Consider the following 110,028-nt stretch of genomic DNA (forward strand, 5'->3'; position numbering starts at 1 on the left):
GGTTTACCCGTCAAGGAGAAATTCATAGGCGCAGGCGAAAGCACGGTGCGAATGACAGGGCGCAGCCAATGCGTGGCCGCATCCTCGGGCCACATGGCGCGCAAGCGATCATCGCGCCACAGGTCGCGTGCGACGTCTTCCAGTTCGAGGAGGTCCACGGTGTGCCACTGCCGATGCAGCCGGTGCGCACAGGCGGCGATCCAGAGTGTGGCGGGCATGGTTTGCATGTGCTTAGTCTACTGTATATTTGTACAGTATTCCAGCAAGGAGATCTGCAATGCCTGCGACAGAGGAAACCGACGAAAAGCAGAAGTGCGAAGACCCGGTACAACTGGCACGGCAACTGTTCGGCAACCCGGGGAGCTACTTCCGGTATCTATACTCTGGCCGCGAGCACGGAGCCAACGATCCCCGGTCTTAGAATGGCCCCATGAATTGGCGCACACTGCTTCCGCTTGCCTTGGTCCTCACTGGCTGCTCTACACCTCCCAACGAAGTCACGCAGGTCCGAGAAGGCGTCCTTCGCGCCATGACCTATGTTCAGGCTGCAGATTATTGCGACGCAAGAAGCAAGACACCGCGTTGGCTGGGCAAGGCACCGGCCGAACAGGGCGTGCTGTTCCAGTGCAACTGAACCTCTGAGATTTGCCAACCGGGCGCCGAGCAGCGCTCGATGACGGGAACGCGTTCAGCCCTGCACTTGATGGGCTCAAGCGTCATGGGGCGGTCAGGAAAAGCATACGACGACGTACGGCGGTGGCACGCGTCGCGGGCCTCACGTTCAGTGAGACCCGTCCGCAAGAATGTGGTGGAGCTGGGGGGATTTGAACCCCCGTCCGCAAGCCTTCATCGCGCAGTTCTACATGTTTAGTGATCTGATTTAAGTCTCGCTTCCTGAGTCGCGCAGTCACACGCTAAACCGGACGCCAGCACCCTATTTTCTCGCCTCGACCCAAGGTACCCGGATCGAAGCCAGCCCATGTAATTATCTTTGCAGCCGGGAGGTTTCAGATTGCTCTGTCACCCCCTTGCCCAGCCCATCGGCCTGCTGTTGCAAAGCTCACTGGCAATTAAGCAGCGAGTGCGAAACGTTCGTCGTTTGCAGTTAGTTTGTTTGAATCTGTTTTACGAGCGCATTCAGCTCGACATGCCCCGCTGCGACTCCGAACCCACGTCGAAACCAGTGCAGCCCCAAGCAAACCATTTTAGGCGTTATTCAGCAACTTCAAGAGCTCAAGGGGTGAAGAGATTGAAGCATCTGCATTCCATCGCGTCGAATCGGCCTGCGTTCCCATGTAGCCATAGGTGGCCGCGACCGTTCGCATGCCCGCGGCACGGCCCGCGATGATGTCGCGCTCATCGTCACCGACGTAGACGCACGCTTCCGAAGGAACGCCCAGGCGACGAGCAGCCTCATGCAAAGGTTCGGGATGCGGCTTTGCAAAAGGGGTGGTGTCGCCACTCACTACCGCGCCCGCACTCGTGAAAAGCGCCATGGCGCGCGTCAGCGGATCAGTGAAACGCATCGACTTGTTGGTCACGACACCCCAAAGCAGGCCCTGCTCTCGCAGCGCTTCGATCAGGGCCTGAACGCCGTCGAACACTTGCGTGTTGAGCAGCATGCGGCGCTCGTAAATGACGAAGAACTCCTCGCGCAGATCGTCGAATTCGGGCGATTCCGGCGTGATGCCGAATGCCACGCCCAGCATTCCCCGCGCACCGGCACCGGCCATCGGCCGATATCGCTCTAGCGGATACGACGCAAGGCCGCGATCGGTTCGCATCTGGTCGGCTGCGGCCCCCAGGTCGGGCGCGCTGTCGATCAGCGTGCCGTCGAGGTCGAACAGCACGGCCTGGATCAATGCTCCGGTCATCCTTGCAACTCCGGCAAGGCGGGCTTCTGCGTCGCGAACATGTAATTGACGCTGGTATCGCCGCTGAGCCAGTAACGCCGGGTCAAGGGGTTGTGCTCCAAGCCGCGTGTGTGTCGCAGGTCAAGGCCCGCTGCACGGCAGTAGCCGGCAAGCTCGCTGGGCCGGATCAACTTCGCATACTCATGGGTTCCGCGCGGCAACATGCCCAAAACGTACTCGGCGCCCACGATCGCGAGCATGAACGCCTTCAGGTTGCGGTTGATGGTGGAAAAGAACACCCACCCACCCGGCTTGACCAGCGTGGCGCAGGCCTGAATGACCGAGGCCGGGTGCGGCACATGCTCGAGCATTTCCATGCAGGTGACGACATCGAAGCTGCCTGGCTGTTCGGCTGCGATGGCCTCGGCGCTGATCTCCCGGTACTTCACCCCCCGCGTGCCAGCTTCGAGCGCGTGCAGTTGCGCGACCTTGAGCGCCTTGCCCGCCAGGTCGATGCCCAGGACATCCGCGCCCTTGCGCGCCATGGAGTCGGCCAGGATACCGCCGCCACAACCGATATCGAGCACACGGCGCTGCGAGATCGGCGCAATGCCTTCAATCCAGTCAAGGCGCAATGGATTGATTTCATGCAGTGGTCGGAATTCGCTCTCCAAATCCCACCAGCGATGTGCGAGTTCTGAGAACTTGGCCAGCTCGGCCGGGTCTGCATTCACGTTTTCTGTCATGCAGTGATTATGAAACGAGCAATGCCAAATCAACGCCGCATGGGCTTTGGCAAGATCGATCACTAATTCGACGCCCATAAAAAAACCCCGCCGAAGCGGGGTTTTCACGGTCGATGGAATCGATCGATCAGTTGGCGCGGGTGCCAACCACTTCGATTTCCACGCGACGGTTCTTGGCGCGGCCTTCCTTGGTGCGGTTGTCAGCCACTGGCTGCTTCTCGCCCTTGCCTTCGGTGTAGACGCGGTTGCGTTCGATGCCCTTCGAGACCAGGAAGGCCTTGACGGCTTCGGCGCGACGCACCGACAGACGCTGGTTGTAGGCGTCCGTACCGATCGAGTCGGTATGGCCCACAGCGATGATCACTTCGAGGTTGACGCCACGGATCTTCTCGACCAGGTCGGTCAGCTTGGCGCGACCTTCAGGCTTGAGGACCGACTTGTCGAAGTCGAAGAAGGCGTCAGCAGCGAAGGTCACCTTCGAAGCAGCGACTTGTGCCGGGGGTGCAGGAGGCACCGCGCCAGGGGCGGGAGCCACAGCAGCCGGACCAGCCGGAACCAGAGCGCCGTCGCAACCGGCAGCAGCCGTAGCAGGCGTCCAGTTGGCATCGCGCCAGCACAGTTCGTTCGTGCCGTTCTTCCAAACCAGTTCGCCAGTGCCGTTTTGCCAGTTGTCGATCGTAGGACCGCCGTCCGCAGCGGTGACACGGGTCTGCGCGCCGGCGGCAGTGGCGAGCGCAGCGACTGCAAACATCATCGCCACTTTATTCAGTTTCTTCATGGTTCTCCTCTTGGGGAAAAAGCCGCAGCCGCGCTGCGAATCAAGGACGCTTTAAGTGACCACCACCCAAAACGTTGAGGCGATTGTGCCATAGGGTCTTTGGCAAACAGGCCGCCGGGCACCCCGGAAGCGTAGGACGGAGGCGGAATAGACGCCTTGTGTTGCGGCGGTGCGACACCCCTCACAGCGTAAAATTTCGGCTTCCTGCCGCCAGCCACTCGCCCATGACCTCCTTCGCAAAAGAAACCCTGCCCATCAGTCTCGAAGAGGAAATGCGCAGCAGCTATCTCGATTACGCCATGAGCGTGATCGTGGGCCGGGCGCTTCCCGATGCCCGCGACGGCCTCAAGCCGGTGCATCGCCGCGTGCTGTTCGCCATGCACGAGCTCAACAACGACTGGAACCGGCCGTACAAGAAATCGGCCCGTATCGTCGGCGACGTCATCGGCAAGTACCACCCGCACGGCGACCAGTCGGTCTACGACACCATCGTGCGGCTGGCCCAGGATTTCTCGATGCGCCACATGCTGGTCGACGGCCAGGGCAACTTCGGGTCGGTCGACGGAGACAACGCGGCCGCAATGCGCTATACGGAAATCCGGCTGGCCAAAATTGCGCATGAAATGCTGGCCGATATCGACAAGGAAACCGTCGACTTTCAGGACAATTACGACGGCTCCGAAAAAGAACCGAAGGTTTTACCGAGCCAGTTGCCTAATTTGCTGGTCAATGGCTCGGGTGGTATTGCGGTCGGCATGGCCACCAATATTCCCCCGCACAACCTGAATGAGGTGGTGGACGCCTGTCTTCATCTGCTGCGCAATCCCGAAGCGAGCATCGACGAACTGATGGAAATCGTGCCCGCGCCCGACTTCCCCACCGCCGGCATCATCTACGGCATCAACGGCGTGAAGGACGGTTACCGCACGGGCCGCGGCAAGGTCGTGATGCGTGCGAGGTGCCACTTCGAGGACATCGACCGCGGCCAGCGACAGGCGATCGTCGTCGACGAGCTCCCCTACCAGGTCAACAAGAAGACGCTGCAGGAGCGCATGGCCGAACTGGTGCACGAGAAGAAGATCGAGGGTATCAGCCACATCCAGGATGAGTCCGACAAGTCGGGCATGCGCCTGGTGATCGAACTCAAGCGCGGCGAAGTGCCCGAGGTCGTGCTGAACAACCTCTATAAGCAGACGCAGCTGCAGGACACCTTCGGCATCAATATGGTGGCGCTGGTCGACGGCCAGCCGAAGCTGTGCAACCTGAAGGACCTCATTCAGGTCTTCCTGCAGCACCGCCGCGAAGTGGTAACCCGCCGCACCGTCTTCACGCTGCGCAAGGCCCGTGAACGCGGCCACGTGCTGGAAGGCCTCGCGGTGGCACTCGCCAACATCGACGAATTCATCCGCATCATTCGCGAATCACCGACGCCGCCCGTCGCCAAGGCCGAGCTGATGACCCGCAGCTGGGACAGCAAGCTGGTGCGCGAGATGCTGACGCGTTCGCGCGCCGACGGCGGCGTGATCAACGCCGACGACTACCGTCCCGAAGGCCTGGAGCGCGAATTCGGCATGGGCTCGGATGGTCTCTACCGCCTTTCGGACACGCAAGCGCAAGAAATTCTGCAGATGCGCCTGCAGCGCCTGACCGGCCTTGAACAGGACAAGATCGTCGCCGAATACAAGGACGTCATGGCGGAGATCGACGACCTGCTCGACATCCTGTCCAAGCCCGAGCGCGTCTCGATCATCATTGGCGACGAACTCGGCACCATCCGGCAGGAATTCGGCCAGACCAAGGTCGGCGCACGCCGCAGCCAGGTCGAACACAGCGCGTTCGACCTGTCGACCGAAGACCTGATCACTCCGACCGACATGGTGGTCACGCTCTCGCACAGCGGTTACATCAAGAGCCAGCCGTTGGGCGAATACCGCGCACAAAAGCGCGGCGGCCGCGGCAAGCAAGCGACAGCGACGAAAGAAGACGACTGGATCGACCAGCTCTTCATTGCCAACACGCACGACTACATCCTGTGCTTCTCCAACCGTGGCCGTCTCTACTGGCTCAAGGTATGGGAAGTGCCCGCGGGCTCGCGCGGTTCGCGCGGCCGCCCGATCGTCAACATGTTCCCGCTGCAGGAAGGCGAAAAGATCAACGTCGTGCTGGCGCTGACCGGCGAAAAGCGCGTCTTCCCGGCCGACCAGTACGTGTTCATGGCCACATCGATGGGCACCGTCAAGAAGACTGCCCTCGACGAGTTCAACAACCCGCGCAAGGGCGGCATCATTGCCGTCAACCTCGACGAAGGCGACTACCTGATTGGCGCCGCGCTCACCGACGGCAAGCACGACGTGATGCTCTTCAGTGACGGCGGCAAGGCCGTGCGTTTCGACGAGGAAGACGTTCGTCCGCTGGGCCGCAATGCACGCGGCGTGCGCGGCATGTCGCTGGACCCGGGACAGGGCGTGATCGCCATGCTGGTGGCCGAGGACGAGCAGCAAAGCGTGCTCACCGCCACGGAAAACGGTTACGGAAAGCGCACAAGCATTACGGAATACACCCGTCACGGCCGGGGAACCAAAGGCATGATCGCGATTCAACAGAGTGAGCGCAACGGCAAGGTCGTCGCCGCCACACTCGTGCATGCGGACGATGAGATCATGCTCATTACCGACAAGGGCGTGCTGGTGCGCACCCGGGTTGCCGAAATTCGTGAACTGGGTCGCGCGACGCAAGGCGTCACGCTGATCGGGCTTGACGAAGGCGCCAAACTCAGCGGACTACAACGTATCGTCGAAAACGACGCGAACGGCGAAAGCGAGCCGGACGCGGACGATACTTCCACATCTTCAACGGAGAATCCTCAGTGAAAAAAATCAAACTCGCACTTCTGACGGTCGCCCTGGCAGGCAGTTCCATGGCCGCAATGGCCCAGGACAAGGCCACGCTCATCAAGCAGTTCATCGACATCCAGCGCCCCGGCATCGAATCGCTGGCGCGCGGCTTGGTCGAGCAATCGAGCGCTCCGATCGCACAGGCGGGTTCGCAGTATCTGCAGACGCAGGTTCCTGAAGCCAAGCGTGAATCGGCCGCCAAGGCCGCCGATGCAGAGCTCAAGAAGTACTTCGACGACGCCTACCCGATCGTTCGCGACAAGGCCATTCAACTGGCACCGGGCGCCCTCACCCCGCTGCTCGAGCAGAACTTCAGCGAAGACGAACTCAAGCAACTGCTGGCCTGGATCAACTCACCGCTCAGCAAGAAGTACCAGGAACTGAACCCGAAGATGCAGACCGCATTGACGGAAAAGCTGGTCACCGACACGCGCGCCACCATCGAGCCCAAGATGCGCGCACTCGACGAGAACGTCGCCAAGGCACTGGGTGCCCCGACCGAAGCCCCCGCTGCCAAGGCACCCGCCAAGGCTCCAGCCAAGAAGTAAAAGCAAAGTGACCCAGCAGCAGACGCCGGCCGGCAAGCGCCCCTACAACTTCTCGGCCGGTCCGGCTGCCATGCCGGAGGCGGTGCTGCAACGCGCCGCCGCCGACATGCTCGACTGGCAGGGCAGCGGCATGAGCGTGATGGAGATGAGCCATCGCGGCAAGGAATTCGGTGCGATCTGCACCCAGGCCGAAGCCGACATCCGCACGCTGCTGGCCATTCCCCAAAATTTTCACATCCTGTTCATGCAGGGTGGCGGGCTGGGCGAAAACGCCATCGTTCCGTTGAACCTGTCGCGCGGCAAAGCCGCCGATTTCGTCATCACCGGCAGTTGGAGCGTCAAGTCGCACAAGGAAGCGCAGCGCTACTGCACGGCACGCGTGATTGCAACAAACGCCGACAACCAGCACACGAAGCTGCCCGACCCCGCGACCTGGCAGCTCTCGAAGGACGCCTCGTACGTTCACGTGTGCTCCAACGAGACCATCAACGGCATCGAATTCCAGCAGTTGCCCGACCTGGCCGGACTTGGCAGCACGGCCCCGCTGGTCATCGATTTCTCTTCGCACGTGGCCTCCCGCAGCGTTGACTGGTCCCGCGTAGGCCTGGCCTTCGGCGGCGCACAGAAGAACCTCGGCCCGGCCGGCCTGACGATCGTGGTCGTGCGCGACGACCTGCTTGGCCATGCGCTCGAGATCTGCCCGAGCGCGTTCAACTACAAGACGGTGGCCGACAACAACTCCATGTACAACACCCCGCCGACCTGGGGCATCTACATGGCGGGGCTCACTTTCCAGTGGCTGCTTGCGCAGAAGGAAGGCGACCTGACGGGCGTGGCTGCCATGGAGCAACGCAACATCGCCAAGGCGAAGCTGCTGTACGACTTCATCGACGGCTCCGACTTCTATGCCAACCGCATCGACCCGAGCTGCCGTTCGCGCATGAATGTGCCGTTCTTCCTGGCCGACGAGGCCCGCAACGAGGCCTTCCTGGCCGGCGCGCGCAAGGCCGAGCTGCTCCAGCTCAAAGGCCACAAGTCGGTCGGCGGCATGCGGGCGAGCATCTACAACGCCATGCCGTTGGCAGGGGTGCAGGCCCTGGTGGGCTACATGCGAGAATTCGAGCGATCGCACGCCTAGTCGCGTGCTCCGCTCAGTTGCTCGCACCGATGACCGATTCCGCACCCACACCACCCTCCTTGTCCGGCGCTCCCGCCGATAAATCTGAAGGCCTTTCCGATCTGCGCGTGCAGATCGATTCGCTCGACCAGAGGCTGCTCAGCCTTCTCAACGAGCGGGCCCACGTCGCCGAACTGGTGGGCGAGGTCAAGAAGCGCGAAGGCACGCCGTTCTTCCGCCCCGACCGTGTGGCGCAGGTCATCGACAAGATGCAAAAGAGCAATGGCGGTCCTCTCAAGGACCTCCATGTCGCAGCCATCTGGCGCGAAATCATGTCGGCCTGCCTGGCGCTCGAATCGCCGCAGCGCGTGGCCGTGCTGGGCCCCGAAGGCACCTTCTGCGAACAGGCCGCCGTCGAATACTTCGGCGGCGCCGCCGACCTGGTCTATTGCGCCAGCTTCGACGAGGTGTTTCACGCCACGGCGGCGGGCAGCGCCCAGTACGGCGTGGTCGGCGTCGAGAACTCGACCGAGGGCGTGGTCACCCGTTCGCTCGACCTGTTCCTGCATTCGCCCACCCATGTCGTCGGCGAAGTCAGCCTGCTGGTGCGCCACCACCTGCTGCGCAACAGCAACTCGCTCGAAGGCGTCGAGGCCGTGCTGGCCCACCCGCAGGCGCTGGCGCAGTGCCAGACCTGGCTGTCCAAGCACCTGCCCAACGCAGAGCGGCGCGCCGTGTCGAGCAACGCCGAAGGCGCACGCCTTGCGGCCACCAACCCGGCCTGGGCCGCGCTGGCCGGCGAACGTGCCGCCACCCGCTTCGGCCTGCACATCGTGGCGCACGCCATCCAGGACGACTCCTACAACCGCACCCGTTTCTCGGTGATCTGCCTGCCGCAGACGCTGGCGATGCCGCCGGCCTCGGGCCGCGACTGCACGAGCCTGATCGTCTCGGTGCCGAACCGCCCGGGCGCGGTGCACGACCTGCTGGTGCCGCTGAAGGCGAACAACGTGTCGATGACGCGCTTCGAGTCGCGCCCCGCGCGCACGGGCCAGTGGGAGTACTACTTCTACATCGACCTCGACGGCCACCCCTCGCAGCCCAATGTGGCCGCGGCGCTGGCCGAGTTGCGCGGCCTGTGCGCCTTCTACAAGGTGCTGGGCGCGTACCCCGTCAAGGCCTGAGCGGCAGGCAGACAGCATGTTCGAACAACTGGGACTGATCGGCTGCGGCCTGATGGGCGGCTCCTTTGCGCTCGCGCTCAAGCGCGCGAAGCTGGTGAAGCGCGTGGTGGGCTACAGCAAGTCGCCCTCCACCACCGAGCGGGCACGCCAGCTCGGCGTGATCGACGTGGCGGCGCCCTCGGCGCTGCTGGCGGTGTCGGGGGCGGACCTCGTGCTGCTCGCCGTGCCGGTCGCGGCCTCGGAGGCCATGTTCAAGGCCATTCGCCACGGCATTTCGGCCGACACGCTGGTGATGGACGTCGGCTCGACCAAGGGCGACGTGATCGAGGCCGCACGCAACGGCCTGCAAAAGCAGTTCGCGAACTTCGTGCCGGCCCATCCGATCGCCGGCAAGGAAGTCTCGGGCATCGAACACGCCGAAGCTTCGCTCTTCACCGGCCGCCAGGTCGTGCTGACACCGGTCAAGACCACGCTGCGCTCCAACGTTCAGCGCGCCTCGCAGGTGTGGAGCGGCATCGGCGCCCACGTGCTCACCATGACGCACGAGGAGCACGACGCCGCCTTCGCCGCCGTGAGCCACCTGCCGCACCTGCTGGCCTTCGCCTACACCAACGCCATTGCGGCGCAGCCGCAGGGCGACCGCTTCCTGAGCCTCGCAGGACCGGGCTTTCGCGACTTCTCGCGCATTGCCGCCAGCGACCCGGTCATGTGGCGCGACGTGCTGCTGGCCAACCGCGAACAGGTTCTGCAGCAGTCGCAGACCTTCCGCAAGGCGCTGGAAGACCTCGAGGCGCTGATGACCGCGGGCGACCTGCAGGCGCTGGAGCAATCGATTGCCGCCGCCAGCAAGACCCGCGCGGCCTGGAAGCCGGCCGCCGGCACGTCGTCGCAGCAACAGGACAACTGACATGTTCTCGACGGCCTTCCTCGACCTCCCGCCGCTGGCAGGCGCTGCCGGCACGGTGCGCCTGCCGGGCTCCAAGAGCATCTCCAACCGCGTGCTCCTGCTGGCCGCGCTGGCCAGCGGCACCACGACGGTCCACGACCTGCTCGACTCCGACGACACGCGCGTGATGCTCGACGCCCTGCGCGCGCTCGGTTGCGGCATCGACCCCGACGGAAACACGCTGCGCATCACCGGCGTCGGCGGCCAGCTGAAACCCGGCGGCACGCTGCTGCCGCTGTTCCTCGGCAACGCCGGCACCGCCATGCGTCCGCTGACCGCGGCGCTGTCGCTGCTGGGCGGCGAATTCGAACTCAGCGGCGTGCCGCGCATGCACGAGCGCCCGATCGGCGACCTCGTCGACGCGCTCACGCAGCTCGGCTGCCGCATCGACTACCTCGGCAACCCCGGCTACCCGCCACTGCGCATCCACCCGGTGCCGCACGGCGAACTGGCGCTCGACGCGCCGATCCGCGTGCGCGGCGACGTGTCCAGCCAGTTCCTGACCGCGCTGCTGCTGGCGCTGCCGCTCGCGGCGGGCAGTCTTGCCCCCACGACCGGGGCCGATGTGCCGGCGGGGCGCGACATCGTGATCGAGGTGGTCGGCGAGCTCATCTCCAAGCCCTACATCGAGATCACGCTGAACCTGCTGGCGCGCTTCGGCATCCAGGTGCGGCGCGACGGCTGGGAGCGCTTCACCATTCCCGCCGGCAGCCGCTACAGCTCGCCGGGCGACATCCATGTAGAAGCGGACGCGTCTTCTGCTAGCTATTTCATAGCGCTTGGTGCAATAGCGACGGGCGTATCCGGCAAAAATGGCATACGCATCGAGGGGGTGGGTGGCGATTCGATCCAGGGCGACATCCGCTTCATCGACGCGGCCCGCCAGATGGGCGCGCAAGTCGACAGCGGCCCGAACTGGCTGGAAGTGCGCCGCGGCGCCTGGCCGCTGAAGGCGATCGACATCGACGCCAACCACATCCCCGACGCCGCGATGACGCTGGCCGTGATGGCGCTCTACGCGGACGGCCCGACCACGCTGCGCAACATCGCGAGCTGGCGGGTGAAGGAAACCGACCGCATCGACGCGATGGCCAACGAACTGAAGAAGCTCGGCGCCACCGTCGAGGCCGGGCCGGACTTCATCCGCGTGCACCCGCTGGCCCAGTCCGACTGGCGGGCGGCAGCCATCCACACCTACGACGACCACCGGGTGGCCATGTGCTTCTCGCTGGCGGCGTTCAACCCGGCGGGCGTGCCGGTGCGCATCCTCGAACCGCACTGTGTCGCCAAGACCTTCCCCGACTACTTCGAAACCCTGTTCTCGGTCGCCGAAGCCACCGAGGTACCGGTGATCTGCATCGACGGCCCGACCGCCTCCGGCAAGGGAACGCTTGCGGCCGAAGTGGGGCGCCTGCTGGGCTATCACTACCTGGACTCGGGCTCGCTCTACCGCGTGACAGGCCTCGCCATGCGGCACGCCGGGCTGAGCGCCGAGACCCGACACGAGGCCGAGATCGCCACCCTTGCGGCTGCCCTGCCCCTGCAGTTCACCGATGGCAAGGTGCTCCTCGCGGGCGAGGACGTCAGCGAGGACATCCGTACCGAAGCCGCCGGCATGGACGCCTCGCGCGTCTCCACGCTGCCGGCCGTGCGCGCCGCGCTGCTGGCCCTGCAGCAGCGCTTTCGCCGCCTGCCGGGCCTGGTGGCCGACGGCCGCGACATGGGCACCGTGATCTTCCCCGACGCGGCGCTCAAGGTGTTCCTCACGGCCAGCGCGGCCGAGCGCGCCGAACGGCGCCATAAGCAGTTGATTTCAAAGGGTATTTCGACTACACTCGACAGTCTTCGCTCCGACTTGGAAGCACGTGACGCCCGGGACTCCTCCCGCAGCGTCGCTCCTCTGAAGCCGGCGCAGGATGCCCGCCACCTCGACAACTCCCGGCTGTCCATCGAGCAATCGATCGATACGGTGTTGAACTGGTGGCAGCAAGTACAGCCTTTCAAGTCCGCTTGAAGGGCTCGCGCCAACCGGGTGTTCCGGCGGGCGCTCACCGCTCCAGCAGGCTCTTCTCGCGCGACAGCGCACTGGCCTTCTGGTTGTTCAACGAACCCGGGCTCACGCCCAACCAACCGCCGTCTACAGACCCACAGCAGCCGCACGCAATTTCGCACGAGCGCCTGCCAACCCTGCCTGACGGAAGGAACCATAAATGTCTGAATCTTTTGCCGACCTATTCGAAGAGTCCCTGAAGCGTTCCGAAATGCGCACCGGCGAGGTCATCACGGCCGAAGTCGTGCGTGTCGAACACAACCACGTCGTCGTCAACGCCGGTCTGAAGTCCGAAGCGTATGTGCCGATCGAAGAGTTCAAGAACGACAAGGGCGAACTCGAAGTCCAGGCCGGCGATTTCGTTTCCGTTGCCATCGGCAGCGTTGAAAACGGCTACGGCGACACCATCCTCTCGCGCGACACCGCCAAGCGTCTCGCTTCGTGGCTCGCCCTGGAGAAGGCCCTGGAATCGGGCGACTTCGTCACCGGCACCACCAGCGGCAAGGTCAAGGGCGGCCTGACCGTTCTGGTCAACGGCATCCGCGCGTTCCTGCCGGGCTCGCTGATCGACACGCGTCCGATCAAGGACCTGACCCCGTACGAGAACAAGACCCTCGAATTCAAGGTCATCAAGCTCGACCGCAAGCGCAACAACGTCGTGCTGTCGCGCCGTGCCGTGGTCGAAGCCAGCATGGGCGAAGAACGCGCCAAGCTGATGGAAACCCTGAAGGAAGGCGCTGTTGTCCGCGGCGTGGTCAAGAACATCACCGAATACGGTGCGTTCGTGGACCTCGGCGGCATCGACGGCCTGCTGCACATCACCGACATGGCATGGCGCCGTGTCCGCCACCCGAGCGAAGTCGTTCAGGCCGGCCAGGAAATCACCGCCAAGATCCTCAAGTTCGACACCGAAAAGAACCGTGTCTCGCTGGGTCTGAAGCAAATGGGTGATGACCCGTGGATGGGCGTTTCGCGCCGCTACCCGCAATCGACCCGCCTGTTCGGCAAGGTCACGAACATTGCCGACTACGGCGCGTTCGTCGAGCTCGAACCCGGCATCGAAGGCCTGGTGCACGTGTCCGAGATGGACTGGACCAACAAGAACATCGCTCCGAACAAGATCGTCTCGCTGGGCGACGAAGTCGAAGTCATGGTCCTCGAAATCGACGAAGACAAGCGCCGCATCAGCCTGGGCATGAAGCAGTGCAAGGCCAACCCGTGGCAAGAGTTCGCGCAAAACACCAAGCGCGGCGACCGCGTCAAGGGCCCGATCAAGTCGATCACCGACTTCGGCGTGTTCGTGGGTCTGGCTGCCGGCATCGACGGCCTGGTTCACCTCTCGGACCTCTCGTGGAACGAAACCGGCGAAACCGCCGTTCGCAACTACAAGAAGGGCCAGGAAGTCGAAGCGCTCGTGCTGGCTGTGGACGTCGACCGCGAACGCATCAGCCTGGGCATCAAGCAGCTCGACAGCGACCCGTTCACCACGTTCACCACCGTGAACGACAAGGGCCAGATCGTGACCGGCAAGGTCAAGACCGTGGACGCCCGTGGCGCCGAGATCGACCTGGGTGAGGACATCCTCGGCTACCTGCGTGCTTCGGAAATCTCGCGCGACCGCGTCGAAGATGCCCGCAACGTGCTGAAGGAAGGCGACGAAGTCACCGCCATCGTCGTGAATGTGGATCGCAAGACCCGCAACATCCAGCTGTCCATCAAGCAGAAGGACATGGTCGACGAACAAGGCGCCATGGCCAACCTGAGCCAGCAGTCGGCACGCGAGAACGCGGGCACGACGAGCCTGGGCGCCCTGCTGCGCGCCAAGCTCGACAACAGCGACAACAAGTAAGCTGAGTCCGAAGACAGAGCAGGCCCTTGGGGCCGCTCTGTCTTTTTTTTCGTCCACGTTTTTGTGTTTGGCCCATGACCCGCTCAGACCTCGTCGAAGAACTTGCAGCGCGCTTTGCGCAGCTCACGCACCGCGATGCCGAATACGCCGTCAAGACCATCCTCGACGCGATGAGCGACGCACTGGTGCGCGGACACCGCATCGAGATCCGTGGCTTCGGCAGCTTCTCGGTCAACCGGCGTCCGCCGCGCATCGGGCGCAACCCGCGCTCGGGCGAGAGCGTGCAGATTCCAGAGAAGCGGGTGCCTCACTTCAAACCGGGCAAGGCGCTGCGCGAAGCGGTCGATGCAAAGACCGCGGAGCTCGATGCCGGCAAGGAAGCCAGGGCCCGCAAGGCCTGACACGCAGGCGATTCGAAATGCCTGCAAACGTAGAATGCTCCCGGCAACGGGAACAGCTATGAAATACCTCCTGTGGCTGCTCAAGGCAGCCATTTTTTTTACGCTCTTCGCTTTCGCGCTGAACAACCAGCAGGACGCGACCGTCTACTTCTTCTTCGGCACCTACTGGCGCGCGCCGCTGGTGCTCGTGGTGCTCGCGGCATTCGCCGGCGGGCTCGTGGTCGGTGCGCTGGGCATGCTGCCCGGCTGGTGGAAACACCGCGCCGCAGCGGCACAGGTGCCCGCGACGCCCGAAGCCCAGATGCCGATGCCGCCGACCGCCGCGGCGGTTGCCGCCGCAGCGCCCTCCATTTCCGCCACCGACCTTCCCGCCGTACGTCAACATGGACTTTGATCCCAGCTGGCTGCTGATCAGCCTGCCCGTCGCCTTCGTGCTGGGCTGGCTCGCATCGCGCTTCGACATCCGGCAACTCAAGCTCGAGAACCGCCAGGCCCCCAAGGCCTACTTTCGCGGCCTGAACTTCCTGCTCAACGAGCAGCAGGACCAGGCCATCGACGCCTTCATCGAGGCCGTGCAGAACGACCCCGACACGCAGGAACTTCACTTCGCGCTCGGCAACCTGTTCCGCCGCCGCGGCGAGTACCAGCGCGCCGTGCGCGTGCACGAGCACCTGCTCGGACGCGGCGACCTGAGCCGCAGCGACCGCGAACGCGCCCAGCATGCGCTGGCGCAAGACTTCCTGCGCGCCGGCCTGCTTGACCGCGCCGAGGCCGCGCTGCAGAAGCTCGAAGGCACGCGCTACGAGAACGAGGCGCGCCTCTCGCTGCTGGCCATCTACGAACGCTCGCGCGAATGGATGCAGGCCGCCGACGTGGCGCAAAAGCTCGACGAGTCCGACCAGGCCAGCTACAGCACGCGACGCGCGCACCACCTCTGCGAGCAGGCGACCGAGCACGTGGCCTCCGGCGACCTGCCGGGTGCGGCCGGGTTGCTCGCGCAAGCCGTCGCGCTCGCACCGCAGGCACCACGCCCCGCCATCGACACGGCCAACCTGCAACTGCGCAACGGCGAGGCGGCCGCGGCCTTCGACACGCTGGTGGCGCTGAGCGGCACCGCCCCGCTCGCGCTGCCGCTCTACGCCGCCGCACTGCAGCAGGCCGCCGTGGCCGCGCACCGCGAAGCCGACGCCCTCGCACTGCTGCAGCGGCGCTATGTGGAGTCGCCGTCGATCGACGTGCTCGAATCGATGATCGCGCTCGGCGGCACGCCGACCGCCACGGCCGAAGACCCGCAGCCCACCCCGCGCGACGGCTACATCGCGCACCTGGCGCAACAGCCCTCGCTGGTCGCGGCATCGCGCTGGCTGGCGGGCGAAAAATTCGAGCACGAACAGTTCCATCCGCAGGTGCAACGCGCGCTCGACCAGGCCACCCGCCCGCTCATGCGCTACCGCTGCGCGGCCTGCGGTTTCGAGGCGCACCAGTACTTCTGGCACTGCCCCGGCTGCCAGGCCTGGGACAGCTATCCGCCGCGCCGCGTCGAAGAACTCTGAGAACTCCGATCACGATTCTGAACAATGGTCACGTCGGCGCTGAATATGCTTTTGCGCGTCAACGCCCCGTTTCCTGCTCCCGTTGAGCGCGGGCCGACGTTCTTGTCGGCTGTCAGCCATACCAACCAATCAGGGAGTAAAAAATCATGTTCAAGAAGATCCTGGCCGCAACCGCCATGCTGTTCGCGGTCGTCTCTTTCGCCGCGGTCGATGTCAACAAGGGCACGGCCGCCGACCTCGACGGCATCAAGGGCGTCGGTCCCTCGATGTCCAAGCGCATCCTCGATGCGCGCAAGGAAGGCGAGTTCAAGGACTGGCCCGACTTCATGCAGCGCGTGAAGGGCGTGAAGGAAAAGAACGCCGAGAAGCTGTCGGCCGAGGGCCTCACTGTCAATGGCCAGAGCTTCGGTGGCGCGGCATCCGCCAAGCCGAAGGAGGCCAAGGCAGCCAAGGCCCCCAAGCCCTGATGCCGCCCTGATGCCGCGCTGATCCCACCCGGATCGATGCAACGCAAAGCCGCCTTCGGGCGGCTTTTTCATGCGCGAAGCACATGCGGCGAACATGTGACACGGGCAGGGAAAGGCCGCGGAGAGTTGCAGCCACGGGCACCCTGAAGCGCGGAACAACGCGCCGACAATAGACGCATGCTGCTTCCGATTCTTGCGATCTGCGTCGGCGCCTCGATCGGCGCGCTGGCCCGCTGGGGCCTTGCACTCTGGCTCGGCACCGGCGGCCTCATGCCCTGGGGCACGCTCGCTGCGAACCTGATCGGCGGCTACCTCATCGGCGTGGCCATTGCCACCTTCCAACTGCTGCCGGACGTCGATCCGGTCTGGCGACTGGCGCTGGTGACCGGGTTTCTCGGCGGCCTCACCACCTTCTCGACGTTCTCGGCCGAGGTCACGACCATGCTGCTGGAGGGCAGGCTCGGCGTGGCCATGGTGACGGCCATGGCCCACCTCGGCGGATCGCTCTTTTTCACCTGGCTCGGCATCCGAACTGTGCATGCCTTCTCGAGCTGAATCCCCTGAAAACAGCCTTATGTCTTACGGTTATAGATAAGGCTTTCCATAAGGGCGGCCGATAGAATCAACCCCAATGCCCCTGGTCTTTCTCGTCGCACTCCCCTTTATCGCCAGCGTGCTGGCCGCGTTGATGCCATCCAACGCTCGCAACAGGGAGTCGACCCTCGCGGGGCTGGTCGCACTGGGCTGCGCCATCCAGGCCGCATGGTTCTTCCCGCAGATCGCGCACGGCAATGTGCTGCGGCAAGAAATCGAATGGCTGCCGGCCCTCGGCTTGAACCTCGTGTTCCGCATGGACGGCTTCGCATGGCTGTTCTGCATGCTGGTGCTGGGCATCGGCGCGCTGGTGGTGCTCTATGCGCGCTACTACATGTCGGCCTCCGACCCGGTGCCGCGCTTCTTCTCGTTCTTCCTCGCGTTCATGGGCGCGATGATGGGCGTGGTGCTCTCGGGCAACCTCGTGCAGATGGTGCTGTTCTGGGAGCTCACCAGCCTGTTCTCGTTCCTGCTGATCGGCTACTGGCACCACCGGCGCGACGCGCGGCGCGGGGCGCGCATGGCGCTCACCGTCACCGGCGCAGGCGGGCTGTGCCTGCTGGCCGGCGTGCTGGTGCTCGGGCGCATCGTCGGCAGCTACGACCTCGACGAGGTGCTGGCCTCGGGCGACCTGATCCGCGCGCATGCGCTCTACCCCGTGGTGCTGGTGCTGGTGCTGCTGGGCGCCTTCACCAAGAGCGCGCAGTTCCCGTTCCACTTCTGGCTGCCGCGCGCCATGGCCGCGCCCACGCCTGTCTCGGCCTACCTGCACTCGGCCACCATGGTGAAGCTCGGCGTGTTCCTGATGGCGCGCCTGTGGCCGGTGCTCTCGGGCACCGAGCAATGGTTCTGGCTGGTGGGTGGCGCGGGGGCCATCACGCTGCTGCTCGGCGGCTTCATTGCCATGTTCCAGCGCGACCTGAAGGCGCTGCTGGCCTACTCGACCATCTCGCACCTCGGCCTCATCACGCTGCTGCTGGGCCTGAACAGCCCGCTCGCGGCGGTGGCGGCCGTGTTCCACGTGATGAACCACGCGACCTTCAAGGCCTCGCTTTTCATGGCGGCCGGCATCATCGACCACGAGACCGGCACGCGCGACATCCGCAAGCTCAGCGGCCTGATGCGGCTCATGCCCATCACCGGCACGCTGGCCATCATCGCCAGCGCCTCGATGGCCGGCGTGCCGCTGCTCAACGGCTTTCTGTCGAAGGAAATGTTCTTCGCCGAGACGGTCTTCATCCAGGCCACGCCCTGGGTCGACTTCAGCCTGCCGGTGATTGCCACCATCGCGGGCATCTTCAGCGTGGCGTACTCGGCGCGCTTCGTGTTCGATGTGTTCTTCGGCCCGCCCTGCGGCAACGACGTGCCCAAGCACCCGCACGAGCCACCGCACTGGATGCGCGTGCCGGTCGAGCTGCTGGTGCTGGTGTGCCTGGTGGTCGGCGTGGCACCGGCCTGGTCCATCGGCCCGCTGCTCGCGGCTGCCGCCACGCCGGTGGTCGGCGGCACGCTGCCCGAGTACAGCCTGGCCGTGTGGCACGGCTTCAACCTGCCGCTCATGATGAGCTTCGTGGCGCTGGTGGGCGGCGGCGCGCTGTACCTGCTGCAGCGCCGCCAGCGCGCGCGCGGCGGCCTGGAGCACACGCCGCTGCTGCACCGCTTCGACGGCCAGGTCATCTTCGAGCACCTGCTCGCGCTGCTGAGCGAAGCCGGCCGGCGCAGCCGCCGCCTGTTCGGCACGCGCCGCATGCAGTGGCAATTGCTGCTGCTGGTGCTCGTGGCCGTGGCGGGCGCCGCCGCGTCGCTGTGGACCTCGCCCGCCGCACCCGGCACGCGAGAGCTGCTTCCCTTCTCGCCGATGTTCGCCATGACCTGGATCATCGGCGGCACCTGCGCGCTGGCCGCCGCCTGGCAGGCCAAGTTCCACCGGCTCGCAGCGCTCATGCTCGCTTCGGGCGCGGGGCTGGTGTCGTGCGTCACTTACATCTGGTTCTCCGCCCCCGACCTCGCGCTGACGCAGCTGGTGGTCGAAGCCGTGACCACGGTGCTGATTCTGCTGGGCCTGCGCTGGCTGCCGATGCGCAGCAAGGACGTCATTCAGCCCGCGCGCGCGCGGCTGCGCCCCTGGGGCCGGCGCGGGCGCGACCTGCTGGTGGCCAGCATCGCCGGCGCCGGCATGGCGGCAATGGCCTGGGCCATGATGACGCGCACCTTCCCCCAGAGCATCTCGCCCTTCTTCCTCGAGCGCGCGCTCACCGAAGGCGGCGGCACCAACGTGGTCAACGTGATGCTGGTCGACTTCCGCGGCTTCGACACCTTCGGCGAAATCACGGTGCTCGGCATCGTGGCGCTTACCGTGTATGCACTGCTGCGGCGCTTTCGCCCCGCCATCGAGTCGATGGCCCTGCCGGTCCAGCAGCGCCTGCAGGTCGACGACGGCAGCAGCGACCTGCTGAACCCGCGCCGCGCCACCGACACCGCCGTCGGCTACCTGATGGTGCCGGCCGTGCTGGTGCGGCTGCTGCTGCCGCTGGCGGTGCTGGTGTCGGTGTATTTCTTCATGCGCGGCCACAACGCGCCCGGCGGCGGCTTCGTCGCGGGGCTGGTGATGTCGGTGGCTTTGGTGCTGCAGTTCATCGTGTCGGGCACCGAGTGGGTGGAAGAGCACCTGCGCATCTACCCGCGCCGCTGGATCGCCATCGGCCTGCTGCTGGCGCTGGCCACGGGCGGCGGCGCGGTGGCGATGGGCTATCCCTTCCTGACCACGCACACCGCGCACCTGCACCTGCCCGTTCTTGGCGAAGTGCACGTGCCCAGTGCCCTGTTCTTCGACATCGGCGTGTTCGCGCTGGTGCTCGGTGCCACCATGCTGATTCTGACTGCCCTGGCCCACCAATCGGTGCGAAGCCACCGCTGGGCCGACGAGCAGGCCGAAAAAGAGGCCCAGGCCGCATCCGAAGCGGCGGAGGGAGCGCACTGATGGAAATCGTGCTCGCACTCGCCATCGGCGTGCTCACCGGCTCGGGCGTGTACATGCTGCTTCGCCCGCGCACCTTCCAGGTCATCATGGGCCTGACGCTGATCTCCTACGCGGTGAATCTGTTCATCTTCAGCATGGGCCGGCTCAAGGTCGACAGCGAGCCGGTGCTCATCAAGGGCTTCGCCGCCACGCTGGCCAACACGGCCGACCCGATGCCGCAGGCCCTGGTGCTCACGGCCATCGTCATCGGCTTCGCCATGACGGCGCTGTTCCTCGTGGTGATGCTCGCCTCGCGCGGCCTCACCGGCACCGACCACGTGGACGGTGAAGAACGGCAGGAGGCGGAGTGAAGGAAATCTTCCACCTGCTCGACGAACTGCTCGAGTTCGGCATGCCGCACCTGGTGGCGGTGCCCATACTCGTGCCCATGCTCACGGCCGCGCTCATGCTGCTGATGGGCGAGAACCGGCGGCGCACCAAGTCGGCCCTGAGCGTGGTCTCGGGCCTGATCGGCCTGCTGGCCGCGCTGGCGCTGCTGCGCTGGGTGAACGCGGCCGACACCGGCGGCGGACCGGGCTCCATCGGCGTGTACCTGCCGGGCAACTGGCGCGCGCCGTTCGGCATCGTGCTGGTGGCCGACCGGCTCTCGACCATGATGGTCGCGCTCACGGGCGTCATCGCGTTTGCGGCGTCGATCTATTCCACCTCGCGCTGGGACCGCGCGGGCGTGCACTTCCATCCGCTGCTGCAACTGCAGCTCATGGGCCTGAACGGCGCCTTCCTCACCGGCGACCTGTTCAACCTGTTCGTGTTCTTCGAGGTGATGCTCGCAGCCTCCTACGGCCTCCTGCTGCACGGCTCGGGGCGCCTGCGGGTGCAGGCGGGGCTGCACTACATCGCGATCAACCTGGCGGCCTCGTCGCTGTTCCTGATCGGCGCGGCCATCCTCTATGGCGTGACGGGCACGCTGAACATGGCCGACCTGGGCGTGCGCATCGCCGAGCTCTCGCCCGGCGACCGCGGCCTGGTGCACGCGGCGGCGGCCATCCTCGCCACGGCCTTCTTCGCCAAGGCGGGCGCGTGGCCGCTCAACTTCTGGCTGGTGCCGGCATACAGCGCGGCGGTGTCGCCGGTGGGCGCGGTGTTTGCGCTGCTCACCAAGCTGGGCATCTACACGATCCTGCGGCTGTGGACCGTGCTGTTCGCGCCCGACACCGGCGACTCGGCCGCCTTCGGGCAGGTGGCGCTGGTCGGCACCGGGCTGGCGACGCTGTTCGTGGGCGCCATCGGCATCGTCGGCACGCAGCGGCTCTCCAACCTGGCGGGCTTCAGCGTGCTGGTGTCGGCCGGCACCCTGCTCGCGGCGGTCGGCCTGGGGCAGCCGGCCGTGTGGGCCGGTGCGCTGTATTACCTGCTGAGTTCCACGCTCGCGGTGAGCGCCTTCTTCCTGCTGATCGACATGATCGAACGCTGGCGCAACGCGGGCATGAGCGTGGCACCGCACGAGGCGGCCGGCAACGCGCCCTACCTCACCGAAGACCTGCGGGTGCTCTCCGACGTGAACCTCGACGACGAGGCCCAGGCGCTCTACGGCCGCGCGATTCCCGCGGGCGTCGCCTTCCTGGGCCTGAGCTTCATGGGCTGCACGCTGCTGCTTGCGGGGTTGCCGCCGCTGTCGGGCTTCGTCGGCAAGTTCGCGATGCTGTCGGGCCTGCTCGGCACCGGCGGGGTCGGCGTCGCCGGCTGGACCTTTCTTGCGCTGCTGATCGTCTCTGGCTTCCTGTCGCTGGTTGCGCTGAGCCGCACCGGCATCCGCCACTTCTGGACGCAACCCCACGCCACCATGCCCTCGCTGCCCGCGCTCGAGGTGCTGCCGGTGGCCGCGCTGCTCGCGGCCTGCGTGGCGCTGACCGTGTGGGCCGAGCCCGTGATGCAGCACGCCAAGGCCACGGCCCAGGGCCTGAAAACGCCCACGGCGTACCGCAACGCCGTGCTCGGCGCCAAGCAGGTTCCCAACCCCGTGAAGAAGGAAGCACCGGCCCCATGAAGCGCCTGATTCCTTCCCCGCCGCTGTCCTTCGCGCTGTTCGTCGTCTGGATCCTGCTCGAGCAATCGCTGGAGGCCGCCACGCTGCTGTCGGCCGTGGTGCTGGCCATTGCGGTGCCGCTCATCACCAAGGGCCTGCGGCCCGCCACCGTGCGCATGCGCCGGCCCGGCGTGGCGCTGCGGCTGTCGCTCGCGGTGACGTACGACATGCTCAAGTCGGCGTACGACGTGGCCCGGCTGCTGCTCACCCGCCGCACCTCGCACATCGAGGCCCGCTTCGTGCAGATTCCGCTGGACATGCGCGACCCCAACGGCCTGGCCGTGCTCGCGATGATCATGTGCCTCACGCCCGGCACCGCCTGGGGTGAAGTGTCGTTCGACCGCAGCATGCTGCTGATCCACGTGTTCGACCTGGCCGACGAAGCGGCCTTCGTGGCGCAGATCAAGCAGCGCTACGAACGCCCCCTGATGGAGATCTTCGAGTCATGACACCCATCCTTTTCTGGGCCCTGAAGTTCGCGCTCTTCCTGCTGGCCGTGGCCATGCTGTGCGCGCTCTCGCGCCTGCTGATCGGGCCCACCGCGCAAGACCGCGTGATGGCGCTGGACTGCCTCTACATCAACGGCATGCTGATGATGCTGGTGCTGGGCATCATCTACGCGAGCAACGTCTACTTCGAGGCTGCCCTGCTGATCGCGCTGTTCGGCTTCGTGGGATCGACGGCCATCGCCAAGTTCCTGCTGCGCGGGGAGGTGATCGAATGAATGATTTCATCGTGGGGCCGCTGCCGCTGTGGGCGGAAATCGTCACCGCCGTTTTCGCGGTGCTTGGCGCCGCCTTTGCGGCCATCGGCTCCTTCGGGCTGGTGCGGCTGCCCACCTTCTTCCGCCGCATCCATGCGCCCACGCTGGGTGCGACGGTGGGCGTGTGGTGCATGACCATCGCCACCATCGTCTACTTCTCGGTGCAGGGCTTCAGCCTGTTCCTGCACGCGGTGCTGATCGTGCTGTTCATTGCGCTCACCGCGCCCATCACCACCATCTTCCTGATGCGCGCGGCGCTGTTCCGCGAGCGGCAAAAGGGCGGCGACGTACCGCCGCAGGCCAAGTCGGGCTGAAGCCCGTGGCCGTCAGCTCGGCTGCAGCTGCTGCATTTCCTTGGCGCGCGCCACCTCGACCTCGCGCGGCAGCGTCACCGCGTTCTTCACCGCAAGAATCTCCGCCATCACGCTGACCGCGATCTCAGGGGGCGTCTTGCTGCCGATGTAGATGCCGATGGGCCCGCGCAGGCGCGCGAGCGACGCATCGGTCTGCTCGAAGTGCTCGATCATGCGGTCGCGCCGCGCGTCGGCATTGCGGCGCGAGCCGATGGCGCCCACATAGAAGGCCTCGCTCTGCAGCGCCTCGAGCAGCGCGAGGTCGTCGAGCTTGGGATCGTGCGTGAGCGCCACCACGCAGCTGCGGCGGTCGGGCCTGAAGGCGAGCACCGCGTCGTCGGGCATCTCGGTGGTGATGTGCACGCCGGGCAACGACCACGCGGTGCGGTATTCCGCGCGCGGGTCGCACAGCGTCACGGCGAAGCCGCTGAACTTGGCCATGGTGGCGAGGTACTCGGCCAGTTGGCCGGCACCGATCAGCAGCATGCGGTACTCGGGGCCGAAGGTGTTGGTGAGCTCGGTGTCGTTCACGGTGAGCTCGTCGGGGGCCGTCGCCTGCGCGAGTTGCACCGTGCCGGTGGCGAGCGTCACCGTGCGCTTCATGAGCTTGCCCTGCTCGAGCTGCGCCACCAGCTGGTCGAGCGCATCGGCGTCGGGCGCGTACTCGAGCAGCAGCTCCAGCGTGCCGCCGCAGGGCAGGCCGAAGCGATGCGCTTCGTCGGCCGTGATGCCGTACTTCACGAGCGCGGGCGGCGCGCCCAGCGGCACGTCCTCGCCCTTGCCGTGGGCATGGCTGTAGCGCGCGATGAGGTCGTCCTCGATGCAGCCGCCGGAGACCGAGCCGACCACGGCGCCGTCTTCGGCCAGGGCCATGATCGAGCCCACCGGCCGCGGCGACGAGCCCCAGGTGCGCACCACGGTGGTCAGCAGCGCGCGCTTGCCGGCACGCCGCCAGTCGCGCAGCGTGCGCAACACCATGACATCGAGGTTTTCCATGGCGCGGGTCGCTTCCTCAGGCCGCGTCGCCAGGCGCAGCGGGCGCGTCCGGGTCGCCGTCCTTGTCCTTCTTGCCCAAGCCCATCTTCTTCATGAGGCCGGACATCATGCCGGCCTTCTCGGCCGGCGCTTCGGCCTCTCCGGCAGCCGCGGGCGGCGGGCCGTAGCGGCTCTGCATCTCGGCGTCGAAGCGCTTGAAGAAATCGTCGGCGGTCGACTTGGCGGCGCCGTCGATCAGGCGCTGGCCGAGCTGGGCGATCTTGCCGCCGACCTGGGCCTGCACGGTGTAGTCGAGCTCGCAGCCGGCGCCCGGCGTCGTGGCGGCCTCGGCATCGGCAGGCGCTGCACCGGCCAGCGGCTTGAGCGAGACGCTCGACGAGCCCTTGGCAAACCCCGCCACGCCGCCCTGCCCCTCGAAAGTCAGCTTGTAGCCGTCGGGCGCCACGATGTCCGACAGCATCACCTTGCCGCTGAACTTGGCCGACACCGGGCCGATCTTGAGCGCCAGCGCAACGCTGTAGGTGTTCTCGCCCGTGAGCTCGAACTTGTCGCAGCCGGGGATGCACTTCTTCAGCGTTTCGGGGTCGTTGAGGGCTTCCCAGGCTTGTTGTTGCGTGACGCCGAGGCGGCGGTTTCCGAGCATTTCCATGGTGGGTTCCTTTTTTGTCCTTGCCGGCAGCGCGCTATCTGCCGGACCGCATCAGGGCGGCCAGGCTCGCAGCCAGCTGCTCCAGTGCGCTGAGATTGTGAACCGCGAGCATCGCGTCCGCATGGCGGTGCAGCACGCTGGCCCCACGGGCCAGAGGGGCGTAGCCGTCGAAGCGCAGCAGCGGGTTGAGCCACAGCAGCCGGCGCGAATGGCGCTTGAGCCACAGCAGTTCGTGTTCCAGCACGGCGGGTTCGCCGGTGTCGAGCCCGTCGCTGATCACCAGCACCAGCGTGCGGCGGCCGGTCAGGCGGCGGGCGTGGGCGCGGCGCAGTTCGCCCAGCGAGTCGCCCAGCCGGGTGCCGCCGGCAAAGTCGTCGATGGCCAGGCCGGCCGCGAGCAGCATGGCGTCGGTGTCGGCCAGCCGGAAGGCCGGGGTCAGGTCGGTCAGGCGGGTGCCGAAGGCGAACACGTCGCGCCGGCCCGCGCGGCGCGTGGCCGCATGCAGGAAGGCGAGCAGCAGCCGCGCATAGCGCTCCATCGAGCCAGACACATCGACCAGCACCAGCAGGGGCAGCGGTTGCTCGCGCCGGGCCAGGCGGGGCAGCCGCAGGATCTCGCCACCGGTGCGCGCCGCTTGCTGCAGCACGCCCGGCCAATGCATGCGCACATGCTGGCGGCCCGCGTCGCCGGCGGGGCGCAGGCGGCGCGACGGCAATGCGGGAATCGGCAGCGTGACGTCACGGGCCAGCCGCTCGACCAGCCGGTACTCCGACGCGCCGAGTGCGTTGAAGTCCGCATGCTGAAGGCGCTGGCGGTCGCTCGCCGTCATGGCGGCGTCGAACTCGACTTCCTTGTCGGGCTTGGCGGGCTCGGCCGGCCGGGCGGCGTTGCGCGGGGCGGTGAGTGCCTCGCGCACGCGCGGGCGGCGCTTCGACGGCTCAGCCTTGCCTTCGGCGCTCGGGAGCATCTGGGCGAGCAGCTTGTTGGCCAGCTCCGGGTCGCGGAACCAGGCATCGAACAGCTCGCGGAACACCATGCGGTCCTGTTCGCGGCTGACCATCACGGCCTCCATCGCGGCGCCCAGGTCGAGCTTGTCTTCCACGCCCACCAGCATGGCAGCCTCGGCGGCCAGCGCGATGCGCATGGCGTCGGTGCGCACGCCTGCGCGGCGCAGCGCCCGGCCGAAGGCGGTGATGTTGCCGGCAAGCTTGCCGCTGCGGACGTCGCCGAGTTGCGGAATGCCGGCCATGCGCATGCCTGGCGCGCTCAGCGCGCGGCCGGCTCCTCGGGCCTGAGCAGGTCCGACGCCAGTTCCAGCGTGAGCGCGGCCACGTCGTCGCGCTGCTTGAACAGGATGCCGGCGGTGTCGACCACCACCTCGGGGTCGAGCTCCACCGTGTCCAGCGCAATCAGCGCCCTCGCCCACTCGACGCTTTCGGCGATGCCGGGTGCGCGCTGGAAGGCGTTGACAAACGGCGCCTCGCGCAGCCGCGCCACGAAGGCCGACACCTGTGCCGAGAGCGTTTCGCCGGCCTGCGGCACCTGGGCGCGCACGATGGCCAGCTCGCGCTCGCGCTCGGGGTAGTCGAGCCAGTGATACAGGCAGCGGCGCTTGACCGCGTCGTTGAGCTCGCGCGTGCGGTTGCTCGTGAGGATGGTCACCGGCGGCACCACCGCGCTCACCGTGCCCAGTTCGGGAATGCTCACCTGGTATTCGCCCAGGTACTCGAGCAGGAAGGCCTCGAAGGGCTCGTCGGCGCGGTCCACCTCGTCGATCAACAGCACGGCGCCGGGCGCGGGTGTTTGCAGCGCCTGCAGCAGCGGCCGGCGGATCAGGTAGTGCGGCTGGTAGACCTCGGCCTCCACGTCGCGCGCGGCGCCGCTGGCTTCGGCCGCGCGCATGTGCAGCAGCTGTGCCGCGTAGTTCCATTCATAGAGCGCCTCGCGCTGCTCCAGCCCGTCGTAGCACTGCAGGCGCAGCAGCTCGCGGTTCAGTGCCTTCGACAGCGCCTTGGCCAGCTCGGTCTTGCCCACGCCGGGCTCGCCTTCGAGCAGCAGCGGGCGCTGCAGCTTGAGCGCGAGGAAGACGGCGGTGGCCAGGCGGCGGTCGGCAAAGTAGCCGGCCTGCACCAACCCGTTGGAGAGGGAATCGATGGTCGGGAAGATCATGGCGCAGCGTAGCGGAAGGCGCGAAGGTGTCGCGCCTTCCGGCGTCCGTGTGTGAAACCGGGCTTGTTCAGCCCAGCGCCTTGGTCACCGCGCGTTGCGTCAGCACGCTGATCAGGTTCGCGCGGTAGGCGGCCGAGGCATGCAGGTCGCTGTTCAGGTCGCTCGCGTCGATCTTCACGGCTGCGGCGGCCGCGGCGGTGAAGCTCTTGCTGAGCGCGTCTTCCAGCCCCTTGTGCCGGAACACGCCGTTGCCCGCGCCGGTGACGGCCACGCGCACGCCGCTGTCGTACTGCGCCAGGAAGATGCCGACCAGCGGAAAGTGCGAGGCCTTCTGGCGCAGCTTCTCGTACACGGCCCGCTTCGGGATGGGAAAGCGGATCGCGGTGATCAGCTCGTCGTCCTCCAGCGCCGTGGTGAACAGGCCCTGGAAGAAATCGTCCGCCGCAATCTCGCGCTTCGACGTGACGACCGTGGCACCGGTTCCCAGCACCGCGCTGGGGTAGCACGCCGCCGGGTCGTTGTTGGCCACCGAACCGCCGAGGGTGCCCATCGCGCGCACCTGCCGGTCGCCGATGCGCGAGGCCAGGTCGGCCAGCGCGGGAAAAGCGGCTTTCACGTCGGCGTTGTTCGCCACGTCGAGGTGGCGCGACATGGCACCGACGGTGAGGCTGTCGCCGTCTTTCTTGATGCCCGTGAGCTCGGCAATGCCGCTCAGGTCCACCAGTTGTTCGGGCGCCGAAAGCCGCAGCTTCATCGACGCCAGCAGGGTCTGGCCGCCGGCCAGCGGCTTGGCGCCGGCGGCAACGAGCTTGGCCGCATCGGCCGTGGAAGCGGGCCGTTCGAGTGTGAAGGCGTACATGGTGTGGTTCCTTCTTGTTGTTCAGGGTGCGGGACGGCCCTGGGTGCTGGCGGCCAGCGCGGGTTGCTGCGGCATCGCGTCCTTTGCGGCGCTGCCGCTGCCCTTCTGCATCGCTTCCCAGACGCGGCTGGACGATGCGGGCATGTCGAAGTCCTTCACGCCCAAAGGCGCCAGCGCGTCGAGCACGGCGTTGATCACGGCCGGCGGCGAGCCGATGGCCCCCGCCTCGCCGCAGCCCTTGGTGCCCAGCGGGTTGTGCGTGCACGGAGTGCACACGGTGTCCAGCTTGAACAGCGGAAACTCGGCCGCGCGCGGCATGGCGTAGTCCATGAAGCTGCCGGTGAGCAGCTGGCCGGTCTCGTTGTCGTACACGCAGTTCTCCAGCAGCGCCTGGCCGATGCCCTGCACCAGCCCGCCGTGCACCTGGCCCTCGACGATCATCGGGTTGATGATGGTGCCGAAGTCGTCCACAGCGGTGAAGCGGTCGACGCGCACTTCGGCGGTCTGCCGGTCGATTTCCACCTCGCAGATGTAGGTGCCGCCCGGAAAGGTGAAGTTGGTCGGGTCGTAGAAGGCGGTTTCGTTCAGGCCCGGCTCCAGCTTGTCGAGCGGGTAGTTGTGCGGCACGTAGGCCGTGAGCGCCACCTGGCCGAACGGGATCTTCTTGTCGGTGCCCTTGACCGTGAACTCGCCGTTGGCGAACTCGATGTCGACGTCGCTGGCCTCCATCAGGTGCGCGGCGATCTTCTTGGCCTTGGTCTCGATCTTGTCCAGCGCCTTCATGATGGCCGCGCCGCCCACCGAGATGGAGCGCGAGCCGTAGGTGCCCATGCCGAAGGGCACGCGGCCGGTGTCGCCGTGCACCACGTCGACGTTGTCGACCGGAATGCCCAGCCGCGCCGCCACGACCTGCGCGAAGGTGGTCTCGTGGCCCTGGCCGTGGCTGTGCGAGCCGGTGAACACCGTCACGCTGCCGGTGGGGTGCACGCGGATCTCGCCGCACTCGAACAGGCCCGCACGCGCACCGAGCGCGCCCGCGATGTTCGACGGCGCGATGCCGCAGGCCTCGATGTAGCTCGAGTAGCCGATGCCGCGCAGCTTGCCCTGCGCCTCGCTCGCCGCCCGGCGCGCCGCGAAGCCGTCGACCTCGGCCAGCACCCGTGCCTTGTCCATGCAGGCATGGAAATCGCCGGTGTCGTACTGCAGCGCCACTGGCGTCTGGTACGGGAAGGTGGTGATGAAGTTGCGCTTGCGGATCTCGTCCTGCCCCAGGTTCATTTCCCAGGCGCAGCGCGACACCAGCCGCTCCAGCAGGTAGGTGGCTTCGGGCCGCCCCGCCCCGCGGTAGGCGTCGACCGGCGCGGTGTTGGTGAACCAGGCATCGACCTCCACGTAGATCTGCGGCGTGGCGTACTGGCCGGCGAGCAGCGTGGCGTAGAGGATGGTCGGCACCGCGGTCGAGAAGGTCGACAGGTAGGCGCCCAGGTTGGCGTCGGTGTGCACCCGCATCGCCAGGAACTTGCCTTGAGCGTCCATCGCCATTTCGGCGTGGCTCACGTGGTCGCGGCCGTGCGCGTCGGACAGGAAGCACTCCGAACGCTCGGCCGTCCATTTGATGTTGCGGTTGAGCTGCTTGGCCGCCCAGGTCAGGCACACGTCCTCGGCGTACAGGAAGATCTTGGAGCCGAAGCCGCCGCCCACGTCGGGGGCAATCACCCGCACCTTGTGTTCGGGGAGGCCCAGCACGAAGGCCGTCATCAGCAGGCGTTCGACGTGCGGGTTCTGGTTGGACACATACAGTGTGTAGTCGTCGGTGCCGCGGCTGTAGCTGCCGATGGCCACGCGCGGCTCGATGGGGTTGGGAATGAGCCGGTTGTTGACGAGGTCGAGCTTCGTCACATGCGCGGCCGTGGCGAACACCGTATCGACCGCCGCCTTGTCGCCCAGCGTCCACTTGTAGCACTGGTTGTCGGGCGCTTCGTCGTGCAGCGTGACGCCGCTGGCCTTCTTCGCGGCGTCGGCCACGCTCACCAGCGCGGTGTGCACGTCGTAGTCGACCACCACCGCCTCGGCCGCGTTCTTGGCCTGCTCCACCGTCTCGGCCACCACCATGGCGACGTGGTCGCCCACGTAGCGCACCTTGTTGATCGCCAGGATCGGGTGCATCGGCTCCTTCATGGGGGTGCCGTCGGGGTTGTTGATGAGCCAGCCGCAGGGCAGCCCGCCCATCTTTCCCTCGATGTCCTTGCCGCTGAAGATGCCGACCACGCCGGGCATCTTCATGGCCTCGGCGATGTCGACCGACTTGACGGTGGCATGCGCGTGCGGCGAGCGCACGAAGACCGCGTGGCTCTGGTTGGCCAGCGTGATGTCGTCGGTGTAGTTGCCCGCGCCGGTCAGGAAGCGGTAGTCTTCCTTGCGCCGAAGCGCCTCGCCGATGTGAGGAAGGTTGGAGAAGTCGGAGGCACCCATGATGCTGCTCCCTTCAGGCCGAGACGGTGGCTTTGACCGGGGTGCCAGAGGCCATGGCCTCGCCGCCCATCTTCACGGCCTTCACGATGTTCTGGTAGCCCGTGCAGCGGCACAGGTTGCCGTCGAGCAGCTCGCGGATCTCCGATTCGCTGGACTTGGGGTGGTGGGTGCACAGGTCGATGGCGCTCATGACCATGCCGGGGGTGCAGAAACCGCACTGCAGGCCGTGGCATTCCTTGAAAGCTGCCTGCATGGGGTGCATGGTGCCGTCGGCTTCGGCGATGCCCTCGATGGTGGTGATGTCGGCGCCCGTCGCCTGCGCGACCAGGATGTTGCAGGACTTGACCGCACGACCGTTCAGATGGACGGTGCACGCACCGCACTGCGCGGTGTCGCAGCCCACGTGGGTGCCGGTGAGGTGAAGGTGCTCCCGGATGGCGTGGACGAGAAAGGTGTTGGGAGGAGCGTCGACCTCGACCTGGCGACCGTTGACCTTGAAAGCGACCTGCATGTGGCTGTCTCCGTGAAAGGTGATGGCTGGTTCAGCGAAGCATCTTGATGCCGGCCTTTGGGCCTATCCTAGGCAAAAACCCTTGACACTTGCACAGACCGCGCGAAATTCTCAAAATGAAACAGCTTGCCGTTCGGCGGGCAAGAAAAACCGCCCCACGCGCGAAAACCCACGATGCCCGTCTCCCTTGTTTCGCAGGCGCCAGAGCGCTCCGTCGCCATTGCCAAGGCCCGCCGTGAGCTGATCGACGGCGAACCGGCCCCGATCCGGGCCGAGGCCAGCGTCGACTCATGGATCGCGCGCTCCTGGCAGCGCTGCCTCCAGGCCGGCTGGCGGCCGCAGAACCGGGTCAGTTTCGACCCGGTGAGCCAGGCCGGCAGCCGCGACATCGTCGAGCGCAACCGGGCCCTGGTCGCGGCGGCCCGGCCGGTGATCGAGCGGCTGTCGCGCGCCATTGCCGACACCCGCTATTTCGCCATCCTGACCAATGCCCAGGGCATCGTGGTCGACGTGGGCAACCTGCCCGACGGCACCGACGCCGCCAGCCGCTATGCGCGGGACATCGGGCGCATCGGCGTCGACCTGTCGGAGCGCGCCATCGGCACCAGCGCGATCGGCACCGCCCTGGCCGAGCAGGAATCGGTGTGGCTGCACCGCGGCGAGCATTTCTTCGACGACACCAGCGTCTTCAGCTGCGCCGGGGCGCCGCTGTTCGGTCCCCGGGGCGACTGCATCGGCATGCTCGACCTGAGCGGCGTCCAGGTGATCGAACGGCCGGAACTGCGCCACCTGGCCACGCTCAGCGCGCGCAGCATCGAGAACACCCTGGTGATGCGTGAGCCGTGCGAGCTGCTGCTGCACCTGGCTTGGCCGGGCAATGCCGGCAGCGAGGCGACCGAGGGGTTGCTGTGCATCGACGACGCCGGCCAGGTCACCGGGGCCAATGCGGCCGCCCGCCAGATGCTGCACCAGCCGCTGGCGCACAGCGAGCAGGCCCTGCACTTCAACGACCTGTTCGCGCTGCCGCTGCACATGATGTTCGACGCGGCCCGCAGCGGCGATGCGGTGCTCGAGGTGCCTCTGTGGTCAGGGTTGCGGGTGCAGGTACGCCCCCATAACGGCGGCAGCCGCCGCTCGCCGGAGCTGCCGGCCGCCGACGCCCGGCCCCGCCTGCGCGACGTGGAGACCGCGCTGATCCGCAAGGCGGTGGCCGATGCCCGCGGCAATGTGGCGGAGGCCGCGCGGGCCCTGGGCATCAGCCGGGCGACGGTCTATCGCAAGCTGTGGCGCGGCCGGCCCGCCAGCGCGCCCGACTGAGCGCCGCCGGTCAGGCGCCGACCGGCACCTTGTCGAGGAAGCCCGTCACCGAACGCAGCTTGCCCGCGTCGATCTGCGCGAAGTCGGTGCCCTGAATCAGGTCTTCCGCGCCGCTGGGCCCCAGCGTCCACGAGAAGCGCACATGGTCGCCATGCGCGTCGGCCTTGCCCAGCAGGTTGAAGCGAAAGCCCGGGTAGCGCTGGTGCACCGCGCCGACCAGCGCGTGGATCTGCTCGCGGCCGCTGGCCTGCGCCAGCGGGTCGACGTAGCGGGCATCGGGGGCCCAACCGGCTTCGATCAGTTCGGCGCGGCGCGCGGCGTCGGTCTCGTTCCAGACGGCGATGTAGTTGCGGGCGATGGCGGTGGCATCGTGTGCGGCGGTGTTCATGGTGACGATTCCTTTGGCGGTGTCAAACCCGCAACATCGCGGGGTGAAGGAATGGTCGCGCCGCACGCGATGCGCGTCGATGACGTGGCAGGTTATGCGGCGGGCGATGAAGCAGCCTGTGCGGCTGTGTCCATCGACGCATCCGCGTCCAGCGGAAACACCGGGCGGCGCACCTTGCCGAACGGGAACAGGCTGTAGTCCGAGCTGGTCACGCCGGGGCTGTCGCACTCCACCAGCGCGGCCGACAGCGGCTCGAACACCGGCCGGCAGTACATGCGCGACTTCAGCAGCAGGAAGCGCTCGGCGCGCGGGTCGAGCCCCGCGCACTCGAACACGCCGATGTCCCACGGCTCCTGCGTGCGCTCGGTCACCACGATGCGCGCCGCGCCGATGTCGAACAGCACGGTGCGGCCCATGCTGCTGCGCTGGCCGGTGTAGGTGGGGCCTGTGATGACGTACTCGCCGTCGCTGATGACGCGCACCGTGCCGGTCAGGCGCACCGGCGTCTTCGACAGGCCGATGCCGGCGAGCGAGACCTTGTTGCCCAGCGCGACCGTCACCTCGGCGCCCTCGCCCGCCGCAACAAGCGCGGCCACGGCCTCGGGGTCGCACAGCGGCCCCACGCCGATGCCGTGCAGCCCCTGTGCCAGCGCCTCCTGCAGCACGTCCATGGTGTCGCAGCTGCCGCCCGACATGCAGTTGTCGCCGTGGTCCAGCAGCAGCACCGGCCGCGTGGCCCCCTCGGCGGCCGTCTTGGCGCGCGCAATCGATTGCGCCAATGGCTCGCTGCGGTAGATGAAGGCTTCGCGCTCGTTCCACATCTGCGTGGCGATGCGGTCGGCCGTGGCCTGCGCGCGCTCGGGCGAGTGCGCGTCGACCACGATCACGCTCATGCAGGGCGCCTCGATGTCCGAGAGCGAGAAGCCCGCCAGGATCGACACCGCCAGCGACTCGGACGCCTCGGCCGCCTGCGCCGCCTCGATGGCCCGCTGCATCGCGCCGGTGAACGAGGCGCTGCGCAGCGTGTGCGCCATCAGCGGCAATTGACGCCACCGCATGTGCGGCTGGCTGCGCCCGGCCAGCAGGTCGAACAGCAGCCGGCCGGCATGCGCGCCGGTTTCGTACATGTCGATGTGCGGATAGGTCTTGAAGCCGACGATCACGTCCGCGTTGCCGACCATGGCCGGCGTGACGTTGGCATGCAGGTCCAGCGCCACGCCGATGGGCACGCCCGGCGCGGCGGCGCGCAGGCGCGCCAGCAGGTCGCCCTCGCCGTCCGTGCTGTTCTGCGCGACCATCGCGCCGTGCAGGTCGAGCAGGATGGCGTCGCAGCCCGGCGCCGCGTCGACGATGCATTGCGTGAGCACGGTGTAGGCCTGTGCGTCCACCGGCCCGCTGGGATTGGCCGAGGCCGACACCGGCGTGACCAGCGTCGCGCCCGCCGCTTCGGCCAGGTCGATGAAGGCCGACATCGCGGTGCGCATGCCCTTGTTGTCGGTGTAGGCCTGCTGGCTGAAGGTCGGGCCGTCGGGCCCGAAGGCCGCGAGCGGCGTGGGCACGGGCGAGAAGGTGTTGGTCTCGTGGTTGAGGCGCGCGATCAGCACTTTCACGACACGACCCCCGCGCTTTGCAGCATCGCCTGCAGCAGCACGTTGCAACCGGCCTCGAGGTGGTCGGGCTGCGCGTCCTCGATCTCGTTGTGGCTGATGCCGTCCAGGCAGGGCACGAAGATCATGGCCGCGGGGCACACACGCGCCAGGTACACGGCGTCGTGGCCCGCGCCGCTGATCACGTTCATCCAGGTGAGGCCCTGCGCCTGCGCGGCGTCGCGCACGGCGGACACGAGCTTCGGCGTGAAAGGCTGCGGCGGGAAGTACACGACCTGCTCCACCGTGGCGGCGACCTTGCCCTTGGTGGCGATGCGCTGCACCGCCTCTTTCAGTTCGGCGTCCATGGCCGACAGCACCACGTCGTCGGCCGCGCGCAGGTCGACGCTGAGCTTGACGCGGCCCGGGATCACGTTGCGCGAGTTCGGATAGTTGTCGATCCAGCCGACCGTGCCGCGCGCATGCGGTGCGTGGGCCAGTGCGATGCGGTTCACCTCGATCACCAGTTCCGACGCCGCCAGCAACGCGTCCTTGCGCAGCTCCATCGGCGTGGGGCCGGCATGCGCTTCCATGCCCTGCACCACCACGTCGTACCAGCGTTGGCCCAGCGCGCCCTCGACCACGCCGATCACGCGCTCGTTGGCTTCCAGCACCGGGCCCTGCTCGATGTGCGCCTCGAAGTACGCGCCCACCGGCGACGCGGCGACCGATGCCGGCGTGCTGCCCGCATAGCCGATGGCCTGCAGCGCATCGGCCACGCTCACGCCCTCGGTGTCGCGCTGCGCCAGCGCGTGTTCCAGCGTGAAGGCGTCGACGAACACGCCGGAGCCCATCATCACGGGCACGAAGCGCGAGCCCTCTTCGTTGGTCCACACGGCCACCTCGATCGGCGCTTCGGTCTGCACCTTTGCGTCGTTCAGGGCGCGCACCACCTCCAGGCCGGCGAGCACGCCGTAGTTGCCGTCGAACTTGCCGCCCGTGGGCTGCGTGTCGATGTGGCTGCCGGTGGTCACCGGGGGCAGCGCGTTGTTGCGCCCGGCGCGGCGCGCAAAGATGTTGCCGATGGCGTCGACCCGCACCTCGCAGCCCGCCTCGCGCATCCAGCGCGTGAACAGGTCGCGGCCCTGGCGGTCGAGGTCGGTCAGCGCAATGCGGCAGACGCCGCCTTTTTCGGTGGCGCCGAGCTGCGCCAGCTCCATCAGGGAGTTCCAGAGGCGCTGGCCGTCGATGCGGAGTTCGGTGTGTGTGGTCATGGTTGTGCGAATGAGAGAAGAAGTGCGCCGGGCCTCAAGCAAGCCCCACGCCCAGGTAGCGGTCTTTCACTTCGTGGTCGGCCACGAAGTCGGCATTGGCAGCCTCGTGCACGATCACGCCCTGCTCCACGATGTAGTGGCGGTCGGCCAGTTGCACGCAGACTTCGAGGTTCTGCTCGACCAGCAGGATGGCCACACCGGCCGCCTTGATGGTCTTGAGCTGCGCGACGATTTCCTCCACGATCACCGGCGCCAGGCCCTCGACCGGCTCGTCGAGGATCAGCAGGCGCGGGTGGTTCATGAGTGCGCGGCCGATGGCCAGCATCTGCTGCTCGCCGCCCGAGAGCTGCCCGCCCCCGTTGCGCCGCCGCTCTTTCAGGCGCGGAAAGATGCGATAGATGTCCGCCAGCTGCCAGGGCGATTCGCGCCGCTGGCCGAGCAGCAGGTTTTCTTCCACCGACAGCAGCTTGAAGACGCCGCGGTGCTCCGGTACCAGGCACACGCCGCGCTGGGCGATGCGGTGCGGCGCCTGGCCCGCCACGTTCTCGCCCTGGAAACGCACGCTGCCGCCGGTGGGCGTGACCGCGCCCGCAATGCTCTTGAGCGTGGTGGACTTGCCCGCGCCGTTGCGGCCCAGCAGCGTGACCAGCTCGGCCTCGCCCACGGTCAGCGTCACGCCCTGCAGCACGTGGCTCTTGCCGTAGTGGGCGTGCAGGCCTTCGACCTCGAGGATGTTGGCGCTCATGCTTTTCCCCCGGTGATCATGTTGCCCAGGTACGCCGTGCGCACGCGCGCATCGGAGCGAATGTCGCCCGGCAGCCCCTCGGCCAGCACGCGGCCCAGCTGCATCACGGTCACGGTGTCGGAGATGTCCATCACGATGTTCATGTTGTGCTCGATCAGCACCACGGTGTGCGCGTCGCGCAGGCCGCGAATCAGTTGCTTCATGTCGTCGAGGTCGTCGATGCCCATGCCCGAGGTCGGCTCGTCGAGAAAGATCGCCTTGGGCCTGGCGGCCAGCGCCATGCCCACTTCGAGGCGGCGCTGCTGGCCGTGCGACAGCACGCTGGCCGGCGTGTCCGCCAGCCGCTCGAGGCCCACGCGCGCCAGCACCTCGGCCACCGTCTCGGCGCAGGCGCGCTCGCCCACGGGCGCGCGCCAGCAGTTCATGGCCTGGCGCGGCGCAACACCCTGCGCCGCCACGCGCAGGTTCTCGCGCACCGACAGGCTCGCGAACAGGCTCGTCACCTGGAACGACCGCGCCATGCCGCGCTGCACGCGCCTGTAGTCGGGCTCGCCCGTCACGTCGTGGCCGTCGAACAGGATGCGCCCGCCGGTGGTGGTGCCGGTGCCCGTGAGCATGTGGAACAGCGTGGTCTTGCCCGCGCCGTTCGGCCCGATCACCGAGTGCACGGTGTTGCGCCGGATCTTCAGGTCGACCCCGCCGAGCGCGGCGAACTTGCCGTAGTGCTTGGTGACGCCGATGGCTTCGATGAGAACGTCGCTCATGCCTTTTCTCCTTGCGACACAGGCTGTGCAACCGGCGCCTGGGTGGCAGGCACGGTCTTGCGGAAAACGCGGCGCCAGGCGCTCTCGCCCAGGCCCCACAAGCCGCGCTGCATGCCGATGCTCACGCCGATCAGCAGCAGCCCCAACAGCAGCAGCCAGCGCGGCCATAGCGTGGAGAGCCAGTCGGCCAGCAGCACGTAGAAGGCCGAGCCCAGCACCGAGGCGAACAGGTTGCCGGTGCCGCCGATCACGGTGATGACCAGGATCATCTCGCTCGTGTGGTACTCCGCGTTCGACAGCGGCGCGATGCCGGTCATCATCGCGTGCAGGCCGCCGGCCAGGCCGGTGACGGCGCCCGAGATCACGAAGGCCAGCAGCTTGAAGCGCTTGAGGTTGTAGCCCACCGCGGCGGCACGGTCCTCGTTGTCGCGAATAGCAAGTAGCGTGCGGCCGAAGACCGAATCGGTCACACGCAAGAGCAACGCGAACGCAATGAGGAAGATCACCGCCACGAAGGCGTAGTACTTCCACGGCGTGTCCATGAAGGCGGGGCGCGGCACGTCGAGCAGGCCGTTGTCGCCGCCCGTGAGGCCCGAGGCGGTGTACGCCACGAAATAGAACATCTGCGCGAAGGCCAGCGTGAGCATCACGAAGTAGGTGCCGCGCTGGCGAATGGCCACCCACCCGACCAGCGCCGCGCCCAGCGCGCCCATGGCCACGGCTGCGAGCAAGGCCAGCGGCATGGGCAGTTGCAGGCGCGTGAGCAGGATCGCGATGGTGTAGCTGCCCAGCCCGAAGAAGATGCCCTGGCCGAACGACAGCAGGCCGGTGTAGCCCAGCAGCAGGTTGCAACCGACGGCGGCAAGCCCGTAGATGAGCACCTCGCTCGCGAGCGAACCCGAGCGCAGCACCAGCGGCAGGCCGAGCGCCACGACGAGCGCCAGGAGGAACGAATATTTTCTTGGCATGGCGTGGTTCATCCTCTGCGGCCGAGCAGGCCATGCGGACGCAGCAGGAGCACGGCCCCCATCGCGACGTAGATCATCAGGCTCGCGCCGGGCGGCCAGACGGTGCTCATGAGGCTCTGCACGATGCCGATCAGCAGCCCGCCGACCAGCGCGCCGCCGAAGCTGCCGAGCCCCCCGATCACCACCACCACGAAGGCGACGCTGAGCGCCTCCACCCCCATGAACGGCTCCGCGCCGCGAATGGGCGCGGCCAGCACGCCGGCCAGCGCCGCCGTGGCCGCGCCCAGCGCGAACACCAGGCTGAACACGCGGAACACGTTGATGCCCAGCAGCGACACCATCTCGGTCGATTCGCTGCCCGCGCGCACCGCGCTGCCCAGGCGCGTGCCTTCCAGCACCCACCACAGCAGCACCGCGAGCACGGCGGTGAAGCCGATCACGAACAGCCGGTACTTCGGATAGATGAAGTCGCCCCACATCACCACGCCCTGCAGCAGGTCGGGCGTGGGCACGCTGTTGCCCAGCGGGCCCCAGAACACGATGACGATCTCCTGCACCGCGAGCGCCAGGCCCACCGTCACGAGAATGTGGAACTCGTGCGGCTTGGCGTACACGCGGCGCAGCAGCAGCTTCTCGGCCAGCCAGCCCAGTGCCCCCACCGCCAGCGGCACCACCACCAGCGCGGCCCAGAAGTTCAGGCCCCACTGCATGGCCTGGAAGCACAGGTAGGCACCCAGCAGGTAGAAAGCGCCGTGCGCGAAGTTCACGAAGCGCAGCAGGCCGAACACGATGGACAAGCCAACGGCCAGCAGGAAATACAGCATGCCGATGCCGATTCCGTTGATGGTCTGGAGCAGGTAGACAGACATGGTGATGCGTAGTGACAGGCTCGAATGCGGTGCCCCTTCGAGAACACCGCGGAACCGGCTTTGCCGGGCCGCAGGTGTTGCCCCCCCTGAAAGGGGGTCGGAGGCCACACGCAGTGGGCAAGCCTGGGGGTTAGCTCAACTTGCAGCCTGTCTTGTCGACGGGCAGGAACGACTTGCCGGAGCTCACCACGTCGACGTAGTCGGCCGGGTTCGCCATCTTCGACTTGGCCTTGCCCTTGAGCAGGTAGTAGTCCTTGATGACCTGGTGGTCGGCCTTGCGGATTTCCTCGGCGCCCGTGAGGCCGTCGTACTTCATGCCCTCGAGCGCGGCGATCACGGCCTTCTGGTCGACCGTGCCTGCCTTCACGATGCCGTCGATCAGGATCTTGGTGCAGATGTACGAGCCCGCGAGGCTGTAGTTGGGCACGATCTTGAGCTTGTCGGCCGTGCGCTTCACCAGGTCCTTGTTGAGCGGGGTGTCGGCCGTGTGCCAGTACTGCGCACCGAAGTACACGCCGTCGCACAGGTCGGCGCCCAGCTCGTCGAACTGCTCCAGGCCCGAAGCCCAGGCCATGAGGATCGTCATGTTCTTGTGCATGCCGAAGCTCACCGCCTGGCGCAGCGCGGCCGACGACTGCGCGCCGAAGTTCAGCAGCAGCAGCACGTCGGGCTTGGCCGCCATGGCGTTGGTGAGGTAGCCGCTGAATTCCTTCTCGTTGAGCGAGTGGTAGCTGTTGCCCACGTGCTCGATGCCCTTCTCCTGGAAGATGTTCTTGGCCGCGCTCAGCAGGCCGTCACCGAACACGTACTGCGGCGTGATCGTGTACCAGCGCTTGGCCTTTGGCATCGAGGCAATCAGCGGGCGCACCGTCTGCTCGATGGCACCGAAGGTGGGCACCGACCAGCGGAAGGTGGCGGGGTTGCAGTCCTTGCCGGTGATTTCATCCGCGCCCGCCGTGGTGATGAACAGGCCGCCGGCCTTCTCGGCCTCCTTGCCCATGGCCAGCGCTTCGGACGACAGGATGCCGCCCGCGAAGAACTTGGCGCCCTGCTGCTGCGAGGCTTCCTGCACCTTGCGCACGGCGGTCGCGGGCTTGCCCTCGGTGTCGAGCACCGTGTAGGCGAGCGGGCGCTTGAGCACGCTGCCGTACTGCTCGATGGCCAGCTTCATGCCCAGGTCGGCGTACTTGCCGTTGGCTGCGAAGGCGCCCGACATCGGCACCGGGCAGCCGAAGCGGATGGCCTCGGCCGACTGCGCAAAGACGGAGCGGCTCGCCAGGAGCGAGGCCGGGGCAGCCGACAGGGCGGCCAGCTGAAGAAGGTGTCTGCGTTGCATGGAGTTCTCCGGTCGTGGTGGGAAACAAGGAAAAGGGGTGCCTGCGGGTGCCGGCGAATTTAAGCGGATAAATCGTATTAATATGCTGGTAAAAACCCGCAAGCAAGCCTTGTGCCCATTGCCAACCCGAGCTCGCCGATGACGCCGTTTAAGATCGCCCGCTGTTGCGCATCCCGCGCATCTCCCGATGGGCATGGAGCGTTTCAATGAGAGTGGGGCAGAACCGCCCGAAGCGGCAAAAGCTCTCGGACGTCATCGTCGAGGACGTCAAGCGCTGGATCGTGGCGGAGCGCAAGCAGCCCGGCGACCGGCTACCGAACGAGAAAGAGCTGATCGAGCTCTTCGGCTATTCGAAGAGCACGGTGCGCGAGGCGCTGAAGGCGCTGGAGGTGCGCGGGCTCATTGCCATTCGCACCGGGCCCGGCGGCGGCGCGTACCTGCAGCAGGTGTCGGTCGACCATGCGTCGGAGCCGCTGCGCAACTTCTTGCACTTTCACCACCTCGACGGGCACCACATCTACCAGTTGCGCAAGGTGCTGGAACCCGAACTGGCCGTGAGCGTCGTGGGCAAGCTGACGCCGGAGCAGTTCGAAAAACTGGAAGACAACGTCCGCCTGTGCACCATCGAGCCGACGAACGAGGACGAACTGCGCATCCAGCGCGAAGCCGAGCTCGCGTTCCACACCATGCTGGCCGAAAGCTGCCCCAATCCGGTGCTTTCCTTCATGTGCCGCTTCCTGAACGACCTGCTGCGCGACCTCGTGGTCTACAAGAAGGCGCTGGACCACCACCACTTCGGCGAGACCAACGTCGACTATCACACCCAGCTGCTGGCGGCCTACCGCAAGGAAGACGCGGCCGAGGTGCACCGGCTGATGTCCGAGCACATGGTCGATGCGGAGCACCACATGCACGAGATGGAAGCGCACATCGGGGCGAAGCATTTGTTGCTGCCGAGCGGGCAGCGCTGAGCCTTCTCTACCGATGCGCCTGCGCCAGGCACGCCTGAAACGCCAGCACAGCCCGCGACGGCTTCGGTGACCTGCGCAGCAAACTCACGAACCGGCACACATAGTTGAACCGCGCCGGCAGCACCGCCTTCATCAGCCCCCGCTGCTCGAACACCTGCGCGTAGTGGTCGGGCAGAAAACCCAGGAAGCGGCCCGAAAGGATCAGCGTGGCAATCGCCTCCTGGTCGAAGCCCGTGGCCTTGCGCGACAGCTTGGCGCGGTGGCTCAGTTCCATGTTCGGCGAGTGGTAGCCCAGCCCCGCGAAATGGTGCACGCGCAGCTTGGCCCAGGTGAGCCTGGCATGGCTCGCACCGAACAGCGGATGCCCAGCGCCGCAGTACAGCAGCATGGTCTCGTCGAACAGGTCGGCGTACACCAGGCTCTTGGAGCTGCGGTGCGCCGGAATGATGCCGATCTGGAAGTTGCCCTCCAGCACGCCCTGCTCGATGGCGTTGATCGAGCCCACGTGCAGCGCCAGGCTCACCTCGGGCGCCATCTCGGTGAAGCGCGCAATCGCCTCGCCGATGCGCGCGTTGGGGTTGGTGGCCGTCTTGTCGAACACCGCCACCTCCAGCTGCCCGCCCATGCGGTTGTGGATGTCGTCGATGCTGCCGCGAAAGGCGTCGACCGAGGCCAGCAGGCGCAGCGTTTCGTCATACACGCGCTGCCCTTCGGCGGTGAGCGCGAAGCCTGCGCGCCCACGCCGGCAAAGCACCAGTCCGAGCCGCGTTTCCAGGTCTTTCACGTGGCGACTCACGGTGGAGGTGCCGATGTTCAGCTCCAGTTCGGCGGCCGCCATGCCGCCGCAGTCGACCACGCTCTTGAACACTTTGAGCAGGCGCAGGTCCATGTCGCTGAGCTGCCCCAATACGGCGCGGTTCCGGGTGCCGGAAGCACCGTTCTGGGCTTTCTCTTTTACTTGCATGAATCGTCAAGTGAACATTGATATTGCGCCATTCTCCACACTGAAGGCTGTGCGAACAATCGGCACACCTCATTACCCCCTTCGGAGCCCGCTCGTGCGGGAAGCGCCATGACCCTTGCCACTCCTGCCGTCGAACCGACGCCCACCACGCGCACCGACGCCGCCTGGCTCGAAGCGCACTGGATGCCCTACACGGCCAACCGCAGCTTCAAGGCCGATCCGCGGATCATCGTGGAGGCCAAGGGCGCCTACTTCACCGACATCGACGGGCGCAAGATCTTCGACGGTCTCTCGGGCCTGTGGTGCTCGGGCCTGGGCCACGGCCGCCCCGAGATCACCGAGGCGGTGAGCCGCCAGATCGCCAAGCTCGACTACTCGCCCGCCTTCCAGTTCGGCCACCCGCTCTCGTTCGAGCTGGCCAACAAGATCAAGGAACTCACGCCCGCCGGCCTGGACTACGTGTTCTTCACCGGCTCGGGCTCCGAAGCCGCCGACACCTCGCTGAAGATGGCGCGCGCCTACTGGCGCACCAAGGGCCAGGCGAGCAAGACCCGCCTGATCGGCCGCGAGAAGGGCTACCACGGCGTGAACTACGGCGGCATCTCGGTGGGCGGCATCGGCGCCAACCGCAAGCTCTTCGGCCAGGGCGTGGAAGCCGACCACCTGCCGCACACGCAGCTGGCGTCGAACGCCTTCACGCGCGGCATGGCCGACCAAGGCGCCGACCTGGCCGACCGCCTGCTCGACATGATCGCGCTGCACGACGCATCGAACATCGCCGCCGTCATCGTCGAACCCTTCTCGGGTTCGGCCGGCGTGGTGATTCCGCCCAAGGGCTACCTCAAGCGCCTGCGCGACATCTGCACCGCCAACAACATCCTGCTGATCTTCGACGAGGTGATCACCGGGTTCGGCCGCTGCGGCGCGCTCACCGGGGCGGACGCCTTCGGCGTGACGCCCGACATCATGAACATCGCCAAGCAGGTGACCAACGGCGCGCAACCGCTGGGCGCGGTGGTCGCGAACAAGGACATCTACGACACCTTCATGGCCGCGGGCGGTCCCGACTACATGCTCGAGTTTCCGCACGGCTACACCTACGGCGCGCACCCGGTGGCGTGCGCCGCCGGCATCGCCGCGCTCGACGTGCTGCAGAAGGAAGACATGATCGGCCGCGTGCAGACGCTGGCGCCGCATTTCGAGAACGCCGTGCACAGCCTGAAGGGCAGCAAGCACGTGAGCGACATCCGCAACTTCGGCCTGGCCGCTGGCCTGACCATCGCACCGCTGCCGGGCGAGCCCGCACGCCGCCCGTACGAGATTGCGATGAACTGCTGGAAGAAGGGCTTCTACGTGCGCTACGGCGGCGACACCATACAGCTCGCCCCGCCCTTCATCTCGGAGAAGGCGGAGATCGACCGCATGGTGAACGCGCTGGCTGACGCGCTGGCCGAGACGGCCTGACCCTCGAAGGGACCGCGGCTTCATCGAAGCCCCGGTCCTACAGGCGGCGCGCCGGCCGCCTTCCAATAATCGGCGGCATGACGGCACTGCGCAGCGACATCCCCGCCCGCCTGGACCGCCTGCCGTGGTCGCGCTGGCATTGGCGCGTGGTGATCGCGCTGGGCGTGGCCTGGATCCTCGACGGGCTGGAGGTCACGCTGGTGGGCTCCATCGGCGCGGTGCTCGAGCGGCCCGACACCCTCGGGCTCACGGCCGGCGAGATCGGCTGGTCGGGCTCGGTCTACATCGCGGGTGCGGTGGTGGGCGCGCTGGTCTTCGGCCGGCTCACCGACCGGCTGGGGCGCAAGAAGCTGTTCCTGGTCACGCTCGTGGTCTACACCATCGGCACGCTGGCCACGGCCTTCTCGCCCAACTTCGCGTTCTTTGCGCTCTGCCGCTTCGTCACCGGTCTGGGCATCGGCGGCGAGTACGCGGCCATCAACTCGGCCATCGACGAGCTCATTCCGGCACGGGTGCGCGGGCGCGTGAATCTGGCCATCAACGGCAGCTTCTGGATCGGCGCCGCACTCGGCGCCGGGCTCAGCCTGGTGCTGCTCGATGCGCGCGTGATCGGCCCGGTGTGGGGTTGGCGCGCGGGCTTCGCGCTGGGCGGGGTGCTGGCGGTGGCCATCCTGCTGGTGCGGCGCCATGTGCCCGAGAGCCCGCGCTGGCTTCTGGCGCATGGGCGCACCGAGGAAGCCGAGCGCATCGTCGCGGACATCGAAGCCGAAGTGCGCAAGCACCACGGCCCGCTGCCCGCTGCGCAGGGCCATGTGGCGTACACCGCCGCGCGCGGCCACAGCCCGTCGATGCGCGACGTGGCGCGCGTGCTGCTGAGGCGCTACAGGGAGCGCAGCGTGGTGGCCGCGGCGCTGATGGTTTCGCAGGCCTTCTTCTACAACGCCATCTTCTTCACCTACGCGCTGGTGCTCACCCGCTTCTACGCCGTGCCCGATGCGAGCGTGGCGCTCTACATCTTTCCGTTCGCGCTCGGCAACGTGCTGGGGCCGCTGCTGCTGGGCCCGCTGTTCGACAGCGTGGGACGGCGCAAGATGATCGCGCTGACCTATGTGCTGGCCGGCGTCGGCCTGGCGCTCACGGGCTGGGCCTTCATGATGGGTTGGCTCGACGCGCGCAGCCAGGCGCTGTGCTGGTCGGCGGTGTTCTTTCTGGCCTCGGCGGCGGCAAGCTCGGCCTACCTGACGGTGAGCGAGGTGTTTCCGCTGGAAATGCGCGCCATGGCCATCGCGATCTTCTATGCGATCGGCATGGGCGCGGGCGGCTTCGCGGCGCCCGTGCTGTTCGGCCTGCTGATCGAGACAGGCAGCCGCGGCGCGGTGATGGTGGGCTACTGCATCGGCGCCGCACTGGTCATCGTCGCGGGGCTGCTGGCGTTGCGCTATGCCGCCGATGCGGAGCGCAAGCCGCTGGAGGAAGTGGCGCCGCCGCTGTCGTCCGAAGGCGGCGGCGAGCGCTGAGGCCGGGCTACAGCGCGCAGGTGCGAAAGCCGAAGAAGCCGTCGTCGCGCTCGGGCAGCGCGAAGCCGCGGCGCCGGGGTGAGCGAAGACGGGCACGTGTGGCGAACGATGCCCCGCGCAACACCCGCGCCCTGCCGAAGAACGCCGTGGGATCGAACTCGCTGCCCGCGCTCCACGGGTCGGCCCTGAAGCCGGGCCAGGGCTGCAGCGTTCCTGCGGTCCACTCGTGCACATCGGCCCAGCGGAACCCGCGCCGCGCGGCCGTGCTCGCTGCAATTTCCCATTCCACCTCGGTCGCGATGCGGCGCCCCGCCCAGCGCGCCCATGCATCCGCCTCCCACCAGCTCAGGTGCACCGCACTGTGGTGGCCGGCCGCGCGCACCGTGGCGCCGAAGCGCTGCTGCAGCACCGAGCCGCCGCTGCCGTTGCGCGCCACACCAATCTGCTCCACATGGCGCGGTCCGCGCCGCCCCTCGACCTGCGCGGCCAGCCAGCGCCAGCCATCGGAATGCCACAGTTCCTCGCGGTCGTAGCCGCCGTCGTCGACGAACTCGATGAACTGGCTCCACGTCACCGGTTGCGCGTCGATCTCGAACTCGGGCACGTCGATGCGGTGCGCGCTGCACTCCTGCGCGAAGGCGAACCCGCGCTCGGGCAGGCCCAGTTCCCAGCGCGTGGCAGGCAGCAGCAACGGCTCGCGCGTGACCGCGACAGGTGCCTGCTCGATGCCCAGCGGCAACCCGAGCGTCTGCGCCATCACCACGAGTTGCTCGCCGCGCAGGTCTTCATGGAACAGCGCGAGCCGGTAGAAGTACAGGCCCGCGTCGGTCTCGGCCGCGTGCTCGAGCAGCTCGAGCGTGCTCTCCAGCGTCTCGAGCAGATAGGCCTTCGTCTGGCCCAGGTCGGGCAGGTCGGGCGACCAGCGCCGGCCCGGAGCGCTCTGCGCGGGGTTCCACCAATCGTCGGCACCCGGCTCGATGGCCGCGAGCCGCGTGGGCCGCACCGGGCAATCGACGCCGAAGGCACGCTGCGTGTTGCGCCCGATCCACCATTCGGCGAACCAGCCGATGTGCCCTGCGAGCCAGGCCGGTGGCACCACGCCCTCTTCCTCTGGAACGGGGGGCATGCTGAGCGCTTCGGTGCCCAGCGCCTGCTCGTAGAGCGACAACAGGTGCAGCGTGTGGTTGCGAGCGTCGATGAGGGCCAGCGACAGCAGCTCGCGGCCGGCGCGGCACATGTCGGGCGAATCGATCGAATGGGGCAAGGCCGTGGTACCCGGAGGCGTCGAAGGCGGAAGGCGCGAAGACATGGGCGATTATGGCAACCGAGCCCGCTTTTCAACGAGTTCGCTGTGGCCTGGAAACGCTGCGATCCCGGGTAAACCCCGCCTCCGTGCCAAGTCAATACAAAGGTTCACCGCGGTAACATCCGCGGCTTTTGTGCAGCCCCCACCAGGGGCCGGCGCTTCACCCCTGGGCTTCGTGGGAGACACCCCTTGTCTGTATTCCTCAAGTTCGCGACCGGCATGGACTGGGTCAGCGAAAAACTCGGCAAGATCGCCGGCTACGCCGTCCTCGGCGCCTCGCTCATCTCGGCCGGCAACGCCCTCATCCGCTACGGTCTGGACTTCAGCAAGAACTCCTGGCTCGAGATCCAGTGGTACCTGTTCGCCGCCACCGTGATGCTCGGCGCGCCCGTGGTGCTGCGCTTCAACGAGCATGTGCGCGTGGACATCATCTACGGCAAGCTGAAGGGCTACGGGCCGGTGTATGTCGACCTGTTCGGCCTCACCTTCTTCCTGCTGCCGGTGATGGGCCTGTTCACCTACCTGACCTGGCCGTTCTTCTGGAACACCTGGGTCACCGGAGAGATGTCGGGCAATATCGGCGGGCTGGTCCGCTGGCCCGCGGCGCTGCTGATGCCGGTGGGCTTCGCGGCGATGTTCCTGCAGGGCGTTTCGGAAATCATCAAGCGCATTGCCTACCTGCGCGGCCTGATCACGATGGACACGCACTACGAGAAGCCGGTGCAGTGATGCGCGCCCTTCGCGCACCTTTCGCTTCTCGACCCCTCCCCCTTCGACGTCCGCACGGCAGGTAAGTAGCAATGCACATGGAAAACTTCGCCCCGATCATGTTCGCGGGGCTCGTGGTGATCATGCTGATCGGGTTCCCGGTCGCGTTCTCGCTCTCGGCCCTGGGCCTGATCTGCGGCTTCTTCGCCATCGAGATGGGCTGGTTCCCGGCCGGCTTCATGGCCAACCTCCCGCTGAACGTGTTCGGCATCCTGTCGAACGAAACGCTGCTGGCGATTCCGTTCTTCACCCTGATGGGAGCCGTACTGGAGAAGTGCGGGCTGGCCGAGGACATGCTCGACTCGATGGGCCAGCTCTTCGGCCCCATCCGCGGCGGGCTTGGCTACTCGGTGATCATCGTGGGCTTCATCCTGGGCGCCATCACCGGCACGGTGGCCGGCCAGGTGATTGCCATGGCCATGATCTCGCTGCCGGTCATGATGCGCTACGGCTACAACATGCGCTACTCGACCGGCGTGCTCGCCGCGTCGGGCACCATCACGCAGCTGGTTCCGCCCTCGCTGGTGCTGATCGTCATGGCCGACCAGCTCGGCACCGACGTGGGCCAGATGTACAAGGGCGCCTGGGGTCCGTCGATCCTGCAGGTCCTCATCTTCGCGATCTACACCTTCCTGGTGGCGCGCATCCGTCCGCACTACGTGCCCGGCCTGCCCGTGAGCGCGCGCACGCTGCACGGCTGGGCGCTGTGGGGCAAGTGCCTGCGCGGCATCATTCCCTCGGCCATCCTGATCTTCGCGGTGCTCGGCTCCATGGGCGGCCTGCCTTTCATGGACCGCGCCGTCGCCACGCCGACCGAGGCCGGCGCCATGGGCGCGGTGGGCGCGCTGATCTTGGCGCTCATCCACCGCCGCCTGAACTGGCAGCTCATGAAGGACGCCATGGAAGGCACCATGCGCCTGACGGCGATGGTGGTGTTCATCCTGATCGGCTCGCGCGTGTTCTCGCTGGTGTTCCAGGGCGTGGACGGCGCCAGGTGGATCGAGCACATGCTCTCGGGCCTGCCCGGCGGGCAGGTCGGCTTCCTGATCGCGGTGAACATCTTCGTGTTCTTCCTCGCGTTCTTCCTCGACTTCTTCGAGATCGCCTTCATCATCCTGCCGCTGCTGGGCCCCGTGGCGCACAAGCTGGGCATCGACATGGTGTGGTTCGGCGTGCTGCTGTGCGTGAACATGCAGACCTCGTTCATGCACCCGCCGTTCGGCTTTGCGCTGTTCTATTTGCGCGGCATCGCGGACACCCTCTTCAAGAACGGGGCGTTGCCCCGAAAGGTGGAGTCGCGCGACATCTACCTGGGCGCGGTGCCGTGGGTGATGATGCAGCTGCTGCTGGTGGCGATCGTGATCTTCTTCCCGCAGACCGTCACCGTGTTCCTGGACAAGGAAAAGGTCGTGGACATCGAGAAGGTCAACCTGGACATGCCCGCCGACGCCGAGCCGCCGCCCGCGCCCGACAGCAACGGCGTGAACATGGAAGACCCGTTCGGCAACGAGAAGAAGGACGAGCCGCCCGCCGCGTCCGACGCGTCGCCACCGGCTTCCACCGAAGCCGCCAAGCCGTGAGCGAGCGCGGCGCCGCTGAAGCACCACGCGACACGCCGGCCTCCATCGAAAGCGCCGCCTTCCCGCCGCTGCTGCGCACGCTGGCGGTGGTGCTGGTGGTCGATCTCTTCGCCTTCGCGATCTGGAGCCTGCCGTCGCTGCGCACGGCCGACTGGACGACGAGCGCGCTGGTGGTGATGGGCATCGCGGCGCTGTGCGTGGTGTGGGTCGGCTACTGGATCGTGTACAGCCGCACGCGGCTCGAGGGCGACGTGCTGGTGCAGACCTGGCTGTGGGACAAGCGTGTGAAGGCGCAGGACGTGGCGCAGCTCAAGCTGGTGCACATCCGCATGCTCGAACGCGTGATCGCGCCGAGGCTGCTGGTGCGACGGCGCTACGGCGGCATCACCTGGTTCCATGCCTGCGACCCCCAGGTGCTGATCGCCTTCGGCCAACGCGTGGCTGAGCTTGCTGTGCCTTCTTCGCCTGCGCCCGCGGCTGAAGCGCGGTAGTCGGCGATTCGGGACGGGTGATCGAGAGGCAGCGTTGCAACCCCAAGAAGACAAAAAGCCCCGCCGAACCCGGCGGGGCTTCTTGCTGTGAGGCGAAGCGGATGAGGCTTACAGCTTCTGCTGCTGCATGAACCGGTCGAACGTGCCTTCCGTGTAGCGGAACCAGGCGTTCTGGTCGGCCAGGAATTTCGACCAGTCGCCGTAGATCTTCTTCCACTCGGGGTTGCTGTTGTTCAGGTCCGAGTAGATCTGCTGGGCCGATTTGAAGGCCGCGTTCATCACGTCCTGCGAGAACGGACGCAGCTTGGTGCCCGAGCCCACGAGCTGCTTCAGCGCGATCGGGTTCTTGGCGTCGTACTTGGCAGTCATCGTGATGTTGGCGTGCGCGGCGGCCGCCTCGACGATCGCCTTGTAGTCGGCCGACAGGCCTTCCCATGCCTTGGTGTTGATGTAGAAGTCCAGCTCCGGGCCGCCTTCCCACCAGCCGGGGTAGTAGTAGAACGGGGCGATCTTGTTGAAGCCGAGCTTCTGGTCGTCGTACGGGCCGACCCATTCCAGGCCGTCGAGCGTGCCCTTTTCGAGCGCCGGGTACAGGTCGGCACCGGGAATCGATTGCGGGATCACGCCGAAGGGCTCGAGCACCTTGCCCGCGAACGGGTTGGTGCGGAACTTCAGGCCCTTCAGGTCGGCGACCGACTTGATTTCCTTGCGGAACCAGCCGCCCATCTGCGCGCCCGTGTTGCCGCCCGGCAGGTTGATGATGTTGTACTTGGCGTAGAACGCGCGCATCAGCTTCAGGCCGTTGCCTTCGTACATCCATGCGTTCTGCTGGCGGGTGTTCATGCCGAAAGGCACCGCGCAGCCCAGGCAGAAGGTCGGGTCCTTGCCGTAGAAATAGTACGGGGCCGTATGGGCCATCTCGACCGAGGCGTTCTGCACGCCGTCCACCACGCCGAACGCGGGCATCAGCTCGCCGCCCGCATGCACCGAAATCTGGAACTTGCCGCCCGTCATGTCGCTGACGCTCTTCGAGAACACCTCGGCGGTGCCGAAGATGGTGTCCAGCGACTTGGGAAAGCTCGACGCCAGGCGCCAGCGAACGGTGGCCTGGGCATGAACGGCGGGGGCGATGCCGGCAGCCAGAACGCCCGCGATGCCGGCGTTTTTGATGAGGGAACGACGATCCATTGATAGCTCTCCGAGTTCTTGGGAAAAACAAAACACGGCTTGTGACCGCGTTGGGGACTTTTGTATAAGCCGGGGCGATTGTAAAAACGCACTTACAGCGCCCGGCGGGGGTTTACCCTGCGCCGCACGGCGTGCCGATGCGGCATGGGCCAGGGAGGGTCGGGCCAACGAGGCATAAAATGTTAAATCGCCTTACATCCCTCTCTGACAACGGCATCCAAACATGAGACTCCCTACTTCCTTCAAGCCCGCATTGCTCGCGTTCGCCGCGGCCACCGCTTTCGGCGCGCAAGCGGCCGACATCAAGATCGGCGTTGCCGCCGCCCTGTCGGGCGGTGCCGCCCAGTACGGCTCGGCCATCCGCAACGGCTTTCAGCTGGCAGCCGACGAGATCAACGCCGCCGGCGGCATCAACGGCGACAAGATCGTGCTGGCCATCGAGGACGAACAGGGCAAGAAGGAAGACGCCATCAACGTCTTCAAGAAGCTGATCTTCCAGGACAAGGTCCTGATGACCTTCGGCCCCACGCTGTCGAACTCGGCCCAGGCGGCCGACCCGATCGCACAGGCGTCCAAGACCGTGGCCTTCGGCACGTCGAACACGGCCGACGGCATCACCTCCATCGGCGACTACATCTTCCGCAACTCGGTGACCGAAGCCGACGTGCTGCCCGAGACGCTGCGCGTGGCCATCAAGCACGCCAACGTGAAGAAGGTGGCGGTGCTCTACGGCAACGACGACGTGTTCACCAAGAGCGGCTACGACAACTTCAAGAAGGCCCTGGAAGACCTGAAGCTGCCCGTGACCACGACCGAGACCTTCGCCAAGGGCGACGTCGACTTCAAGGCCCAGCTCACCAAGATCAAGGCCACCAACCCCGACGCCATCGTGCTGTCCGCCCTGCTGGCCGAAGGCGCCCCGGTCATGGTGCAGGCCCGCCAGCTCGGCCTGAATGTGCCGATCATCGGCGGCAACGGCATGAACTCGACCAAGATCTTCGAACTGGCCAAGGGCAGCTCGGACAACCTGTACGTCGGCAGCCCCTGGTCGGCCAGCAACGCCACGCCCGAGAACACCAAGTTCCAGAAGGCCTACAACGACAAGTTCAAGGCAGCGCCCGACCAGTTCGCCGCACAGGCCTACGACGGCCTGTACGTGGTGGCACAGGCCCTCAAGGGCGTGAAGCTCTCGGGCAACCTGGCCGCAGACCGCACCGCCCTGCGCGACGCGCTGCCCAGCGTGAAGTGGACCGGTGCCACCGGCGCCTTCACCTTCGCGCGCGCCAAGGACAAGGCCGGCAAGCCCGCCGGCTACGACGCGCAGCAGCAGGCCATCGTGAGCGTCACGAAGGGCACTGCATTCGTGATCGAGAAGTAAGCAAGGCCGGTTCTTGCTTCTTCGGTGGCGGACCGCACGGCCCGCCACGCCTCTCGCCCCTGGCGCAGGACTGCCGACTGCGCCGTTTTCTTTTTTGATTTGCCGCAACGCCTTCCCGGTTGCGGCCTGACGGAAGCCCATCGTGCTCGATCAGCAGCTTGTCAACGCCTTGTCGCTGGGGTGCGTCTACGCACTCTTCGCGCTCGGCTTCACACTCATCTTCGGCGTGCTCGGCGTCATCAATCTTTCGCACGGCGCGGTGTTCATGGTGGGCGCCTATGCGGCGGCCGAATTCATGCGCGTGTCGGGCATGCCGCTGTGGGTCGGGCTGCCGTTCGCCTTCGCGTTCTGCGGCGTGCTGGGCTTCCTGATCGACGTGCTGGTGCTCAAACCGCTGCGCAAGCGCAACGCACCCCACCTGATCCCGATGATTGCCACCATCGGCGTGGCCATCATCCTGAACAACGGCATCCAGGGCATCTTCGGCGCGAAGAACCTGCGCTTCCCGGCCGGCACCATTCCCGACGACGCGCTGGTGTTCGCCGGCATCCACGTCACCGTGCTCGAACTGGGCATCGTGCTCGCGTCGTTCGTGCTCATGGGCGTGCTGATGCTGTCGCTGCAGCGCACGCAGCTGGGCCGGGCGCTGCGCGCCATCGCCGAGTCGCCCAAGGCGGCGTACCTGGTGGGCGTGAACGTCGAGGGCCTGTTCTTCCTGACCTCGTTCGTGGCCGCCGGCCTGGGCGGCGTGGCGGGCGTGCTGATCGGCCTGTATTCGAACGCCCTCTTCCCGCTGATGGGCCAGCCGATGCTCGAGAAGGGCATCGCGGTCATCATCCTGGGTGGCATGGGCGACATTCGCGGGGCGCTGCTCGGCGGCCTGTTCCTCGGCTTCGCCGAGGTGCTGTCGGTGGCCTACGTGGGCTCCAACATGCGCGACGCTGTCGCGTTCGGCCTGCTGTTCCTGGTACTGCTGGTGCGCCCGAAGGGCCTCTTCGGTTCGTTGAAGGAGCGCAAGGTCTAAATGGAAGCGCTCGACAATTTCTGGTCGGTCTACAGCAACCTGGTGCTCTCGCTGGGCATCAACGGCCTGCTGGCACTCTCGATCTGGCTCACGCTCGCCTGCGGCATGCTCGCCCTGGCCAACGCGGCCTTCATGGGTATCGGCGCCTACACCGCGTCGATCCTCACGCTGAACTACGGCGTGCCCTTTCCGGTGGCCATTGCCGCAGGCATGGCGGCACCGGCGCTGGTGGCCTTCATCATCGGCAAGCCGACGCTGCGGCTGTCGGGGGTGTACCTTGCCATGGCCACGCTGGCCTTCGGCGAGGTGGTGCGCATCGCCATCCTGAACGCCGAGTCGCTCACGGGCGGCGCGCTGGGGCTGAACGGCATTCCGCAATCGACCGAGTGGTGGCACGTCGCACTGGCGCTGGTGCTCGTGCTGCTGGTGCTGTGGCGCGTGCGCCGCTCCAAGGTGGGCCGCGCCTTCGAGGCCATCAAGGAAGACGAGACCGCCGCCGGCCTGATGGGCATCGACGTGGCGGGCCACAAGATGCTGGCCTTCGTGCTGGGCGGCGCCATCGCCGGCCTGGCGGGCACGCTGAACGCGCACCTGACCTTTTTCATCGGTCCGGCCGAGTACGGCTTCAACCGCGCGGTCGATATCCTGACGATGGCGATCCTGGGCGGCATCGGCAGCCTCACCGGCCCGGTGCTGGGCGGCACCATCCTCACGCTGCTGCCCGAGATGCTGCGCGGGCTGGGCGCGTTCCGCCTGGTGGTCAACGGCTTCATACTGGTGCTGATCGTGCTGTTCCTGCCCAAGGGCATCTGGGACCCGGCGCGCATCCGCCAGTGGTTCGGCCGCAAGGGGAGCGCGGCATGAGCGCCGCGCCGGGCCGCCCCAAGCAAGCTCGCACCGCAGTGCGAAGCACGGAGGTATTCAAATGAGCGACAACACGCTTTTGACATTAAAGAACGTGTCGCGCCACTTCGGCGGGCTCAAGGTCCTGCAGGACGTGAACCTCGACATTCCCAAGGGCGGCATCTTTGGGCTCATCGGCCCGAACGGCGCCGGCAAGACCACGGTGTTCAACCTGATCACCGGCTTGCTGCCCACCACCAGCGGCACCATCCACTTCGAAGGCCAGGACCTGGCAGGCCGCAAGCCCTTCCAGATCACCCGTGGCGGCATTGCGCGCACCTTCCAGAACATCCGCATCTTCAAGGAGATGTCGCTGCTGGAGAACGTGACGGTCGGCATGGACGCCAAGCTGCGCTACGGCCCCTTCGGCCTGCTGGCCGGCTCGGGCCTGTTCCGCAGCGAGGAGAAACGCGCGCGCGACCGTGCGCGCGAACTGCTCAGCTGGGTCAAGCTGGACCACAAGGCCAACGACGTGGCCGACAACCTTTCGTACGGCGACCAGCGCAAGCTGGAGCTGGCGCGCGCGCTGGCCACCGAGCCCAAGCTGCTGCTGCTCGACGAGCCGGTCGCCGGCATGAACAGCACCGAAAAGAGCGAGCTGATGGTGGAGATCGAGAACATCGCGCAGCGCGGCTTCACGGTGTTCATGATCGAGCACGACATGCGCTTCGTGATGGGCCTGTGCCAGCAGATCGCGGTGCTGAACTTCGGGCGCATCATCGCGCGCGGCGGCCCCGAGCAGATCCGCAACGACCCGCAGGTGATCGAGGCCTACCTCGGCCGCGAAGACGACGAAGCTACCAACGACCAGGAGGCCGCTGCATGAGCGCGGGGACGATGACGACGACGAACCCCTTGCTGAAGGTGCAGGACCTGAAGGTGTCCTTCGGCCACGTGCAGGCCGTGAAGGGCATCGATTTCGAGCTGCACGAAGGCCAGATCACCACGCTGGTGGGCGCCAACGGCGCTGGCAAGTCGACCACGCTGCTGGCGCTGTCGGGCCTGGTGAAGAAGGCCGGCGGGCACGTGACGTTCGCGGGCCAGGACATCACCGCGCTGTCGCCGCACAAGATCGTGGCCGGCGGCGTGGTGCAGGTGGCCGAGGGCCGCGCCACGCTGACCACGCTGACGGTGCGCGAGAACCTGGAGCTGGGCGCCTACACGCGGCGCGACGGCGCAGCCGCGCGCGTGGCCGACCTGGAACGCATCTACACCCTCTTCCCGGTGCTGAAGGACCGGGCCGACGGGCTGGCGGGCAACCTGTCGGGCGGCGAGCAGCAGATGCTCGCCATCGGCCGCGCGCTGATGGCCAAGCCGCGCGTGCTGCTGCTGGACGAGCCCTCGATGGGCCTGGCGCCGATCATCGTGCAGGACATCTTCCGCACGCTGCGCGAGATCAACAAGCAGGGTCTGACGATCTTCCTGGTGGAGCAGAACGTGCGCCAGGCGCTGAAGATCGCGGACCGGGCCTATGTGATCGAGACGGGGTCGATCGTGCTTTCAGGCACGGGGCGCGAGCTGCTGGGCAATCCCAAGGTGCAGGACGCGTACCTGGGCACCTGACCTGCATTTCTCCCTCCCCCACTGGGGGAAGGAGCAAAACCTGAACCTCAGCTGCGGCCGAAGCGGTCGGCGACGGACTTCTCGATGCCGGCCGCATCGAGCCCGATGCTCGACAGCAGCTTCGCCGGATCGCCATGCTCGATGAACCGGTCGGGCAACCCCAGCTGCAGCACCGGCTTCTGCACATTCGCCGCCTGCAGCGCCTCGAGCACCGCACTGCCCGCGCCGCCCATGACGGCGCCCTCTTCCAGCGTGACGATGGCATCGTGCGTGCCCGCCACCTTCAGCAGCAGTTCGACGTCCAGCGGCTTGGCCCAGCGCATGTTGACCACCGTCGCGTCGAGCGACTCGGCGGCGGTGAGCGCGGGGTACAGCAGCGTGCCGAACGCGAGGATCGCGATGCGCTTGCCTTCGCGGCGCACTTCGCCCTTGCCGAAGGGCAGCGCGTCCAGGGTGAGATGCGGCGTGACGCCAGCGCCCGCGCCGCGCGGATAGCGCACCGCCACCGGGTGGTTCTGCGCGTACGCACTCGACAGCAATTCGCGGCATTCGCGCTCGTCGGCCGGACAGGCGATGCTCATGTTCGGAATGCAGCGCAGGAACGGAATGTCGTACGCACCCGCGTGCGTGGCGCCGTCCGCGCCGACCAGGCCCGCGCGGTCGAGTGCGAACACCACCGGCAGGTTCTGGATCGCCACGTCATGGATCAGCTGGTCGTACGCGCGCTGCAGGAAGGTCGAGTAGATCGCGACCACGGGCTTGAGCCCCTCGCACGCCAGGCCGGCGGCGAAGGTCACCGCATGCTGCTCGGCAATGCCGACGTCGTAGTAGCGGTCCGGGAAGCGCTGCTCGAACTCCACCAGCCCCGAGCCTTCGCGCATCGCGGGCGTGATGCCCACGAGCCGGCCGTCGGCGGCGGCGGTGTCGCACAGCCACTGGCCGAACACCTGCGTGAAGGTCTGCTTGGCCACCGTGGTCGGCTTGACCAAGCCCACTTGTGGGTCGAACTTGCCGGGGCCGTGGTAGGCCACGGGGTCGACCTCGGCCAGCTTGTAGCCCTGCCCCTTCTTGGTGACCACGTGCAGGAACTGCGGGCCGTCCAGATGCTTGAGGTTTTCGAGCGTGGGCACCAGCGAGTCGAGGTCGTGGCCGTCGATCGGGCCGACGTAGTTGAAGCCGAACTGCTCGAACAGCGTGGCCGGCACGACCATGCCCTTGGCATGCTGCTCCAGGCGCTTGGCCAGCTCGAACAGCGGTGGCGCATTGCGCAGCACGCTCTTGCCCACGTTCTTGGCGGCGGCGTAGAAGTTGCCGCTCATCAGCTGCGCGAGGTAGCGGTTGAGCGCGCCGACCGGCGGGCTGATCGACATGTCGTTGTCGTTCAGGATGACGAGCAGCTTGCAGTCGCACACGCCCGCGTTGTTCAGCGCCTCGAAGGCCATGCCGGCGGTGAGCGCGCCGTCGCCGATGATGGCCACGGTGTGGCGGTCTTCGCCCTTCTGCTTCGCGCCCATGGCCATGCCCAGCGCGGCCGAGATGCTGGTCGACGAATGGGCGGTACCGAAGGTGTCGTACTCGCTCTCGCTGCGCTGCGGAAAGCCCGAGATGCCGCCGGCCTGGCGCAGCGTGGGCATGCGCTCGCGCCGGCCCGTGAGGATCTTGTGCGGATAGGTCTGGTGGCCCACGTCCCACACCAGGCGGTCGTGCGGCGTGTTGAACACGTGGTGCAGCGCCACCGTGAGCTCGACCGTGCCGAGGTTGGAGCTCAGGTGGCCGCCGGTGCGCGAGACGTTGTCGAGCACGCAGGCGCGCACCTCGTCGGACAGCTGGCGCAGCTGGGCCCGGTCGTACTGGCGGATCGGTGCGGGGTCGTGGAGTGTGGGAAGCAGCGGGGCCATGGGGTGGTGTGTTCTTTTCTCTCTCAGCGGTCGCGGTCGACCACCATGTGGGCCAGTGCGCGCAAGGCGGCTGTATCGGCCAGGCCGCTCCTGTCGAGGGCGGCGAGCGCATCGGCGAGCAACTGGCGGGCCTGTGCGCGCGCGCCGTCCAGGCCCAGCAGTGAAACGTAGGTGGGCTTGTCGGCCGCGGCATCCTTGCCGGCGGTCTTGCCCAGGGTGTGCGAGTCGGCCACGACGTCGAGGATGTCGTCGACCACCTGGAACGCGAGGCCGATGGCCGCGCCGTAGTCGCGCAGCGCGGCCAGCGCCGTGGGGGCGACGGGGCCGCAGGCGGCGCCCATCTCCACGCTGCCCTGCAGCAGCGCGCCGGTCTTCAGGCGATGCATTTCGCGCAGTTGCGCTTCGTTCAGCGCAACGCCCACGCTGGCCAGGTCGATCGCCTGGCCGCCCGCCATGCCCTGGCTGCCCGCGGCACGCGCGAGCAGGCGGCACAGCAGGGCCTGGGTGGCGACCGGAACTTCGTCGCCCTCGGGGGCCAGCAGCTCGAAGGCCAGCGCCTGCAGCGCGTCGCCGGCCAGCAGGGCGTCGGCCTCGCCGAACTTCACGTGCACCGTGGGCTTGCCGCGGCGCAGCACGTCGTTGTCCATGCACGGCAGGTCGTCGTGCACCAGGGAATAGGCGTGGATCAGCTCGGTGGCGCAGGCCGCGCGCAGGGCCGCGGCCGCGTTGCCGCCGACCGCTTCACTCGCGGCCAGCACCAGCAGGGGCCGCAGCCGCTTGCCGCCGTCGAGCACCGCATAGCGCATGGCGTCGCCCAGCAGCACGGGGGCATCGACGCCGACCCAGCGCGACAGCGCGGCTTCGACGTTCGCAAGGTGGGGGTCACTCCACGCGGCGAGGGTCTTGGCGTCCCAGGGGGACGGATTCATCGTGACGGCGCTCATTCAGCCGTCCAGACCTTCAGGCTGTCCGCGTCGAGCACCTTGATCTGGTCTTCGACCGCCTGCAGCTTGTCGCGGCAGAAGGCGAGCAGCACGGCGCCGCGCTGGTAGCTGCCGAGCAGCTGGTCGAGGGGCAACTGGCCCGACTCGAGTTCCGCCACCAGTTGTTCCAGTTCCTGAAGCCCGGCTTCGTAACTGGCGGGCAACGAGCCCGTATCGGGCGTGGCCGCCGGGCTGGACGTGGAAGGAGAAGGCACCTTGGGCATGCAAGCGAAACGTGGGTGAAACCGGGCATTTTAGGACGGGGACCAGATCGGGGGCCCCCGGGTACAATGCGAACTTCTCTCGTTGACCCCATCAACACCCCCTTCGGGCCGTCGAACACTCCTGGCGGCACCTCCGTTCCTTCCTTTTTTTCTCCCTGTGGGGAGCTTGGTCAGGTCCTCCATGTCTGATTTAAGTCTTCAACTGCAGCAGGCCACGAGCCAACTTCCAGTTTCCGCGTATTTCGACGAGGCCCTGTATGCCCGCGAAATGCAGAACCTTTTTGCGCGAGGGCCCCGCTACGTCGGCCATCGCCTGGCCGTGCCCGAAATGGGCAATTTCCACACCCTGCCCCAGGAACACCAGGGCCGCGCGCTCGTGCACACGCCCAAGGGCGTGGAGCTGATCTCCAACGTCTGCCGCCACCGCCAGGCCCTGATCCTTCGCGGCCGCGGCCAGCTCGACAACCAGACCGGCGGCAACATCGTCTGCCCGCTGCACCGCTGGACCTACGCTGCGAGCGACGCGCGCACCACCGGCACGCTGATCGGCGCCCCGCATTTCGATCGGGACCCCTGCCTGAACCTGCACAACTACCCGCTCACCGAATGGAACGGCCTTCTGTTCGAGAAGAACGCCGACGGTTCGGGCCCCGACGTGGCGGCCGACATGGCGGGCCTGGGCCCCCAGGCCGACCTCGACTTCTCGGGCTACGCGCTCGACCGCGTCGAGCTGCACGAGTGCAACTACAACTGGAAGACCTTCATCGAGGTCTACCTCGAGGACTACCACGTGGGCCCGTTCCACCCGGGCCTGGGCAGCTTCGTCACCTGCGACGACCTGCGCTGGGAGTTCAAGCCGCGTTATTCGGTGCAGACGGTGGGCGTGGCCAACCGCCTGGGCCGCGCGGGCAGTCCGGTCTACCAGAAGTGGCAGGAGCAGTTGCTCAAGTACCGCGACGGCAAGCCGCCCAAGTACGGCGCCATCTGGCTCACCTACTACCCGCACGTGATGGTCGAGTGGTACCCGCACGTGCTCACGGTGTCGACCCTGCACCCCGTGAGCCCGACCAAGACGCTCAACATGGTCGAGTTCTTCTACCCCGAGGAAATCGTCGCCTTCGAGCGCGAGTTCGTCGAAGCCCAGCAGGCCGCCTACATGGAGACCTGCGTGGAAGACGACGAGATCGCCGAGCGCATGGACGCCGGGCGCCGCGCGCTCATGCTGCGCGGCGACAACGAGACCGGCCCGTACCAGAGCCCCATGGAAGACGGCATGCAGCAGTTCCACGAGTGGTACCGCGTGGCCATGCAAGACACCACCGCGTGACGGCCGCCTTGCTGCCCGCAGCGAGGCACCATCCGGCAAGTCCCGGGGCAACCCGGGCACGTTTTTCCCCTTTCATGAAGTAGAGACGATGCAAGCGCTCTGGATGGTGCTCGGCGCCTTTTTGTTCGCCACGATGAGCGTGGTCGTGAAGATCGCCTCGGCGTGGTTCAACAGCGGCGAAATGGTGCTGGGGCGCGGTCTCATCGGCATCGTGTTCCTCTGGCTGCTGGCCCGCAACCGCGGCGTGTCGCTCGCCACGCAGTACCCGGGCATGCACGCCTGGCGGAGCACCATCGGCGTGATCTCGCTGGGCGCGTGGTTCTATGCCATTGCCCACCTGCCGCTGGCCACCGCCGTCACGCTCAACTACATGAGCAGCGTGTGGGTCGCGGCCTTTCTCATCGGTGGCGCGCTGCTGGCCTGGGTGCCGGTGCCCGGGCGCGACGGCCGCGTGGAACGCCCGCCGCTGCAAGGCATGCTGGCGATGACCGTGCTCGCGGGCTTCGTGGGCGTGGTGCTCATGCTCAAGCCCACGGTCAACGGCAACGAAGGCTTTGCAGGCATGCTGGGCCTGCTGTCGGGCCTGACGGCCGCCTTCGCCTACATGCAGGTGGTGGCCCTGTCGCGCATCGGCGAACCCGAGCTGCGCACGGTCTTCTACTTTGCGGTTGGCTCGGCCGTGGCCGGGGCCTTTGCCACGGCGGCCACCGGGTTTTCGGGCGGCAGTTCGTGGACATGGCAGCATGCGCTGTGGCTGCTGCCGATCGGCCTGCTGGCGGCCCTCGGACAACTCTGCATGACACGCGCCTACGCCACCGCCAAGACCCAGGCCGGCACACTGGTCGTTGCCAACCTGCAGTACTCGGGCATCGTCTTCGCGGCGTTCTACAGCGTGGTGCTGTTCGACGACCGCATCGACGCCGCCGGCTGGGGCGGCATGGCCCTTATCATCGCCAGCGGCATTGCTGCAACTGTGTTGCGACAGCGGGCGGTGCCCAAGGCGCCAGCCGAGGAACACTGACACGCCAGCCGAGGAACCTTGACCCCCGCGCCTTGCGCGCATCGACCAGCGAAGGACACACGACATGTACACCACCCTCATCAGCGTCGAACAACTCCAGCAGCTGCAGGCAGGCGACACCTCCTTCATGGTGTTCGACTGCACCTTCGACCTCATGAAGCCCGAATCGGGCGCGCAGCAGTATGCCGCCGCGCACATCCCGGGCGCGCACTACGCCAACCTCGACACCGACCTGAGCGCCAGGCACGGCGTGCCCGGCGCGCACGGCGAAGTGGTCGTGGCGCAGGAAGACGGCGTGCCCGCCTCGGGTGGGCGCCACCCGCTGCCCAGCCGCGAGAAGTTCGCGCAATGGCTCTCCAGCATCGGCTTCGCCAACGGCATGCAGGCCGTGGTGTACGACCGCAACGGCGCCAACTACTGCGGGCGCCTGTGGTGGATGCTCAAGTGGATGGGCCACGACGCCGTGGCCGTGCTCGACGGCGGCCTGCAGGCCTGGCAGGCCGCGGGCGGCGAGGTCACCAGCCGCGAGGAGCCCGCGCGCTTCCAGTCGAACTTCGTCACGGGCGAGCCGCTTGCGAAGCTGGTCACCACCGACACCGTGGTGCGCCGGCTCGGCCAGCCTGACCAGAACCTGATCGATGCGCGCGCCGGTGCACGTTACCGCGGCGAGGTGGAACCTCTGGACCCGATTGCCGGTCACATCCCCGGGGCCCTAAACCGGCCCTTCGCCGAGAACCTCGGTCCCGACGGCAAGTTCAAGCCGGCATCGCAATTGCGTGCCGAGTTCGAGTCGCTGCTCGCGGGGCGCGATGCGGCGAGCGTTGTCCACCAGTGCGGCAGCGGCGTGAGCGCCGTGCCCAACCTGCTCGCCATGCAGATCGCGGGGCTGGGGACGACCGCGCTCTATGCCGGCAGCTGGAGCGAATGGAGCAACACGCCGGGGCTGCCGACCCGGCAAGGCGCGCAACCATGACATTGACGAATCGACGAGTCCGCACCCTTCGACGCACCACCGGTCTCGCACTGGCCGCCGCATGGTTCGCGGCCGCCCCGTTCCTCACCGCACAGGCCCAGCAGCAGCACGCCCACGTGCACGGCCAGCTCAAGCTCGACGTGGCCATCGACGGCCCCACGGTGGTGATCGACATGGAGTCGCCGCTGGACAACATCGTCGGCTTCGAACGCGCCCCGAAGACCGACGCCGAGAAGAAGGCCGTCGAAGAAGCCGTCGCCCAGCTGCGCGCGGCCGACAAGCTCTTCATCGTCGATCCGGCCGCCAACTGCAAGCTCGGCCCGGTCGACCTGCGCTCCGGCGCGCTGGGCCTGGGCAACCCCGATCCCAGCGAGCCCGCCGGCCATGCCGATCTGGACGCCACCTTCTCCTTCAACTGCACCAGCGCGGCCGCCGCGAAGTTCATCGACGTGAACCTGTTCACCGCGTTCAAGGGCCTGCGCCAGATCGACTCGCAGATCGCCTCCGCACAAGGCCAGTTCAAGCGCCAGCTGAAGCGCCCGGCCGGCGCGCAGGCCGCGCAGCCCGCCCGCCTGAGCTGGGGCAAGTGACACTGTGAGCACCGTCCCCGAGGCTGTGACAGCCGAGACGTCGCCCCTGCGCGTCGTGCTCGCCGCCGAAGCGCTGCGCTTCACCTGGCCCGGCGTGAAGACGCCGTGCATCGACATCGAGGCCTTCCGCATCGCCGCCGGCGAGTCGGTGTTCCTGCATGGCCCGAGCGGCTGCGGCAAGAGCACGCTGCTGTCGCTGCTGGCCGGCGTGCTGGTGGCCGACGAAGGCCGCGTCACGCTGCTGGGCCACGACTGGTCCAAGCTCTCGGGCGCCGCGCGCGACCGCAGCCGTGTGGCGCACGTGGGCTACATCTTCCAGCAGTTCAACCTGCTGCCTTACCTGAGCGTGCTCGACAACGTGCTGCTGCCCTGCCGCTTCTCGGCAAGACGTGAGGCGCAGGCCGCGCGCAACGGCAGTTCGCGCGAGGCCGCCGAGCACCTGCTCGACCAGATGGGCCTGGACCGCAACCTGTGGAAGCGCCAGGCGCTGCAACTGTCCGTGGGCCAGCAGCAGCGCGTGGCCGCGGCGCGCGCGCTCATCGGCCAGCCCGAAGTGGTGATTGCCGACGAGCCCACCTCGGCGCTCGACGAGGACCGGCGCGAAGCCTTCCTCGATGTGCTGCTCACCGCCTGCGTGGAGAACCGCAGCGCGCTCGTCTTCGTGAGCCACGACCAGCGCATCGCGCAACGCTTCGCGCGGCACGTGCTGCTGCCCGAGATCAACCGCGCGGCAAGCAGCGCGATGGCGGTGGACGCATGAAGGCGCTCTTCTCGATTGCCTGGCGCAGCGCATGGAACCGGCGCTTCACGCTCGCGCTCACCGTGTTCTCCATCGCGCTGTCGACCTTCCTGCTGCTGGGTGTGGAGCGCATCCGCACCGAGCTGCGCGAGAACTTCGCGTCCTCCGTGTCCGGCACCGACCTGATCGTGGGCGCGCGCACCGGCTCCACGCAGCTGCTGCTGTACTCGGTGTTCCGCATCGGCGCGGCCACCAACAACATCTCGTGGAAGAGCGTGCAGGCGCTGCAGGCGCACCCGGGTGTCGACTGGGTGGTGCCGCTGTCGCTGGGCGACTCGCACCGTGGCTTCGCGGTGCTGGCCACGTCGCCCGAGTACTTCACGCGCTTTCGCTACGGCGACAAGCAACTGCTGAAGATGCGCGAAGGCAAGCCCTTCAGCGAACTGTTCGACGCGGTGGTGGGTGCCGAGGTGGCCGACAAGCTCGGCTACCACGTGGGCCAGAAGATCACGCTGGCACACGGCAGCGGCGAGCTCAACGTGGCCGAGCATGCGGACAAGCCCTTCACCGTGGTCGGCGTGCTCGCGCGCACCGGCACGCCGGTCGACCGCACCGTGCACATCGGCCTGGCCGCCATGGAAGCCATTCACCTCGAGTGGGTGGGCGGCGCGCCGATGCCGGGCGTGCACATTCCGGCCGAGCAGGTGCGCAAGTTCGACCTCACGCCTAAGAACGTGACGGCCGCGCTGGTGGGCCTGAAGAACCGCGCGGCGGTGTTCGGCGTGCAACGCTGGATCTCCACCTACACCGGCGAGCCGCTCATGGCCATCCTGCCCGGCGTGGCGCTCGACGAGCTGTGGAGCGTGATCGGCATCGGCGAGAACGCGCTGCTGCTGATGTCCGCGCTGGTCGCGCTGGTGAGCCTGGCCGGGCTGGTGTCTGTCGTGATGGCCGGCCTGAACGAACGCCGCCGCGAACTCGCCGTGCTGCGCGCCGTGGGCGCGGGCCTGCGCCACGTGCTGGCCCTGCTTGCGCTCGAAGGCGCCATGGTCACCGTGCTGGGCGTGGCCTTCGGCGTGGTGATGGCGGTGCTGGGCATTGCCCTGCTCTCGCCATGGCTGCAGGCGCAATTCGGGCTGACACTGAGCCTTTCCGAACCTACACTGAACGAATGGCTGCTGATGGCAAGCCTGCTGGCCGCCGGATGGCTGGCAAGCCTGCTGCCCGGCATCCGCGCCTACCGCCTCTCTCTTGCCGACGGCCTCTCGCCGAGGATCTGAAACATGCACATCGCACACGCATCGAACTCCTCGAAAGCTTTCACACGGCTTTCAATGCTGATTGCAGGCGCCGGCCTCGCCGCTGCCGCCTGGGCCGCCGAGCCGTCCCCCAAGGACACCACCGCCGCCAACCCGCTGGGCGGCAAGGCGGCAGCCCCTGCAGCCGCCGCCAAGCCCGCCGCGGGCCAGGCGCGCCAGATCACATGGGAAGAGCTGGTGCCCAAGGACTGGGACCCGGCCAAGGAGTTCAAGGGCATGGACCTGAGCGCGCTGGACGACGGCGACCCGCGCGCCAACGAGCTGCTCATGAAGATGCAGGAGGTGTCGAACAACGCACCGACCAACCCGTCGATGAACGGCGTGGAAGTGAAGATCCCGGGCTTCATCGTGCCGCTCGAAGAGGCCAAGGGCGAGGTCACCGAGTTCCTGCTGGTGCCCTACTTCGGCGCCTGCATCCACACCCCGCCGCCGCCGGCCAACCAGATCCTGCACGTGGTGCCGCAAAAGGGCGCCAAGTTCCGCGCCATGGACACCGTGTGGGTCACCGGCAAGCTGCAGACCCTGCGCAACGACTCGATGATGGGCGTGAGCGGCTATCACGTGAGCGCCGCCAACGTCACCAAGTACACCGGCGGCGCCAAGTAAGGCCAAGGCCCTGCAGCCCTTGGCCTCGCGCCTTGTGCGCTGTACGCCGACAGCGTTGACGGCGCATCGCCGACACAGTCGGTTGCATCCACGGCGCAGGCTTTGTCATCGCCTGCCGCCGCGCACCGTTGAAAGAGTTCCGGGCCCGACGCCGGCGTCCTCATGGAACTCCGATGACAAACAACAACTTCGCCCCTCGCCTGCTGACGATCTCGCTGTGCATCAGCGCCTTCGTGCTCGCAGGCTGCGACAAGACCCCCGGCACGCCCGCAGCGGCTGCCGACCCGGCGACCTCGATGCCCGCGCCCTCGGTGCCGCAGACACCGGCAGCCGCTCCCGCGGCGCCCACGCCCGTGGCCTACACGCCGCCCTCGGCCGAACAGCTCTACCAGCTGGTCGCCCCCATCGCGCTCTACCCCGACAAGCTGGTGGCCCAGGTCCTGGCGGGCGCCACCTATCCCGAGCAGATCACCGCCGCGCACGACTGGCTCGGTCAGAACCGCAACCTGAAGGCCGGCCCGCTGGCCGACGCGGCCAACCAGCAGGCGTGGGACCCGAGCGTGAAGTCGCTCACCGCCTTCCGCTCGGTGGTCGACCAGCTGGCAGGCAACATCCCGTGGACCACGGCGCTCGGGCAGGCCTACTACAACGACCCGGCGGACGTGATGAACGCGATCCAGGTCATGCGCCAGCGCGCCTCGAAGGCTGGCCGGCTGAAGAACAACGACAAGCTGCGTGTGGCCAGCGCCTCGGCACCGCAGAACTACGCACCGTCGCCCGACATGCAGCCGGTGTACGGCGGCCCGGCCGTGATCGAGCCGCCGCCGCAGTACATCACCATCGAGCCGGTGCAGCCCGACCTGGTGTACGTGCCGGCCTATGACCCGCAGGTGATCTACGGCGCGCCCGAGCCGGTGTATCCCGGCTATGCGTATGCGCCGCCGGTGCAAGTGGCCCAGGGCTACAGCGGCGGCCAGCTGGCTGCGGCGGGCGCGCTTGCGTTCGGCGCCGGGGTGGTGGTGGGCAGCGCGCTCGAGCGGCATGGCTGGGGCTGGAACTCCTGGAACGTGAACTGGGGTGGTCCGCGCGGTCGTGACCGCGATCGCGACCGTGGCGCACCGCCCGCCTTCGCACGGCCGGCCGTGGTCTACAACAACAGCACCTACGTGTCGCGCTCGACCACCGTGATCAACAACGTGAACGAGCGCACTGTCTACAACAACAACGGCGGTCCACGCGGCGGCACGCCGCCCAATTTCGCGGCGGGGCCGGCCTTCGCTCAGCAACAGCAACAGGCGCAGTTGGCCCAGCAGCAACAGCAACGTCAGCAACAGCAGCAGCAAGCGGTGATCGCGCAGCAACAGGCACAGGCGCAAGCTCAACAACAACAAGCCCAGCAACGCGCTCAGCAGCAACAGCAGCAAGCCCAGCAGCAACAGGCTCAGCAACAAGCCCGGCAATTGCAGGTGCAGCAACAGCAGGCGCGCGATCAACAGCAGCAAGCGCGACAGGCACAAATGCAGCAGCGCCAGCAGCAGATGCAGCAAGCCCAGCAGGCGCAGCAAGCGCGCGGCGGCAACCCGCAAGGGCCGCAACAGGCACAGCAGCAACAAGCCCAGGCGGAGCAGGCACGCCGGCAGCAAGCGCAGCAACAACAGGGCCAGCAACAGGCACGCGAGCAACAGCAGCAGGCCCAGCAGCGCGCGCAACAACAGGCCCAGCAGCAACAAGCCCAGGCGGAGCAGTCACGCCGACAGCAGGCGCAGCAGCAACAGGGTCAGCAACAGGCGCGCGAGCAACAGCAGCAGGCCCAGCAGCGCGCGCAGCAACAGGCCCAGCAGCAGCAACAGCAGATCCAGCGCCAGCAACAACAGCAGCAGGCGCAGCAACAGCAGGTCCAGAACCAGGCTCGGCAGCAACAACAGGCCCAGCAGGAACAGATGCGCCAGCAGCAGCAGGCGCAACAACAAGCCCAGCAGGCGGCAAGGGCGCAGCAGCAACAGGCGATGCAGCAGCAACGCCAGCAACAGCAGGCCGCCATGGCGCAACAACAGGCGCAGGCCCAGCAGCGCGCGCAGCAGCAGGCCCAGCAGCAACAACAGCAGGTGCAGCGCCAACAGCAACAGGCGCAGCAACAACAGCAACAACAGCAGCACCAGCAACAGCAAGCGCAGCAACAGCAGGCCCAGCAGCAGCAGCGCCTGGCGGCGGCCGCCGCCGCGCAGCAAAAGCGTCCGCCGGGCCGCCCCGGCGAGCCCGGACAACCGCCTCAGTAAGGTCCGGCTGCGCGGCCTACAACGCCGCGGTCACGATGATCTCGACGCGCAGGTCGGGCGCGGCCAGCCGGGCTTCGCAGGTCGCGCGCGTGGGCATGGCATCCGAGGGAATCCACGCCGCCCAGGCGGCATTCAGGCCGGCGAAGTCGCGGTCGATGTCCTGCAGCCAGATCTGCACCGACAGCAGGCGCGACTTGTTCGTGCCCACGCTGGCCAGGTAGCCGTCGATCTTGGCCAGGATGTCGGCCGTCTGCGCCTGGGCATCGCCGCTGCGGTCGTTCGCGGTGACGCCCGCAACGTACACCACCGAGTTGTGCACGACGATGCGTGAAAGGCGTGCGTTGGAGTCGTGGCGCTGGATGTCGCTCATGGTGTGTTTCCTTGTTGGATGGGTTGGGCGGGTTGAAAGGATGCGGCCGTCCGGCGCGCGAAGCGGTCGACGGCGAAGGCTTCTATCGGCAAGGTGCTGCGCCCTTCGGTGACGAGCTCGGCGACGATCTGCCCGCCGATCGGCCCCAGCTCGAAGCCGTGCGCCGAGAAGCCGAAGGCATGCACCAGATTCGGCGCGGCGCGGCTGGGCCCGATCACGGGAATGCCGTCGGGCATGAAAGCTTCCACGCCGGCCCATGCGCGGTTGACGCCCAGCGGCTTCAGATGCGGGAACAGGTCGGTCACCGTGCGCGCGCTGCGGGCGAGCCTGGGCATGTCGACGATGCCGTGCCGCGCGGCCAGGTCGGCGGTGCAGCGCAGGCCACCGCCGATCAGCACGGTGCCGTTGGCGAACTGCTTGAAGGACAGCGCGCGGCCTGTCGCGCCGAGCACCGGCGTGACGAAGGGCGGCGCGCGGTGCGTGATCATGAGCATCAGCCCGCCCCCTTCGACCGGCACCGCGTCGCCGGCCTGCGCGGCGAGCGCGCCGGCCCATGCGCCCGCGGTGTTGACCAGGTGCGTGGCGTCGAAGCTGCCGCGCGTGGTTGCCACATGCCAGCGGCCGGCGCGATGGTCGATGCGTTCGACGCGCGTTTCTTCGTTCACCTCGGCACCCGCGCGCTGGGCCGCGAGACGGAACGCGGTGACGGCGCGGTACGGCAAGGCATGGCCGTCGTCGCGCGCCCAGATGCCGCCGACCACATGCGGTGCGATGGCGGGCACGAGTTCGCGCACCTGCCGGGCATCCACGATGTCCTCATGGTCGAAGCCGAGCGCGTGCAGACGCGCCACGTCGGCGCGCAGCGTCTGCAATTCGTCGTCGGTCTCGGCCACCTTCAGCTGGCCGCTGGGCGCGAAGCACGCATCGTCGCCGACAAGATCGGCCAGCCGGTGCCACAGCGCGCGGGACGCCAGCGCAAGCGGAATCTCCGCGACGTGCCGGCCCAGCGTGCGCACGCCGCCTGCGTTCACGCCGGAGGCATGGCGGCCGCAGAACTCGGACTCCAGCACGATGACCTCAAGCCCGCGACGCGCGAGGTGCAGCGCGCTCGACAAGCCGTGCAGGCCGCCGCCGACGACGATCGCGTCCGCCGAGCGCTTCATTCCGCGCCCGCGAGCTCGCCGAGCGAAATCGGCTTGATCGGCGGCCGGATGCGGTAGTAGCCCACCTCGGCCGGCGTCACGCCGCGCGCGTCGGCGATCAGCTCGGTCACGGTCAGGCCGCACTGGCGCCCCTGGCACGGGCCCATGCCGCAGCGCCCGAAGGCCTTCGCCTGGTTCGGGCCGTCGCATCCGAGCGCCACGAACTTGCGGATGTCGCCAGCGGCGACTTCCTCGCAGCGGCACACGATCACGTCGTCGGCCGGAATGCGGTTGGCCTTCTTGGGCCGGTACAGCGCGTCGAGGAAGGGGCGAATGCGCAGGTGGTCCTGCAACGCCGCGCGAACCGGCGCGGCGCGCGTGTCGCGCTCACCGGTGGTGATCCGGCCGAGCCCATGCATCGCGCCGAGCGCGGCAAGCTCGCCCTGCAGCGCCGCTGCCAGCGCGCCGCCGATGCCCAGGCCGTCGCCGGCCACATGGACGCGTGGCACGTCCAGCGCACCCCAGGCGTCCGCCTCGGGCCGCCAGCACAGCTGCGCGTCGTCCCATGTGTGCCTGGCCCGCAGCGACCAGGTGAACTGGGTGTTCGGCACCACACCGTGGTGCAGCAGCAGGGTCGAGGTCTGGATGCGATGCGGCTTGCCGCCGACGGTGAAGCGCAAGGCTTCGACACCCTCCCCGCCTTCCGCGGCCAGGTCCTCGGCACCGGTATGGAAGGGCACGCCGGCGCGCTTGAGCACGCGCATGAGCGACAGCCCCTTCTTCAGGTAACGCCAGCCGGCCAGCGCGCCGCCGAGGTGCGACAGCGCGCGCCGGTAGTCCGCCATCGACGTCGTGTCGACCAGCGCGCGAATGGGCACGCCCGCCCGCACGTACTGCCAGCCGAGCAGGTAGAGCAGCGGCCCGCAGCCCGCCAGCACCACCGGTTCGGCCGGCACCACGTCGGCGCTCTTCAACAGGATCTGCGCGGCGCCGGCGGTGAGCACACCCGGCAGCGTCCAGCCCGGAATCGGGAACGGTCGCTCCATCGCGCCCGAGCAGATCACCACGCGCTCGGCCTGCAGCGTCGCGGTCGCACCGTCGCGCAGGTAATGCACCGCGCCTTCGGGCGTGACCTGCCAGACGGCCGCGCCGGTGAGGTGCCGTGCACCGCTGGTGGCAAAGGCCTCGGCGAGCGGGCGGCCCGCGGCATAGTCCGGCCCGAGCAGGTCGACCCGGCGCGCGGGCGCGTCGGTGATGGCGCGGTAGATCTGCCCGCCCGCACCGCGCTGCTCGTCGAGCACGACGACGCTGGCGCCGAGCCGCGCGGCGACGATGGCGGCCGACATGCCGGCCGGACCGGCGCCGACGATGGCGATGTCGCAACGTTCATTCGACATGCGCGGCCTCCCCGGCAAGCACGGCACCCGGGACATCGAGCGAACGCAGGCCGACTTGCGTGTTCACCCGCATGCCCTCGGCCACCGCGACCAGGCAGCTCTGCCGGTTGGGTTGGCCGTCGATCTCGACCAGGCAGTCGAAGCACGCGCCCATCATGCAATAGGGCGCGCGCGGCGCCCCGCTCACCGGCGTGGTGCGGAAGGCAGAAACGCCGTTGGCGAGCAGGGCCGCGGCCACGCTGCAGCCGGCCGGCGCCTGCAGCGCGCGGCCGTCGAAATGCAGGGTGACCACCGGCTCGCCGCGCGGCGAAGTGCCGGCGGGAACCAGGGAACGAAAGCGGACATCAGTGGGCATGGTGGAAGGTCTCGTTGCCGTTGAGGAAGCGGTCGCCGCTGAAGGCGTCGATGCCGGCCGGAAGATCGCTCCCCGCCTGGCCGGCGATCCACGGTGCGATGGAAAACGCATGGTTGGCGGCCAGCGTCACGCCGCTGTGGCAGGTCACGACGAAAGCGCCGGGGCACTGCGTCGACGCCTGGTAGATGGGAAAGCCGTCGGGCGTCATCACCCGCAGCGCACCCCACGCGCGCACCAGGCGCAGGCTCTGCAGCACCGGAAAGCTGCGCACACCGCGGCGCGCGATGGTGGCGAGCACGTCGGCGGTGGTGCCGTCGTCCAGGCCGACGTCTTCCAGCGAATCGCCGAGCTGGATCGTGCCTTCGTCGGTCTGGCGCACGTAGGTGGTCGGATGGTCCAGAAAGCGGGCGACACGCTCGCCCACCAGCACCTGGCCGCGGTTGGGCTGCACCGGCGCATGCAGGCCGACGTGCGGCGCCAGCGCGCGGTTGCCGAGGCCGGCCGCGAGCACCACGCGCGGCGCATGCCATGTCGCAGCCGCGGTCTCGACCTCGAAGCCGTCGGCCAGCGGCGCGACCCGCGTCGCACGGCTGCCCTGCGCAAAACGCACGCCGTGGTGTCGGCAGGCCGCGTGCAGCGCGCGCAACAGCTTCAACGGATTGGCGTGGCCGTCCATCGGCGAGTAGCTCGCGCCCGCGACGCCGGGGCCGATGGCGGGCAGCCGGGCCGCAAGCGACGCATGGTCGAGCATCTCGAAAGGGTAGTCGCCGTCGAGCGCAGCACGAATGTCGTGCATGCGCGCCTGGCGCGCCTGCATCTCGTCGTCGTTGAAGCAGAAATGGAAGCCGCCGGGCTGGCGCAGTTGCACGTCGATGCCGCTGTCCGCTTCCAGCGCGGCGGCAAGCTGCGGCCATTGCGCGGCCGACCCCATTGACCAGCGCGCATACGGCGTCATGCCGAAGCCCTTGCCCTGGACCCAGACGAGCCCGAAGTTGCCGCGCGAGGCGCGAAACGCGTCGTCGCCCTCGTCGAGCACGGTCACGCGGGTGCCGCGGCGCGCGGCGCCGTAGGCCAGCGCGGTGCCGACCAGGCCGCCGCCGACGACGATCAAATCACTTGTGTTCATGGAATGCGAAAAAAAAGGAAATGCCCGATGCAGGGCAGACGGACAGCGCGCGTTCAGCCCTTGCCGATCAGCACGCGGTCGAGCCCGACGAGGCGGTCGAGCAGCACCATCAGCACCACCGTGCCGACGATGAGCACGGTCGACACCGACGCCACCAGCGGGTCGATGGTCTGGGCGATCTGGTTGTACATGGCCACCGGCAGCGTCGTGGTGCCCGGCGTGGCGACGAACACCGTCATCGTGAGCTCGTCGAAGCTCTGGATGAAGGCGAGCATCCAGCCGCCCACCACGCCCGGCAGGATCAGCGGCAGCACGATGCGGCGGAAGGCGGTCGCGCGGCTCGCACCGAGCGAAAGCGCGGCCTTCTCGGCATCGCGGTCCAGCCCCGTGGCCGAGGCCAGCACCAGCCGCAGCGCGTAGGGCATCACCACCACGACGTGTGTCAAGGCAAGCCACACGAACGACCCCGACACGCCGATGGTGGTGAAGAAGCGCAGGAACGCCACGCCCAGCACCACGTGCGGAATCATCAGCGGCGACATGAAGAAGGCCGAGAGCACGCCGCGCCCCGGGAAGCGGTAGCGCACCAGCGCCAGCGCAGCCGGCACCGCGAGCACCACCGCGACCGTGGCGCTCGCCAGGCCCAGCCACAGCGAGAGCCAGAACGCGTTGACCAGCTCGGTGGCGCCGCCGATGGCGCGGAACCAGCGCAGCGAGAAGCCGTCGGTCGGCAGCGAGATGTAGCCCTTGCCGGTGAACGACACGAGCACCACCACGACCAGCGGCGCCAGGATGAAGGCGATGAAGACCGTGTGATAGATGAGGGAGAGCAGTCCGTTCTTGCGCATGGGGTGCCTTTGTGTCTCAAGCCTCGAAGACCTGCGCGTAGCGCCGCTCGAGCCAGCGGTTGAAGCCCGCGATGACGATCACGTTGGCGATGAGCAGCAGGATGGCGATCGACGCGCCCAGCGGCCAGTTCAGCGTGCTCAGGAACTCGTCGTAGGCGGCCGTGGCCACCACCTTGAGCCGCCGCCCGCCCAGGATGGCCGGCGTGGCGAAGGCCGAAGCCGCCAGCGCGAACACGATGATCCCGCCCGACAGGATGCCCGGCAATATCTGCGGCAGGATCACCCGCCGGAACACCGTGAAAGGCGCCGCCCCGAACGAGAGCCCCGCGTTCTCGACCTGCGGGTCGAGCTTCTGCAGCGAGGCCCACACCGAGATCACCATGAACGGCATCAGCACGTGCGTGAGCGCGATGACCACGCCCGTCATGGTGAACAGCAGGCGCACCGGCTCGTCGGTGAGGCCGAGCGCCTGCAGGCCCGCGTTGATGAGCCCGTTGTTGCCCATGAGGATGGCCCAGCCCAGCGTGCGCACCACCACCGACACCAGCAGCGGCCCGAGGATGACGATCAGGAAGATGCCGCGCCACGGCGCCTTCATGCGCGACAGGATGATGGTCTCCGGCACGCCGAACAGCACCGACAGCAGCGTGACCGCCAGCGCCAGGCCGGCCGTGCGCAGGAAGATCTCGTAGTAGTACGAGTCCGAGAAGATCTCGAGGTAGTTGCGCGCCGTGTAGTCGGGCAGCACGCCGCGCGTGCCGTCGAACGCGTGGAACGACAGCAACGCCGTGAGCGCGAGCGGAATCACCAGCAGCCCGAGGAACAGCAGCAGCGCGGGCGCGCTGAGGAACCAGGGTGCGGCACCCGCGCCTGCACCGGCACTGGAAGCCGCGCGTGGGGCGGTGGCGGCCTCAGCCATGCGCGGCCTCCGTGTCCAGCAGGCGCAGGTCGTCGTCCAGCCAGTGCACCGCGACGGCCTCGCCTTCGGCCGGCGGCACCGCGCCGATGTTGGGATGGCTCACGCGCATCGGCCCGAGCGCGCTGTCGACCTCGACCAGCCAGTGGTTGCCCAGGAAGAGCCGCGTGCGGATGGTGGCGGGAATGCCGTCGGCAGCCGACGCAGGTGCCAGCCTCACCTTCTCGGGCCGCACGTAGACATTGACCTCGCGCGCGAGCGCCTTCTCCTGGTGCGGCACGTGCAGCAGCGAATTGCCCACGCGCACCTCGCAGCAGCGCGCGTTGCGGGCTTCGACCACGCCCTTCAGCACATTGGTCTTGCCGAGGAAAGACGAAGCGAACGCCGACTCGGGCCGCTCGTAGGCCTCGTACGGCGTGGCGAGCTGCACGATGCGCCCGCCGTGCATCACCGCGATGCGGTCGCTCATGGTCATGGCCTCGACCTGGTCGTGCGTGACCAGGATGGTGGTGATGCCCAGGTGCCGCTGGATGCCGCGCAGTTCGACGTGCATGTCCTCGCGCAGCTTCGCGTCGAGGTTGGACATCGGCTCGTCGAGCAGCAGCACCTCGGGGCGCACCGCCAGCGCACGGGCGATGGCCACGCGCTGCCGCTGGCCGCCCGAGAGCTCCTTCGGGTAGCGCTTGCCCAGGCCCGGCAGCCGCACGAGGTCGAGCGTCTCGTCGATGCGCTTGAGCTTCTCGGCGCGCCGCATGCCGCGCATCTCCAGGCCGAAGCCGATGTTGTCGGCCACCGTCATGTGCGGAAAGAGCGCGTAGCTCTGGAACACCACGCCCATGCCGCGCTTCTCGGGCCGCATGCCGGTGATGTCGGCGCCGTTCAGGCAGATGCGCCCGCGCGTCGGCTCGACGAAGCCCGCCACCATCTGCAGGGTGGTGGTCTTGCCGCAGCCCGAGGGGCCGAGCAGCGAGATGAACTCGCCGCGCTCCACGTCCAGGCTCAGGCTTTCCACGGCGCGGAAGTCGCCGAAGGTCTTGCCGAGTCGATCGAGTTGAAGAAAGGTCATGCGTGCCTGCTCAGCGTTCGACGGTTCGGTTCCAGCGGTTGGTCCACTCGGCGCGCTTCTCGTTGACCACCGGCCAGTCGGTGGGCAGCAGCTTGTCGATCTGCGCCTTGCCGTACGGCACCTTGGCCGCGACCGCGGGCGTGAGCTGGGTGGTGGCATTGGCCGGGCCCCAGCCCTGCGTGTCGGCGAGGATGGCCTGCACCTCGGGCGTCAGCAGGTAGCTGACGAAGCCCTGCGAGAGCGCCGGGGCGGTGTTCTGCGCCACCGGGCAGGCGGCCGTCAGCAGGGCCGGTGCGCCCTCCTTCGGAATCACGAACTGCACCGGAAAGCCCGTGTCCTTCAGCGCCTGCACGCGGCCGCTGCCCCACACGGCCAGCAGGATGTCGTTGTTCTGAAACAGCTCGGTCCTCTTGCCCGGCGACGGCTCCCACGCCAGCACGTTGGGGCCGACCTCGCGCGCCATCGCCGTGAAGCCCGGGTCGATGTTCTTGTCGCCGCCCTTGCGCAGCTTGGCGAAGGTCAGCAGCGCCTGCAGCCCGTAGGTGTTGCTGATCGGCGGAATCGCGATCTTCTGCTTGAAGCGCTTGTCGGTCAGCGCTTCCCACGAGTCCGGCGGAGGCAGGTTGGCCTTCTTGAAGGCCTCGGTGTTGTAGGCGATGCCGGTGGCCACGATGCCGATGCCGACCGCGCTGTCGGTCATGCGCGCAACCGGGTACAGGTCCTTCAGCACCGGCGGGTTGCCTAGCTTGTCGCAGAAACCGAACTGCACCGCCTGGTACATCGGGCCGTCGTCCAGCAGCACCACGTTGAGCTCCTGCTTGCCCTTTTGCGCCTGCAGCTTGGCCAGCGTGTCGGTCGAGTTGCCCGGCACGTAGACGATCTTGACGTTGTTCTTCGCCTCGAACGCGGGGATCAGCCTCTCCTTGAAGGCCTTCTCCGTCGACCCGCCGTAGGAGCCGATGTACAGCGTGGTCGGCTGGGCCGACGCGGTGGACACCGCGCCCAGCGCACCGAGCGCCAGCACAGTGGACAGCGCCGCATTCACGGCCGCGGAAACGGGACGAAGCATCATGGGATTTCCTTTGTTGCGCACCAAAAAGTCGGGGTTTTCCCTATAGTGATGCGTTTTGCTTATGGCGCACCAGAATGGGTCCTGCGGTTCGTTTCACTCGCAGAACGCAGGTTAGCGACGCGGCCACCGGCTGAACAATCGTTGTTTTTCGGAAGCCCATAACATTCACGTATGGAGTTCGTCACATGAAGATTCGTCAGCTGGAGGCCTTTCGCGCCGTGATGCAGTGGCAGACCGTGACGCGCGCGGCCGAGTCGCTGCATGTGTCGCAGCCCGCCGTCACGCGGCTGGTGGCCGACCTGGAGGAAAGCGTGGGCTTCGCGCTCTTCCTGCGTGTGCGGGGGCGCCTGCAGCCCACCGCGGAGGCCGAGGCGCTGAGCGAGGAGGTCGAGCGCTCGCTGATCGGCATGGAGCGCATCGCACGAACCGCCGACGAGATACGGGCCTTGCAGCGCGGCGCGCTGCGCATCGCCGCTGCGCCCGCGCTGGCGCTGTCTTTCCTGCCGCGCGCCATTGCGGGCTTCCTGGCCGAGCACAACGACATCCGGGTGTCGCTGGCCAATCATTCGTCGCGCACGGTGGTGGACCTGGTGGTGAGCGAGCGCTGCGACGTCGGCTTCGTCATCCTGCCGATGAGCCACTCGAGCACGCACGGCGAGCGGCTGATCTCGACCCGCATGGTGTGCGTGATGCCAAGCGACCACCGGCTCGCGAAGAAAAAGCTGATCCGCCCGGCCGACCTGAGCGGCGAGCATTTCGTTTCGCATCCGCAAGCGCTCGAATCGCGGCTGCACATCGACGCGCTGTTCGCGTCCTACGGCATCGAGCGCAAGCTGCAGGTCGAGACGCAGGTGTCGGCCGGCGTCTGCGCGATGGTGGCCGCGGGGCTCGGCGTGTCGCTGGTGGACCCGATCACCGCGCTGGAGCACGGCGAACGGGGCCTGACCTTCCTGCCCTTCGAGCCGGTGATGGTGACGGAATTTTCCGTGCTCACGCCGGCGCGCAGGCCGTCGTCATTGCTGGTGGGCGCCTTCGTCGATCACGTGCGCAAGTTCGCTCTGGCGGAACTGGATCCGAGGTTCGTGAGCGACTGAGCCCTGCGGCGCGCTACCCGTGGTGACCGCAGCCTCCCGGTCCGTGGGGGGTGCTAGCGCGCGTCCAGCTCGACCCGAGGATGATGCTGCACATGTCGGTCCGCCGAAAGGCTGGATCCTTGAACGCCAGCACGTCATCGTTGAAGGTGCCGAAAGTGCTGTCGGGGCGGTGCTTCATGCCTTGGTAGAAGGCGTCGATGATGCCGTGCTGGAAGTCAGCCTCTCTCGGAAAGGCCGCGACCACGGCCTCGCGCTGCGCATCCGTGAAGTGTTCGTAGCCGCGGCCCGCCACGTCCATGCCGGCCCCCGCCTGCAACAGGGCGATCTCGGGACGCATGAACTGCGGTATGCCGGGCGTGGTGTGCAGGGCGACGGCGTTCCAGACCGTCTCGATGTCGCTCGCGGAGATGCCGTGCCCCTGGAGGAAATCACGTGCGGCGTTCGCGCCGTCCACCTCGAAGCGCAGCGGGCTGGCTTGGTAGCGCGCGGTGAGGCCGATGTCGTGGAACATGCAAGCCGCGTAGAGCAGTTCGGGGTCGAACTTCAACCCCGTGCGGCGACCCGTCAAGCCGCCCCAGCAATACACCCGCAGCGAGTGGTGGAAGAGCAGATCGCCCTCGGTGTCGCGAACGAGCTGGGTCGCTTCGCGCGCGAGTTTGCTGTCGGGGATGCACACCCCCGGGATTTTCTCGAGCATCATGGTGTTCTCCGATTGCTGAATCCACTGTCCGTACACGGCGTACAGGCGACTTGCCGCCAAGTCATGGCGAAAACCCGAAGAGTCGCGCGAAGTCCCGCACGCGCTGCCGCGGCATCCTTGTCTGGTTCACCTCGGCCTGCGGGTCGCCGTAGCCCATGGACATGCCGAAGACCGTCACTTCATCCGCCGCCATGTGCAGGTGCGAGGCGATCACGTCGTGGAACTGTGCGAAGGCAACCTGCGGGCAGGTGTCGACGCCACGCGCCTTCGCCACGATCATCAAGGTCTGCGCGAACAGGCCGAGGTCGATCCAGCTGTGCGGCTTCAATCTGCGGTCGATGCTGAAGATCAAACCTACCGGCGCGTCGAAGAACGCGTAGTTGCGCTCGGTCTGGCGAGTGCGCGCCGCAGCGTCGCTGCGATCGATTCCGAGCGAAGCGTAGTAGCGCCCTCCAAAATCCGTCAACCTCGCACGGAACACGTCCGGCAACGGCTCGGGGAAGTGGGCGGGCGCAGGGGCGGCTCCGGCGCGGGAAGCGCGGACCAGGGCGTCGGCCAATTCGTCCTTCTTGTCGCCGCTGACGGCATACACCCGCCAGGGCTGGATGTTGGCGCCGCTCGGGGCGCATGCCGCATCTTCCAGAATCTCTTCCACGAGTTCCCGGCGCAGCGGCTGCGCCTTGAAGGCACGCACCGAGCGCCGCGAGCGCACGACGGTGGCGACGCATCTCGCGATCGCGTCCTGTGGCCATTCCGTTGCCGTGAGGTCCATGGGTCACCCCTGTGGTGCGTCGTGGTACGAGATCCGGCCGGAGGGCAGGAAGAACAGCGCGATCACGGCGCCGCCCCTGGCTTCCGGGTAATGGTGGCTGCCTGGCGCCGGTGCGGTCCAGCCGCCGGTGCTCCAGCCGTTCGGCCCGTTCAGCGCGGCGCCGGCATTCATCGGCACGACCATGTTGAACTCGCCATAGGGATGGCCGTGGTATTGCCCGCGGAGCCGATGGTCGGAATGGCCCTGCCTGTTCCCGGCGCTGTCCATGTAGACAGCCGTGATGCTGAAGTAGCGCGTGCGCTCGGAGGGCTCGGCGATGCGGCTGCGGCGATAGCCCGGGCCGTCGATCTCGACGTTCGCTGCCCATCCGTCCGCCACGCCCGCCCTCACCAGGACGGACAAGGCCTGGTAGAGCTCGCTTTGCGGCCCGTACTTCTGGTTCAACCAGCGTTCGACCGCGCTGCCGGCGGTCATGTCCTTCACTTCATCGAGGAAGGGGATGCAGCGCTCGATCAGCGCCTCCTGCGTGTGGATGAGGGTATCGGCCTTCATGGTTTCGTCTCCGGCTGAATGACTGAACGCGATCATGGGCGATGCATGAAATGAATGGAACTGATGTATTTGCAGTTTCATAATGCATGCGGTTCAACTTGCGGAGCGAGATCATGAGCATCGGTCGTGTCGACCTGAACCTGTTGAAGGTGTTCGAGGCCATCTACGAGGACCGCAACCTGCTCCTGGCGGGCAAGCGCCTCAGCCTGACGCCGTCCGCGGTCAGCCATGCGTTGCGCAGGTTGCGCGAGCTCGTCGGCGACGAACTTTTCATGCGCACCGGAAAGGGCATGGTGCCGACCGGCCGTGCAACGGCGATGGCGCCGGGCGTGCGGGACTCGCTGCGCCGCATCGACGTCGTGCTCGGCGTGGAGCCGTTTTCTCCCGAGAAATCCAGGCGGCGCTTCGTCCTCGCGGCGAACGATCACGTGACTGCCGTGATCGTCGCGCCCTTGTCCCGCGAGCTGCAAAAGGTCGCACCGGGGGTGGAGCTCGTCATCCGGCCTTCCACGCGCCTGGACCTGGCCGAACAGATCGACCTGGGGCGCATCGACCTGGCGATCGGCATCTTTTCGCAGATCCCGCCTCGCCTGAACTCACGAACGCTGATGTCCCAGGGCGAGGCCATCCTGATGCGCAAGGGACACCCCGCTTCCCGCCGGAAGCTGACGCTGCGCGACCTGGCGAAGTACCCCCTCGTCACGCTGTCCGTCGGCGGGGAGGAAGAAGGTGCCGTGGGGGGCTTCATCGTCGAACGCGGCCTCGCACGCCAGTCGGAGATGTTCGACAGGCATGCGCTGGAGGAGGCGCTCCTCGAGTCGAAGGAGGTGCCGCGCTCCAGGGTCACCGTCCCGCACTCGCTCGCCATTCCCGCGCTGCTTCGCGACAGCCACATGCTTTCCGTCGTGCCCGCGTCCCTGGCCGTGGCGCTCACGAAAAGCGGCGATCTGGTTCGCCGACAACCGCCGTACGCAGTTGCGACGTCGGTCACGCGTGCGGTCTGGCACGGGCGCGACGAGCACGACGTGGGTCACGCATGGATGCGGGAGCTGGTCGCGCAGGCAGCTCGGATGGCGGAAACAGCCCCCGGATAGCACGGCCTTCGCCTGCGTGTTCGCCTGCGGCTGAAGCGAAGGCGCCAGCTCAGCCCTTGCCGCCGCGCGGCGCGTTCTTCGGCACTTTCTTCGGCGCCGCCAGCTTGCGCACCGGCTTCAGCGCAGGCGCCTCGCGCGCGGACTGCATGTGCTCGCTCTCGCCGATCGTCATGCCGATGATGCGCGCCAGTTGCCGGCTCACGCTCACGTACGCATGGCCCAGGCGGCTGTCGAAGTACAGCGAGTCGCCGCGCCCCAGGCGCACCACCTCGCCGTTGTCGAAGTGCACGTCGATCTCGCCCGACAGCACATAGGCGAACTCTTCGCCCGCATGCCGCACGAAGTCTTCCGGCCCGTGCACCTGCCGCGCATGCACGGTGCCGACGATCGGGCTCATCTGCTTGCCCGCCGCCGTGGTGCCCAGGAACTCGTAGGCGATGGCCAGGCCGCGGTACACCACGCCCTTGCCCGCGCGCGTGACCACCGGCCCGTCGAGCTGCGCGGGCTTGACGCCGGCACCCGCGAACATCGCGTTCATGTCCATGTCGAGCGCGCGGCCCAGCGCCGTGAAGTTCTCGTAGCCCAGCGCCAGTTGCCCGCGCTCGGCGCGCGAGATGGTGGTGATCGACACGCCCGAGCGCTCGGCCAGCTCCGCCAGCGTCCAGCCGAAACGCTTGCGCGCGGTGCGCAGGCGATGGCCGAATGTGGTGCGGTCCAGGGTGGGCGGCTGCTCCTTGGGCCTGGTTGCCGGCTTGGTCCCTGTGTGTGGATTCACGCGCGTCTTTCTCTGGTGGTGCAGGCAGATTCTGCCAGCCCGGCGCGCGCCATTGCTGCCGGCCCGCTCAACGCGGGCGCAGAAATTGCGTATGCGCAAATTGCGTGAACGCAAATTTCACCGGCGTGGTGCACCATGGTTTCCCCTTGGAGCCCCTGATTTGATTTGCGTATCCGCAAAATTGTTCCTACACTTTTCGCCGATGACTTCTCCAACACCCACACCCATCGTGGCCGACTTCCTCGTGATCGGCGGCGGCATTGCCGGGGCTTCGGCGGCCCACTGGCTGGCACCGCACGCCCGCGTGATCCTGCTCGAGCGCGAGTCCCAACCCGGCTACCACTCCACCGGCCGCTCGGCCGCCCTGTTCATGGAAAGCTACGGCACGCAGCAGGTGCGCGCCCTCACCATGGCGAGCCGCGCCTTTCTCGAACACCCGCCCGAAGGCTTCGCGGAACACCCGCTGCTCACGCCGCGCGGCGCCATGATGGTCGCGGGCGCCGGGCACATGGCCGAGCTCGAAGCCCACTGGGAGGTGCTGCGCGCCATGGACACCGGTGCCTCGCGCCTGAGCGGTGAGCAGGCGCGCGAGATGGTGCCGGTGCTGCGCGCCGACCAGGTGCTGGGCGCGGTGTACGAACCCGACGCGGCCGACATGGACGTGCACGCCATCCACCAGGGCTACCTGCGCGGCATGCGCAGGGCCGGCGGCAAGCTGGTGTGCGATGCGGGCGTGACGGCCATCGAGCGCGTGGGCGATCTCTGGCGCGTGACGGCCGGCGGCGCCGTGTACGAGGCACCGGTGGTGCTGAACGCGGCGGGCGCCTGGGTCGACGCCGTCGCGCGCATGGCGGGCGTGCCGCCGCTGGGCATCGAGCCGCGCCGCCGCTCGGCCTTCATCTTCGCGCCGCCCGAAGGCGAAAGCGGCGCCAACGTGGCGCACTGGCCCATGGTGTTCGGCGCCGACGAGGGCTGGTACATCAAGCCCGACGCCGGCATGCTGCTCGGCTCGCCGGCCAACGCCGACCCGGTCGAGCCGCAGGACATCCAGCCCGAGGAGATGGACATCGCCATCGCCATGCACCGCATCGAGGAAGCGACCACGCTCACCATCCGCCGCCCCACGCGCACCTGGGCCGGGCTGCGCTCCTTCGTGCCCGACGGCGACCTCGTCGGCGGCTTCGAGCCTGGCGCGCCCGGCTTCTTCTGGGTGGCGGCGCAAGGCGGCTACGGCATCCAGACCTCGGCCGCCATGGGCGAGGCCTGCGCCGCGCTGGCACGCGGACTGCCGCTGCCCGAGCGCATCGCCGGCTTCGGGCTCACGGCCGAGATGCTGGGCCCGCAGCGCCTGCGCGCGGCCACCGCCGGCTGAGCCGTTCACAAAACAAACATCACGAGAGCCCTCCATGCGTGTCTTCAGTGCCTCCCTTGCCACCGAAACCAACACCTTCGGCCCGATGCCCACCGGCATCGCCTCCTTCAAGGACCGCGGCTACTTTCCCGCCGGCCAGCATCCCGATGCATTGACGATCTACTCGGGCCCGCTGTGGGCCGCGCGCATCCGCGGCAAGGAAAAGGGCTGGACGCTGCTCGAAGGCATGGTCGCGGGCGCGCAGCCCAGCGGCATCACCACGCGCCATGCGTACGAGACGCTGCGCGACGAAATGCTGGACGACCTGCGCGCGGCCCTGCCGGTCGACATGGTGCTGCTCGGCCTGCACGGCGCGATGGTGGCCGACGGCTACGACGACTGCGAAGGCGACATGCTGGTGCGGGTGCGGCAGATCGTCGGGCCCGACGTCATCGTGGGCGCGGAGCTCGATCCGCACAACCACCTCACGCCGGCGATGGTGGACAACGCGAACGTGATGGTCTCGTTCAAGGAGTACCCGCACACCGACGTGCTCGAACGCGGGCTGGAGCTGGTCGACATCTGCGCAGCGGCGGTCGAAGGCAAGGTCAGGCCCGTGGCCGCGATGGTGGACTGCGACATCATCGTCACCGTGCACACCTCGCGCGAACCGGCGCGCAGCTTCGTGCAGCGCATGCAGGCGCTGGAGGGGAAAGACGGCGTGCTGTCGGTCTCGCTCACGCACGGCTTCTCGTGGGGCGACGTGCCCGAGATGGGCACCAAGGTGCTCGTGTACACCGACGGCGACCAGGCGAAGGCCGACGCACTCGCGCGCCAGCTGGCCGACGAGGTGATCGCCATGCGCGACGGCCTCACGGTGAACTACCCGGGCATCGACGCCTCGCTCGACGAGGCGCTGGCCTTCGACGGCGGCCCGGTGGTGCTGGCCGACGGTGCCGACAACCCCGGCGGCGGCGCGGCGAGCGACGCCACCTTCATCCTGCGCCGCATGCTGGAGCGCGGCATCACCAACGCGGCGCTCGGCCCCATGTGGGACCCGATTGCGGTGCGCATCGCCTTCGACGCGGGCGTGGGCGCCAAGCTGCAGATGCGCATCGGCGGCAAGATCAGCCCGCTCTCGGGCGACCCGCTGGACCTGGCCTGCACGGTAAAGGCGCTGCAGCACGACCTGGTGATGACCGGCCTGTCGAACACGCCCACGGCGATGGGCGACTGCGCGCTGGTCGAGGTCGACGGCATCGAGATCGTGCTGATCACGCGGCGCAACCAGGCCATGGGCACCGACCTGTTCACGCAGCTGGGTTGCGACCTGGCCGCGAAGAAGATCGTCGTCGTCAAGTCGTCGCAGCATTTCTACGCGTCGTACTCGAAGGTGGCGAAGCACGTGATCTACGCGGGCGCCCCGGGCGCCGTGACGCTGGACCTGACGACCCTGCCCTACCGCAAGGCACGCCTGCCCAAGTGGCCGATCGGCGTGGCGGCCTGAGTTCCTTCCTGCCCTGGTTCCTTTTCTTTTCGCCCCACCGACCGGAGATCCGACGATGAAACGACGAACGCTTGCCGCCCATGTCGCAATGGTTGCCCTGACCCTTTCAGCGGCTTGCGCCCTGAGCCTCCCGGCGCTCGCCCAGACACCGCCCAAGACCCTGAAGGTGGTGGCGCACGCCGACCTGAAGATCCTCGACCCGACCTTCACCACGGCCTACATCTCGCGCAACTTCGGCCACATGGTGTACGACACCCTGTTCGCGCAGGACGCCACCGGCAAGCCGCAGCCGCAGATGGTGGAGAAATACACCACCTCGAAGGACGGCAAGCAGTGGAGCTTCACGCTGCGCCCGGGCCTGAAGTTCTCCGACGGTGCCGCCGTGACCTCGGCCGACGCCGTGGCCTCGCTGCAGCGCTGGGCCGCGCGCGACAGCCTGGGCCGCGCCATGACGGCCGTGGGCGCCGAATGGAAGGCCACCGACGCGCGCAGCTTCACGCTCACGCTCAACGAGCCCTTCGGCATGGTGCTCGACGCGCTGGCCAAGCCCTCGGGCTTTCCGCCGGTGATCCTGCCGGAGCGCATCGCCAAGCTGCCCGCCACCTCGCCGCTCACCGAGGTCATCGGCTCGGGCCCCTTCATGTTCAAGCGCGACGAATGGGTGCCGGGCAACAAGACGGTGTTCGTTCGCAACCCCAACTACGTGGCGCGCAGCGAGCCGCCCAGCGGCCTGGCCGGCAGCAAGAAAACCACCTTCGACCGCGTCGAATGGCTCTACCTGCCCGACGCCAACAGCGCCGTGTCGGCGCTCAAGCGCGGCGAGGTCGACATCATCGAACAGCTGCCACCCGACTACATCGCGCCGCTGCGTACCGACACCAGCATCAAGATCGGCTCCGGCGGCGCCTACCAGGGCTTCCTGGTCATGAACCAGCTGCACCCGCCCTTCGACAACCCGAAGGTGCGCCAGGCGCTGCTGCAGGCCGTGAGCCAGGAACGCTTCGTGGCGGCCATGGGCTTTCCGCTGGACATGCGCATGGCCTACTGCGCCACCTACTTCATCTGCGGCAGCCCGAACGACACGGCCGCCGGCGCCGAGCCCTACCGCAAGGCCGACGTGGCCAAGGCCAAGCAGATGCTCGCGGCCTCCGGCTACAAGGGCGAGAAGGTGGTGCTGATGGTGCCCAGCGACGTGCCCTACCTGAACGCCGAGGCGCTGATGGCCGCGCAGACCATGAAGAGCATCGGCATGAACGTCGACGCGCAGAGCATGGACTGGGCCTCCATCGGCGCGCGCCGCGCCAAGCGCGACGCGGCCGATGCGGGCGGCTGGAACATGTACGTCACGGTGGCCGGCGAGTTCGACGCCAACTCGCCCATCGCCAACGCCTACCTGGGCGCGGCCTGCGGCAACACGCTGCCCGGCTGGCCCTGCGACAAGCCGCTGGACGAGCTGCGCACCGCCTGGCTGAAGGAGACCGTGCCGGCCAAGCGCAAGGAACTGCTCGACGCCTTCCAGGCCCGCGCCTACGAGGCGGTGCCGTACATCAACGCGGGCCAGTACTCGGCCGCGTTCGCCGCGCGCGCCAGCCTCAAGGGGCTGGACAAGTTGTGGGCCGGCATGCCGACGGTCTGGATGCTCGACAAGTAGCCGCACCCTCGCGCAATCCCAAAGCCAGCACAACGCCAGCCACCCCAGTTCAAGGGCACCGCCATGGGCTACATCCTTCGACGCTTTCTCTCGACACTCCCGGTCATGGCGGTCGTGGCCGTGGTGGTGTTCCTGCTGATCCACCTGTCACCGGGCGACCCGGCCGCGCTCATCGCGGGCGACCTCGCCACCACCGAAGACATCGAGAAGCTGCGCGCCGCGCTCGGGCTGAACCTGCCGTTGTGGCAGCAGTTCGGGCTGTGGGTGGGCAAGCTGTTCACGGGCGACCTGGGCACCTCGATCTTCACGCAGATGCCGGTCACGCAGCTGCTGGGGCAGCGGCTGGAGCCCACGGTGTCGATCGCGGCGCTCACCATGCTCATCACGCTGCTGGTGGCGGTGCCGCTGGGCACGCTCGCGGCCTACCGCGCGGGCAGCTGGATCGACCGGCTGGTGATGCTGTTCGCGGTGCTGGCCTTCTCGGTGCCGGTGTTCCTGGTGGGCTACCTGCTGGTCTACAGCTTCGCGGTGCAGCTGCCGTGGTTTCCGGTGCAGGGCTATGTGCACTTCGGCGAGAACCCGTTCGAGTGGCTGCGCTCGCTGGTGCTGCCCTGCGTGAACCTGGCGCTGGTGTACATCGCGCTGGTGACGCGCATGACGCGCGCCACCGTGCTCGAGGTGCTGCACGAGGACTACATCCGCACCGCGCGCGCCAAGGGCCTGGGCGTGCTGCCGGTGCTGGGGCATGCGCTGCGCAACGCGGCCATTCCCATCGCCACCACCATCGGCGCGGGCATTGCGCTCTTGATCGGCGGCGTGGTCGTCACCGAGACGGTGTTCGCCATTCCGGGCGTGGGCCGGCTCGTGATCGACTCGGTGCAGCGCCACGACTACCCCGTGATCCAGAGCGTGCTGCTGCTGTCGGCGGGCGTGTACGTGCTGATCAACCTGCTGATCGACCTGAGCTACCGCCTGTTCGACCCGCGCATCAGCTACTGAAGAACCCCACGCCATGTCCACGGTACTTCCCTTGCCTCCTTCCTCCGTCAACGACGAAACGCACGACGACGTGCACGACGAAACCCCTTTCGTGCCGCCGCGCTGGCGCTGGGTGCGCAAGCACCCGACGCTGATCGTCGGCGCGCTGCTGCTCATCGCGGTGGCCGTGCTGTCGCTGGCCGCGCCGTGGATCGCCACGCACGACCCGCAGGACATCGACCCGCTCGCGCGCATGCAGACGCCGTCGGCCGAGCACTGGTTCGGCACCGACGCACTGGGCCGCGACGTGTTCAGCCGCGCGGTGTGGGGCGGACGGGTGTCGATGATCGTGGGTGCCGCGGTGGCGGTGCTGGCCACCTTCGCCGGCGTCGCGCTCGGCCTGGTGTCGGGCTTCGTGCGCTGGGCGGACGGACCCATCATGCGGGTGATGGACGGGCTCATGGCCATCCCCGGCATCCTGCTGGCCATCGCGCTGATGGCGGTGACGCGCGCCAGCCTGACGACGGTGATCGTCGCCATCACCGTGCCCGAGATCCCGCGCGTGGTGCGGCTGGTGCGCTCGCTGGCGCTCACCCTGCGCGAGCAGCTCTATGTGGAGGCGGCGCATGCGGTGGGCACGCGGCTGCCGATGATCCTGCTTCGCCACGTGCTGCCGAACATCGTGGCGCCGCTGGTGGTGCAGGCCACCTTCGTGGCGGCCGCCGCGGTGCTGACCGAGGCCGCGCTGTCGTTCCTGGGCGTGGGCGTGCCATCGCAGACGCCGAGCTGGGGAAACATGATGGCCGAGGGCCGCAACTTCGTGACGGTGGCGTTCCACATCATCCTGTATCCGGGGCTGCTGCTGGCGGCCACGGTGCTGGCCATCAACCTGCTGGGCGACGGCCTGCGCGATGCGCTCGACCCGCGCCTGGCGCGTCAACTGTGAGCGAAGCGCCATGACCCTCACCATGTCCCACACTGCCCTCGCCCCCGGCGAGCCGCTGCTCGAGGTCGACAACCTGCGCACCCACTTCCACACGCTGGCCGGCGTGGTGCGCTCGGTCGACGGTGTCTCCTACACCGTTCGCGCGGGCCGCACGCTGGGCGTGGTCGGCGAGTCGGGCTGCGGCAAGAGCGTGACGGCGCTGTCGATCCTGCGGCTGGTGCCCACGCCGCCGGGCCGGCACATGGGCGCGGTGCGTCTGCGCGGCACCGACCTGATGCAGCTGAGCGAGCGCGAGATGCGGCAGATTCGCGGCAACCGCATCTCGATGATCTTCCAGGAGCCGATGACCTCGCTGAACCCGGTGCTCACCGTGGGCCGGCAGATCGCCGAGACGGTGCAGCTGCACCAGAAGGCCAGCCGCGCCGATGCGATGCAGCGCGCGGTCGAGATGCTGCGCGTGGTGCAGATCCCCGAGCCCGAGCGCCGCGTGAACGAGTACCCGCACCAGCTGTCGGGCGGCATGCGCCAGCGCGTGATGATCGCGCTGGCCCTGGCCTGCAACCCCGAAGTGCTGATCGCCGACGAGCCGACCACGGCGCTGGACGTGACCATCCAGGCGCAGATCCTCGACCTCATCAAGCGGCTGCAGCAGGAGCTGGGCATGGGCGTGGTGATGATCACGCACGACCTGGGCGTGGTGGCCGAGAGCTGCGACCGCGTGGTGGTGATGTACGCCGGCAAGAAGGTGGAAGAAGCCGACGTGATCGACCTGTTCGACCGCCCGCTGCATCCCTACACGCGCGCGCTGATGGCCTCGATGCCCGCGATGAACACCGCGAGCACGCGGCTCACGGAGATTCCGGGGCTGGTGCCGGCCGCGCACGAGCTGGGCCGCGGCTGCGCCTTTGCGGCGCGCTGCAGCCATGCGCGCGAACGCTGCCGCGCCGAGACGCCCAGGCTCACGCAGCAAGGCGGCGACCACGTGGTGGCCTGCTTCGCGGTCGAGGAACACTGGGCCGGTGCCGAGGAGATCGCCGCATGACGACCGTTGCAACGCCACTGCTGCAGGTGCGCAACCTGCGCAAGCACTACATCTCGCCCAAGCGCTGGCTGCGGCCGGCCAAGCCGGCGATACAGGCGGTCGACGGGGTGTCGTTCTCGGTCGCGCGCGGCGAGACGCTGTCGCTGGTCGGCGAGTCGGGCTGCGGCAAGACGACCACGGCCAAGTCGGTCATGCGGCTGGTGGAGCCGACCTCGGGCTCGGTGGAACTGGAAGGCAAGGAGCTGCTGACGCTGCCGGCCGAAGACATGCGCATGCGCCGGCGCGACCTGCAGATCATCTTCCAGGACCCGTATGCGTCGCTGAACCCGCGCCTGACGGCGGGCGACATCGTGGCGGAGCCGCTGAAGAACTTCGGCATGGGCGCGGCGGCCGAGCGGCGTGAGCGCGTGCAGTGGCTGTTCTCGCGCGTGGGCCTGCGGCCCGAGGCTGCAAAGAAATTCCCGCACGAGTTCTCGGGCGGCCAGCGCCAACGCCTGGGCATTGCGCGCGCGCTGGCGTTGAACCCCAAGCTCATCGTGTGCGACGAGCCGGTGTCCGCGCTGGACGTGTCGGTGCAGGCGCAGGTGGTGAACCTGCTGATGGACCTGCAGGCGGAGTTCGGCATCGCCTATCTTTTCGTGGCGCACGACCTGGCGGTGGTGCGCCACATCAGCCACCGCGTGGCGGTGATGTACCTCGGGCACATCGTGGAGATTGCCGACCGGAACACGCTGTTCTCCGCGCCGCTGCATCCGTACACCGAGATCCTGCTGTCGGCCGTGCCTGTGCCCAACCCGCGCACGCCTGCGCGCCGCATGCTGCTGCAGGGCGATCCGCCGAGCCCCGCGAATCCGCCTTCGGGCTGCCGCTTTCACACACGCTGCCCGATGGCGCAGGCCGTGTGCAAGGCGCAGACGCCCGCGCTGAGCGAACGTCCCTCGTCTTCCAGCGGCGGCCATTGGGTCGCCTGCCACTTCCGTTGAAAGCACCTCACCGATGACCGACAAGACACCCCACTACGACCTGCTGATTCGCGGCGGCACCGTGATCGACGGCACCAAGGCGCCGCGCTTCGACGCCGATATCGGCATCACCGGTGGCCGCATCGCCGCCATCGGAAAGCTCACGGGCCACACGGCCGAACAGACGATCGACGCCACCGGCCGCATCGTCGCGCCCGGCTTCATCGACTCGCACACGCACGACGACCAGGCCGTGCTGTCGCAGGCGCAGATGCCGTTCAAGGTGTCGCAGGGCGTGACCACCGTGGTGGCCGGCAACTGCGGCATCAGCGCCGCGCCGCTGCGCACGGACATGGACCTGCCCATGCCGCTGAGCCTGCTCGACTCACCCGCGGAAGGCCGCTTCACGACCTTCGCAGCCTACCTCGACGCGCTGCGCGCCACGCCCTCGTCGGTGAACGTGGCGGCCATGGTCGGCCACTCGACCCTGCGCGCCGTGGTCATGGCCGACCTCGACCGGCCCGCGAACGACACCGAGATCGCCGCCATGCAGGCGCTGGTCGAAGAAGCGATGCAGGCCGGCGCCATCGGGCTGTCGACCGGCACCTTCTACCCGCCGGCCGTGAAGGCCACGACCGAGGAGATCATCGAAGTCGGCCGCCCCCTCACATCGCGCAAGGCGCTGTACGTGACGCACATGCGCGACGAAAGCGACCGCGTGATGGAGTCGCTGGAAGAAACCTTCCACATCGGCCGCGCGCTCGATATTCCGGTGGTGGTGTCGCACCACAAGGTGCAGAACACGCAGAACTTCGGCAAGACCAAGGTGACGCTGCCCTTCATCAAGGAGGCGATGCAGCACCAGTGCATCGGGCTCGACTGCTATCCGTATACCGCGGGCTCCACCATGATCCGCACCGACCGCGGAATGATGGAAGGCCGCGTGCTCATCGCGTCGAGCGAGCCGCACCCCGAGTGCGCGGGGCGCGACCTGAAGGACATCGCGGCCGAATGGGGCGTGTCGGGCGAAGAGGCGGCCGTTCGCCTGCAGCCCGGCAGCGCGATCTATTTCATGATGGACGAGGACGACGTGCAGCGCATCCTCGCGTTCGACGAGACCATGATCGGCTCCGACGGCATTCCGCTGGGCGACAAGCCGCACCCGCGCCTGTGGGGCACCTTCCCGCGCGTGCTGGGCCACTACAGCCGCGACGTCGGGCTGTTTCCGCTGGAGACGGCGGTGTGGAAGATGACGGGGCTCACGGCACGCAACTTCGGCCTGCACGAGCGCGGCACGCTGAAGCCGGGCCACCACGCGGACGTGGTGATCTTCAACGCCGCGACCGTGCGCGACACCGCGAACTACGAAACGCCGATGCAGCCGGCCGAAGGCATCGATGCGGTGATCGTCAATGGGGCGGTGACCTGGCGCGACGGTGCGCACAGCGGGGCGCGCAACGGGCAGGTCATCACGCGGCGGGACGCGGCCTGAGGCGCTTCAGTCGGGGGCGTTCATGACGCGGTCGAATTCTTCGTCGGCCGGCACGTTGTCGGCGTCGAGCTCGCTCGCATCCGTCAGGTCGATGCCGGTTTCCTCCGACAGGTCGTCGGAGCCCTCGTTCTCGGGTTCTTCGAAATCATCGGCGGGCGTGTTGTCTTCCTCGTCGTCCTCGGACGATGCGGCGGCTCGCGCGGTGGCGTCGATGTTGTTCATGATCGGTTCCTCGGCTGATTGCTGACAGGCCCCCTATGGTGCGCCTGTTTCAGCCGTTGCGGCTCATCCGGCACGCAGCGTCGGTGTCGGAAAGTTTCCCGCCGCGCATGCCGCCTGCCGACGTCGAACTTTCGTGTCAGTCCTTGTGCACGTGGCCGTGCTCGCCGTGGCCCGGGTCGTCGTGGCCGTGTTCGTGCCCATGCTCGCCGTGCGCGAGGCGGCTCACGGCCGTGACCAGCACGATGCCCGCGACCAGCCACAGGATCTGCGCGGCGGTCTGGCGCGCAGGCAGGCGTTTTTGCAGCTGCGGAATCAGGTCGGCCAGCGCCACGTAGACAAAGCTGCTGCCGGCCAGCACCAAGAAGTAAGGCAGCCAGCTGTGCAGCTGGTCGACCAGCCACCAGCCCACGATGCCGCCCAGCGCGGTCATGGTGCCGGCAAGCGACACCTTCACCAGCGCGGCGCGCTGGTTGGAAGAACTCTGGCGCAGCACGACGAGGTCGCCGATGTGGTGCGGAATTTCGTGCGCCAGCACCGCCAGCGCGGCCACCAGGCCCAAGCGCATGTCGGCGGTGAAGGCCGAGGCGATCAGGATGCCGTCGCCGAAGCAGTGCACGCTGTCGCCGGTGAGCACGGCCCAGCCGCCGGTGCGGGGGCCCTGCTCGTGCGCATGGGAATGCGCGTGACCGGCGTGATGGCCGTGGTCGTGCCCTTCGTGCCCGCTTTTTTCGTCGCCATGGTGATGCTCATGCCCGTGGTGCCACAGCTCGGCCTTGTCGAGCAGGAAGAAGAACACCAGCCCGAACAGCAGCACCCCGAACAGCAGCGCGGGTTCGATGCGGCTTTCGAAGGCCTCGGGCAACAGGTGCATGAAGGCGGTGGCCAGCAGCGCGCCGGCCGCCAGGCTCAGCAGGTGCTGCGGGTTCACCCCGCCCGAGCCGTTGCGCACGCCCACCTTCAACAGGAGGGCCGCGAGCCAGACGCTGCCGATGCCGGAGACCAGGGTCGCCGCGATGATGACTATCAAATTCATAGCTGCTTGCGCAAGAGGGACGGCCGCTGAAACTGTTTCAGGACCGTGATCCGTTCATAAAAAGAGAAAAGGCCGTCATTCGACGGCCTTCGGCGGGGGTGGCTACAGGGCGCCGGGTTCAGGCGACGCCATGGGCTTGAACCAGGCCGTGGCGCGTTGCCAGCCGTCGTCCGCCGCGCTCTTGACATGGCTGGGGCGGTGGTCGGCATGGAATGCGTGGCCTGCTTCGGGGTACACGACGAAGCTCGATGCCCTGGCCGCCGGAGTTCCATTGGCCAGAGCAGCTTTCATCTTATCAACCGTGTCAAGGGGGATGCACACGGGGCGTGGCGCAGAAAAACGCACGCCGCAATGCAGGCCCAGTCCGCCGGTGGCCCTATGCCCCGAAATTCGGTAGGCTTGGTGTCAAACCCGGGAACCGTACGCACGGCGTGCCAGCGCGGCCGCCAGCACCTGCGCGGGGTCGACCAGGTCCAGCCCGGCCACGGCGGCCGAGCCCTGCAGGCCCAGCGGCACCTCGGTACAGCCCATGATGATCGTCACGGGCCCATGGCGCTCGGCCAGCCGCAGCGCCACGTCGGAAAAGCACTGCGCGGCCAGCGGCATGTTGCCGGCCTTCACGCCTTCGAAGATGCCGCGCGTGATGATGCGGCGCTCGTCGGCCGACGGAATGTGGCAGCCCAGCCCGGCCTCGGCCAGCGCCTGCTCGTAGAGACGCACGCGGTAGGTGCCTTCGGTGGCCATCAGCGCCACGTCGCTGGCGCCCTGTGCGGCCAGCTGGCGCGCGGTTTCGCGTGCCATGTGCAGCAGCTCGACCTGCGGAAAACGCGCCTGCAGGCTGCCATGCCAGGCGTGCGCCGTGTTGCAGGCGATGGCCACGGCACGGCTGCCCAGCGCAGCCAGGCGGCCCAGGGCCTGCAGCATCGGTTCCAGCGGCTGGTGCGCGCCCTGCTCGGCCGATGCCAGCGCGTCGGTGCGGTCGGGCACCGGCACCTGCGCCAGCCAGTGCTCGGGAAAGGACTGGTCGCGCACCGGCTCGCCGCGCGCGCGCATCTGCTGCGCGCAGGCCTGCACGAAGAGCCGGACGAAGTCGGCGCCCGCCGCGGGGCCCATGCCCCCCAAGATGCCAACTACGTTCGTCGAAGCCATGATCTTTCTCTGTTTCAGGAATACCGCGGAACCGGCTTTGCCGGGCCGCAGGTATGGCCCCCGGCAGGGGGCAGGCGAAGCGACACGATGTGCGCGCAGCCCGGGGGCGAGCTCAATTCGCCGGCTTGTCGCTGAGGGCCTTGAGGTTTTCCTTGAGCTGGTCGCTCATCGGCAGGTTCAGCGGCACGCCCTTCGGCGGGATCGGCTGCATGAACCACTTGGTGTAGAGCTTCTCGAACTCGCCGCTCTTCATCATGGCGCTGAAGGTGTCGTCCACCAGCTTCTTGAAGGCCGGGTCGTCCTTGGGCAGCATGCAGGCGTAGGGCTCGACCTGCAGCGGCTCGCCCACCACCTCGTAGTCGGCCGGCGACTTGGAGTTGGCGATCAGGCCGAACAGCAGGATGTCGTCCATGGCGAAGGCCACGGCGCGGTCGCTTTCCACCAGCAGGAACGAGTCGGCGTGGTCCTTGCCGAGCACGATGTCCATGCCGAGGTTCTTCTCGGTGTTGTACTTGCGCATGACCAGCGCGTTGGTGGTGCCGGTGGTGCTGGCCACGGTCTTCTTCGCAAGGTCGGCGTAGTCCTTGATCTTGGAAGACTTCTTCACCAGCAGGCGCGTGCCGGTATAGAAATGGTTGATGGCGAAGGCCACGTCCTTGCCGCGCGCGCTGTTGTTGGTGGTGGAGCCGCACTCCAGGTCGACGGTGCCGTTGGTGATCAGCGGAATGCGGTTCTGCGAGGTGACCGCCATCAGCGAGACCTGCAGGTTGGGCTTGTTCAGCTTCTTCTTCACCGCTTCGACCACGGCGTTGGAGAGTTCCACCGAGAACCCGATCGGCTTGTTGGGGCCGTCCAGGTAGCTGAAGGGCACCGACGACTCGCGGTAGGCGAGCGTGATCTTGCCGGACTCGGCGATCTTGGCCAGCGTGTCGGCCGCTTGCGCCGCCGGAGCGGTGAAGAGCACCGCGGCGGCCAGGGAAGCCATCAGGACGGAGAGTTTCATTCGAGCCTTCATTCGGTGGATTGAACAGAGCGCCAGTGTAAGAAGGAGTGACACAAAGCGACAATTCCAAATGAACCCCTGCCCATGTCCAAAACTCATGGGCCAGCTTTCTTTTGGCATTTCCGCGGGCCGGCAGGCGCACCTACAGTCACGGCTGTCTTCTCAACCTCCGGAAAGTTGCCCCATGCATGTGTGTGTGCTCGGTGCCGGCATCGTGGGCCTGGCCACCGCCTGGCAGCTCGAACGCCAGGGCCATCAGGTCACCGTGATCGACCGCGCCGCCCCCGGCGCGGGCGCGAGCGGCGGCAACGGTGCGCAGCTCAGCTATTCGTACGTGCAGCCGCTGGCCGACCCGTCCATCTGGAAGCAGTTGCCCAAGCTGCTGCTCTCGCCCACCTCGCCCCTGAAGCTGCGGCCGCAGCTCGATCCGCTGCAGTGGCGCTGGGGCATGGAATTTCTCGCGGCCTGCAACGCCGGGACTTCGCGCGACACCACGGCCCGGCTGCTGGCGCTTGCCGCGTCCAGCCGCACCGAATTCGAGGCGATGCGCTCCGACATCGCCCCCGACTGCGACTTCTCCGCCACCGGCAAGCTGGTGCTGTATGCCAGCGCGGCGTCGCTCGAAGGCGCGCGCGCGCAGCTCGACCTGCAGCGCGCCATGGGCAGCGAGCAACGGCTGGTGACGCCGGACGAATGCGTCGCCATCGAGCCGGCGCTGCAGGCCTATCGCGGCCAGATGGCCGGCGCGGTGTACACGCCCAGCGAATGCGCGGCCGATTGCCTCAAGGTGTGTGCCGAGCTGATGCGGGCGCTGAGCGCGCGCGGCGTGCGCTTCATGCTGGACACCGACGTGCACGGCTTCGCGCGCAGCGAGAACCGCATCAGGGCGGTGCGCACCAGCAAGGGTGGCATGGAGAGCGACGTGGAAGCCGACGCCTTCGTCATGGCGCTGGGGTCGGCCTCGCACAAGCTCGGGCGCGCGCTGGGCGCCTACCTGCCCGTGTACCCGCTCAAGGGCTACAGCATCACGGTGGAGGTCGACCCGGCGCCGGGCGCCGCACCGCGCGTGAACGTGACGGACAGCGCGCGCAAGGTGGTGTTCGCACGCATCGGCTCGCGCCTGCGGGTGGCGGGCATGGCGGAGCTGGTGGGGCACGACGCGAGCATTCCGGCCACGCGCATCGAGACACTGGCGGCCGCGACGCGTGCGGTCTTCCCGCAGGCGAGCCGTCTCGAGGAACTGCATCCCTGGACGGGCATGCGGCCTGCCACGCCGAAGGGCCTGCCGATCATCGGGCGGCTGGAGAGCGCGCCGTCGAACATGCTGTTCAACACGGGGCACGGCGCGCTGGGGTTCACGCTGGCGTTCGGATCGGCGCTTCGGGTGGCGCAGGCGCTGCAGGCCTGAGGCGCCGGGCCTTGGCGGCTCAGTCGCCCGACACCAGCTTGAGCCCGACCACGCCCGCCAGGATGAGCGCGATGCACAGCAGCCGCAGGGGCGCGGCGGAGTCACCCAGCACCACCACGCCCACGATCGCGGTGCCCGCCGCCCCGATGCCCGTCCACACCGCGTAGACGGTTCCCATCGGCAGCGTGCGCATCGAGAACGACAACAGCACGACGCTCGACAGGCCGGCGGCGACCGTCAACAGCGAGGGAACCCATCGCGTGAAACCCTCGGACGACTTCATGGCGAAGGCGAACGCGATTTCCAGAATGCCGGCCATGCCGACCAGTGCCCATGCCATGCGTGACAGTTCCACTGCGTGCTGCCCGCGTCAAGCCCTGGCGGCAGCGGGGGTCGAGCGGAACGACACGCCCAGGCGGTTGAACGCGTTCATCAGCCCGATCGCATAGGTCAGATCGGCCAGTTCGGTGTCGCTGAATTCGGCCGCGGCGGCTTCATAGTCGGCGTCGGGAACGCCGGTCTCCGAGACGCGCGTCACCGTTTCCGCCCAGGCCAGCGCAACGCGTTCGCGCTGGCTGAAGACGCCGCCGGCTTCGCGCCACACCGGCACCAGCACGAGCTTGTCGACGGCAAGCCCCGACTTGAGCAGGTCGCGCGAATGCATGTCGATGCAATAGGCGCAGCCGTTGATCTGTGAAACGCGCAGGTAGACGAGGTCGACCAGCGCCTTGGGCAGGCTGCCCTTCTGGAGTGCGGCGTACACGCCTCCGAATGCCTTGTAACCCTCGGGCGAAGCCTTGGTGTAGTCGATGCGATTGCTCATGGCGAGTCCTTTGTCTGCGGGTTGGAAAGGACCCTATCGTGCGACGTCTTGGCCTAGTCAGGAAGGGCCATGATTGGCCTTCGTTACTGGTCCATGATTGCTGGCTGGGTGCCTGTTCTCGACGCGCGCGCTAGCTGCCGGCTTCCAGCAACCGCAGGATGCGCTTGCCGAGCTCGTGCGCTGCCTCCCGCGAATCGATGTTCGTGAAACCGAGCAGCAGGGCCGAAGCGCCTTCGTCGTGCGACAGCGCCCAGTCCCTCAGCGCCTCGGCGTACAGGCCCTCTTGCCGCATGCGCGCCACGAGCCGGCGATCGGAGCGCTGGCCCTTCAGGCGAAGGATCAGGTGCATTCCCCCCGGCTGCGAATCGATCCGCACGTGCTGCGCCAGCACGCTTTCCAGCCCCTCGATCGCCGCGGCGCGACGCTCGGCATAGAGCGCGCGCATCCGCTGGATGTGGCGCGCGAAGTGCCCTTCCTTGATGAAGGCCGTGACGATCGCCTGCGTCAGCTCGGGGCTGCCGCCCGCGAAGGCCTGCATGATCTGTTCGAAGCGCCCGACCTGGGTTTCGGGCACGACGAGGTAGGCCAGCCGGAGGCTCGGAAACAGCACCTTGCTGAAGGTGCCCGCGTAGAGCACGCGGCCCTCCCGGTCCAGGCTCTTCAGCGCGGGCAGCGGCCGGCTGACATAGCGGTACTCGCCGTCGTAGTCGTCCTCGACGATCCAGGCGTTGTTTCGCGCGGCCCAGTCCAGCAGCGCCAGGCGCCGGGGCAAGGCCAGCGACACGCACAACGGGCTCTGGTGCGCGGGCGTGACGACGGCGGCGCGCGCGCGGGGCGCCAGCCGGACGCCCTCGGCAACGACGATGCCGTCGCGGTCCACCGGCACCGGCACGGCCGCGATGTGCATGTGTGCCAGCAGGTCGCGTGTCGGCGGGTAGCCCGGGTCTTCGAGCCAGACGCGGTCGCCCGCCTTCAAGAGCGCAAGGCCGATCAGCGCCATCGTGTGGCGGTAGCCCGAAGTCACGAACACCTGCGACGGCGTGCAGTCGATGCCCCGGGCCACCTGCAGGTAGGCGGCGATCTCGGCTCGCAGCAGTGGGGAGCCGCAGACGGCGGGATGAACCATGTTGGAAGGCTGCGTCGCGCGAACGCATCGCGCGCCCAGCCGCGCCCAGATCTTGCGGGGGAATGCATCCAGGGCGGGCAGGCCCATCTGGAACGGGAGGATCGAGTCCGGGAGAAAACTGTTCGGCGCAACCCCGCTGTCGGCTCGAGCAACGGCGCGCGCTGCAGGTTGTGGCAGCTTCAGGTCCGGCGACACGACAGTCCCCGCCTGGCCGCGGGCCTGGACATAACCCTCGGCGGCCAGCAGGGAATAGGCCGCGTCGATGGTGCCCCTTGCCAGGCCCAGCTCCTGCGTCAACGCGCGCGCGGAGGGGATGCGATCGCCCGGCTTCAGCAGACCGCTGGCGATGGCATTGCGAAAACGATCGTAGATTTGCCGGTAGAAAGGCACGCCCGCCGCAGGGTCCAGCGGCGCCATCTGGCCGACAGGGCCGACAGGTCCGGTGGCGCCGGTCGTTGCCTTCACCATACGCAAGGGCTAGACCGCGCCCTCGATCGCCTGCTGCATGCAGCGCGTGATGCCGCGCACCGCCACCGAGTCGGGCTTGGCGGCAAAGCGCAGCGCGCGGATCGGCACGGGGATGTGCGGCTCCAGCGTGAGCACGTCGACCTTCTCGCGGTCGGCCGAGCGCGCCGTGCAGCCGTCGACCAGCGCCACGCCGATGCCGTGGTGCGCCATGGCCAGCGCCGCGTGGTAGGTCTGCACCGTCACCACCGCCTGCTGGAAGCCCACGCCCGCCTGCCGGCAGGCCTGGCTCAGGCTGGTGCCCACGGGATCGCGGCTGTCCAGGCCGATCACCGGCCGGTTGATGAGGTCGTGCAGGGCGACCGAGCCGTTGCGCACCAGCGCGCGCGGCAGCAGGCCCTTGGGCGCGATGCACACCATGCGGCTGTCGGCCAGCGTCTCCTGCGTGAGCGAGGGATGCACGGCCGGGCTGAAGGCGAAGCCCACATCGGCCTCCTGCAGCAGCAGCGCCGACATGATCTGCGGCGAGTGCAGCGACTCGACCGTGATCTTGTAGCCCGGATGCTTCTCGCGAAAGGACTTCAGCGCGCGCGGCAGGATGTCGTAGCTCAGCGCCAGCACGCTGAGGATGCGCAGCTCGCCGCTGTCGCCCGCGGTGCGCAGGTTGGCCGCGAGCCGCTGCACCTCGTCGAGCTGAGCGAACAGCCGCTCGATGTGCGGGTACAGCGTGAGCGCTTCGGTGGTCGGCGTGAGCCGGCCCTTGGCGCGCTGGAACAGCGGAAAGCCCAGCTGCAGCTCGGCGTGCTGCAGCGTGCGGCTGACCGCCGGCTGCGTGATGTTGATGAGCCGCGCCGCCGCGCTCACGCTGCCGGTGAGCATGATCGCGTTGAAGACCTCGATGTGGCGCAGGCGCATGATGAATCAGCGATTCGATGACTTCTTCGCGGAACACCGTGGAACCGGCTTTGCCGGGCCACTGGTGTTGCCCCCGGTAGGGGGTTGGAGAAGCGACACGAAGTGCGCGGAGCCTGGGGGCGAGCTCATTTTTCGGCGGTCTTGCCGCGCGCGATGTCCATGATCAGGCGCGTACCCAGGTACAGGCGCGGCTCGATGGAGTCGACCAGCACGTATTCCGCATCGGCCGAGTGCGCGCCGAAGCCCTGCAGGCCGAAGCGCTCGATGACGGGCGCCTTGGTCTTCAGCGCCGCGAAGGCCGCGTCGGTGCCCCCGCCGGCGGCCTTGTCGTCGGCGCCCAGCGGCAGCCCGAGTTCGTCCTTGTAGATCTGCTGCGCATGGCGGGCCATGGCGCGCGAGGCGTCGGTGGCTTCCAGCGGCGGACGGCGGCGTTCGAACTTCAGCTCGACCTTGGCCTCGGGAATCAGCTGCTTCTTCACGCGCTCGTTCACCTGCTGCTCGATGCGGTCGTAGTCGCTCACCTTGAGCACGCGCACGTCGGCGCCGGCCGTGGCGCTGGCCGGAATCACGTTGCGGTTGCTGCCCGACCTGGAGATGGTCCAGTTCATCTTCAGGCCCGTGGCCGGGTCGGACAGGTCGCGCATCTGCAGGATCTGGTGCGACAGCTCGTACAGCGCGTTCACGCCCAGTTCGGGCGCCGAGCCCGCGTGCGAAGCCTTGCCCGCGACGTGCAGCGTGACCGAGGCGATGCCGGCGGTGGCCAGCGAAAGCTTGTCGTCCTTCACGTAGGCGCCTTCGAAGGACATGACCGCGTCGTGCTCCGCGCCCATGCGCGTGATGAGGGCGCGCGCGCCGGGCGAGCTGATTTCCTCGTCGCCGTTGATCAGCACGGTGAGCGTGCCGTAGTCCTTGAACTTCATTGCCTGCAGCATCGACACGATGTGCGTGATGACGGCAATGCCCTGCTTGTCATCGGCGATGCCCAGGCCGTAGGCCTTGTCGCCCTCGATGCGGAACGGCTGCTTGTTGAGCATGCCCACGGTGTAGACCGTGTCCATGTGCGCGATGAGCAGGATCTTCTTCTTGCCCGTGCCCTTGAAGGTGGCGCGCACCACGCGGCCCATTTTCTCGGGCGTGTCTTCCATGCGGTAGGCCTCGGCGCTCGGGTCGATCAGCTCGACCTCGCCGCCCAGCGCCTTGAACCTGGCGGCGATGAGGTCGGAGATCTTCTCGAGCCCGTCGAGGTCGCGGCTGCCCGACTCGATGGACACCAGCTCCTTCAGCGTGTCGAGCAGCGCGGGCTTTTCCTTGGCGGCGAGCGCAGCGACGCGGGCGTCGGGGGCGGCGAAGGCGGTGCCCAGGAAGGCGGCGCAGACGGCGGCGAGCAGGAACTGGCGGTGCGGGAGTTTCATGTGCATGCGAATGTGGATATGGATGTGTTTCGTTGTTTTTTCTTCAGTGCGCCTTGTCCCAGTTGGGACCGACACCGATCTCGGCGAGCAGCGGCACCTTCAGCGCGGCCACGCCGGCCATGAGACGGGGGATTTCGGTGCGCACCCATTCGACCTCTGCCTCGGGCACTTCGAACACCAGTTCGTCGTGCACCTGCATGATCATCCGGGTGCCGCGCTTTTCTTCGTCAAGCACGTTCTGTACCTTGACCATGCTGAGCTTGATCAGGTCGGCCGCGGTGCCCTGCATGGGCGCGTTGATGGCCGCGCGCTCGGCGCCGCCGCGGCGCGGGCCGTTGGGCGAGTTGATCTCGGGCAGGTACAGGCGCCGGCCGAACACGGTCTCCACATAGCCCTGCTCCTTGGCCAGCGCCTTGGTCTCGTCCATGTAGGCCTTCACCCCCGGATACCGCGCGAAGTAGCGCTCGATGTACGAGGCCGCGGCCTTGGTCTCGATGCCCAGGTTGCGCGCCAGGCCGAAGCTGCTCATGCCGTAGATCAAGCCGAAGTTGATGACCTTGGCATAGCGGCGCTGCTCGCTGGACACCTGGTCGGGCGTGGAGCCGAACACCTCGGCGGCCGTGGCACGGTGCACGTCGATGCCTTCGGTGAACGCACGCAGCAGCGACTCGTCGCCGCTGATGTGGGCCATGATGCGCAGCTCGATCTGCGAGTAGTCGGCGCTGGCGATCACGCTGCCCGCCGGCGCCACGAAGGCCTCGCGCACGCGGCGGCCTTCGGGCGTGCGGATCGGGATGTTCTGCAGGTTGGGGTCGTTGCTGCTCAGGCGGCCGGTGACGGCCACGGCCTGCGCGTAGTGCGTGTGCACGCGCCCGGTGCGCGGGTTGGCGAGCTGGCCGAGCTTGTCGGTGTAGGTGCCCTTGAGCTTCGACAGGCCGCGGTGCTCCAGGATCTTCGCGGGCAGCGGATAGTCTTCGGCCAGTTTCTCCAGCACCTCTTCGTCGGTGCTGGGCGCGCCGCTCGGCGTCTTCTTGACCACCGGCAGGCCCAGCTTGGTGAAGAAGATCTCGGCGATCTGCTTGGGCGAGCCCAGGTTGAAAGGCTGCCCTGCGATGTCGTAGGCCTCCTGCTCCAGCGCCATGATGCGCGTGCCGAGTTCGTGGCTCTGCGCGGCCAGCGTGGGTGCGTCGATGAGCACGCCGTTGCGCTCGATGCGGTAGAGCGCCTCGCTCGAATCCATCTCGAGCTGGTACACGAACAGCAGCTTCTCGTCCTTCTCCAGCTGGGGCCACAGCGTGTTGTGCACGTCCAGCGTCTGGTCGCTGTCCTCGCACGAATATTCGGCCGCCTTGGCGATGTCGACCTGGCTGAACGAGATCTGGTGCACGCCCTTGCCGCAGAGGTCTTCGTACGAGATGCCGCTGCGGCCCAGGTGGCGCTCGGCCAGGCTCGACAGGCCGTGCGGCTTGTGCACTTCGAGCACGTAGCTCTGCAGCATGGTGTCGTGCGCGTAGCCCTGCACCTCGATGCCGTGGTTGGCGAACACGTGGCGGTCGTACTTGATGTGCTGGCCGAGCTTTTTCTTCTCGCCGTTCTCCAGCCAGGGCTTGAGCTTTGCAAGCACCTCGTCGATGGGCAGCTGCGCGGGCGCGTCGGGGTAGTTGTGCGCGAGCGGAATGTAGGCCGCCTCGCCCGGCGTGACGCTGAAGCTCACGCCGACGATCTGCGCGACCATTTCGTCGAGCGACGTGGTCTCGGTGTCGACGGCGGCGAGCTCGGCGGCCTGGAGCCTGGCGAGCCAGGCGTCGAACTGTTCCCAGGTGGTGATCGTGTCGTACCTGAGGTTGCTCGCGGGGGCGGCGGCTTCCAGCGCGTCGAGCTCGGAAGGTTCGTCGAACAGGCCGCCCTGGTCGCTGCTGGCCTTGGAGGCCGACTTCTTCTTGAGGTTTTCCTCGATGAGCTCGGGCGGCACTTCCTGGGCTTCGAGCCCCTTCACCAGGCTCTTGAAGCCGAACTTCTCGTAGAAGGGCTTGAGCTCGGCGGTCTGCGGCGCGCTCACGGGCAGCGCGTCGAGCGACGGCAGGCCGGTGACATGGCCTTCGAGGTCGCAGTCGGTGCGAATGGTCACCAGGCGCCTGCTCAACGGCAGCTTGTCCAGGGCCTGGCGCAGGTTCTCGCCGGCGGCGCCCTTCACCTCGGCGGCGCGTTCGACCAGGGCGTCGAGCGAGCCGTACTCCAGCAGCCACTTGGCGGCCGTCTTGGGTCCGACCTTGGGAACGCCGGGCACGTTGTCGACGGTGTCGCCCACCAGCGTCTGGTAGTCGACCATCAGCGCGGGGGGCACGCCGAACTCGGCCGTCACGCCGGCCACGTCGCGCCGCTTGCCGTTCATGGTGTCGATGATGGTGATGTGCTCGTCCACCAGCTGGCTCAGGTCCTTGTCGCCGCTGGAGACGATCACCTCGACGCCCTGCGCGGCGGCGATCTTGGCCAAGGTGCCGATGACGTCGTCCGCCTCCACGTCGGGCACGCTCAGCACCGGCCAGCCGAGCAGCTTCACCACTTCGTGGATGGGGTCGATCTGGCTGCGCAGGTCGTCCGGCATGGGCGAGCGGTTGGCCTTGTACTCGGGATACCAGTCGTCGCGGAAGGTCTTGCCGGGGGCGTCGAAGATGCAGGCCGCGTAGTCGGCGCGGACCTCGCGGCGCAGCGCGGTCATCATGTTGATCATTCCCCGGATCGCGCCGGTCGCCGGGCTCTTGGGGTCGCCGGGCACGGCCCGCAGGTCGGGCATGGCGTGGAAGGCGCGGTAGAGATAGCTCGAGCCATCGACGAGCAGCAGCGTTTTCTTGTCGGTCATCGGGGCATTTTGCCGTGCCCGACGCGGCGTCCAGAACCACGATGGCCAGAGGTGGCAACCGACGCGCCGAAACCGGGCGCGCGCCTACAATCGGGGCATGCCTAGCTCCACACTCCTGGTCGCCCGCCGCATCCTGCTGGCGCTGGCTTTCACAGCCCCCCTTGCCACGGTGACCGCCGTGCACGCGCAGCAGCCCGCGCCCGCTGCAGCCACCCCGGCCCAGGCGCAACCCGCGCCGGAGCAGGCCGGCGCCGACGGCCGACGCAACCAGAAGGTGGAGAACCTGCACACCGAGGACAGCGGCGCCTCGGTCGACGAGGTGCGCTACGGCGGCCGCACGCAGAGCATCAACGTCAAGCCCAAGTCCAATGTGCCGGGCTACGAGGTGCTGCCGGCCGACCAGGCCACGGGCCGCCAGGGCTCCTCGGAAACGGGCGCCAACGGACCGCGCGTCTGGAACGTGATGAAGTTCTGATGGCCGTTCGTTCTTCCGCTTTCGTCTTTTCCCCAGCCGCGGCGCCGCGCTGAGTACCGCCATGGCAGTTTTTACCGAAGTCGGTTTCGGCGAGGCGGACGCGCTCGTCCAACGCCTGGGCCTGGGCCCGCTGCGCGAGCTGCGCGGCATCGAGGGCGGCATTGAAAACACCAACTACTTCGCGACCACCGAGTCCGGCGAGTTCGTGCTGACGCTGTTCGAGCGCCTGAGCGCCGAGCAGCTGCCCTACTACCTTTGCCTGATGAAGCACCTGGCGGGAGCCGGCCTGCCGGTGCCCGCCCCCGTGGCCGGCCCGCCTGCCGTCGAGAAGACGAAGAAGGGGCAGATGGCCCTGCCTTCGGGCCCTTCCGCCCCTGCCACCCCTTCCTCCGCTACCGACTGCGACCTGCTCCACACGGTGGCCGGCAAGCCCGCGGCGGTGGTGCTGAAGCTCTCGGGCCGCAGCGAGCTCGCCCCCGGCGCCGCCCACTGCGCCGAGCTGGGCGCCATGCTGGCGCGCATGCACCTGGCAGGGCGCGACTACCCGCGCACCCAGCCCAACCTGCGCGGCCTGCCCTGGTGGAACGAAACCGTGCCCGTGGTGCTGCCGTACATCGAGGAAGCCCAGGCCGCCCTGCTGCGCGCCGAGCTGGCCTACCAGAACCACGTGGCCGAGTCCTCCGCCTACGCCGCCCTGCCGCGCGGCCCGGTGCATGCCGACATGTTCCGCGACAACGTGATGTTCGCCACCGGCGCCGACGCCGATGCCGATGCCCCCCGCCTGACCGGCGTGTTCGACTTCTACTTCGCCGGCACCGACACCTGGCTGTTCGACCTGGCCGTGTGCCTGAACGACTGGGCCATCGACCTGCCCAGCGGCCGGCACGACGACGAACGCGCCGACGCCCTGCTGTCGGCCTACGAAACCGTGCGTCCGCTGACCGCGGCCGAGCGCGCCCTGCTGCCCGCGATGCTGCGCGCCGCAGCGCTGCGCTTCTGGATTTCCCGCCTGTGGGACTTCCACCTGCCGCGCGAGGCGAGCATGCTCACGCCCCACGACCCCACGCACTTCGAGCGCGTGCTGCGCGACCGCGCGTCCCACCCGCATGCCATGGCCCAGGCGCTGGCGCCCGCCCTGGCGGCCTGACCCTCACACATGAAACTCAACCTCGTGCCGGCGCGCACCGGCTCCGTCTGGGTCCGCCTCGGGCTCAAGACCTTCTGGCGGCAACCGCTGGCCTTCATCTCGCTGTTCTTCCTGCTGATGGCGGTCATCTCGACGCTGTCGATGGTGCCCATCCTCGGCAGCCTGCTGGCGCCGGGCCTGGTGCCGTTCCTGACGCTGGGCCTGATGGTCGCCACTTCGGTGGCCTACACGGACAACGCCGAAGGCATCGGCCGCGCGGGCGACACGCAGCGGCCCACGGGCTCGGCGATGTTCGTGGCGGTGTTCAACGCCATGCGCACCGAATGGCGCTCGCTGGTGGTGCTGGGCGTGATCTCGGCCGTCTACTTCGTGCTGGCGGTGCTGGTGACGACGCTGGTCGACGGCGGCCAACTCGCCCGCGCCTACCTGCTGGACGACCCGCTCACGCCCGAGATCATTGCCAGCAGCGACTTCCAGGTCGCCCGCACGCTGCTGATGTGCCTGAACCTGCCGCTGTCGCTGGCCATGTGGCACGCCCCGGCGCTGGTGCACTGGCACGGCGTGGCGCCGGTGAAGAGCATCTTCTTCAGCATCGTGGCGCTGTTTCGCAACTTCGGCGCCTATGCGTTGTTCGGCGTGGCGTGGTTCGGCGTGTTCCTGATCGCCGGCATCGGCATGGGCCTGGTCGCCACCCTGCTGATCGGCGTGGGCGCCCTGGGCTCGGGCGGCGCGGCGCTGGCGGTGGGCAATGTGCTGATCATCGGCACGGCGCTGGTGCTCGCAGCCATGTCGCTGAGCTCGACCTGGTTCACCTTCCGCGATACCTTCGAGCCGAACTGACGGCCCCGCCCGGCCCTCCCGCTCAACGGGGCGGGCTCGCCGCGTCCTTGCGCAGGCTCGCGAACAGCGACCACGCCATGCCGGCCAAGAGCAGCAGGCCGCCTCCCAACGCACCCCACAGCCACCACTTGCGCGACGGCTCCTGCATGGGAAGCGGCGCCTGCACCGCTGCCGCGACCGCCGCGGTGACGGCCGCCACCGGCAGCGCCACGGTCGCATCGTCGGCCACCACGGGCCTGTCCGTGGCGTAGCCCGGAATCAGCGTGGACAGCGCCAGCGGCGCGCCCGGCACGCTGCCTTCGACCGCATTCGCCTCGGGTGCGGCGCTCCATGCCAGCGCGAACGGCGCCGCGCCCTGCGCCAGGAACACCAGCGTGCGCGGCACGGCACCCACCGCGATATTGGGCGGCGTCGCGCCCAGCACGCTGACCGGGCCCGAGGTGCGCAGCCGCAGCCGTGCATGCACCGCGCCGTCGAGCGCCAGCACCGGCGAGCGCGCCTCGCCGCCGGCCTGCGCCAGGCGGTACACCACGGTGTCGACCAGCAGCGCCTCGTCCGGGCCCTCGGTGCGCACCACGGGCCGGCGCTGCGGATGCCGCAAGGCGTAGAGCGGATTGCGCGGCACCGGCTGCGGCGGCATGGCCGACGCGGGCGCGGGGTCGCGAAGCCCCGAGACGCTCACCTGCGCCAGCGTGTTGACGTCGGCCAGGTCGATGCGCAGGCTCTGCACCGGCAGGCCGCGCGGCAGCAGGTAGTCGCAATAGTCGGTGGCGCAGCGCTCGGGCTTCAGCGCGGCGGACCACTCGATCGGCGCGACGGGTTCCACCTCCTGCACGCTGTCGATGCCCACGCCGGCCAGCACCGCGCCGTGCGCCGGATCGCTCCAGCGCAGCCGCAGGAAGCGCGCGCGCACGTTGTTCAAATCGACCGCGAGGCGCTCGATGGTCTGGCCGCCGTGGGCGAGCCTGATCAATTGCTCCTCACCGCCCACCGGGCGCCACTGGCGCAGGTCGTCGCTGGCTTCCAGGCGGAAGGCGAACAGGCCGCGCGTGTCGGGCGCGATGTCGAACCGGGCCTGCAGCAGGCTGCCCTTGACCTGGCTCACGTCGATGAGCCATGGCGTCGCGCCGTCGGCCTTGGCGGCAGCCTTGGAGGCGAGCGCCAGCGAGCCGTCGGGCCGCACCGTGAATGCAAGCGCCGTGTCGCCCGAGGCAGCAGCGGCTGCGCCCGGCAGCGCAAAGATCGGCACATTGCGCGAGGCCGTCTGTGGCGCGGCGGCCTCGTTGCGCAGCCAGGCGTAGGGCACCGCATGCCCGGCGGCGTTGCGCACCCGCAGGTCGCGCAAGTCGGCATAGGCCGCGCGGCCGTAGAGGGCCAGGGGCAGCGTGAGCCGGTGGTAAGGGCCCGCGCCCTGCAGTGCGATCGGCGCGGTGGTCGCGGTGGTCGCGGTGGTCCCGGTGGTCGCGGGTTGTGCCACGGCGAATCCGCTGGCCGCGGCCACCAGCACCACGCCCGCGCGAGCGGCCCACATCGATGGCGCGCTCATGCCGCACCGCCTTCGGCCGGCGCCTTCGACGCCTCTTCCTTCTTCGGCGGCACCGGTGCGAAGTACCCCACCAGCAGCAGCAAGGCCCCCACCGCGATGAACGACACGATGCGGAACAGCCCGCCCCGGTCGGCCAGCTCCACGAAGAACAGCTTCAGCACCACCACCCCAAGCAGCGCCGCGCCGGCCACCCACAGCGTGCGCACCCGGCGCGAATGGCCGAGCACCATCGCGACCACGCCGCAGACCGCCCAGGTGATGGAAAGCGCCGCCTGCGTGAGCCACGAGGCATACAGCGCATCGAACGCCCACGCGACACCGGCGTAGTGATGGCAGGTGCGCAGCACCATGCCGGTCAGCAGCGCCAGCCCGGTGAAGCCGGCCGCACCCTTGGCGACCATCGGTTGCACGCGCGCGAACGAGCCCGGCGGCAACGCACGCCACCAGAGCACCAGTGCGAACAGCACCAGCCACTGCGCAAGCTCGAGCGGGTTCAGCAGCGGCACATAGGGCAGCGGCGACGCATCGCCCGGGCTGACCGCGTTGGTCACCCACACCCACGCCAGCAGGTACGCCGCCACCGGCGTGGCGGCGAACTCGAGGTAGGCGCTGCGGAACTCCGCGAGCGGCCAGCGCTGCAGCAGCACGCGCGAACGCAGCGCCCACAGCACCAGCGCCGGCACGATCGCCCAGCCCAGCAATTGCCAGCTCGACCACTCGGCGCCGACACGGCCCAGCTGCCATTGGCATTCGCGCGCGGCCAGCAGCAGGAACAGCCAGAAGCCGGCGACGTGGAACGGCGTCAGCGCCGAGCCATCGAACCACCGCTTCTGCGCGCGCAGCAGGCGCAGGTGCCACGCCAACGCGAGCGGCCAGGCCAGCCAGCCCAGTGCGCTCGACGGCACGTAGAACAGCGTGGCGCCGCCTGCAATGCCGTAGGCCGCGATCAGGCCGAAGGCCGGCAGCGTGGCGAGCGTCGCCTTGCCGAGCTGCGCCCAGTCGCGGCGGTGCGCCACGACCGCCGCCAGCACCGAGGTGACGAGCACCACGGCCATCGCGCCGGCCGGAATGTGGCTCGCAAGACCCTGGCGGTTCAGCACGCGCACGCTTTCGTCCAGCGTGCCGAACAACCACCAGCCGAGCCCCCAGACCACCGGCGCCCACAGCACGACCGGGTGGGCGCACCAGGCATTGGCCCAGCGCTTGCGCGCCGTGCCCGCCGGCTCGCTCGTGCCCGAAAGATGCGAGCGCGCCTCGTCGCGCAGCCAGTCGCCGGCCAGCAAGGCGGCCAGGCCCAGCACCACCGGCGTCCAGAACCCGAGATGGGCAAAGGCCGGGCGCACCGTGCCCGCGTCGTCCGCGGCGCTGATGCCGAACGCCACGGCGGCAACGACCTGCAGCACACCCGCCAGCGCCGCGAGCGGAAAGTGCGCCATGCGCAGCCCGACCCACAGCACCGCCATGGCCGTCAGCGGCCACAGCAGCGCGGCCTGCGCCAGGGTCAGCTGGAACAGCATCGCCAGGTGCAGCAGGCCCACGCCCGCGAGCACGCCGACGACATTGCCCACCGACCACACCGGCTGCACGCCGCGCGCCAGCGCCGCGCGGTGCGCCTGCAGCATCGACCAGGCGGCGCTGCCGAGCACGCTGAGCGCGATCAGGCAGGCCACGGCTGCGCCCTGCCAGCCGCTTTGCAGCACCTTGCCGTCGACCACCTCGCCGGTGCTGTGCAGCGTGGCGATGAAGCCCGCCACCGCCAGCGCCTGCATGCCGAAGCTCACGTACGTCAGCGGCAGCAAGGCGAAGCGGATCGCCACGGCGAAGGTGGCCGAAGCCAGCACGGCGGTGGCCGCGGCGGCCCACGGCGGCGTCCACCACTGCCACAGCAGCAGCGTGAGCGCGGCCATGCCCAGCCACGGCAAGGCGGTGCCGGCCATGGCCTCCACGCCCTTGCCGTCGTCCAGCCTGGCGCGGCGGTGGATGGCCCACATCGCGAAGGCGCTCACCGCCACCAGCACCGGGCCGATGACGGAGCCTTCGAGCAGCGGATGCCCCGGCGCGGCATCGAGCGCCGTCGCTTCCAGCAGCTTGAGCACCGCCCCGGCGAACACCAGGAACGAGAACGCGCGCGCATAGGTGCGCTGCTGCCGCGCGCCCAGCCAGTACATGCCCGCCGCCTCGACGGCCCAGGCCGCGCCGGTCCACTGCCCTTCGAGGCCCAGCGGAATGGCCAGCGTGCCGAAGATCACGCCGACGATGGCGTAGGCCTCCGCCAGCAGCGCCAGGCCCTTGGGCTGCGTGGCGAACACCAGCCGCCCGAGCACCAGGTAGAAGGCCGACAGCGCCATCGCGGAGAACGCGGCGCCGTACTCCCACGGGCGCATGAGCAGCACCTGCATGCCGAACGCGACCATCGGCGTGCCGAACACCAGCGAGCTGTCGACCCGGCCCGCGCGGCGCAGCGTGTCCAGCGCGCGGCTGGCCAGCGGCTGCGCGGGCTGCACCGGCGCGTCGAACAGCGTGCGGCGCGCGAACAGCAGGCCGATGGCGGTGAACAGCAGGAAGAACACGACCAGGAAGGGCTGCACCGTCGCGAACTGGTCGTCGGTGTAGTACTTGTGCGCCCAGCCGGCCGCCAGCGTGAAGGTGCCGACGAAGCCGATCAGGTTGAGCACGCGCCAGGCCTTGAACCAGGCGATCAGCACGATGCCGACGTCGAGCACCAGCAGGTAGGTGAAGAGCCCCACCGGCTGGTTCGACCCGGTGGATGCGAGCACCGGCGCCGCAAAGCCTTCGAGCGCGGCCACGATGGCCAGCAGTGGCGCGTTCTGCAGCACGGCCAGCGCGGCGCTGAGCACCGCCACGCCGAACAGAAAGGCAAAGCCGATGCTCGCCGGCAGCAGCCCGCTGAGCTTCATGGCCGCGAGCGTGGTCAGGTAGAAAACGCCGATGCCCGCGCCCTGCAGGATCAGCGCGTAGCCGGCGCGCTTGTGGCGCAGCAGCCAGCCCAGCACGAGCAGGCCCGCGCCGACCAGCGCCACGGCCGCATAGCGCAGCTCGATGGGCACGGTGACGCGCTCGGCCGTGTAGCGCAGCAGGAAGGCCAGCCCCAGGAACAGGATCAGCACGCCCAGCTTGACCAGCATGTTGCCGCCGAAGATCAGGTTGGCGAGGGGTGCGGGCCGGCGGTCGCGCCGCGCAACCGCCGGCAACATGCTGGACAAGCTGGGCGTGCTGATCCTGTTCCTGGGGCTGGCC

The 110,028-nt window shown here is 68.0% G+C and carries 102 protein-coding genes, 1 other RNA gene and 1 pseudogene (1 of these 104 running past the window's edge); 52 read left to right on the forward strand and 52 right to left on the reverse strand.

The window, feature by feature from the left end:
* The 5 genes from AC0IYU_RS14190 to ompA form a co-directional block, all read right to left on the reverse strand.
* Positions 1 to 227, reverse strand: the 5' portion of a protein-coding gene (locus AC0IYU_RS14190) for a hypothetical protein (RefSeq protein WP_472117807.1). It extends 34 nt beyond the left edge of the window; 227 of the gene's 261 nt are visible here — the first part of the coding sequence; the start codon lies at positions 225 to 227; its stop codon lies off the left edge, out of view.
* A 579-nt stretch (positions 228 to 806) separates the two neighbouring features.
* Positions 807 to 1,193, reverse strand: a transfer-messenger RNA (tmRNA) gene (ssrA, locus tag AC0IYU_RS14195).
* A 12-nt stretch (positions 1,194 to 1,205) separates the two neighbouring features.
* Positions 1,206 to 1,874 carry an HAD-IA family hydrolase gene (locus AC0IYU_RS14200; RefSeq protein WP_472117810.1) on the reverse strand — a complete coding sequence of 223 codons (669 nt, stop codon included), beginning with the start codon at positions 1,872 to 1,874 and terminating at the stop codon, positions 1,206 to 1,208.
* On the reverse strand, positions 1,871 to 2,599 hold the full coding sequence (gene ubiG, locus AC0IYU_RS14205; protein ID WP_472117992.1) for a bifunctional 2-polyprenyl-6-hydroxyphenol methylase/3-demethylubiquinol 3-O-methyltransferase UbiG: 729 nt from the start codon (positions 2,597 to 2,599) through the stop codon (positions 1,871 to 1,873). Before ubiG ends, AC0IYU_RS14200 begins: the two co-directional genes overlap by 4 nt.
* A 127-nt stretch (positions 2,600 to 2,726) precedes the next feature.
* On the reverse strand, positions 2,727 to 3,377 hold the full coding sequence (gene ompA, locus AC0IYU_RS14210; RefSeq protein WP_472117813.1) for an outer membrane protein OmpA: 651 nt from the start codon (positions 3,375 to 3,377) through the stop codon (positions 2,727 to 2,729).
* A 224-nt stretch (positions 3,378 to 3,601) separates the two neighbouring features.
* Between ompA and gyrA the strand changes: the two genes are divergently transcribed.
* The 18 genes from gyrA to mnhG all read left to right on the forward strand — a co-directional run bounded on the left by gyrA (position 3,602) and on the right by mnhG (position 23,123).
* Complete coding sequence (gene gyrA, locus AC0IYU_RS14215; RefSeq protein ID WP_435435454.1) at positions 3,602 to 6,247, forward strand: DNA gyrase subunit A; 2,646 nt, start codon at positions 3,602 to 3,604, stop codon at positions 6,245 to 6,247.
* The gene (locus AC0IYU_RS14220) at positions 6,244 to 6,819 is read left to right on the forward strand and encodes a DUF2059 domain-containing protein (protein WP_435435453.1); all 576 of its coding nucleotides are present in this window, start codon (positions 6,244 to 6,246) and stop codon (positions 6,817 to 6,819) included. Before gyrA ends, AC0IYU_RS14220 begins: the two co-directional genes overlap by 4 nt.
* Before the next feature lie 70 nt (positions 6,820 to 6,889).
* Entirely contained in the window at positions 6,890 to 7,957 is a 1,068-nt protein-coding gene (gene serC, locus AC0IYU_RS14225; RefSeq protein WP_472117995.1) for a 3-phosphoserine/phosphohydroxythreonine transaminase, read from the forward strand.
* 29 nt (positions 7,958 to 7,986) lie between these two features.
* Entirely contained in the window at positions 7,987 to 9,120 is a 1,134-nt protein-coding gene (gene pheA, locus AC0IYU_RS14230; RefSeq protein WP_472117815.1) for a prephenate dehydratase, read from the forward strand.
* 16 nt (positions 9,121 to 9,136) lie between these two features.
* A complete protein-coding gene (locus AC0IYU_RS14235; protein ID WP_472117818.1) occupies positions 9,137 to 10,027 on the forward strand; it encodes a prephenate dehydrogenase in 891 nt (296 codons plus the stop codon).
* A gap of 1 nt (position 10,028) precedes the next feature.
* Positions 10,029 to 12,080 (forward strand): bifunctional 3-phosphoshikimate 1-carboxyvinyltransferase/cytidylate kinase, encoded by a 2,052-nt coding sequence (locus AC0IYU_RS14240; RefSeq protein WP_472117821.1) that lies wholly within the window; start codon positions 10,029 to 10,031, stop codon positions 12,078 to 12,080.
* 196 nt (positions 12,081 to 12,276) lie between these two features.
* Positions 12,277 to 13,965, forward strand: coding sequence for a 30S ribosomal protein S1 (rpsA, locus tag AC0IYU_RS14245; protein ID WP_187108569.1), 1,689 nt, complete (start codon positions 12,277 to 12,279; stop codon positions 13,963 to 13,965).
* Between the two features lie 74 nt (positions 13,966 to 14,039).
* Positions 14,040 to 14,366: an integration host factor subunit beta gene (locus AC0IYU_RS14250; protein ID WP_108134806.1), complete on the forward strand. Its 327-nt coding sequence runs from the start codon at positions 14,040 to 14,042 to the stop codon at positions 14,364 to 14,366.
* A 58-nt stretch (positions 14,367 to 14,424) separates the two neighbouring features.
* Positions 14,425 to 14,760, forward strand: a complete 336-nt coding sequence (locus tag AC0IYU_RS14255) for a LapA family protein (RefSeq protein WP_435435449.1) — start codon at positions 14,425 to 14,427, stop codon at positions 14,758 to 14,760.
* Entirely contained in the window at positions 14,750 to 15,919 is a 1,170-nt protein-coding gene (gene lapB, locus AC0IYU_RS14260) for a lipopolysaccharide assembly protein LapB (RefSeq protein ID WP_435435448.1), read from the forward strand. The genes AC0IYU_RS14255 and lapB overlap by 11 nt, the downstream gene beginning before the upstream one ends.
* Before the next feature lie 146 nt (positions 15,920 to 16,065).
* On the forward strand, positions 16,066 to 16,386 hold the full coding sequence (locus AC0IYU_RS14265; RefSeq protein ID WP_472117824.1) for a ComEA family DNA-binding protein: 321 nt from the start codon (positions 16,066 to 16,068) through the stop codon (positions 16,384 to 16,386).
* Between the two features lie 177 nt (positions 16,387 to 16,563).
* Positions 16,564 to 16,941 (forward strand): fluoride efflux transporter CrcB, encoded by a 378-nt coding sequence (crcB, locus tag AC0IYU_RS14270; RefSeq protein ID WP_472117828.1) that lies wholly within the window; start codon positions 16,564 to 16,566, stop codon positions 16,939 to 16,941.
* 76 nt (positions 16,942 to 17,017) lie between these two features.
* A complete protein-coding gene (locus tag AC0IYU_RS14275) occupies positions 17,018 to 19,960 on the forward strand; it encodes a monovalent cation/H+ antiporter subunit A (RefSeq protein WP_472117831.1) in 2,943 nt (980 codons plus the stop codon).
* A complete protein-coding gene (locus AC0IYU_RS14280) occupies positions 19,960 to 20,310 on the forward strand; it encodes a Na+/H+ antiporter subunit C (RefSeq protein ID WP_435483241.1) in 351 nt (116 codons plus the stop codon). The genes AC0IYU_RS14275 and AC0IYU_RS14280 overlap by 1 nt, the downstream gene beginning before the upstream one ends.
* A 41-nt stretch (positions 20,311 to 20,351) precedes the next feature.
* Complete coding sequence (locus tag AC0IYU_RS14285; protein ID WP_472117998.1) at positions 20,352 to 22,007, forward strand: monovalent cation/H+ antiporter subunit D; 1,656 nt, start codon at positions 20,352 to 20,354, stop codon at positions 22,005 to 22,007.
* Positions 22,004 to 22,495 (forward strand): Na+/H+ antiporter subunit E, encoded by a 492-nt coding sequence (locus AC0IYU_RS14290; RefSeq protein WP_472117834.1) that lies wholly within the window; start codon positions 22,004 to 22,006, stop codon positions 22,493 to 22,495. The genes AC0IYU_RS14285 and AC0IYU_RS14290 overlap by 4 nt, the downstream gene beginning before the upstream one ends.
* Positions 22,492 to 22,770, forward strand: a complete 279-nt coding sequence (locus AC0IYU_RS14295) for a K+/H+ antiporter subunit F (protein ID WP_435435442.1) — start codon at positions 22,492 to 22,494, stop codon at positions 22,768 to 22,770. Before AC0IYU_RS14290 ends, AC0IYU_RS14295 begins: the two co-directional genes overlap by 4 nt.
* Complete coding sequence (mnhG, locus tag AC0IYU_RS14300) at positions 22,767 to 23,123, forward strand: monovalent cation/H(+) antiporter subunit G (RefSeq protein WP_472117837.1); 357 nt, start codon at positions 22,767 to 22,769, stop codon at positions 23,121 to 23,123. Before AC0IYU_RS14295 ends, mnhG begins: the two co-directional genes overlap by 4 nt.
* Positions 23,124 to 23,135: 12 nt before the next feature.
* Here mnhG and AC0IYU_RS14305 read toward each other — a convergent pair whose 3' ends face one another.
* The 7 genes from AC0IYU_RS14305 to AC0IYU_RS14335 form a co-directional block, all read right to left on the reverse strand.
* Positions 23,136 to 24,158, reverse strand: a complete 1,023-nt coding sequence (locus AC0IYU_RS14305) for an XdhC family protein (protein ID WP_472117839.1) — start codon at positions 24,156 to 24,158, stop codon at positions 23,136 to 23,138.
* A gap of 16 nt (positions 24,159 to 24,174) precedes the next feature.
* Entirely contained in the window at positions 24,175 to 24,807 is a 633-nt protein-coding gene (locus tag AC0IYU_RS14310) for a CoxG family protein (RefSeq protein WP_472117841.1), read from the reverse strand.
* A 34-nt stretch (positions 24,808 to 24,841) separates the two neighbouring features.
* Positions 24,842 to 26,056: a vWA domain-containing protein gene (locus tag AC0IYU_RS14315; protein WP_472117843.1), complete on the reverse strand. Its 1,215-nt coding sequence runs from the start codon at positions 26,054 to 26,056 to the stop codon at positions 24,842 to 24,844.
* Between the two features lie 17 nt (positions 26,057 to 26,073).
* Positions 26,074 to 26,976, reverse strand: coding sequence for an AAA family ATPase (locus AC0IYU_RS14320; protein ID WP_435483237.1), 903 nt, complete (start codon positions 26,974 to 26,976; stop codon positions 26,074 to 26,076).
* A 67-nt stretch (positions 26,977 to 27,043) separates the two neighbouring features.
* Positions 27,044 to 27,835, reverse strand: coding sequence for an FAD binding domain-containing protein (locus AC0IYU_RS14325; RefSeq protein WP_472117846.1), 792 nt, complete (start codon positions 27,833 to 27,835; stop codon positions 27,044 to 27,046).
* Between the two features lie 21 nt (positions 27,836 to 27,856).
* Positions 27,857 to 30,307: a xanthine dehydrogenase family protein molybdopterin-binding subunit gene (locus AC0IYU_RS14330; protein ID WP_472117849.1), complete on the reverse strand. Its 2,451-nt coding sequence runs from the start codon at positions 30,305 to 30,307 to the stop codon at positions 27,857 to 27,859.
* A gap of 13 nt (positions 30,308 to 30,320) precedes the next feature.
* Positions 30,321 to 30,818: a (2Fe-2S)-binding protein gene (locus AC0IYU_RS14335; RefSeq protein WP_472117852.1), complete on the reverse strand. Its 498-nt coding sequence runs from the start codon at positions 30,816 to 30,818 to the stop codon at positions 30,321 to 30,323.
* 174 nt (positions 30,819 to 30,992) lie between these two features.
* Here AC0IYU_RS14335 and AC0IYU_RS14340 point away from each other — a divergent pair, with 174 nt between their 5' ends.
* On the forward strand, positions 30,993 to 32,135 hold the full coding sequence (locus AC0IYU_RS14340; protein WP_472117855.1) for a helix-turn-helix domain-containing protein: 1,143 nt from the start codon (positions 30,993 to 30,995) through the stop codon (positions 32,133 to 32,135).
* 10 nt (positions 32,136 to 32,145) lie between these two features.
* Here the strand turns inward: AC0IYU_RS14340 and AC0IYU_RS14345 are convergent, their stop codons facing one another.
* From AC0IYU_RS14345 to AC0IYU_RS14380, 8 genes are all read right to left on the reverse strand, one after another.
* Positions 32,146 to 32,523, reverse strand: a complete 378-nt coding sequence (locus AC0IYU_RS14345) for a nuclear transport factor 2 family protein (RefSeq protein WP_472117858.1) — start codon at positions 32,521 to 32,523, stop codon at positions 32,146 to 32,148.
* Between the two features lie 92 nt (positions 32,524 to 32,615).
* Positions 32,616 to 34,133 carry a M81 family metallopeptidase gene (locus tag AC0IYU_RS14350; protein WP_472117861.1) on the reverse strand — a complete coding sequence of 506 codons (1,518 nt, stop codon included), beginning with the start codon at positions 34,131 to 34,133 and terminating at the stop codon, positions 32,616 to 32,618.
* Positions 34,130 to 35,383 carry a Zn-dependent hydrolase gene (locus AC0IYU_RS14355; protein WP_472117864.1) on the reverse strand — a complete coding sequence of 418 codons (1,254 nt, stop codon included), beginning with the start codon at positions 35,381 to 35,383 and terminating at the stop codon, positions 34,130 to 34,132. Before AC0IYU_RS14355 ends, AC0IYU_RS14350 begins: the two co-directional genes overlap by 4 nt.
* Positions 35,384 to 35,417: 34 nt before the next feature.
* Complete coding sequence (locus tag AC0IYU_RS14360) at positions 35,418 to 36,128, reverse strand: ABC transporter ATP-binding protein (RefSeq protein WP_472117867.1); 711 nt, start codon at positions 36,126 to 36,128, stop codon at positions 35,418 to 35,420.
* A complete protein-coding gene (locus AC0IYU_RS14365; RefSeq protein WP_435483228.1) occupies positions 36,125 to 36,892 on the reverse strand; it encodes an ABC transporter ATP-binding protein in 768 nt (255 codons plus the stop codon). The genes AC0IYU_RS14360 and AC0IYU_RS14365 overlap by 4 nt, the downstream gene beginning before the upstream one ends.
* The gene (locus AC0IYU_RS14370; RefSeq protein WP_472117870.1) at positions 36,889 to 37,860 is read right to left on the reverse strand and encodes a branched-chain amino acid ABC transporter permease; all 972 of its coding nucleotides are present in this window, start codon (positions 37,858 to 37,860) and stop codon (positions 36,889 to 36,891) included. The genes AC0IYU_RS14365 and AC0IYU_RS14370 overlap by 4 nt, the downstream gene beginning before the upstream one ends.
* 8 nt (positions 37,861 to 37,868) lie before the next feature.
* Positions 37,869 to 38,729, reverse strand: a complete 861-nt coding sequence (locus tag AC0IYU_RS14375) for a branched-chain amino acid ABC transporter permease (RefSeq protein WP_472117872.1) — start codon at positions 38,727 to 38,729, stop codon at positions 37,869 to 37,871.
* A 130-nt stretch (positions 38,730 to 38,859) separates the two neighbouring features.
* A complete protein-coding gene (locus tag AC0IYU_RS14380) occupies positions 38,860 to 40,065 on the reverse strand; it encodes an ABC transporter substrate-binding protein (protein WP_435483226.1) in 1,206 nt (401 codons plus the stop codon).
* Between the two features lie 206 nt (positions 40,066 to 40,271).
* Here AC0IYU_RS14380 and AC0IYU_RS14385 point away from each other — a divergent pair, with 206 nt between their 5' ends.
* Positions 40,272 to 41,036 (forward strand): FadR/GntR family transcriptional regulator, encoded by a 765-nt coding sequence (locus AC0IYU_RS14385; RefSeq protein ID WP_435483225.1) that lies wholly within the window; start codon positions 40,272 to 40,274, stop codon positions 41,034 to 41,036.
* Positions 41,037 to 41,043: 7 nt separating this feature from the next.
* On the opposite strand, the gene AC0IYU_RS14390 is transcribed toward AC0IYU_RS14385, so the two are convergent.
* Entirely contained in the window at positions 41,044 to 42,000 is a 957-nt protein-coding gene (locus AC0IYU_RS14390; protein ID WP_472117875.1) for a LysR family transcriptional regulator, read from the reverse strand.
* A 108-nt stretch (positions 42,001 to 42,108) separates the two neighbouring features.
* On the opposite strand from AC0IYU_RS14390, the gene aptA reads away from it, so the two are divergent.
* On the forward strand, positions 42,109 to 43,464 hold the full coding sequence (aptA, locus tag AC0IYU_RS14395; RefSeq protein ID WP_472117878.1) for an omega-aminotransferase AptA: 1,356 nt from the start codon (positions 42,109 to 42,111) through the stop codon (positions 43,462 to 43,464).
* Between the two features lie 77 nt (positions 43,465 to 43,541).
* Positions 43,542 to 44,981 carry an MFS transporter gene (locus AC0IYU_RS14400; protein WP_472117881.1) on the forward strand — a complete coding sequence of 480 codons (1,440 nt, stop codon included), beginning with the start codon at positions 43,542 to 43,544 and terminating at the stop codon, positions 44,979 to 44,981.
* 7 nt (positions 44,982 to 44,988) lie between these two features.
* Here AC0IYU_RS14400 and AC0IYU_RS14405 read toward each other — a convergent pair whose 3' ends face one another.
* Positions 44,989 to 46,290: an SUMF1/EgtB/PvdO family nonheme iron enzyme gene (locus AC0IYU_RS14405; protein ID WP_472117884.1), complete on the reverse strand. Its 1,302-nt coding sequence runs from the start codon at positions 46,288 to 46,290 to the stop codon at positions 44,989 to 44,991.
* Between the two features lie 186 nt (positions 46,291 to 46,476).
* Here AC0IYU_RS14405 and AC0IYU_RS14410 point away from each other — a divergent pair, with 186 nt between their 5' ends.
* From AC0IYU_RS14410 to AC0IYU_RS14420, 3 genes are all read left to right on the forward strand, one after another.
* A complete protein-coding gene (locus AC0IYU_RS14410; protein ID WP_435483220.1) occupies positions 46,477 to 47,016 on the forward strand; it encodes a TRAP transporter small permease subunit in 540 nt (179 codons plus the stop codon).
* A gap of 71 nt (positions 47,017 to 47,087) precedes the next feature.
* The gene (locus AC0IYU_RS14415) at positions 47,088 to 48,635 is read left to right on the forward strand and encodes a TRAP transporter large permease (protein ID WP_472117887.1); all 1,548 of its coding nucleotides are present in this window, start codon (positions 47,088 to 47,090) and stop codon (positions 48,633 to 48,635) included.
* Positions 48,632 to 49,126, forward strand: coding sequence for a hypothetical protein (locus AC0IYU_RS14420; protein WP_472117890.1), 495 nt, complete (start codon positions 48,632 to 48,634; stop codon positions 49,124 to 49,126). Before AC0IYU_RS14415 ends, AC0IYU_RS14420 begins: the two co-directional genes overlap by 4 nt.
* A gap of 108 nt (positions 49,127 to 49,234) precedes the next feature.
* Here AC0IYU_RS14420 and AC0IYU_RS14425 read toward each other — a convergent pair whose 3' ends face one another.
* Positions 49,235 to 50,314 carry a TRAP transporter substrate-binding protein gene (locus AC0IYU_RS14425; RefSeq protein WP_435483217.1) on the reverse strand — a complete coding sequence of 360 codons (1,080 nt, stop codon included), beginning with the start codon at positions 50,312 to 50,314 and terminating at the stop codon, positions 49,235 to 49,237.
* 223 nt (positions 50,315 to 50,537) lie between these two features.
* On the opposite strand from AC0IYU_RS14425, the gene AC0IYU_RS14430 reads away from it, so the two are divergent.
* The 5 genes from AC0IYU_RS14430 (at position 50,538) to AC0IYU_RS14450 (ending at position 55,182) form a co-directional block, all read left to right on the forward strand.
* On the forward strand, positions 50,538 to 51,692 hold the full coding sequence (locus tag AC0IYU_RS14430; RefSeq protein ID WP_472117893.1) for an ABC transporter substrate-binding protein: 1,155 nt from the start codon (positions 50,538 to 50,540) through the stop codon (positions 51,690 to 51,692).
* A 142-nt stretch (positions 51,693 to 51,834) separates the two neighbouring features.
* Positions 51,835 to 52,716 (forward strand): branched-chain amino acid ABC transporter permease, encoded by an 882-nt coding sequence (locus AC0IYU_RS14435; RefSeq protein ID WP_472117895.1) that lies wholly within the window; start codon positions 51,835 to 51,837, stop codon positions 52,714 to 52,716.
* On the forward strand, positions 52,717 to 53,580 hold the full coding sequence (locus tag AC0IYU_RS14440; RefSeq protein ID WP_435483214.1) for a branched-chain amino acid ABC transporter permease: 864 nt from the start codon (positions 52,717 to 52,719) through the stop codon (positions 53,578 to 53,580).
* A gap of 61 nt (positions 53,581 to 53,641) precedes the next feature.
* Positions 53,642 to 54,445, forward strand: a complete 804-nt coding sequence (locus tag AC0IYU_RS14445; RefSeq protein WP_435483213.1) for an ABC transporter ATP-binding protein — start codon at positions 53,642 to 53,644, stop codon at positions 54,443 to 54,445.
* Complete coding sequence (locus AC0IYU_RS14450; RefSeq protein WP_472117898.1) at positions 54,442 to 55,182, forward strand: ABC transporter ATP-binding protein; 741 nt, start codon at positions 54,442 to 54,444, stop codon at positions 55,180 to 55,182. The genes AC0IYU_RS14445 and AC0IYU_RS14450 overlap by 4 nt, the downstream gene beginning before the upstream one ends.
* 47 nt (positions 55,183 to 55,229) lie before the next feature.
* Here AC0IYU_RS14450 and dxs read toward each other — a convergent pair whose 3' ends face one another.
* Genes dxs through xseB form a run of 3 tightly spaced genes read right to left on the reverse strand, consistent with a single transcriptional unit; the run spans position 55,230 to position 58,287 of the window.
* Positions 55,230 to 57,080 (reverse strand): 1-deoxy-D-xylulose-5-phosphate synthase, encoded by a 1,851-nt coding sequence (gene dxs, locus AC0IYU_RS14455; RefSeq protein ID WP_472117900.1) that lies wholly within the window; start codon positions 57,078 to 57,080, stop codon positions 55,230 to 55,232.
* A gap of 23 nt (positions 57,081 to 57,103) precedes the next feature.
* The gene (locus tag AC0IYU_RS14460; protein WP_472117903.1) at positions 57,104 to 58,009 is read right to left on the reverse strand and encodes a polyprenyl synthetase family protein; all 906 of its coding nucleotides are present in this window, start codon (positions 58,007 to 58,009) and stop codon (positions 57,104 to 57,106) included.
* A gap of 11 nt (positions 58,010 to 58,020) precedes the next feature.
* Positions 58,021 to 58,287, reverse strand: a complete 267-nt coding sequence (gene xseB / locus AC0IYU_RS14465; RefSeq protein ID WP_472117906.1) for an exodeoxyribonuclease VII small subunit — start codon at positions 58,285 to 58,287, stop codon at positions 58,021 to 58,023.
* Positions 58,288 to 58,468: 181 nt separating this feature from the next.
* Here xseB and AC0IYU_RS14470 point away from each other — a divergent pair, with 181 nt between their 5' ends.
* The 8 genes from AC0IYU_RS14470 to AC0IYU_RS14505 all read left to right on the forward strand — a co-directional run bounded on the left by AC0IYU_RS14470 (position 58,469) and on the right by AC0IYU_RS14505 (position 67,138).
* Complete coding sequence (locus AC0IYU_RS14470; RefSeq protein ID WP_435483208.1) at positions 58,469 to 59,614, forward strand: aromatic ring-hydroxylating oxygenase subunit alpha; 1,146 nt, start codon at positions 58,469 to 58,471, stop codon at positions 59,612 to 59,614.
* An 88-nt stretch (positions 59,615 to 59,702) separates the two neighbouring features.
* Complete coding sequence (locus tag AC0IYU_RS14475) at positions 59,703 to 60,635, forward strand: DMT family transporter (protein ID WP_472117909.1); 933 nt, start codon at positions 59,703 to 59,705, stop codon at positions 60,633 to 60,635.
* A gap of 64 nt (positions 60,636 to 60,699) precedes the next feature.
* Positions 60,700 to 61,608 (forward strand): sulfurtransferase, encoded by a 909-nt coding sequence (locus AC0IYU_RS14480; RefSeq protein ID WP_472117912.1) that lies wholly within the window; start codon positions 60,700 to 60,702, stop codon positions 61,606 to 61,608.
* A complete protein-coding gene (locus AC0IYU_RS14485) occupies positions 61,605 to 62,198 on the forward strand; it encodes a DUF2796 domain-containing protein (RefSeq protein WP_472117915.1) in 594 nt (197 codons plus the stop codon). The genes AC0IYU_RS14480 and AC0IYU_RS14485 overlap by 4 nt, the downstream gene beginning before the upstream one ends.
* Positions 62,199 to 62,202: 4 nt before the next feature.
* Positions 62,203 to 62,958 carry an ABC transporter ATP-binding protein gene (locus tag AC0IYU_RS14490; RefSeq protein WP_435435410.1) on the forward strand — a complete coding sequence of 252 codons (756 nt, stop codon included), beginning with the start codon at positions 62,203 to 62,205 and terminating at the stop codon, positions 62,956 to 62,958.
* Positions 62,955 to 64,217: an ABC transporter permease gene (locus tag AC0IYU_RS14495; RefSeq protein WP_472117918.1), complete on the forward strand. Its 1,263-nt coding sequence runs from the start codon at positions 62,955 to 62,957 to the stop codon at positions 64,215 to 64,217. Before AC0IYU_RS14490 ends, AC0IYU_RS14495 begins: the two co-directional genes overlap by 4 nt.
* A 3-nt stretch (positions 64,218 to 64,220) precedes the next feature.
* The gene (locus AC0IYU_RS14500; RefSeq protein ID WP_472117921.1) at positions 64,221 to 64,862 is read left to right on the forward strand and encodes a DUF3299 domain-containing protein; all 642 of its coding nucleotides are present in this window, start codon (positions 64,221 to 64,223) and stop codon (positions 64,860 to 64,862) included.
* A 173-nt stretch (positions 64,863 to 65,035) separates the two neighbouring features.
* On the forward strand, positions 65,036 to 67,138 hold the full coding sequence (locus tag AC0IYU_RS14505; protein WP_472117925.1) for a DUF3300 domain-containing protein: 2,103 nt from the start codon (positions 65,036 to 65,038) through the stop codon (positions 67,136 to 67,138).
* A 16-nt stretch (positions 67,139 to 67,154) separates the two neighbouring features.
* Here AC0IYU_RS14505 and AC0IYU_RS14510 read toward each other — a convergent pair whose 3' ends face one another.
* The 9 genes from AC0IYU_RS14510 to AC0IYU_RS14550 are packed head-to-tail and all read right to left on the reverse strand — an operon-like array spanning position 67,155 to position 75,430.
* Entirely contained in the window at positions 67,155 to 67,508 is a 354-nt protein-coding gene (locus tag AC0IYU_RS14510; protein ID WP_435483200.1) for a RidA family protein, read from the reverse strand.
* Positions 67,505 to 68,671: an NAD(P)/FAD-dependent oxidoreductase gene (locus tag AC0IYU_RS14515; protein ID WP_472117928.1), complete on the reverse strand. Its 1,167-nt coding sequence runs from the start codon at positions 68,669 to 68,671 to the stop codon at positions 67,505 to 67,507. The genes AC0IYU_RS14510 and AC0IYU_RS14515 overlap by 4 nt, the downstream gene beginning before the upstream one ends.
* On the reverse strand, positions 68,668 to 70,047 hold the full coding sequence (locus AC0IYU_RS14520) for an FAD-dependent oxidoreductase (RefSeq protein WP_435483198.1): 1,380 nt from the start codon (positions 70,045 to 70,047) through the stop codon (positions 68,668 to 68,670). Before AC0IYU_RS14520 ends, AC0IYU_RS14515 begins: the two co-directional genes overlap by 4 nt.
* Entirely contained in the window at positions 70,037 to 70,402 is a 366-nt protein-coding gene (locus AC0IYU_RS14525) for a (2Fe-2S)-binding protein (protein ID WP_435483197.1), read from the reverse strand. Before AC0IYU_RS14525 ends, AC0IYU_RS14520 begins: the two co-directional genes overlap by 11 nt.
* Positions 70,392 to 71,528 (reverse strand): NAD(P)/FAD-dependent oxidoreductase, encoded by a 1,137-nt coding sequence (locus AC0IYU_RS14530; RefSeq protein ID WP_435483196.1) that lies wholly within the window; start codon positions 71,526 to 71,528, stop codon positions 70,392 to 70,394. The genes AC0IYU_RS14525 and AC0IYU_RS14530 overlap by 11 nt, the downstream gene beginning before the upstream one ends.
* 53 nt (positions 71,529 to 71,581) lie before the next feature.
* Positions 71,582 to 72,376: an ABC transporter permease gene (locus tag AC0IYU_RS14535; protein ID WP_435483195.1), complete on the reverse strand. Its 795-nt coding sequence runs from the start codon at positions 72,374 to 72,376 to the stop codon at positions 71,582 to 71,584.
* Between the two features lie 16 nt (positions 72,377 to 72,392).
* Positions 72,393 to 73,295, reverse strand: a complete 903-nt coding sequence (locus AC0IYU_RS14540; protein WP_472117932.1) for an ABC transporter permease — start codon at positions 73,293 to 73,295, stop codon at positions 72,393 to 72,395.
* Positions 73,288 to 74,358, reverse strand: a complete 1,071-nt coding sequence (locus AC0IYU_RS14545; RefSeq protein ID WP_435483193.1) for an ABC transporter ATP-binding protein — start codon at positions 74,356 to 74,358, stop codon at positions 73,288 to 73,290. The genes AC0IYU_RS14540 and AC0IYU_RS14545 overlap by 8 nt, the downstream gene beginning before the upstream one ends.
* 10 nt (positions 74,359 to 74,368) lie before the next feature.
* Positions 74,369 to 75,430 carry an ABC transporter substrate-binding protein gene (locus AC0IYU_RS14550; protein WP_472117935.1) on the reverse strand — a complete coding sequence of 354 codons (1,062 nt, stop codon included), beginning with the start codon at positions 75,428 to 75,430 and terminating at the stop codon, positions 74,369 to 74,371.
* Between the two features lie 185 nt (positions 75,431 to 75,615).
* Between AC0IYU_RS14550 and AC0IYU_RS14555 the strand changes: the two genes are divergently transcribed.
* Positions 75,616 to 76,524: a LysR substrate-binding domain-containing protein gene (locus AC0IYU_RS14555; RefSeq protein WP_435483191.1), complete on the forward strand. Its 909-nt coding sequence runs from the start codon at positions 75,616 to 75,618 to the stop codon at positions 76,522 to 76,524.
* A 13-nt stretch (positions 76,525 to 76,537) separates the two neighbouring features.
* On the opposite strand, the gene AC0IYU_RS14560 is transcribed toward AC0IYU_RS14555, so the two are convergent.
* From AC0IYU_RS14560 to AC0IYU_RS14570, 3 genes are all read right to left on the reverse strand, one after another.
* Entirely contained in the window at positions 76,538 to 77,221 is a 684-nt protein-coding gene (locus tag AC0IYU_RS14560) for an HD domain-containing protein (protein ID WP_435483717.1), read from the reverse strand.
* Between the two features lie 64 nt (positions 77,222 to 77,285).
* Positions 77,286 to 77,996: a nitroreductase gene (locus AC0IYU_RS14565; protein WP_435483190.1), complete on the reverse strand. Its 711-nt coding sequence runs from the start codon at positions 77,994 to 77,996 to the stop codon at positions 77,286 to 77,288.
* Between the two features lie 3 nt (positions 77,997 to 77,999).
* Positions 78,000 to 78,548 (reverse strand): 4-hydroxylaminobenzoate lyase, encoded by a 549-nt coding sequence (locus AC0IYU_RS14570; RefSeq protein ID WP_435483189.1) that lies wholly within the window; start codon positions 78,546 to 78,548, stop codon positions 78,000 to 78,002.
* Positions 78,549 to 78,661: 113 nt separating this feature from the next.
* Between AC0IYU_RS14570 and AC0IYU_RS14575 the strand changes: the two genes are divergently transcribed.
* The gene (locus tag AC0IYU_RS14575) at positions 78,662 to 79,642 is read left to right on the forward strand and encodes a LysR family transcriptional regulator (protein ID WP_472117938.1); all 981 of its coding nucleotides are present in this window, start codon (positions 78,662 to 78,664) and stop codon (positions 79,640 to 79,642) included.
* 49 nt (positions 79,643 to 79,691) lie between these two features.
* Here the strand turns inward: AC0IYU_RS14575 and AC0IYU_RS14580 are convergent, their stop codons facing one another.
* Positions 79,692 to 80,417, reverse strand: coding sequence for a helix-turn-helix domain-containing protein (locus AC0IYU_RS14580; RefSeq protein WP_472117941.1), 726 nt, complete (start codon positions 80,415 to 80,417; stop codon positions 79,692 to 79,694).
* 202 nt (positions 80,418 to 80,619) lie between these two features.
* Between AC0IYU_RS14580 and AC0IYU_RS14585 the strand changes: the two genes are divergently transcribed.
* The 8 genes from AC0IYU_RS14585 (at position 80,620) to AC0IYU_RS14620 (ending at position 90,346) form a co-directional block, all read left to right on the forward strand.
* Entirely contained in the window at positions 80,620 to 81,789 is a 1,170-nt protein-coding gene (locus AC0IYU_RS14585; RefSeq protein ID WP_472117944.1) for an NAD(P)/FAD-dependent oxidoreductase, read from the forward strand.
* A gap of 34 nt (positions 81,790 to 81,823) precedes the next feature.
* Positions 81,824 to 83,275 (forward strand): M81 family metallopeptidase, encoded by a 1,452-nt coding sequence (locus AC0IYU_RS14590; RefSeq protein ID WP_435483185.1) that lies wholly within the window; start codon positions 81,824 to 81,826, stop codon positions 83,273 to 83,275.
* 55 nt (positions 83,276 to 83,330) lie between these two features.
* Positions 83,331 to 84,926 carry an ABC transporter substrate-binding protein gene (locus AC0IYU_RS14595; protein WP_472117947.1) on the forward strand — a complete coding sequence of 532 codons (1,596 nt, stop codon included), beginning with the start codon at positions 83,331 to 83,333 and terminating at the stop codon, positions 84,924 to 84,926.
* A 63-nt stretch (positions 84,927 to 84,989) separates the two neighbouring features.
* Complete coding sequence (locus tag AC0IYU_RS14600) at positions 84,990 to 85,925, forward strand: ABC transporter permease (protein WP_435483183.1); 936 nt, start codon at positions 84,990 to 84,992, stop codon at positions 85,923 to 85,925.
* 13 nt (positions 85,926 to 85,938) lie between these two features.
* Positions 85,939 to 86,850 carry an ABC transporter permease gene (locus AC0IYU_RS14605; RefSeq protein WP_472117949.1) on the forward strand — a complete coding sequence of 304 codons (912 nt, stop codon included), beginning with the start codon at positions 85,939 to 85,941 and terminating at the stop codon, positions 86,848 to 86,850.
* A gap of 10 nt (positions 86,851 to 86,860) precedes the next feature.
* Positions 86,861 to 87,892 (forward strand): ABC transporter ATP-binding protein, encoded by a 1,032-nt coding sequence (locus AC0IYU_RS14610; protein ID WP_435483182.1) that lies wholly within the window; start codon positions 86,861 to 86,863, stop codon positions 87,890 to 87,892.
* A complete protein-coding gene (locus AC0IYU_RS14615; protein ID WP_435483181.1) occupies positions 87,889 to 88,875 on the forward strand; it encodes an ABC transporter ATP-binding protein in 987 nt (328 codons plus the stop codon). The genes AC0IYU_RS14610 and AC0IYU_RS14615 overlap by 4 nt, the downstream gene beginning before the upstream one ends.
* A 13-nt stretch (positions 88,876 to 88,888) precedes the next feature.
* A complete protein-coding gene (locus AC0IYU_RS14620; RefSeq protein ID WP_435483180.1) occupies positions 88,889 to 90,346 on the forward strand; it encodes an N-acyl-D-amino-acid deacylase family protein in 1,458 nt (485 codons plus the stop codon).
* Between the two features lie 6 nt (positions 90,347 to 90,352).
* Here AC0IYU_RS14620 and AC0IYU_RS14625 read toward each other — a convergent pair whose 3' ends face one another.
* The 5 genes and pseudogenes from AC0IYU_RS14625 to AC0IYU_RS14645 all read right to left on the reverse strand — a co-directional run bounded on the left by AC0IYU_RS14625 (position 90,353) and on the right by AC0IYU_RS14645 (position 93,753).
* Complete coding sequence (locus AC0IYU_RS14625) at positions 90,353 to 90,568, reverse strand: hypothetical protein (RefSeq protein ID WP_435483179.1); 216 nt, start codon at positions 90,566 to 90,568, stop codon at positions 90,353 to 90,355.
* A 136-nt stretch (positions 90,569 to 90,704) separates the two neighbouring features.
* Complete coding sequence (locus tag AC0IYU_RS14630) at positions 90,705 to 91,601, reverse strand: ZIP family metal transporter (protein WP_435483178.1); 897 nt, start codon at positions 91,599 to 91,601, stop codon at positions 90,705 to 90,707.
* Positions 91,602 to 91,703: 102 nt separating this feature from the next.
* Positions 91,704 to 91,916: pseudogene (locus AC0IYU_RS14635) on the reverse strand (dienelactone hydrolase family protein); the annotation flags it as partial.
* 90 nt (positions 91,917 to 92,006) lie between these two features.
* Complete coding sequence (locus tag AC0IYU_RS14640) at positions 92,007 to 92,750, reverse strand: aspartate/glutamate racemase family protein (protein WP_435483177.1); 744 nt, start codon at positions 92,748 to 92,750, stop codon at positions 92,007 to 92,009.
* A gap of 112 nt (positions 92,751 to 92,862) precedes the next feature.
* A complete protein-coding gene (locus AC0IYU_RS14645) occupies positions 92,863 to 93,753 on the reverse strand; it encodes a transporter substrate-binding domain-containing protein (RefSeq protein ID WP_472117952.1) in 891 nt (296 codons plus the stop codon).
* Positions 93,754 to 93,937: 184 nt separating this feature from the next.
* Here AC0IYU_RS14645 and AC0IYU_RS14650 point away from each other — a divergent pair, with 184 nt between their 5' ends.
* Complete coding sequence (locus tag AC0IYU_RS14650) at positions 93,938 to 95,161, forward strand: D-amino acid dehydrogenase (RefSeq protein WP_472117955.1); 1,224 nt, start codon at positions 93,938 to 93,940, stop codon at positions 95,159 to 95,161.
* A 19-nt stretch (positions 95,162 to 95,180) separates the two neighbouring features.
* On the opposite strand, the gene AC0IYU_RS14655 is transcribed toward AC0IYU_RS14650, so the two are convergent.
* The 6 genes from AC0IYU_RS14655 to polA form a co-directional block, all read right to left on the reverse strand.
* Entirely contained in the window at positions 95,181 to 95,501 is a 321-nt protein-coding gene (locus AC0IYU_RS14655; RefSeq protein WP_472117958.1) for a DMT family transporter, read from the reverse strand.
* 30 nt (positions 95,502 to 95,531) lie between these two features.
* The gene (locus AC0IYU_RS14660; RefSeq protein ID WP_472117961.1) at positions 95,532 to 95,984 is read right to left on the reverse strand and encodes a carboxymuconolactone decarboxylase family protein; all 453 of its coding nucleotides are present in this window, start codon (positions 95,982 to 95,984) and stop codon (positions 95,532 to 95,534) included.
* Between the two features lie 130 nt (positions 95,985 to 96,114).
* The gene (gene pdxR, locus AC0IYU_RS14665) at positions 96,115 to 97,578 is read right to left on the reverse strand and encodes a MocR-like pyridoxine biosynthesis transcription factor PdxR (protein WP_472117963.1); all 1,464 of its coding nucleotides are present in this window, start codon (positions 97,576 to 97,578) and stop codon (positions 96,115 to 96,117) included.
* 9 nt (positions 97,579 to 97,587) lie between these two features.
* Positions 97,588 to 98,490, reverse strand: a complete 903-nt coding sequence (locus tag AC0IYU_RS14670; protein WP_472117966.1) for a LysR family transcriptional regulator — start codon at positions 98,488 to 98,490, stop codon at positions 97,588 to 97,590.
* 125 nt (positions 98,491 to 98,615) lie between these two features.
* The gene (locus AC0IYU_RS14675) at positions 98,616 to 99,902 is read right to left on the reverse strand and encodes a M20/M25/M40 family metallo-hydrolase (RefSeq protein WP_472118001.1); all 1,287 of its coding nucleotides are present in this window, start codon (positions 99,900 to 99,902) and stop codon (positions 98,616 to 98,618) included.
* Positions 99,903 to 99,945: 43 nt separating this feature from the next.
* A complete protein-coding gene (gene polA, locus AC0IYU_RS14680) occupies positions 99,946 to 102,762 on the reverse strand; it encodes a DNA polymerase I (protein ID WP_472117969.1) in 2,817 nt (938 codons plus the stop codon).
* 97 nt (positions 102,763 to 102,859) lie between these two features.
* On the opposite strand from polA, the gene AC0IYU_RS14685 reads away from it, so the two are divergent.
* The 3 genes from AC0IYU_RS14685 (at position 102,860) to AC0IYU_RS14695 (ending at position 105,224) form a co-directional block, all read left to right on the forward strand.
* On the forward strand, positions 102,860 to 103,237 hold the full coding sequence (locus AC0IYU_RS14685; protein WP_472117972.1) for a hypothetical protein: 378 nt from the start codon (positions 102,860 to 102,862) through the stop codon (positions 103,235 to 103,237).
* Positions 103,238 to 103,298: 61 nt separating this feature from the next.
* Positions 103,299 to 104,384 carry a homoserine kinase gene (locus tag AC0IYU_RS14690; RefSeq protein ID WP_472117975.1) on the forward strand — a complete coding sequence of 362 codons (1,086 nt, stop codon included), beginning with the start codon at positions 103,299 to 103,301 and terminating at the stop codon, positions 104,382 to 104,384.
* A gap of 9 nt (positions 104,385 to 104,393) precedes the next feature.
* A complete protein-coding gene (locus AC0IYU_RS14695) occupies positions 104,394 to 105,224 on the forward strand; it encodes a BPSS1780 family membrane protein (RefSeq protein ID WP_472117978.1) in 831 nt (276 codons plus the stop codon).
* 22 nt (positions 105,225 to 105,246) lie between these two features.
* Here the strand turns inward: AC0IYU_RS14695 and AC0IYU_RS14700 are convergent, their stop codons facing one another.
* Together AC0IYU_RS14700 and AC0IYU_RS14705 are read right to left on the reverse strand one after the other, a co-directional pair.
* Entirely contained in the window at positions 105,247 to 106,770 is a 1,524-nt protein-coding gene (locus tag AC0IYU_RS14700; RefSeq protein ID WP_472117981.1) for a DUF3999 domain-containing protein, read from the reverse strand.
* Entirely contained in the window at positions 106,767 to 109,916 is a 3,150-nt protein-coding gene (locus AC0IYU_RS14705) for a DUF2339 domain-containing protein (protein WP_472117984.1), read from the reverse strand. The genes AC0IYU_RS14700 and AC0IYU_RS14705 overlap by 4 nt, the downstream gene beginning before the upstream one ends.
* Between the last annotated feature and the right edge of the window lie 112 nt (positions 109,917 to 110,028).

This window comes from Variovorax sp. AC103, from assembly GCF_979254005.1.

Excerpts from the sequence above, each read along its gene's own strand:
- AC0IYU_RS14200 (WP_472117810.1), bottom strand. The coding sequence starts at position 1,874 with ATGACCGGAGCATTGATCCAGGCCGTGCTGTTCGACCTCGACGGCACG.
- ubiG (WP_472117992.1), bottom strand. The coding sequence starts at position 2,599 with ATGACAGAAAACGTGAATGCAGACCCGGCCGAGCTGGCCAAGTTCTCA.
- ompA (WP_472117813.1), bottom strand. The coding sequence starts at position 3,377 with ATGAAGAAACTGAATAAAGTGGCGATGATGTTTGCAGTCGCTGCGCTC.
- gyrA (WP_435435454.1), top strand. The coding sequence starts at position 3,602 with ATGACCTCCTTCGCAAAAGAAACCCTGCCCATCAGTCTCGAAGAGGAA.
- serC (WP_472117995.1), top strand. The coding sequence starts at position 6,890 with ATGCCGGAGGCGGTGCTGCAACGCGCCGCCGCCGACATGCTCGACTGG.
- pheA (WP_472117815.1), top strand. The coding sequence starts at position 7,987 with ATGACCGATTCCGCACCCACACCACCCTCCTTGTCCGGCGCTCCCGCC.
- AC0IYU_RS14235 (WP_472117818.1), top strand. The coding sequence starts at position 9,137 with ATGTTCGAACAACTGGGACTGATCGGCTGCGGCCTGATGGGCGGCTCC.
- AC0IYU_RS14240 (WP_472117821.1), top strand. The coding sequence starts at position 10,029 with ATGTTCTCGACGGCCTTCCTCGACCTCCCGCCGCTGGCAGGCGCTGCC.
- rpsA (WP_187108569.1), top strand. The coding sequence starts at position 12,277 with ATGTCTGAATCTTTTGCCGACCTATTCGAAGAGTCCCTGAAGCGTTCC.
- AC0IYU_RS14250 (WP_108134806.1), top strand. The coding sequence starts at position 14,040 with ATGACCCGCTCAGACCTCGTCGAAGAACTTGCAGCGCGCTTTGCGCAG.
- AC0IYU_RS14255 (WP_435435449.1), top strand. The coding sequence starts at position 14,425 with ATGAAATACCTCCTGTGGCTGCTCAAGGCAGCCATTTTTTTTACGCTC.
- lapB (WP_435435448.1), top strand. The coding sequence starts at position 14,750 with ATGGACTTTGATCCCAGCTGGCTGCTGATCAGCCTGCCCGTCGCCTTC.
- AC0IYU_RS14265 (WP_472117824.1), top strand. The coding sequence starts at position 16,066 with ATGTTCAAGAAGATCCTGGCCGCAACCGCCATGCTGTTCGCGGTCGTC.
- crcB (WP_472117828.1), top strand. The coding sequence starts at position 16,564 with ATGCTGCTTCCGATTCTTGCGATCTGCGTCGGCGCCTCGATCGGCGCG.
- AC0IYU_RS14275 (WP_472117831.1), top strand. The coding sequence starts at position 17,018 with ATGCCCCTGGTCTTTCTCGTCGCACTCCCCTTTATCGCCAGCGTGCTG.
- AC0IYU_RS14280 (WP_435483241.1), top strand. The coding sequence starts at position 19,960 with ATGGAAATCGTGCTCGCACTCGCCATCGGCGTGCTCACCGGCTCGGGC.
- AC0IYU_RS14285 (WP_472117998.1), top strand. The coding sequence starts at position 20,352 with ATGCCGCACCTGGTGGCGGTGCCCATACTCGTGCCCATGCTCACGGCC.
- AC0IYU_RS14290 (WP_472117834.1), top strand. The coding sequence starts at position 22,004 with ATGAAGCGCCTGATTCCTTCCCCGCCGCTGTCCTTCGCGCTGTTCGTC.
- AC0IYU_RS14295 (WP_435435442.1), top strand. The coding sequence starts at position 22,492 with ATGACACCCATCCTTTTCTGGGCCCTGAAGTTCGCGCTCTTCCTGCTG.
- mnhG (WP_472117837.1), top strand. The coding sequence starts at position 22,767 with ATGAATGATTTCATCGTGGGGCCGCTGCCGCTGTGGGCGGAAATCGTC.
- AC0IYU_RS14305 (WP_472117839.1), bottom strand. The coding sequence starts at position 24,158 with ATGGAAAACCTCGATGTCATGGTGTTGCGCACGCTGCGCGACTGGCGG.
- AC0IYU_RS14310 (WP_472117841.1), bottom strand. The coding sequence starts at position 24,807 with ATGGAAATGCTCGGAAACCGCCGCCTCGGCGTCACGCAACAACAAGCC.
- AC0IYU_RS14315 (WP_472117843.1), bottom strand. The coding sequence starts at position 26,056 with ATGGCCGGCATTCCGCAACTCGGCGACGTCCGCAGCGGCAAGCTTGCC.
- AC0IYU_RS14320 (WP_435483237.1), bottom strand. The coding sequence starts at position 26,976 with ATGATCTTCCCGACCATCGATTCCCTCTCCAACGGGTTGGTGCAGGCC.
- AC0IYU_RS14325 (WP_472117846.1), bottom strand. The coding sequence starts at position 27,835 with ATGTACGCCTTCACACTCGAACGGCCCGCTTCCACGGCCGATGCGGCC.
- AC0IYU_RS14330 (WP_472117849.1), bottom strand. The coding sequence starts at position 30,307 with ATGGGTGCCTCCGACTTCTCCAACCTTCCTCACATCGGCGAGGCGCTT.
- AC0IYU_RS14335 (WP_472117852.1), bottom strand. The coding sequence starts at position 30,818 with ATGCAGGTCGCTTTCAAGGTCAACGGTCGCCAGGTCGAGGTCGACGCT.
- AC0IYU_RS14340 (WP_472117855.1), top strand. The coding sequence starts at position 30,993 with ATGCCCGTCTCCCTTGTTTCGCAGGCGCCAGAGCGCTCCGTCGCCATT.
- AC0IYU_RS14345 (WP_472117858.1), bottom strand. The coding sequence starts at position 32,523 with ATGAACACCGCCGCACACGATGCCACCGCCATCGCCCGCAACTACATC.
- AC0IYU_RS14355 (WP_472117864.1), bottom strand. The coding sequence starts at position 35,383 with ATGACCACACACACCGAACTCCGCATCGACGGCCAGCGCCTCTGGAAC.
- AC0IYU_RS14360 (WP_472117867.1), bottom strand. The coding sequence starts at position 36,128 with ATGAGCGCCAACATCCTCGAGGTCGAAGGCCTGCACGCCCACTACGGC.
- AC0IYU_RS14365 (WP_435483228.1), bottom strand. The coding sequence starts at position 36,892 with ATGAGCGACGTTCTCATCGAAGCCATCGGCGTCACCAAGCACTACGGC.
- AC0IYU_RS14370 (WP_472117870.1), bottom strand. The coding sequence starts at position 37,860 with ATGCCAAGAAAATATTCGTTCCTCCTGGCGCTCGTCGTGGCGCTCGGC.
- AC0IYU_RS14375 (WP_472117872.1), bottom strand. The coding sequence starts at position 38,729 with ATGTCTGTCTACCTGCTCCAGACCATCAACGGAATCGGCATCGGCATG.
- AC0IYU_RS14380 (WP_435483226.1), bottom strand. The coding sequence starts at position 40,065 with ATGCAACGCAGACACCTTCTTCAGCTGGCCGCCCTGTCGGCTGCCCCG.
- AC0IYU_RS14385 (WP_435483225.1), top strand. The coding sequence starts at position 40,272 with ATGAGAGTGGGGCAGAACCGCCCGAAGCGGCAAAAGCTCTCGGACGTC.
- AC0IYU_RS14390 (WP_472117875.1), bottom strand. The coding sequence starts at position 42,000 with ATGCAAGTAAAAGAGAAAGCCCAGAACGGTGCTTCCGGCACCCGGAAC.
- aptA (WP_472117878.1), top strand. The coding sequence starts at position 42,109 with ATGACCCTTGCCACTCCTGCCGTCGAACCGACGCCCACCACGCGCACC.
- AC0IYU_RS14400 (WP_472117881.1), top strand. The coding sequence starts at position 43,542 with ATGACGGCACTGCGCAGCGACATCCCCGCCCGCCTGGACCGCCTGCCG.
- AC0IYU_RS14405 (WP_472117884.1), bottom strand. The coding sequence starts at position 46,290 with ATGTCTTCGCGCCTTCCGCCTTCGACGCCTCCGGGTACCACGGCCTTG.
- AC0IYU_RS14415 (WP_472117887.1), top strand. The coding sequence starts at position 47,088 with ATGCACATGGAAAACTTCGCCCCGATCATGTTCGCGGGGCTCGTGGTG.
- AC0IYU_RS14425 (WP_435483217.1), bottom strand. The coding sequence starts at position 50,314 with ATGGATCGTCGTTCCCTCATCAAAAACGCCGGCATCGCGGGCGTTCTG.
- AC0IYU_RS14430 (WP_472117893.1), top strand. The coding sequence starts at position 50,538 with ATGAGACTCCCTACTTCCTTCAAGCCCGCATTGCTCGCGTTCGCCGCG.
- AC0IYU_RS14440 (WP_435483214.1), top strand. The coding sequence starts at position 52,717 with ATGGAAGCGCTCGACAATTTCTGGTCGGTCTACAGCAACCTGGTGCTC.
- AC0IYU_RS14445 (WP_435483213.1), top strand. The coding sequence starts at position 53,642 with ATGAGCGACAACACGCTTTTGACATTAAAGAACGTGTCGCGCCACTTC.
- AC0IYU_RS14450 (WP_472117898.1), top strand. The coding sequence starts at position 54,442 with ATGAGCGCGGGGACGATGACGACGACGAACCCCTTGCTGAAGGTGCAG.
- dxs (WP_472117900.1), bottom strand. The coding sequence starts at position 57,080 with ATGGCCCCGCTGCTTCCCACACTCCACGACCCCGCACCGATCCGCCAG.
- AC0IYU_RS14460 (WP_472117903.1), bottom strand. The coding sequence starts at position 58,009 with ATGAATCCGTCCCCCTGGGACGCCAAGACCCTCGCCGCGTGGAGTGAC.
- xseB (WP_472117906.1), bottom strand. The coding sequence starts at position 58,287 with ATGCCCAAGGTGCCTTCTCCTTCCACGTCCAGCCCGGCGGCCACGCCC.
- AC0IYU_RS14470 (WP_435483208.1), top strand. The coding sequence starts at position 58,469 with ATGTCTGATTTAAGTCTTCAACTGCAGCAGGCCACGAGCCAACTTCCA.
- AC0IYU_RS14475 (WP_472117909.1), top strand. The coding sequence starts at position 59,703 with ATGCAAGCGCTCTGGATGGTGCTCGGCGCCTTTTTGTTCGCCACGATG.
- AC0IYU_RS14480 (WP_472117912.1), top strand. The coding sequence starts at position 60,700 with ATGTACACCACCCTCATCAGCGTCGAACAACTCCAGCAGCTGCAGGCA.
- AC0IYU_RS14485 (WP_472117915.1), top strand. The coding sequence starts at position 61,605 with ATGACATTGACGAATCGACGAGTCCGCACCCTTCGACGCACCACCGGT.
- AC0IYU_RS14495 (WP_472117918.1), top strand. The coding sequence starts at position 62,955 with ATGAAGGCGCTCTTCTCGATTGCCTGGCGCAGCGCATGGAACCGGCGC.
- AC0IYU_RS14500 (WP_472117921.1), top strand. The coding sequence starts at position 64,221 with ATGCACATCGCACACGCATCGAACTCCTCGAAAGCTTTCACACGGCTT.
- AC0IYU_RS14505 (WP_472117925.1), top strand. The coding sequence starts at position 65,036 with ATGACAAACAACAACTTCGCCCCTCGCCTGCTGACGATCTCGCTGTGC.
- AC0IYU_RS14510 (WP_435483200.1), bottom strand. The coding sequence starts at position 67,508 with ATGAGCGACATCCAGCGCCACGACTCCAACGCACGCCTTTCACGCATC.
- AC0IYU_RS14515 (WP_472117928.1), bottom strand. The coding sequence starts at position 68,671 with ATGAAGCGCTCGGCGGACGCGATCGTCGTCGGCGGCGGCCTGCACGGC.
- AC0IYU_RS14520 (WP_435483198.1), bottom strand. The coding sequence starts at position 70,047 with ATGTCGAATGAACGTTGCGACATCGCCATCGTCGGCGCCGGTCCGGCC.
- AC0IYU_RS14525 (WP_435483197.1), bottom strand. The coding sequence starts at position 70,402 with ATGCCCACTGATGTCCGCTTTCGTTCCCTGGTTCCCGCCGGCACTTCG.
- AC0IYU_RS14530 (WP_435483196.1), bottom strand. The coding sequence starts at position 71,528 with ATGAACACAAGTGATTTGATCGTCGTCGGCGGCGGCCTGGTCGGCACC.
- AC0IYU_RS14535 (WP_435483195.1), bottom strand. The coding sequence starts at position 72,376 with ATGCGCAAGAACGGACTGCTCTCCCTCATCTATCACACGGTCTTCATC.
- AC0IYU_RS14540 (WP_472117932.1), bottom strand. The coding sequence starts at position 73,295 with ATGGCTGAGGCCGCCACCGCCCCACGCGCGGCTTCCAGTGCCGGTGCA.
- AC0IYU_RS14545 (WP_435483193.1), bottom strand. The coding sequence starts at position 74,358 with ATGACCTTTCTTCAACTCGATCGACTCGGCAAGACCTTCGGCGACTTC.
- AC0IYU_RS14550 (WP_472117935.1), bottom strand. The coding sequence starts at position 75,430 with ATGATGCTTCGTCCCGTTTCCGCGGCCGTGAATGCGGCGCTGTCCACT.
- AC0IYU_RS14555 (WP_435483191.1), top strand. The coding sequence starts at position 75,616 with ATGAAGATTCGTCAGCTGGAGGCCTTTCGCGCCGTGATGCAGTGGCAG.
- AC0IYU_RS14560 (WP_435483717.1), bottom strand. The coding sequence starts at position 77,221 with ATGCTCGAGAAAATCCCGGGGGTGTGCATCCCCGACAGCAAACTCGCG.
- AC0IYU_RS14565 (WP_435483190.1), bottom strand. The coding sequence starts at position 77,996 with ATGGACCTCACGGCAACGGAATGGCCACAGGACGCGATCGCGAGATGC.
- AC0IYU_RS14570 (WP_435483189.1), bottom strand. The coding sequence starts at position 78,548 with ATGAAGGCCGATACCCTCATCCACACGCAGGAGGCGCTGATCGAGCGC.
- AC0IYU_RS14575 (WP_472117938.1), top strand. The coding sequence starts at position 78,662 with ATGAGCATCGGTCGTGTCGACCTGAACCTGTTGAAGGTGTTCGAGGCC.
- AC0IYU_RS14585 (WP_472117944.1), top strand. The coding sequence starts at position 80,620 with ATGACTTCTCCAACACCCACACCCATCGTGGCCGACTTCCTCGTGATC.
- AC0IYU_RS14590 (WP_435483185.1), top strand. The coding sequence starts at position 81,824 with ATGCGTGTCTTCAGTGCCTCCCTTGCCACCGAAACCAACACCTTCGGC.
- AC0IYU_RS14595 (WP_472117947.1), top strand. The coding sequence starts at position 83,331 with ATGAAACGACGAACGCTTGCCGCCCATGTCGCAATGGTTGCCCTGACC.
- AC0IYU_RS14600 (WP_435483183.1), top strand. The coding sequence starts at position 84,990 with ATGGGCTACATCCTTCGACGCTTTCTCTCGACACTCCCGGTCATGGCG.
- AC0IYU_RS14605 (WP_472117949.1), top strand. The coding sequence starts at position 85,939 with ATGTCCACGGTACTTCCCTTGCCTCCTTCCTCCGTCAACGACGAAACG.
- AC0IYU_RS14610 (WP_435483182.1), top strand. The coding sequence starts at position 86,861 with ATGACCCTCACCATGTCCCACACTGCCCTCGCCCCCGGCGAGCCGCTG.
- AC0IYU_RS14615 (WP_435483181.1), top strand. The coding sequence starts at position 87,889 with ATGACGACCGTTGCAACGCCACTGCTGCAGGTGCGCAACCTGCGCAAG.
- AC0IYU_RS14620 (WP_435483180.1), top strand. The coding sequence starts at position 88,889 with ATGACCGACAAGACACCCCACTACGACCTGCTGATTCGCGGCGGCACC.
- AC0IYU_RS14625 (WP_435483179.1), bottom strand. The coding sequence starts at position 90,568 with ATGAACAACATCGACGCCACCGCGCGAGCCGCCGCATCGTCCGAGGAC.
- AC0IYU_RS14630 (WP_435483178.1), bottom strand. The coding sequence starts at position 91,601 with ATGAATTTGATAGTCATCATCGCGGCGACCCTGGTCTCCGGCATCGGC.
- AC0IYU_RS14640 (WP_435483177.1), bottom strand. The coding sequence starts at position 92,750 with ATGGCTTCGACGAACGTAGTTGGCATCTTGGGGGGCATGGGCCCCGCG.
- AC0IYU_RS14645 (WP_472117952.1), bottom strand. The coding sequence starts at position 93,753 with ATGAAACTCTCCGTCCTGATGGCTTCCCTGGCCGCCGCGGTGCTCTTC.
- AC0IYU_RS14650 (WP_472117955.1), top strand. The coding sequence starts at position 93,938 with ATGCATGTGTGTGTGCTCGGTGCCGGCATCGTGGGCCTGGCCACCGCC.
- AC0IYU_RS14655 (WP_472117958.1), bottom strand. The coding sequence starts at position 95,501 with ATGGCATGGGCACTGGTCGGCATGGCCGGCATTCTGGAAATCGCGTTC.
- AC0IYU_RS14660 (WP_472117961.1), bottom strand. The coding sequence starts at position 95,984 with ATGAGCAATCGCATCGACTACACCAAGGCTTCGCCCGAGGGTTACAAG.
- pdxR (WP_472117963.1), bottom strand. The coding sequence starts at position 97,578 with ATGGTGAAGGCAACGACCGGCGCCACCGGACCTGTCGGCCCTGTCGGC.
- AC0IYU_RS14670 (WP_472117966.1), bottom strand. The coding sequence starts at position 98,490 with ATGCGCCTGCGCCACATCGAGGTCTTCAACGCGATCATGCTCACCGGC.
- AC0IYU_RS14675 (WP_472118001.1), bottom strand. The coding sequence starts at position 99,902 with ATGAAACTCCCGCACCGCCAGTTCCTGCTCGCCGCCGTCTGCGCCGCC.
- polA (WP_472117969.1), bottom strand. The coding sequence starts at position 102,762 with ATGACCGACAAGAAAACGCTGCTGCTCGTCGATGGCTCGAGCTATCTC.
- AC0IYU_RS14685 (WP_472117972.1), top strand. The coding sequence starts at position 102,860 with ATGCCTAGCTCCACACTCCTGGTCGCCCGCCGCATCCTGCTGGCGCTG.
- AC0IYU_RS14690 (WP_472117975.1), top strand. The coding sequence starts at position 103,299 with ATGGCAGTTTTTACCGAAGTCGGTTTCGGCGAGGCGGACGCGCTCGTC.
- AC0IYU_RS14695 (WP_472117978.1), top strand. The coding sequence starts at position 104,394 with ATGAAACTCAACCTCGTGCCGGCGCGCACCGGCTCCGTCTGGGTCCGC.
- AC0IYU_RS14700 (WP_472117981.1), bottom strand. The coding sequence starts at position 106,770 with ATGAGCGCGCCATCGATGTGGGCCGCTCGCGCGGGCGTGGTGCTGGTG.
- AC0IYU_RS14705 (WP_472117984.1), bottom strand. The coding sequence starts at position 109,916 with ATGCTGGTCAAGCTGGGCGTGCTGATCCTGTTCCTGGGGCTGGCCTTC.